Origin of the sequence: Providencia sp. M-27 (genome assembly GCF_011077905.1) — a bacterium.
Classification (GTDB): domain Bacteria; phylum Pseudomonadota; class Gammaproteobacteria; order Enterobacterales; family Enterobacteriaceae; genus Providencia; species Providencia huaxiensis.
Map to the genome: position 1 here is coordinate 632,361 of NZ_JAALBT010000001.1, position 90,414 is coordinate 722,774.

The following is a 90,414-nucleotide window of genomic DNA, read 5'->3' on the forward strand; positions in this document are numbered from 1 at the left end:
TCACCCGCTGTTTCTGTTTGGGTGAGCTTCACATTATCAGCGGTTAATGTTTGGTTCCCTTGTTGAATATCGACATTACCTTCATATTCAACAAAATTAGGGTATTCACCACGGACATCTTCAGCGGTAATGTGAATCGGCAGGTCGTTAGGGTCACCTTTTACAATCGGTTTTGTGTAAACAGGGACACCCAGCATACACTGCTGTGCAAGGTCAGCATGCGCTTGCTGACTATAAATTGCCGCCCATACCATGGTGGCGAGTAGTGTTGGATAGCTTTTTTTCATCATTAAATATGGGGTTCCGTCATCATTGGCATCGCCAGCAAACGCTCAAAGACTAACTTAGCCAACCACTTTGCGCCAGTATAATGTAAGAAACTTTACGCGCGGGTAGTTATGCATAGAGCTGAATGAATAGTATGATAATGCAAAATTGCATTTTGAGCATTGAAGAATTGAGGGATATATGCACTATTGGGGCAAAATTATTGGCGTTATACTCGCAATCGTCTCTGGATTGGGCTTTTGGGGAGCGCTAATTGGGTTAATTATTGGGCATGGTTTTGATAAAGCATCGATCCAACGTAAATTTGCAGGGAGAATGAATAAGCGAGATCGCCAAATCATTTTCTTTGCGAGTACTTTCCAAATTTTGGGACATTTAACGAAGTCCAAAGGCCGTGTAACCGAGACAGATATTCAGCTTGCGACCAATTTAATGGACAGAATGCAATTACACGGAGAAACACGAAAAGCGGCTCAACAAGCGTTTAGAGAAGGTAAATCCCCTAACTTTCCATTACGAGATGTATTAAAACAACTACGAATGGCTTGTTATGGCCGTTTTGATTTGATTCAGATGTTTCTGGAAATTCAATTACAAGCTGCTTTTGCAGATGGACAATTACACCCGAACGAACGAAAAGTGTTGTTTATCATCGCAGAAGAGCTAGGGATTTCTAAAGTTCAGTTTGAACAGTTCTTGGATATGATCCAAAGTGGTCGCCAATTTGGCCAAGGTTACTCTCAGCAGCAATCGGGAGGGTATTATCAGCAATCGAATGGCCCAACCCTTGAAGATGCTTGTAAAGTGCTTGGTGTGTCTCCCAGTGACGACCCAACAAAAATTAAGCGTGCCTATCGTAAATTAATGAGCGAACATCACCCAGATAAGCTGGTTGCAAAAGGTTTACCGCCAGAGATGATGGAGATTGCGAAGCAGAAAGCGCAATCAATCCAAGCAGCTTATGACTTAGTCAAGAAGGAGCTCGGCTTCAAATAAATTTCCCCGTCATATTTCGCGCCGCAGCGTTGTTGGCTGCGCTCGCGCACCCTAGTCACATACTACTGTATGCTCCTAGGGATTCGCTCTCTTGCCGCCTAGCTGCAACACGAACTATTTAAGGGAAATCAGGCTAACGAAGAAAAACCAAAAAATCTCGCTTTGTTGTCTTCATTCATGAACCCTAGTCACGTAGTTATCTACGCTCCTAGGGATTCGCTCTCTTGCCGCCTAGCTGCAACACGAACTATTTAAGGGAAATCAGGCTAACGAAGAAAAACCAAAAAATCTCGCTTTGTTGTCTTCATTCATGAACCCTAGTCACGTAGTTATCTACGCTCCTAAGGATTCGCTCTCTTGCCGCCTAGCTGCGGCACAAACCATTTAGGGTATGCTAGGGGGAGGGAAAATTAATCAAACGATCAAATAAATCTAGCATTAAAAATCCGGTGGGCAGGTAAAATGCATTGGCGTGCCATATTCAGGATGGGTGATATATAATTCCTGTGCATGTAATTGTAAGCGAGGGGCGAGCGCTTTGGCTTCATCGTGAGCATAAAAGCGATCACCAAGGATTGGGTGGCCTAAAGCTAACATATGAACTCTCAGCTGGTGAGAACGACCTGTAATCGGTGACAGTTTCACGCGAGTTGCTTGTTCTTCATATTGTAAAACTTGGTACTCAGTTTGTGCTGATTTCCCTGTTTCGAAACACACTTTTTGCTTAGGGCGGTTTGGCCAATCACAAATCAGTGGTAAATCAATCAAACCTTCTTCTTTTTCTAAATGCCCCCAAACACGAGCAATATAGACTTTTTTGGGCTCACGCTCCCTAAATTGGCGTTTAAGCTCTCGCTCAGCCTTCTTGTGCAGTGCCACAACCATGACACCACTTGTCGCCATATCTAAGCGATGTACGGATTCAGCTGCGGGAAAATCACGCTGAACACGACTCATAATGCTGTCGTGGTGCTCAGGAGCTTTCCCAGGCACAGAAAGTAGCCCACTTGGCTTATTCACCGCAATAATATGGTCATCTTGGTAGAGCACATGCAGCCAAGGTTCAACGGAGGGATGGTAAGGTTCCATCATAAGGTATATCGCTCCCAAAGCTCTTAAAATAAATTCTCCCTCTAATGAGGGAGAAATTGGTGATAATTTTAAGCTACGTTCACCATAATTTAAATAGCTAATAATAAGTGGATTGAATGGCTTAGCACCTAATACGCTTATTGATGAGTCACCACAACTAAGCGGATGGCATCTAGGCGCCACGTAGCTTGGTCGATATTGGTCATCAGTTTCTGGCGCTCTTCTTCAATGATATCAAGCTCTTCATCACGGATGTTTGGGTTGACCGCTTTAAGTGCTTCTAAACGAGAGAGCTCCAGCGTCAGTGCCTTATCCGCAGCTTCTTTTGCATTTTCTATCAATGCCTTGGCTTCTTTTTCGATCATTGGTTCAGATAAGCGTAATACCGAATGAACCTCATTTTGTACGGCATTGACCAATTTGCTCGCCATATGGCGGTTAATGGCATTTAATTGGCGGTTAAAACTTTCAAACTCAACTTGAGATGATAAGTTATTACCTTTTAAATCAATTAATAAACGTACCGGAGTTGCTGGTAAGAAACGACTAATTTGCAGGTTTTTAGGCGCTTGCGCTTCCACAACGTAAATGAGTTCAGTCAATAAGGTGCCAACAGGCAATGCTTTGTTTTTCAATAAAGAAACTGCGCAGCTGCCGGTATCGCCAGATAACACTAAATCTAAACCATTACGAATAATAGGGTGCTCCCAGCTGATAAATTGCGTGTCTTCACGGGAAAGCGCTTGCTCTCTATCAAATGTGATGGTGCAACCATCTTGAGGAAGCCCTGGGAAATCAGGTACTAACATATGGTCTGAAGGGGTTAGGATAATCAAGTTGTCACTTTTATCTTCTTGATTAATACCCACGATATCAAAAAGATTGAGTGCAAAGTTGACCAATTCGGTATCGTTATCACCTTCGCCAATTTCTTCAGCTAATTGATTACCCGACTCGCCACCGTTTGAATGCATTTCAAGTAAACGGTCACGGCCTTGTTCTAATTGTAATTTTAAGCTGTCATGTTCAGCACGGCAGGTTTTAATAAAATCATCAAAACCTTCAGTGACTGTCGGTTCAGCCATAAACTGCAGTAATGGTTGGTAGTATTTATCGTAGATAGCGCGACCTGTTGGGCAGGTATGTTCAAAGGCATCTAAGCCTTCGTGATACCAGCGGATCAACACCGATTGTGCAGTACTTTCTAAATAAGGCACATGGATGCTGATATCACGGCTTTGGCCAATACGGTCTAAACGGCCAATACGCTGTTCGAGTAAGTCTGGATTAAACGGCAGGTCGAACATCACTAATTGGTTAGCAAATTGGAAGTTACGTCCTTCAGAGCCGATTTCAGAACACAATAGCACCTGTGCCCCTTCTTCTTGAGATGCGAAATAGGCAGCCGCTCGGTCACGCTCTAATAACGATAGCCCTTCATGGAACACAGCAGCACGAATCGCTTCGCGTTCGCGTAAAACTTGTTCTAATTGTAAAGCAGTTGCGGCTTTCGCGCAGATCACTAACACTTTTTCATGGCGGTTTGCGGTCAAAAAGCCCATTAACCATTCAACACGCGGGTCAAAGTTCCACCAAGTGGCATTTTCACCTTCAAACTCTTGGTAAATTTGCTCTGGATAGAGCATCTCTTTTGCACGTGTTTCAAGGTCTTTTTTACTGCCCATAATACCCGCCACTTTAATTGCGGTTTGGTATTGGGTGGGTAAGGGCATTTTTAACGAATGCAATTCACGGCGAGGGAAGCCTTTAACACCATTGCGGGTATTTCTGAACAATAGGCGACTGGTACCGTGGCGATCCATTAACATGTTGATCAGCTCTTGGCGTGCAGCATGGCCATCTTCACTTTCAAGGTTTGCCGCTTTTAGCAGTGGTTCGATATCTTGTTCTTTGATTAGCTCGTTAAGTAAATTTTGCTGGTCATTAGTCAGTTTGTCACCCGACAGTAATAAGGAAACCGCATCAGCAACTGGACGGTAGTTTTCTTGCTCAGCAATAAAGTCTTGGTAATCATGGAAACGGCTAGGGTCAAGTAAACGCAGGCGAGCGAAGTGGCTTTCTTGGCCTAGCTGTTCTGGTGTTGCCGTTAATAGCAAAATAGACGGGATATTTTCGGCTAATGTTTCAATCACTTGATATTCGCGGCTCGGGGCAGTCTCGCTCCACTGTAAGTGGTGAGCTTCATCGACAACCATCATGTCCCAGCCAGCTTCAACTAATTGGTCAAAACGCTGCTTATTGCGGCGGACGAAATCCAGTGAACACAGAACGAGTTGCTCTGTTTCAAATGGGTTATCGCTATCATGTTGCGCTTCACTGTAACGGCTATCATCAAACAGAGAAAAGCGCAGGTTAAAGCGGCGCAGCATCTCAACAAGCCATTGGTGCTGTAAGCTATCAGGAACAATAACTAAGACACGTTCAGCACGGCCTGCCATCAATTGCTGGTGGATAATCATCCCTGCTTCAATGGTTTTACCTAAGCCCACTTCGTCAGCGAGTAATACGCGCGGGTGGTGGCGTTTTCCCACTTCATTGGCAATATGTAATTGGTGTGGGAGCAAACTTGCACGAATGCCGCGTAGCCCTGTCGCTTGGTGTTTGACTTGCTCGCTTTGGAACTTGCGTGCACGAAAGCGCAAAGCAAAACGATCCATACGGTCAATTTGCCCAGCAAATAAACGGTCTTGCGGCTTATTGAATGTGAGCTTGCTGTCAAGGAACACTTCTCTAAGGCTCACACCGGTTTCTTGCGTATCTAAGCGTGTGCCGATGTAAGTCAATAATCCTTTATCTTCTTCAATGCTTTCAACTTGAAGTTGCCAGCCTTCGTGGCTGGTAATGGTATCACCTTCATTAAACATCACTCGGGTAATAGGGGCATCACTGCTAGAGTACAGGCGGTTTTCGCCACTAGCAGGGAAAAGCAGCGTTACCATACGGGCATCAATTGCCACGATGGCACCTAATCCAAGTTCGCTTTCTGTATCGCTGATCCAGCGTTGACCAAGAGTAAATGGCATAGATTTAACTTAATTCCATAAAATTGAGAGTTTATTTTTTAGATTTTTTAAGACAATTTTTATCAGTGTCTTCGCCCAGTGTTGGTGTAACTCATTAGCTAGTTACACAAGGAAGAGTTCGAATTATTTTAAAAACAGTCGTTACCTGATGATTAATTATACACATTTAATCATTCAAATTGCAGCAAAGTAAGCATCAAAGCGTTTGCTGGGCTTGTGGCCAAGACAATAAGCAATGTCTATTTGAATTATAACGGGTATTGTTGATTATCACGCATAATTTGTGTAGCCAGACGTGCGAGATACCAAAGGGGCGATATATTAATTCAACCGAGGGCTATCGTCACCTGTTAAAAAAGCATCAAAGGTGGAATAAATTTTAAAACAAAAGGGTGATTTGCCCAGTTAGCAGGGTATCAAAGTCATCTTGTAAGAAAGGTAAGATGGCATCGGCTATTGGCTTGATTTGCTTAGCGATATAATGTTCGTAATCCGGTTTTGCTGTGATGATTTCCAGCGGTTCAGGCCCCGCTTGAGTGATAATATAGTTTATCCAACCGCCATTTTGGTACTGCAAAGGCCGCTGTAATTTTAAATTATAATCATCAGCGGCACGAGCGGCTCGAACGTGGGGAGGAACATTTTTTTGGTAATCAGTCAATTTTCGGCGCAGACGTTTACGGTAAACTAAACGGTCATCATATTGGCCTGAACGAATATTTTGTACATATTCACGAATATATTCACGGTAAGGTTGGCGATAAAAAATACGGGTATAGAGCTCTTTTTGGAATATTTGTGCTAAAGGTGTCCAGTCTGAGCGAATGGTCTCCAATCCTCTAAATACCATGGTGTCTTTACTCAGCCCAGCATAGCGCTTTTTACTCCCCATTTCGGCACCACGTACCGTTGGCATCAAAAATCGGCGGTAATGGGTTTCATATTCGAGCTCTAAAACACCCTCTAATTGCCACTCTTCTGCTAAATGTTTTTTCCACCAGCTATTCACGTAATCACGTAAAGAAAAACCAATTTTTTGCGCTTGTTCTTCATTGTGCGCATCACGTAACCACACAAACGTGGAGTCGGTGTCCCCATAAATAACCTGATAACCCTGTGACTCAATCAAACGTTTGGTTGTACGCATGATTTCATGGCCACGCATGGTGATTGACGCTGTTAGCCTTGGGTCAAAAAAACGACAACCTTCAGCCCCAAGTACCCCAGCAAATGCGTTCATAATAATTTTCAACGCTTGGGATAGCGGTGCATTATGTTCTTTTTTGGCTTTATCCCGTTCTTGCCAGATATGGCTGACAATATCGGGTAAACAGTGGGTTGTACGAGAAAACCAAGCCTGGCGAAAACCGGGAACAGAATATTCAAGGTCTGGATGCGCTAATCCTTCAATCATACCTGCAGGGTCGATGAGAAAAGTTCTAATAATTGAAGGATATAGGCTTTTGTAATCCAAAACTAATACGGAGTCATATAGCCCGGGTTGGGAGTCCATGACAAAGCCCCCGGGGTTCAGTTGCATTTTATGTTCCGTAAAGTTGGGAGCGACAAATCCAAGGCGGTGTAAACGGGGAATATAAAGGTGTGAGAATGCCGCGACAGACCCGCCCATTTTATCGACAGCAAGGCCGGTTACTGTTGAACGTTCCTGCAAGAACGCCATTAAATCCGTTTTTTCAAAGATCCGATGGACTAAAATACAGTCTTGAATATTGTAATGTGCCAAAGCGGGTTTATCGTGAGCAAAGCGGCGGTTGATCTCATCCATTCGGTCATAAGGGGTATCAATCGCTTTACCTTCACCAAGTAGCGCTTGGGCGACAGACTCTAAACTAAATGAGGAAAAACTCCATGTCGCGGCTTTTAATGCATCGATACCATCAATAATTAACCGGCCTTCAGCGGCAGCAAAAAATATCCCTTGTTTAAAGCCATGCTCTCGCCATTCCAGTTTTTTGCTTTGTCGGCCAAATAATAAGGGGATGCCATAACGCTCTGCATGCTTTTGTAATACTTGTAGGTCGAATTGGATTAGGTTCCAACCGATGATGGCATCAGGGTCGAATTGGTGAAGCCATTCATTGAGTTTATGAAGTAATTGCGGGCGGCTATTCACATAAATTAAGCGATGTTCAGTGCTCAATGCCGGCCCTTGTTCTGGCCCTAACATAAATACCACGTTGTCACCGCAGCCAGACAACCCTATCGAATAGAGTTCACCATGTTGACTGGTTTCGATATCAAGGGAAACGGCTTTGACTAAAGGGCGGTAGCCTTCGCAAGGCTTTAGTTGAAACTCCCCTTGCTGATTTCGAGAAAACCAGACAGAGGCCGCGATAAAGCGTTCCATTAAATAGCGTTCACTTGGGCGAATATCGGTTTCTAATAATTCGACACCCAATTCGTTGCAACTTTTTTCAAGATTTTGCAATTGTCGATATTGGTGGCAATAAATTGCATAGACTTTTTCGCGTTTAAAATCAATTAATTCAAGGAGCCGATAGGTAATGCTGGGTTGTTCATCTAATAGATGTTTTACTTGAGGGAATTGAGATTCAGCTAAAAAGCCAATCGCTTTTTGATAGGGAACAGTGACCTTTTGAGGTTGGTTATCAGTGAGTAGCCAATAAGAGACCTCAACACCGTGGCGGGTGTCTTTCCAGTGGCGGCTAAGAATAAAGCCTCTTTCTGCTGGAGCGATAAGTTGGGTCATTAGGCTACTCGCATAAAACTCGTATAAAAATAGTTACGATAAATATACGCGAATAGTGTGAATTTATACAGTGTTAATTATTGGCAGCGGTGGTGATACTCAGTAACGCAGATGCCGCACTTTGCCCCTGTAATAGTAATTGAGTATCGCCATCGTAGGCGATTTTCCCCTCTGCAATAACCAGTGTCCGTGGGGCAATTTGCAGGGCATCATCGACATTATGGGAAACCATTAATAACGTGATTGATTTTTCCGCACAAATTTCCTTAAGTAATAACAGCATTTCTCGGCGTAATGCAGGGTCGAGAGCAGAAAAAGGCTCATCAAGCAGTAAAATTGGTTGATTGCGGATCATGCAGCGTGCCAATGCTGCGCGTTGGCGTTGTCCCCCCGACAGCTGAGCCGGTAACCTATCTAAACATTCACTCAGGCTGACTCGGCTCGCCATTTGTTCAACTAGCTGAATTTGCGTTCTATTAAGGCGCAAATTGGGTTGCAGACCCAGACCAATATTTTGCCGGATAGTCAGGTGTGAAAATAAATTATTTTCTTGGAATAGCATGGAAACAGGGCGCTTAGCAGGTGGCGTGAAGGTATGGTCTTCGCCATTGAGCACAATCTTACCGCTATTGGGAAATTGAAAACCGCTAATTAAACTTAATAACGTACTTTTCCCTGCACCACTTGGCCCCATGACTGCCACAGACTCACCGGACTGAACAGAAAAATCAAATGACATTGTCAGGTTGTCATATTGGTAATCTAACTGAGTCAATTTAATCATGATGTTTTCCTGAAATACGTTCAATCAAGCTGAATAAGCAAAAGCAAAGTAATAACAATAGCATGGCCGTAACAGCCCCATCGTTCGACCGATAAGCCCCTATTTGCTGATAAAGATAATAAGGGAGTGTGCGGAAGTTATCATTGCCAAATAACGCGACGACACCAAAATCACCAATTGAGATAACACAGGCAAATGCGAGCGCTTGGGCGATTGGTTTACGCAGTGCTTTAAGTTCAATAATTCGAAAGCGATTAAACCCTGAAATATCGAGTGATTGGCACAATGGGTTATAGCGTTCAGCGCTGTCTCGCATGGGATTTTCTAATACTTTTAACGCGTAGGGGATAGCTAACAAAGCGTTTGTCATGATGACTAATGGGTAAGGGGATTCAGGTAAGCCTATCGTTTCATTAAAAAAGATAAAAAAACCTGTCGCTAGCACAATACCGGGCATGGCTAAAATAATTAACCCGCTAAGTTCTATGGCTTGCCCTAGACGAGCAGCTTGGCGTAAGCGCAATTCACGACTGCTCCATAACAACATTAAGGTGAGTGCCACACAGACGGTGCCCGCACATAGTGCAATAAACACCGAGGTTGCAGTGGCTTGCCATAAGGCTGATTGCTGCAGTACCGCCCAGAGTTGCCCATTTAAGCCATCAAAAATAACAGCGAACAGCGGGGGCAGTAGCAATAACATGGCAGCGATAATGAGCAGCAGGTCACGAATACGACGAAATGCGTTATCAGCGGGGTCAACCCATTGCGCTTGTTGGCTAAACCCCACTGAAAATACACTATTTACTCTATGGCAGATAAACATTAAACCGACACAGAAAAACAGCTGGATGAGCGCCAAAAGGGTGGCTCGTCCTAAATCAAAATCATAATTAAGTGCTTGGTAAATAGCCAATTCGATGGTGGTTGCTGCCGGGCCGCCTCCCAGAGCGAGAACCGTCGCAAAGCTGGCAAAGCACAGCATGAAAATTAATGCGGCAGTGGGTAATATTTGTCGCCGTAAATAGGGCCATTCTAAAATAGTGAATTGCTGCCACTCATTAAACCTCAGTTGTGCTGCAATCTGCCGTTGCTCAATAGCGATATTCTCTAAAGATTGCAATAGCATACGTGTTGCCAGTGGCATGTTAAAAAATACATGCGCTAACAAAATGCCTTTTAGACCATAAGGTGAAAAGGTGTAATCAAGCCCCAGTAATTGACAAAGTTTAGCTAGCCAACCCGTCTGCCCGTAAACCGATAAAATACCAAATACGGCAACTAACACCGGAAGAACCAATGTCATTGCACATAGGCGTAAAAATAGAGTTCGCCCAAAAAAACGACGGCGATGCAGTGCTCTTGCGAGAAAAATAGCAGGGATCACAGAAAAAATAGCAGATAAAAAAGCCTGCCAGAAAGTAAAACCAATTACATGCCACAAATAGCTATCGCTGATAATGTCAGCCACTGAGATTTCAGGTGCAAAAAACCACAGCGCACCAAAACTAATGAGTGCAACCGTAATCAGTAAACCGGAGGCCAACGCCCCCGGTAGTAAAGACAAATTAATCAGCGACTGACGGCGGCTTGCCATAAACGAGTCCAGTTTTGGCGTTCTTTTGCAACTTCTTGAGAACTAAATTGTAAGGCTTTTTCAGGTAGAGGTAACTGGTTGTATACCTCAGGTAAGGGAATATCAATGACCGGATACATCCAGTTAGTCGTTGGCAAGGTGTTTTGGAAATCAGGTGTTAAGACAAACTGTAGGAATTGCTTGGCGAGCTCCGGTTGTGGGCTATTTTTCAGCCTTGCAGCCACTTCAACTTGCATATAGTGACCCTCATTAAATAATGCCGCTGCATAGTTATCTTTTTGGTCATTAAGCATTTGGTAGCCCGGTGATGAGGTGTAACTGAGTACAAAATCACCTTCTCCTTTTAAGAACAGGCCATAAGCTTCACTCCAACCTTTAGTGACGGTAAGTGTTTTGCCTGCCATTTTTTGCCATGCATCCGCAGACTTGTCGCCATACAGTTTTTCAATCCATAGCATTAAGCCAAGCCCCGGAGTGCTGGTGCGAGGATCTTGGTAAATAATTTTCCAATTATTTTCACTATTTAATAATGCATCCATACTTGCTGGGGGATGTTTAATTTTATTAGTGTCATATATGAATGCGAAATAGCCATAGTCATAAGGAATGAAGGTTGAGCTATCCCACGAAATAGGCAGCTTCAATGCACTGGTATTAATGTCGGCAGGAGCAAACAGGCCTGTTTTTTCAGCAGAATCTAATAAATTATTATCTAACCCTAAAATCACATCTGCTTTGCTATTTTTTCCTTCCATTCTGAGTCTGTTTAGCAGGGCTACACCATCCCCCAGCGCCACTATTTTTAATTCACAATCGCACTGCGCTTCGAAATTTTTTTTAATTTGTGGTCCTGGACCCCACTCTGCGGCAAAGGAATCGTAGGTATAAACAGTAAGCGTTGGTTTATCCGCCCATGCTAATTGACTTAAACTGAGTGCACCAAAGGTAAAGAACGATGCTATAATTTTGTTTTTAAACATGCTTTTTCCTGCGCTAAAAGATAGTGACACAGGATTTGAGGAGAAACCGGTGCAGATATGCAGACGGCGGCTCAAATCCCTACGCCGGTATTAACCGGATCAGGTTCTACGGGTTAGTTCTCAGCCTAAATAAATTCGGCACCCCGTTGAGATGTTCACTATTGTAGTGACTTCAGACATATCTGCAAACTGTATTGATATAGGTTTACCAGTTTAGGTATGTGTGAAACAATTAGGCATCTTTCAAATTTGGTTATTGAGGTAGTCTGTGATTGATGATGATGGCTACCGCCCGAATGTAGGAATTGTAATTTGTAATCGGCAAGGGCAAGTTTTATGGGCCCGCCGCTATGGTCAGCACTCATGGCAGTTTCCTCAAGGAGGCATCAATCCCGGGGAATCGCCGGAACAGGCGATGTATCGTGAGCTATACGAAGAAGTCGGGCTACAGCGTAAGGATGTCAGGTTATTGGCATCTACCCGTAATTGGTTACGTTACAAATTACCCAAGCGTTTGGTGCGTTGGGATACAAAACCTGTTTGTATTGGGCAGAAACAGCGTTGGTTTTTACTTCAACTTCAATGCAATGATGCCGATATAAACGTGCAGCGCAGTAAATCGCCAGAATTTGATGGCTGGCGATGGGTCAGTTATTGGTATCCTGTTAGGCAGGTGGTTTCTTTTAAACGTGAAGTTTATCGGCGTGTTATGAAGGAATTTGCCCCTGTTGTTATGCCTCTGCAGGAACAAAAATTACCACAACGACCCACTTTTAATAACCGTAGGCGTGGAGCAAAGTAGCCTATGTTGATGCGTTTACGTGAAATTGTCGAAAAAGTTGCAATGGCGACAAGTTTGACTGATGCGCTAGAAGTGTTGGTGAATGAGACTTGCAAAGCAATGCGAACAGACGTTTGTTCCATTTATTTAGCTGATCACCCTCGCCAATGCTATTACTTAATGGCAACCCGCGGGTTAAAAAAACCTAGCGGGATTGCTATTCGCTTAGGGTTTGATGAAGGTGTCGTGGGTGCCGTCGGGCGCCAATCTGAGATGCTCAATCTAGCCGATATTCGTGAACATCCTCAATATAAATTCCTGCCTCAGCTTAAAGAAGAACAGTTAAGAGCTTTCTTAGGTGTCCCCGTGGTCTATCGCCGCCAATTATTAGGCGTGCTGGTGGTACAGCAGCGGGAAAAACGACTGTTTAATGAAACCGAAGAATCTTTCATGGTCACGTTGTCGATGCAACTCGCTGTGATCTTGTCACAAGCTCAGGCAAAAGGTATTTTTGGGCAATATCGACAAAATAGAATTAAAGCTATCCCTGTATCTCAGGGAATTTCAATGGCTTATGGGTGGCAAGATAGCTCCCAACCCTCTTTAGATAGTATTTTCCAAGCCAGTGCCATTGATATCGACAAAGAAAAGCAACGCCTTGTCACTGCCCTCGAAAGTGCTACTGCGGAATGTCGTCGTATTAGTAAACGTTTTATGGCTAGCTCTGCAAAAGAAAGTGCAGCAATATTTGATCTCTATAATCATCTACTTAGCGACCCTCAGCTAAAAAAACACCTATTTGCTGCCATTAATGACAACGCAACCGCTGAATGGGCGGTTAAAACGGTCATTGAAAATTATGTAGAGCAGTTTTCTCGCCTGCGTGACCTCTATTTAAGAGAAAGAGGGGCTGACTTAAAAGCCTTGGGGCAACGTTTATTATTTCATCTTGATGATTCACTGACCGCAAATGAACAGTGGCCAGAGCGTTTTATTTTAGTTGCTGATGAATTAAGCGCTAGCGTATTGGCTGAGTTACCTATTGAGCAACTTGCTGGTGTGGTCGTGCGTGACGGAGCAACACATTCTCATTCTGCGATTTTAATCAGAGCCATGGGGATCCCTGCAATTATGGGGGCAGATATTGAGCCTTCGCTGTTACATAATCGCCATTTAATATTGGACGGCTATCGTGGTGAGCTCTTTATTGAACCTGAGAACTTAATTGTTCAGGAATACCAGCAAATTATTGAAGAAGAAAATGTCATTAGTCGCTTAGCAGAAGGGACTCTTGGGCAAGATGCAACACTTAAAGGTGGCGAACACGTTCATATTTACCTTAATGCGGGTTTAAGTCCGCGTTACGAGCAACAAATTAACACAGGGGTTGACGGTGTTGGCTTGTATCGTACTGAACTGCCTTTTATGCTGCACAATGGTTTTCCCTCGGAAGATGAGCAGAAACAGCTCTATAAGGAAGTTTTACAACTCTTCCCAACCAAACCGGTTGTGTTAAGAACCCTTGATATAGGAGCTGATAAACAGCTGCCATACATGCCAATTAGCGAAGAAAACCCAAGCTTAGGCTGGCGTGGTATTCGTATTATGTTAGACCAGCCCGAGATTTTTTTGATTCAGCTAAGGGCGATGTTACGGGCGAATATGTTTTCAGGTAATTTACGTATTTTATTACCGATGGTGACTAGTGTTAATGAGATAGACGAAGCTATTTTGTTGGTTAAAAGAGCAAGAGACGAAGTGAGTATTTTATTAAAAATGCCCGTTGAGATGCCCCAAATTGGTATTATGCTTGAAGTTCCTTCTTTGCTATTTTTATTACCAGAGATAAAAAAACGCGTTGATTTTATCTCTATTGGGACTAATGACTTTACACAATATTTACTTGCTGTTGACCGTAATAACACCCATGTAGCGGCACTATATGATAATCTTCACCCCTCAGTTGTGCGCTTTTTAGCAAAAGTAAGTGAAGAGTGCCAACGCCTTCAGCTCCCTGTCAGTGTTTGTGGGGAAATGGCAGGGCAGCCACTTAGCGCAATGGTATTAATTGCTCTAGGGTATCGCTCCTTAAGTATGAGTGGGCGTAGTGTTCCTCGCATGAAATATTTAATCCGCCAGCTTGACCCAGTCTTGATGTCGCAGTTAGTACCGAAGTTATTGGCTGCGGAAACGAGTGATAGTGTCAGGCTAGAGGCGAGTGAATTTATGGAGCAACACCATTTAGGCGGTTTTGTACGTGGTGGGATTTAACTTACAACAAGATGTAATTAGTTAAGATGTAAGTAGTTAATTTGGTTTAGTTCGAAAAATATCAAGTATAAATGACTATACTTTTTGTTGTATGCTTCAGGGGACTTCACACATTGAAGTCTGTTGAATACGTAATAGTCGACGAGTAGTTGGCTTAATGATTAAAAAGTGGGGAACAATGAGTAACAACTACTTAGCATTTCCAGAAATAGATCCTGTTATGTTCTCGATTGGGCCAGTATCGTTACACTGGTATGGCTTTATGTACCTTGTTGGCTTTGTTTTTGCCCTTTGGCTAGCAGGACGTCGCGCTGCAAAACCCAATAGTGGCTGGACAAAAAATGAAGTAGAAAACTTGCTGTACGTTGGCTTTGTTGGCGTATTCGTCGGTGGTCGGTTAGGTTACGTTTTCTTTTATAATCTCCCTGTTTTTCTTGACGATCCTTTATATCTATTTAAGGTTTGGGATGGTGGTATGTCCTTCCATGGCGGCCTAATCGGTGTGATATGTGCCATGATGTGGTTTGCTCACCGTACTCGCCGTCGTTTCTTGCAAGTATCTGACTTTGTTGCACCATTAATTCCATTTGGCCTAGGTATGGGTCGTATTGGTAACTTTATTAATGGGGAGCTATGGGGACGAGTAACACTCGATACGCCATGGGCATTTTTATTCCCTCATTCACGCAGTGAAGATATTCAACTTGCCGCCCAGGACCCTTCGCTATTACCCATATTAGAGCAATACGGTGTGCTACCAAGACACCCATCACAGCTTTATGAAATGTTCTTAGAGGGGATTGTTCTGTTCCTTATCTTGAACTTATTTGTGCGTAAACCTCGCCCAATGGGGAGTGTTTCCGGGCTATTCTTGATTGGCTATGGTGCATTTAGGATTATTGTTGAATTCTTTAGGCAGCCAGACGCACAGCTTGGTTTATTTGGTGGTATTAGTATGGGGCAAATTCTGTCAATTCCGATGATTATCATTGGAATTCTAATGATTGTTTGGGCTTACAAATATGGTAAAAATGTGCCGGCCCATAAGCCACTAAAAGAGCCTAAAAAGAGTTAATAAGTACAATTACTGGGGCTAACTTAGTCTGCGGAATATAACTATTTTGTAAATAAAGCAATGAAGTACAACAAGACAAAGGTTAGCCACTTAAGTTATTTTTTTAAAAGAGAGTCACTATGAAGCCGTATCTTGATTTATGCCAACGTATTATTGATGAAGGGCAATGGGTTGAAAACAAACGAACAGGAGTTCGTTGTTTAACCGTTATTAACGCTGACCTTGAATATGATGTTGGTAATAATCAATTCCCCTTGATTACGACTCGTAAAAGTTTTTATAAAGCAGCAATAGCAGAGCTTCTTGGCTACCTTCGCGGCTATGATAACGCAGCCCAGTTCCGTGAAATTGGTTGTAATACCTGGAATGCGAATGCAAACGAAAACCAAGCATGGCTGAATAACCCCCATCGTAAAGGTGAAGATGACATGGGGCGCGTCTATGGCGTTCAAGGGCGCTCATGGCAACGTCCAGACGGTACGCACTTAGACCAATTAAAAAAAGTCGTCAATAACTTAAAAAATGGAATTGATGACCGTGCTGAAATCATCACTTTTTATAACCCGGGTGAATTTGAAATGGGCTGTTTGCGTCCCTGCATGCATACTCATACTTTTTCACTATTAGGTGATACACTACATTTAACATCTTATCAGCGTAGTTGTGATGTTCCGCTTGGCCTAAATTTCAATCAAGTACAATGCTTTGTTCTACTTGCTCTAATGGCTCGCATTACAGGGCATAAAGCCGGCAAGGCTTATCATAAAATTGTGAATGCGCACATTTATGAAAACCAATTGCCTTTGATGCGTGATGTCCAGCTGAAACGTGAGCCTTTTGCTTCCCCTTCATTGGTTATTAACCCCAAAATTAAGTCATTAGAAGACCTCGAAACATGGGTAACTTCAGATGATTTTACCCTCGAAGGGTACCAGTGCCATGAAGCTATCAAGTATCCATTTACTGTTTGATTAGCGAATATATTTTTTACTAAGATGGTTTTATCTAAAAGCCATCTTAGTCTTGTTTTTTACATCTCACTATTTCCCCCTTTATTGATTCCATCACTCCTCATTGATTCCATCGCCCTTGATAAATTTTATCTTGGCTCATAAGTAATTTACTTTCTTGTATTTACTTTGAATTAACTATTTTTTTGCGAAGCGCTTCGCAGACCGAGTTGTATTTATATGAATCTCTTTATTTTGTTGCGAAACGTTATGCAGTTTGCAATGACAAGCCTCGCTATACCGGTTTTTTTTGGCAATCTCTGTCTTGCGTATGAAAAAGTGAGGTCACAACAAGATGAAAGTTGAATCAAATACAACACAGCGTGGTTTCACCTTAATTGAAATTCTGATTGTTCTATTTATCTGTTCTTTGGTCATGTTGTCTGGTTTATATCAATGGCAGCAGCAGGTAGAAAGGCAGCGATTAATCGACGCAGCTAGGCAAGTATCAGAGTTTATTTATAGTCAAATGACGGAAGGTGTCTATTTAAATAGGTACCAAATATTATCGGTTAAAGTTGGGGTAGGTGATTGGCAGCTGATTGTTAAAGATGCAAATAACAAGCAAGAGGTTGGCAAACTGACAGCAGAAAGGCATCGAGGAATAGAGCTCTGGAAAGCGAGCCGGACGTCAATTCAGCTGTATGGGAAGCAGGGGACTATTCGTGCTTTCAGTATAGGGCTAAAAAATCAGCATGAGCAGATCACAATTTATATCTCTTCATTAGGCCGCATTAGAAGCTGTAGTCATAAAAAAATGACTGGAGTGCCTAAATGCTGAACTCCTTAAATCACGATAAATTTAAAAAACAGCGAGGCTTTACACTGATTGAAATGTTGATGGCAATGGCAATCAGTAGCATTGTCTGTGTATCAGCGATGAGTGTCATCCCTACATTGTTTAAACAAACCTACCGAGCTTACATTCAATATCAAATAGACAAAGATATAAGGCAGACATTAATAAACATGGAAAAAGATTTTAGAAGGATTGGTTACTGCGGTAGCTTAGATTGTGGAAAAGAGCCTTTAAAAATTACATCTAAGTTTTTAAGCCGAGGAAATAATTCATGCATTATTTTTGCCTATGACCAAGATTTATCGGGTAAGTGGGAGGACATTAAATCTAAGTCGATAGAGTCTGATTATTTTGGGTATCGGTTAAACAATGAAAAATTAGAGTCTAATCGAAATGTCAGAGATTGCGATGGAACGCGTTGGCAATCGCTATTTGATGAGAAGCTAATCAAAGTTAAAACATTAGCATTTGGTTGGCAGGAAAATACCCAATTACTTGAAATGAAAATAAATCTTAAGACAGATTTGTTGCCCAACCAAACGTTTAATTACCAAATAGCAGTCTTGGTTAGAAACTTATGAAGAATATAGCGCAACAACAGGGAAATGCCTCTCTACTTATGGTTATTATTTTTATCACAATAGGCTCATTATTGATTAAATCTGTGCATTTTTTCCAAGAGCGGGCTCGGGATGATCTGCGTAAGGAAATTAAATATTTCGATACTTTTAATAAAGCAGAATCAGCTCTTTCATGGGGGGCGACATTGCAATGGGATAGTAAACAGAGAGGGTTAAAGAATTGGGTTTGCCAGAAAGAGAAAACTCAACAGTGGAAAAGCTGCTTAAAACATTATAAAGGGGCGACTTTTTTGCTGTCGGGACAAAGCCATTATCGTCTAGGAAATGATATTAAAGTTTATCGATGGATGGTATTAGATGCAAATAAGCAACAGCTTTTTCCCCGTAAAAATGGGTGGTTAGATTATTGCCCAGTGGTAAAAAAAGGGTTTTGCTAGTGAAAATAGAACAGCAAGGATTCGCATTAATAGAGGCAATGATTGGCGTGGTTATTTTTGCTATTTCATTGGTAGCTTTGGTAAACTATTCGCAATATATCATATTGAATTTTAATCAATTATATATGAATTCTTCAGCGGTTAGGGGATTGCATAGTACATTAGAAAAGAGCGCAATGTTAACAGCATCAATATCTGGGGAGAAAAATTCTGCCATGGACCCAGATTTGCGTTACCCTGAATGGAAAATACAAGCAACTCGTTTACCGCAGGCCGATAATTGTACTGAGTTAGTGGTATCGTTAACAATAAAAAAACAACCATTTTCATTAAGTCGTTGGTATTGCTCAATAGGAGAGCACTATGTTTCAAGTGTATCATTCTAATCAATTAGATTTATTAAAAGATCTAATGACTCATTTAATGAAAAATGAACCACTTTCTCACCCTTTTGAGCAAGAAATAATTTTAGTACAAAGTCCTGGGATGTCACAGTGGCTGCAAATCGAACTTGCTAAACAGTTTGGTATTGCTGCAAATATTAACTATCCCTTACCGGCAACATTTATTTGGGACATGTTTAGGCGAGTCTTACCGGATATTCCAAAAGAAAGTGCTTATACCAAACAAGCAATGACATGGAAGCTCATGACAATACTGCCAACAGTCATTGACGAGGACGAATTTGAACCTTTAAGGCATTATCTTCAAGAGGATGCAGAAAAACGTAAACTTCATCAGCTTGCTGGTAGGGTTGCCGATTTATTTGACCAATATTTAGTTTATCGCCCACAATGGGTCGAAGTATGGCAAAGGAATGAACTAGTAGAGGGTCTAAGTGAAAATCAACTGTGGCAAAAACGTTTGTGGCAATGCCTTGTTGATTATTCAAATGAATTAAAACAGCCGCCTTGGCACCGTGCTAATTTATATCAACATTTTATTGGTACATTGTCATCGACTCCTGATTTAGGAAAAATGCTGCCTAAACGTATTTTTATTTGCGGTATTTCATCTCTCCCGCCTGTTTATTTACAAGCTCTCAATGCAATAGCAGAGCATACAGATGTTCACTTAATGTTCACTAACCCCTGTCGTTATTATTGGGGAGACATTCAGAGTGCGTCATTTTTAGCTAGATTACAGCAAAGAAAGCTGCGACATTATCTTGATAAACATGAAATTTCTCGCTTCAAATTTGAAGGACAGGTTCCTGATTTATTTAATGAAAATGGTGAGCAGGACATTGCCAATCCACTGCTTGCATCGTGGGGGAGGCTTGGCAGGGACAATTTATATTTTATTTCTCAAATCGATAGCGCTAATGAAATATCAGCCTATGTTGATACTGAACGAGTCAATTTATTAGAGAATGTCCAGCAAGATATTTTAGATCTTGAAAACCACGCTCAATTAGGGACAACAATAGAAAATTATGAAACGAGTCTTGGTAAACGACCGATCAGTGAGCTAGATGATTCGATAACATTCCATTTGTGTCATAGCGCACAGAGAGAAGTTGAAATATTACAAGATCATTTGCTTTCTCTGTTTGAGGAAGACCCATCGCTAACACCGCGTGATGTGATAGTCATGGTTGCAGATATTGACAGCTATGCACCGTATATTCAGGCTGTTTTCGGTAATACTACATCAACTCGATATATCCCCTTTTCAATTTCAGATAGGAAAGCACTACAAGCTCATCCCATTTTACAAGCATTTATTATGCTACTTGACTTACCTCAGAGCCGTTTTTCAACGGAGCAAGTTCTCAGCCTACTTGAAGTTTCTGCATTTTCTCAACGTTTTGGTATTGATGAAAGTGAATTAGGCTTATTACGCCGCTGGGTTAATGAATCAGGGATCCGCTGGGGGCTTGATGACGATAATGTACGTTCTTTCGCTTTACCAGTGATAGGGCAAAATACATGGGAATTCGGTTTAAGTAGGATGTTGCTTGGCTATGCAATGGATAGCAGAAATGGACCGTGGAGTGGTATTTTACCTTATGATGAATGTAGTGGTTTAGCGGCTCAACTAGCTGGGAAATTAGCATTATTAATCAACACACTTAGAGAATGGCGTTCTTTACTAGCACAAGAACGTCCACTTGAAGAGTGGAAAGAGCTTTGCCAACAACTACTTAATAGCTGTTTTATGGTTGATGGAGAAACTGAACTCGTTCTCGCACTATTGACGGAACAGTGGCATCAAATCGTTGATAATGCGATAACTTCAGGATATGAAGAACAAGTGCCATTGCGTTTAATTCGTGATGAGCTTTCAGTTCGTTTTGATGATGAAAAGATTAGTCAACGTTTCTTGGCTGGGGCTGTTAATTTTTGTACGTTGATGCCAATGCGTTCAGTGCCATTTAAGGTTGTGTGTTTATTGGGAATGAATGATGGGGCTTACCCGCGAAATATACCACCTTTAGGGTTTGATTTGATGGCTGAAAAGCCTGTTCGTGGAGATAGAAAACGCCGGGACGACGATAGATATCTATTCTTAGAAGCATTGAATTCAGCATCTAAACAACTGTATGTTAGCTATATTGGGCTTTCTATTCGTGATAATCAGCCTTGTAATCCATCGGTATTAGTGACTGAATTAATTGACTATATTTGCCAAAGTTTTTGTTTAATTGGCGATGAAACCTTGAACATAGATGAAAGTGCGAAACGATTAAGGGGACATCTGGTCATTCAACATAATAGAGTCCCATTCGCAAAAGAAAATTTCTTACCAGAAACGCCTTATCAGAGCTTCGCGAGTGAGTGGTTACCTGCCGCAAAAACAACAAATAAAGTTGATGAGCCATTTTGTTCAGTACTTGAAATACGAGAACCCATTACTGAAATTTCGTTAGAACAATTATTACGTTTTTATCGTCATCCGATTAGGGCATTTTTTCAACAGCGTTTGAAAGTGCATTTCTCTATTGAAGAAACTGAACTGCCAGAAGAAGAACCGTTTAACTTAGGTCGGTTACAACGATATAAAATTAATGATCAAATTTTAAATTTACTTGTCAAAGATAAAAGTATTGAGCCTTTTTATTCTGCTTTAAAGGCATCGGGTCAGCTGCCAGCCAGACAATTTGGTCAACTTTTCTGGGAACAGCAGTTGAATGAGATATCGCCATTAGCTGAAAAAGTTAAAGAATATGATATGCAGCTATTTGATTATCCATTTGATTTTCAGTTAAATGGGGTCAAAATTACAGGCGTACTGAAAAATGCTCATGAAACAGGAATAGTACGCTATCGTCCGGCTTACTTAACTGCTAATGATGGGGTGCAGCTATGGGTGGAGCATTTGCTATTTAACTCGCAAATAGGTGAAGGGGAAAGCCTTGCACTAGGAAGAGATAATAGTATTTGGCAGTTTTCCGCTATTAGCAAAGAAGATGCATTGGCTTATCTACAAGATTTAGTTGTAGGCTATTGCGAAGGGTTTAATTCCCCACTAATTCTTCTTTCTCAAAGTGGTTGGAGTTGGGTTAAGGCTTGTTTTGATAAAAAGACAAAAGAGTACGATTTTTCGAGCGAAGAAATTCAACAAAAAGCATTATCTGCTTTGCTCCAAAGCTTACAAGGAAGTCAGATGCAAAAAGGCGAGATGGAAGACGACTATGTGTCAAGAGTTTGCAGAAGCATTGATGATGCGATGATTAAATCTTTGTTATCAAACACTCAACGGTTTTTATTACCGATGACAAAATACTTGAAATGACAGGAGAGCAACAAAGGATGCAATATTTATCCAAAAATATCGCTCATCTATTTTTATTACTGATAATTTTTTTCGGTGGCCAAGCGGTTGCAGCACAACCACTTTGGCAAGTTTTGCCTGAAACAGTAAATAAAAGTGAAAGTGACCCTAGGGAATACAAAGCCATCAAACTCAGTAATGATATGACGGTTTTATTAGTATCAGATACCAAAGCAACAAAATCATTGGCTGCGGTATCGATACCTGTTGGTAGTATTGAAAACCCAAATAGCCAATTAGGGTTGGCTCATTATTTAGAGCATATGGTTTTAATGGGCTCCAAAAAGTACCCAGAGCCAAGTAGTTTCTCTGAATTTTTGCAAAAACACGGTGGTAGCCATAATGCAAGTACCGCTTCTCATCGTACTGCTTATTACTTTGAAGTTGAAAATGGAGCACTAAAAGAAGCGACGGATAGGCTTGCAGATGCATTAGCTGAGCCACTTTTAGACCCGATTAATGCGGACAGAGAACGTAATGCAGTTAATGCAGAACTTACAATGGCACGCTCTCGTGACGGGATGCGTATATGGCAAGTACGTTCTGAAACATTGAACCCATTACACCCGAACTCACGCTTTTCTGGGGGGAATTTAGAGACTCTGAAAGATAAACCTAATAGCAAACTACAAGATGAGCTCGTGGGTTTTTATAAGCAGTATTATTCTGCAAACCTAATGAATGCAGTGCTTTACGGCGACCAATCTATTGAGTCATTAGCGAATATTGCACAGGAAACATTTGGGCGTATACCTAATTTTAATGCCAGTGTTCCGGCTGTTAATACCCCTGCGGTAACGGATAATGAAAAAGGCATTATTATTCATTATGTGCCAGCTCAACCACAAAAAGCCATACAAATTGAATTTAGCATTAAAAATAATATGGCAGATTTTCGCAGTAAAAGTGACAACTATATTAGTTACTTAATTGGTAATAGAAGCCCAGGAACATTGGCGGATTGGTTAATATCGCAAGGGCTTGCTGAAGGTATCAGCGCCTCTGCCACTCCAAATTTAGATAGAAACTATGGCTCATTCTCTATTTATGTCACGCTGACAGATAAAGGGTTACAAGAAAGAGACGAAATTATCGCGGCTATCTTTTCTTATATTGAGTTAATTAAGAATGATGGAGTTAATAAAAGCTACTTTGATGAAATAGCAAAAGTTCTTAATTTATCATTCCGTTATGGTTCAATTGTCAGGGACATGAACTACATTGAATGGTTATCAGACCAAATGATTGATGTTCCAGTTAATCATGTTCTTGACTCAGATTACATTGCTGATAAGTATGACCCTGAAGCGATTAAACAGCGTTTATCAGAGCTCACTGCGCAAGAGGCGAGAATTTGGTTTATTAGTCCAAATGAACCGAATAACAAAAAAGCCTACTTTGTTGATGCACCGTATCAAGTTAATAAAATCACAGCAAAACAATTTAAAACCTGGGCAAGTTTAGAATCTAAAATGAATTTTAAATTGCCTGCTTTAAACCCGTATATTGCTGATAATTTATCACTAATTAAAACTGATAAGGCTTATAAACACCCCGAGTTCATCTATCAAGATGGCAATACACGTGTGTTATATATGCCAAGTCAATATTTTGCAGATGAGCCAAAGGCGAGTATCACCTTATCATTACGTTCTAACCAAGGTGATAAAGACGCTAAGCAACAAGTCACGGGCTCTTTATTACAATATATCGCTTCATTGAAAATGGATGAACTGCAATATCAGGCATCTGTAGCAGGCATGTCTGTCTCTGTTTCTCAGGGAATCGGTCTGCAATTAAATGCTAGTGGTTACACCCAACATTTACCTGAACTCTTTTTATCCATGACAAAGCTATACCTGAATTTTGAGCCAACGGAACAAGAGTTAGCTCAAGCGAAGTCTTGGTATAAAGAGCAAATTGAAGTTGCTAATAATGCGAAAGCTTATGAGCTGGCCATGCAACCGCTTCAGCGTATTAATAGTGTGCCTTATTTTGAGCAAGAACAGCGTTTAGCCGAGCTAGATAAAATTTCATTGCAGGACATCACTAACTACCGTGAAATGGTAGTTAAAAGTGCCGCATTACAAGCGCTGGTCTTTGGTAATATGACTGAATCGCAAAGCATTAAAACTATTAAAGATGCACAGCAATTATTAAAGAGCGAAGGTACCAATTGGTGGCGTGGTGACATTGTCGTTATTGACAAAAATTACCTAGCAGATTTCCACAAACAGGGGAATAGCTCAGATAACGCACTTGCTGAAATCTTTATCCCAGACGGTTATAGCCGCATTGATGGTGCAGTATTATCAGGTATTCTTTCTAAAGTGATTCAGCCTTGGTTTTATGACCAATTAAGAACCAATGAGCAACTGGGTTACGCAGTATTTGCTTTTAAAGCAGGGCTGGGGGATCAGTGGGGAATGGGCTTTTTAATTCAAAGTAATGCTAAAACTCCGAGTTACTTAAATACTCGTTACCAACAATTTTATCTTCAAGCATTAGAGAAACTGAAAAAACTACCGATAGATGAGTTTAATCAATATAAACAATCTATTATCACAGAGATGAACCAACCACCTCAAACATTCTATGAGGAAGTAGGCCGTTACTCATCTGATTTTTCTAGAAATATTTTCAGTTTTGATACACGTGAAAAAGTTATTGCAACTTTAGGGACCGCAACGAAAGAACAAGTCATCGAGTATTATGAAAATGCGGTTATAAAGCACAAAGGATTAGCAGTTAGCTCCCAAGTTATAGGCCAAGGAGTTGATACTAAAGTGGGGTATGCTCATCTGAAAGATTGGGTGCTTTACTCGACAGCTTCTCAGTTGCAAAAGATTTTACCAATAAAGGAAGATGCTGAGTGAATAAAGTGCAGGTAGAGTCCCAATTACTGAATGTTTTTTCATTGCCTCTGTGTGGACAGCGGTTAATTGAAGCATCTGCAGGAACGGGTAAAACATACACAATTGGTATACTTTATCTGCGGCTTTTACTAGGTCTGGGAGGCGTTAATGCGTTTCCTAGGCCGTTAAGTGTTGAAGAGATTTTAGTTGTGACATTTACTGAGGCTGCGACGAATGAGTTACGGGGACGTATTCGTCAACGTATTCATGACATGCGCTTAGTTTGCTTAAGAAATGGTGTTGGTTTCGAGTCGCAGCCTGAGTACCTTGAATTATTAGCCGAGCTTTCGGGGGAGTCCCAAAGAAAATTCGCTGCGCAATGGTTGCAGGCAGCGGAAAGGCAAATGGATGAAGCGGCGATATATACTATCCATGGTTTTTGCCAAAGAATGCTAGTTCATAATGCATTTGAGTCGGGAGTATTGTTCGAACAAACAATGATTCAAGATGAATCTCCGATTCAAAAACAAGCCTGTGCAGACTTTTGGCGCCGTCATTTTTATCCTCTGAATTACTCCATGACAAAAGTCATTCAGTCACTGTGGAATAGTCCCGAAGCATTGCTTTCGGAGATTAAACCTTTCTTACAGGGTGATATTCCTTTAATTATTAACCAACCGAAACAAGTAGAAACTCTAGAAGAACGGCATCAGCGGCTAATCTTGTTAATTGAGTCAGTTAAAACGGCATGGTTAGAAAATTCAGCGGATTTTGAGAAACTCATCGCTGAGTCAGATGTTGATAAACGAAGTTATAGTACTCGTTTTCTACCTGCATGGTTGATAAAAATTGGCGAATGGGCTCAAGAAGAAACAGAAGATTATCAGCTGCCTAAAGATCTTGAACGCTTCTCACAAACGGTACTACATAAAAAATCAAAAAGTGGCTCAGGGCCAGAGCATGTTGTTTTCCAAAGAATAGATGAGCTACTTTCTCAATCATTAACCCTAAAAGATCTAATTATTCCACTGGCAATTTCAGAGGTGAGGTCAGCGATTAGTTTTGAAAAACATAACCGTGGTGAAATGGGATTTGATGATTTATTGACCCGTTTAGATAGTGCTCTTGCTCAAGAGAGTGGAAAGTTTTTAGCTCAAGCTATCAGCCAACGTTTTCCCGTTGCGATGATAGATGAATTTCAAGACACGGATGCACAGCAGTATCGTATTTTCCAAAGAATTTATCGAGAAGTTAATGACAGCGCATTACTTTTTATTGGCGACCCTAAACAAGCTATTTATGCTTTTCGAGGCGCTGACATTTTCACTTACATTGAAGCAAAAAATGAAGTTAGCGCTCACTATACATTAGAGACTAATTATCGCTCATCACAAAATATGGTTGAAGCTATTAATCATCTATTTAGCCATTGTCAGTCACCTTTTATTTTTGAACAAATTCCTTTTCAACCCGTTAATTTCGCTAAGCAAAATAGCGGTAGAAAACTTATCCATAATGGTGAAGAAGTCAACGCGCTTACATTTTGGAAAATGGAAGAAGAAGGTGTCTCCGTTGCTGAATATGAGCAAGCAACAGCTTCACAATGTGCAGTACAAATCGCACAATACTTGCAAGGTGGCTTGCAAGGTAGTAGCTATTTTGACAATAAAGGAACGCATACTCCTGTCGAAGCTTCGGATATTACTGTGTTGGTGCGCAGTCGGCGCGAAGCCGTATTAATTCGTGATGCTTTAAATCGGTTAAATATCCCTTCGGTGTTTCAATCTAATCGGGAGAGTGTATTTTCAACGTCAGAAGCTAGGGATTTATTGTGGTTACTACAGGCAGTTTTAACACCTGAAAAAGAACGTGTTTTGCGCAGTGCATTGGCGACAGGAATATTGGGTTTAACCGCTAAACAAATTGATGACCTAAACCATGATGAAAGGTCGTGGGAAAAAATTGTAGATGAATTTGCTCGTTATGCCGTGGTGTGGCAAAAACGAGGCGTGCTCCCCATGCTTAGAATGGTCATGGCGCAGAGGCAAATTGCAGAAACATTATTATCAGGCACCGACGGAGAGCGTCGCTTGATGGATGTGATGCATATTGGTGAATTACTGCAAGAAATGTCATTACAACTTGAAGGTGAGCACACACTAATCCGTTGGTTAGCGCAACAAATAGCCCATCCTGATCATCAATCTGACGCACAGCAAATGCGTCTTGAAAGTGATAAACATTTGGTGCAGATCAGTACCATACATAAATCTAAAGGCCTTGAATACAAAATTGTATGGCTGCCTTTTGCGAGCAATTTTTTACCTCAATCTAAAGGCTTATATCACGACAGAACAGATTATGGGGTACGGCTAGATTTAAATGATAGCGAAGAAAATGTCGCTTTAGCTGACGAAGAACGCTTGGCAGAAGACCTACGTTTATTATATGTGGCACTCACAAGGGCTATTTATCACTGTAGTGTCGGTATTGCACCATTAATTAAAGGTAACAGGAAAAAAAGTGGTGAAACCGATTTACACTTATCTGCACTGGGTTACGTTATCCAAAAAGGGCAAGCTGGTGATTACCAACTCTTAAACGAGATGTTGGCTGAAATTAGCAATGACGTTATTGATGTTGCAGTGATTAATCAACCTAAGTCGGAACGCGTATTATTAGAACAAAATGGTCGTGTAAACTTATCCGCAAGAGCAGTGACTCGTCATTTTAATGACCACTGGCGTGTTACTAGCTATTCGGGGTTAAGTTACGGTTCAAGCCATACCGAAGCAGAAGAATCAGTTTCAGCATTGCAATTTGCGAATTCATTAGCCCCGAATATGGATATTGAGGCTAGTGTTGATGTAGAGCAGCAGGAAGACGAGTCTTTGTCCCTAACTCCTCATCAATTTCCTAAAGGTGCGTCACCAGGAACATTTTTACATAGCTTAATGGAAGAGATTGATTTTAGTGAACCAGTTTCTCAAGAATGGTTGGCTGAAAAACTTGAATCCTCAGGGTTCGACTTACAGTGGGCGCCAATGCTGCAAGAATGGCTACACGCAATTGTACATGCACCACTATCAGAAGACGGGTTATGTTTATCTGCTTTACGGCCTCAAGACCAATTAGATGAGATGCAGTTTTATCTCCCTATTGAGTCAATGTTGAGTGCAGGCCATTTAGATAAGATAACACATCAATATGATCCATTATCACAACGTTGTCCTCCACTAAGTTTTGAGAAAGTTCAGGGAATTTTAAAAGGGTTTATTGACCTCACCTTTTACTGGAAAGGTAAATTTTACCTTCTTGATTATAAGTCAAATTATCTAGGGGAAGACGCTAGCTTTTATACTCAAGAAGCGATGGCTGAAGCGATGATAGACCACCGCTATGATTTGCAATATCAACTATACTCGTTGGCGTTACATCGTTACCTAAAGCAAAGAATGCCTAATTATGATTATGAAACCCATTTTGGGGGTGTCTATTATTTATTTCTAAGGGGGGTAGATGATGTTAACTCCAGTAACGGTATTTTCTTTTGTCGCCCTATAGAAGCGTTTATTGAAGCGTTAGATAGCTTATTTAAAAATGTCCAACAAGGGGAACCCGCTTAATGAAATCCCTATTTAATCAGGCTATTGAGCTACGTATCTTTACACCTCTTGATGTGCAATTTGCTTACAGTATTTCTGATGATAAGCACCCGATAGTGCTTATGATTGCCGCACTTCTTAGCGCAGAAACTATGGCTGGGCACGTTTGCTTAGCATTGGCAGATGTTGTACCTGAAAAGTTATTTGCAGGAAGGCATCCTGAATTAGCCGCTGAATTTTGGCAAAAAATGGGAGAGCCGAGCGAACAAGTACTTTATCAAACGCTCAAACAAGCAAATGCAGTGTCGCTATCAACAGAAAACCAGATCTCGCCTTTAATACTTTCAGGGGAATACTTATATTTTCAACGGATGTGGCAATATGAGCAATATGTTGCAAAGTTTTTCTCTAACACATCAATAGAAAAGCAAAATAATGCCCAAATCAAGGAAGTACTAGATAATTTATTTCCTACTACTGATGATATTGATTGGCAAAAAATTGCAGCAGCAGTTGCCGTAACCAGCAAGGTGTCAATCATATCAGGGGGGCCAGGGACGGGAAAAACAACAACGGTTGCACGTATCCTTGCCGCATTAATTAAGCTTGAAACCAAACTTCACCACAAAATTAGAATAGAGCTGGCTGCTCCAACTGGTAAGGCGGCAGCTAGGTTGACGGAATCTCTTGGTGAAGCGATGAAAAAGATGCCTTTAACCGATGAAGAACGCGCTGTTTTGCCTAATCATGCAAAAACATTACACCGTTTATTAGGGGCTCAACCTGAAAGTCAGCAGTTTCGTTATAACCGAGACAACCGTTTATCTCTTGATGTACTCATTGTTGATGAAGCCTCAATGGTAGATTTACCCATGATGAGTAAATTACTTGAGTCACTGCCTGAAAATGCAAAATTAATATTTCTAGGTGATAAAGATCAACTTGCTTCTGTCGAAGCGGGTGCTGTGTTAGGGGATATTTGTCAGTTTGCTGATAACGGTTATAGTGTGGAAAGGGCATCTCAACTTTCGGCGCTAACAGGATATTCAGTTGCAGCTTACGCATCACCAAGCGGCCCAATTATTCGTGATAACCTATGTTTATTGCGTAAAAGCTACCGTTTTTCTGCAGACTCAGGGATTGGCCAACTCGCTTTTGCTGTAAATGAAGGGAATGTTTCTCGAGTTCAACAATTACTAAATCAACAACGTCCAGATGTGCATAGTTATATTCAAGAAACAGCGGATGATTACGCGAAAATTTTATTAGATGCCGCTGAAAATTATAAGGAATATCTACTTGCGGTTAAAGATAAAGAAGATCCTGAGCAAGTTCTGAAAAAATTTAACCAATATCGGTTACTAACGGCTCTGCGGGAAGGGCCTTTTGGCGTTATTGGCCTTAACGATAAATTAGAAAAATTATTTCATAGGCAAGGGATAATAAACCGCCCATATAATTTATTGAATAAACACTATGCAGGCCGACCAATTATGATTAGTCGTAATGATAGCCCATTAGGACTTTTTAATGGGGATATAGGCATCATTTTACCAGATGAAGAAAATGCACTGAGAGCCTATTTCCAATTTCCAGATGGGACTATTCGTGGAGTACAACCTAACCGGCTTCCACAGCATGAAACAGCTTATGCAATGACTGTTCATAAATCACAAGGTTCGGAGTTTGCTCATACCGCATTGGTTTTACCAAATGTATATTCTCCAGTGATGACACGTGAGCTTGTGTATACAGCGATAACTCGAGCTAAAAAAGAGCTATCTCTTTACGGTAGCCCAAAAGTATTACGTCGAGCCGTTGAAACGCCAACTAAGCGACGGAGCGGTTTAGCGACCCAATTAATGTAACTAACTTATTTGTAAGTTACGTGAATAATTCACCCTAAAGTAAAGGTAATGAGATGGATAACCAGCAAGAAATGACGGCAATTACAGTAACATTAAATGCAAGGCTTGAGCCTATTAGGCGTGGTGACTTAGAAGATGCATTTAATGAAGTCATGAAAAGCATGGATAAAAATATCCATGTCACAGGTGGTGGGACATTATTAGGTGATAATGGTGAAGCGCAGGAATGTGATATAGAAATAGCACTTGAAGAGGCGAGTGACGAAAATATCAGTTTAATTATTCAACTTTTTTCTTCAATGTTAGCTCCAAAAGGCTCTCGTTTATTTATTCATGGGGAAGATGTTCGAATCGATTTTGGTTCAGATGAAGGTATGGCTATTTATTTCAACGGGACAGAACTCGCGGATGACGTTTATGAAAACGGGGATATCAGTGAAGTGTTCGATATTCTAGATGATGCTGTGGAAGATATTGGGAGCATTCATGGCGTTTGGGATGGCCCGACAGAAACCGCATTCTATTTTTATGGTACATCTTTCGCTGAGATGAAAGCGGCAATTCAACCACATTTAGATTCCATTCCTTTGTGTGAGAAAGCTAGAGTTATTCAGATAGCTTAACGGCTATTCCGTAGTTTTAAAGCTACGACCCAAACTATGCATCCTTGTATAGTTTGGGGCTAAAGTCAGTGACGAAACAGTAATTATGCTGAAGACTCTAATATTCACTTATCAGCTTGGTTTTTTAGGTCTAAAATCAATATTTTAGAGCGACGCTGGTAGTTATATAAAGCCTGCTTTTTCATTGGTAACATCTCAATCTCCGCGGGGGTAAAACCACGCTCTTGAAACCAATGGATACTACGAGTTGTCAGGACAAATAGTTTATCTAAACCAAATTGTTTTGCTTGTACAGCAACACGGTGCAGTAACTCCTCTCCTCTAGATGAACTTCGGTAATCAGGATGAACAGCGACACAAGCCATTTCACCTAGTTTTTCTTCTGGGTAAGGGTAAAGCGCTGCACAAGCAATGACTAAGTTATCACGTTCAATAATGGTAAATTTATCAATTTCCATTTCTAATTGCTCACGTGAACGTCTAACTAAAATCCCTTGTTGCTCTAATGGGCGAATAAGCTCTAATATTCCACCAATATCATTAATGTTTGCACGGCGGATTTGTTCCGCACTTTCCATGACGATTTGGGTACCAATACCATCACGAGAGAATAACTCTTGAATTAACGAGCCATTTTCTTGGTAGCTCAATAGGTGGCTACGGCGGACGCCTCGGCGGCAAGCTTTTGCGGCTCCGCGTAAAAAGCGCACAGTTCCTGAATAGTAATCACCTTCAGATTCAAGTTCTTGGATGCGGTTTTCTGCTTCATTTGGGAATAATTCAGACAAAATATTGCCTTCTTTGTCTGCTACACCTTGTGAGGAGCAAAAACCGATCAGTTTTTCCGCTTTCATTTTTACTGCTAATTGAGTGGCAATTTCTTCAGAGGTCAGATTAAAACTTTCCCCTGTGACTGAGACGGCAACCGGCCCAATTAGTACAATAGAACCATTATCTAATTGATTATTAATGGCTTCTTCATTAATACGACGGATCCTTCCACTGTGGCAATAATCAATACCATCGTCAACGCCCAGAGGTTGGGCAATAACGAAATTGCCACTAACCACATTAATGTGTGCGCCTTGAAGCGGGGTATTACCTAAGCTCATAGATAACCGAGCCGTGATATCTAATTGTAAAGCGCCAGAAGCTTGCTTTACATATTCAAGAGTATTCGCATCGGTGACGCGAGTATGTTTATGATAAACCGCATCATATTTATGCTCTGCTAAAATGTCCTCAATTTGAGGCCTAGCGCCATAAACGACAACAATTCGGATGCCTAAACTATGCAATAATCCTATGTCATTGACAATGCTAGGAAAATTTTCATGCGCAATCGCTTCACCACCAAGCATAATAATAAATGTTTTGCCGCGGTGGGCGTTTATATAAGGAACCGAATGGCGAAACTCATCAACCAACTCGGTGCTGCGCTCTTTCATAACAACCCTCTTAATTGAATTTTTATTCGTTAATAATGTATTTTTATTCTTTTTGTCGGTAAATATCAAGTAAAAGATGGGATAAAAAAAGTAACATTTTTATTTTTTACATTTACATATCTCTAAATTTAACTCGATATACTCTATGAAAACTAAATTGCATAAAATTGACACAGAAAGTCACTCACAAATATTTTCTCTCAGTATGATTAGGTTATACTCATGTCTGTAACTCTATAGATGCTTTGATATATTCTTAATGACAGAGTGCAAATGATTAGTTAGAGTGCGTATTTCAAGGCTAACTATTAGCATTTATCCTAAAATCACTTTATTTCTCAGTTCTAGGTTCGGAATTATTGATGAGTCACCAAGATCACAACCCATCGAAGCGTCGTTTTATTCAAGGCGCAGCAGCAGTTATGTTACTGAGCATTAGCCCATTCGGTTTTTCTGCGAGTAGCAGCGTGGTGGCTGTGCGCATTTGGCCAGCATCGAGCTATACACGAGTTACATTGGAATCTAGTACTCCATTGAAGTACCGTCAGTTTGTGCTTAATAACCCTGAGCGTATTGTGGTCGATCTTGAAGGGGTGCAGTTAAATAATGTATTGAAGGATATGGGAACTCAAATTCAAACACGTGATCCCTACCTTAAACTAGTTAGAGTTGGGCAATTTGATCCGAAAACGGTTCGCTTGGTATTTGAAGTTAAAAATAAAGTCAGTCCTCAATTCTTCTCGATGGCCCCTGTTGCGGAATTTAAGCATCGCTTAGTTCTTGATTTTTATCCAGGTAAAGGCGTTGACACCAATGATGATCCTCTATTGGCATTACTTGAGGATTATAATAAAGGTGATCTTGAGGAGAGCATGCCTGCTCAAGCGAAGAAACCGGGTAAAGCAGGGACGGATCGCCCAATTATTATTATGATCGACCCAGGACATGGTGGCGAAGACCCCGGTGCGATCGGCAAATATAAAACGCGTGAAAAAGATGTGGTTTTACAGATCGCACGTCGGCTAAAAGCACTGATAGATAAAGATCCTAAAATGCGCTCCTATATGACACGCAATGAAGATGTCTTTATTCCATTAAAAGTCCGAGTGGCGAAAGCGCGTAAAATGCAGGCAGATTTATTCGTTTCAATTCATGCGGATGCATTTACTAATCGTTCAGCCCGAGGCTCTTCTGTTTTTGCACTATCGACGAAAGGCGCGACCAGTAATACGGCTCGTTACCTTGCACAAACACAAAACGAAGCGGACTTAGTGGGCGGAGTGAGTAAAAGTGGTGATGTGTATCTTGACCATACGATGTTTGATCTCGTGCAAACTGCGACAATTAATGACAGCTTGAAATTCGGTGACGAAGTACTAAAACGAATGGGAAAAGTTAACAAGCTGCATAAAAACAGAGTTGACCAAGCCGGATTCGCGGTACTTAAAGCACCTGAGATCCCATCGATTCTAGTCGAAACCGCTTTTATTAGTAATTTGGAAGAAGAGAAGAAATTAAAAACAGCAAAATTCCAACAGCAAATGGCAGAATCCATTTTTGAAGGAGTAAAAGCTTATTTCCGTAACGGTGGTGCATTAGCGATCCGCAACTAGTTAATTTAAAAAGATTAAGAAAGGTGATAAACGTATGTGGATCGCCTTTTTTATTTTTCAGTTATGATTAAAAATAGAATTTTTATAGTGATATTAAAAAGGTGATGGGGGACCAGAAAGGGGACTCAAAAGAATTGGTTGCGGGGGCTGGATTTGAACCAACGACCTTCGGGTTATGAGCCCGACGAGCTACCATGCTGCTCCACCCCGCGACTGAAGAGGTAAAAAATTGGTTGCGGGAGCTGGATTTGAACCAACGACCTTCGGGTTATGAGCCCGACGAGCTACCATGCTGCTCCATCCCGCGACTGAATTTTTACGACTTTATACTGCAGATTTTTTGTTACTTTACTGATTTAATCAGTAATTGGTTGCGGGGGCTGGATTTGAACCAACGACCTTCGGGTTATGAGCCCGACGAGCTACCATGCTGCTCCACCCCGCGTCCGATGCGGGCACTATACTCGGGATGAGATCTGATGCAAGTTTTTTCGTGTTTTTTTTTCAAAATTTAGCATTTACCGAACAAAATTTGTTCTGTCTGGCTGTTTTTTACACTTTGATGAGTTGGTGAAGGAAAATAACCACTCTAAATATATTTACACGTTTCATTCCCTAATTGGGTTTGCTATTGTGCGCTTCATATTGGATTGTTGGATTTATCTGGGTGGTAGAGCATGAATATAGGGCTAACAAAAATCGTCAATAAACAAACAGTAAAAAAGTGGTTAGTAACCAGTGTATTTCTTTCCTTATTAGCTGGGTGCCAAACCCATCCAACGGATAAAGGCCAACAATATAAAGATGGTCGCTTAGTTCAAGATTTACAGAAAGTAAATCAAGTGAATGTACAGGGGCGACCAATCAATGCTCCAGATTTTAATCAGCAGGTTAATGAAATCAAAAATGCATCACTACGGTTGTTTAAAAATAACAATGATGCTTACCATGCCATAGAAAATTGGTTGATGGCGGGAGGAGATCCGGCTCAATTGGCGAATTTCAATTTAACGGCTTTCCAAATGGAAGGTGCCGATAATTATGGAAACGTTCAATTTACAGGGTATTACACACCTGTGATTGAGGCCCGTCGTATGGCACAAGGTGAATTTCGTTATCCGTTGTACGGTATGCCCCCAAAAGGAAAGAAGCGTTTACCTAGCCGAGCCGCGATTTATAACGGTGCCCTGAGTGATAATTTAATTTTAGCTTATAGTAATTCACCCGTTGAAAATTTTATGATGGAAGTTCAGGGAAGTGGCTATGTTGATTTTGGGGATGGTAGCCCTTTGAATTTCTTTGGTTATGCAGGTAAAAATGGCCATGCGTACAAAAGTATCGGAAAAGTGCTGGTAGACCGCGGTGAGGTTCCTCTTAGCCAAATGTCATTACAAGCTATCCATGATTGGACGGACCAGCATAGCGAGCAAGAAGTTCGCCAGCTTTTAGAAGAAAACCCGTCATTTGTCTTTTTTAAACCGCAATCATTTGTCCCTGTTAGAGGCGCAAGTGCGGTTCCTTTAATTGCTAAGGCATCCGTTGCATCAGATAAAACCCTCATTCCACCGGGTACAGCTTTGCTCGCAGAAATCCCTGTATTAGATAATAACGGGAAATTTACGGGGCAGTATGAAATGCGTATGATGATAGCCTTGGATGTCGGTGGTGCAATTAAAGGGCATCATTTTGATATTTACCACGGTATAGGTCATGACGCTGGGAAAATGGCCGGTTTTTATAACCATTATGGGCGAGTTTGGGTGCTGAAAAAAAGCCAGCCGCTATTTGGTTCACTGTAGTCACAGATTTAACTGAGGTTGTTCGTTATTATGCAAGCTAAGCTTTCTGATGCTTGGATGCAGCGTTTTGCTGGGATCGGGCGTTTATATGGGCAACATGCTCTTCATCTTTTTGCACGTTCTCACGTTTGTGTCATTGGGGTTGGTGGGGTAGGTGTATGGGCCGCGGAGGCGCTTGCTCGTTCAGGTATTGGGTTCATCACATTGATTGATATGGATGATATCTGTGTGACTAATACTAATCGTCAATTACATGCCATCAAGTCGACGGTTGGGCAACCAAAAGTTGAGGTGATGAAAAATCGTATTTTAGAAATTAACCCTGAGTGTGTAGTGAATGTTATTGATGACTTTATTACTGTCGATAATGTCGCTCACTACCTTAGTACGGGGTTTGATTATGTTATTGATGCTATTGATAGTGTGAGGCCTAAAGCAGCGTTACTAGCGTATTGTAGGCGCTTTAAAATACCTATTATCACCATAGGGGGCGCTGGTGGGCAAATCGACCCAACAAAAATTCAAGTGGCAGACTTGGCTAAGACTATCCAAGACCCATTAGCGGCTAAGTTGCGAGAACGCTTAAAATCTGATTTTAACGTCATTAAAAACGGGAAAGGAAAGCTTGGGATTGACTGTGTTTTTTCTACCGAGCAACTTGTTTATCCACAAAGCGATGGCACGGTATGTGCGGCAAAAAGTACTGCGGATGGTTCTAAGCGTATGGACTGCGCTTCAGGCTTTGGCGCAGTTACTATGGTTACAGCGAGTTTTGGGTTTGTTGCCGTTTCACATGCACTTAAAAAAATGATAGCAAAGTCACAACGAGAAATGGAAAATCTGTAAAGCGAATGAGGCTATTGCGATAGATAGCCTCATTTAATGAATTACGCAGGTGTCATTTCATTGGCAATATTTTGAATTGCAGTAACGAGTGATTGAATACCATTTTGGCGAGACTCGCTGAGTTGCGAAGGTAAGCCGGTTTGAGCTAATAAGTGGTCAAAATCAATTTCCATGATCTCTTTTGCTGTTTTTTGCTCTACCGCGGCTAATAAAATAGCAAATAACCCTTTTACTACCCGGCCTTCACTATCCCCATAAAAATGAAATGTTTCATTATCATTGAGCCGTGCTCCGATCCAAACTCGGTTTTCACAGCCTTTAACTTCTTGAGTTTGCAGTTTTTCATCATCAGACAATACAGGCAGCTTTCTCGCAAATTGAATTAATAAACGATATTTATCTTCCCATGCTTTATGTGTGGAAAACTGTTCAACTATTTCTTGAATTTTAATCTCTGTACCGAATGGGTGCGGAGCAAGTTCATGGTTAGTCGAAGTCATTAGGCTTCCTTTATTGATTTATTCATTGAGTATAGAAAGTGAAACGGTGACTGCGTCAATAAATTTATCGACATCTTGCAGGTTGTTGTAAGGCATCATTGAGACGCGCAAGCAGCCACTTATATTTAATGCATTCATTAATGGTTGGGTGCAGTGTTGACCATAGCGTAGTGCAATATTTTGCTCGGTCAAGAGGGCTCCCAGATCACTATGATGAACATCTTTGAAGTTAAATGATAGCAAAGGAGAATGAGGCACACTATAACTAATAAAGCCGGGAAGTGCCGATAGTTTTTTAGCTGCATATTCGGTTAATGAGCAAGTATATGTTTCTGCTAGTGTTAAATTTATCTCTTCCAGCCACTCTAGAACAGCTGAAAAGGCAATTACACCAGCAATATTCGGTGTTCCTGCTTCGAATCGTTGGGGAATAGGAGCAAGCGTAAAATTATCAAATGTGACGTGAGTCAACATCTTACCGCCACCATGCCAAGGGGTCATTTGCTCTAAAAGTTCTGTTTTGGCATAGCAAACCCCAAGCCCTGTGGGTCCATATAACTTATGTGCTGAAAATACATAGAAATCGACATTCAGCTCACTGACATTAATAGGGCTATGAACGACACCTTGTGCGCCATCAACAACGACGAGAGCTCCTACTTGGTGAGCAAGTTGAGTTACTGTCTGTATATCTGGTTGATACCCAGTTACATTGGACATTTGTGTGATAGCGATAACTTTCGTTTTTTCAGATAATTTAGATTTGAGTACATCAAGGTTTAACGTCAGGTTTTTTTCAACTGGCCATTTTATAATTTTGGCACCTGTTTGTTGCGAAAGCATAATCCATGGTAATAAATTTGAATGATGTTCTATTTCACTAACAATAATTTCATCGTCAGGTTGTAATGTTGAGCGAAAATAACCTTGTGCAATTAAATTAATTGATTCTGTTGTCCCGCGTGTCCAAATAATATTTTTTTCATTTGAAGCATGAATATATTTTGCGGCACGAATTCGCCCCTGCTCATAATCACGTGTTAATTTTAGTGATTCAGGTGACTGACCTCGGTATACGGAACTGCCTGACAAGCGATAATAGTCATTTGATGTATTGATCATGGCAATAGGCTTCAGAGCCGTAGCCGCACTATCAAAAAATAGTGTTGACGAGTCTATCGCTGGGAAGGCGAGGCGAAATGTGGTAGCGCTAAAATGATCCATGAGTATTTTCTTTTTAGTCAAAATTTCAATGTGTTTTGATTTTACTGAGTGCTGTATTAGTTGATTGTACATTTATTAGTACATTTATAGTTATTTTCTGATTAATTTAAACTTATCATTTTTCAATCTAATCATTGAAATATTCTGTTACGTTTGGTATTAATTGTTAGCAATTCTTCCAGATGTGGTTTCAAGATGATTCAGTGTTTTGCATTGCAATGCAACGCCTTTTGTTTATAAATTTATTTTTTTAAGTACTTAGTGAATAATTTTCAAGATTTATCTTAAATATCTTACTGAAAGTTTTTTCGGTACACTTGTATTTATCTATAGATATTTGTATTTATTAAGTTAAATTGCTTAAGTAAATGCCGAAATAGCATTAAAAAAAGAGTAAAAAAAAGCACCGCGCGTTGGCGGTGCACTATATAAAATCACTATGGACAGACAGGGTAAATGTACAGGAAGTGAAAAAACAGTAGCTAAAGCTACAAAGGTCTGGTTCAACCAGACAACTTGCAAACACAACATCACAACCACAAAGCCAAAAGTTTCAAAGTAACTAAACTCTGTAACTTTTCGTTCCGGCTTAGGAAGTGTGCATACTATAGGTATTTACTAGCGTATCCTCAAGGGACAAATTATAATGCTTCGGATGAAAAAAACTAATGCATAACAAGATGCCAAGTAGAAGTGATTATGTCTAAAAGATTACCGCCCCTAAATGCACTGAGAGTCTTTGACGCTGCAGCTCGTCATTTAAGTTTTACTAAGGCAGCAGAAGAATTATTTGTTACTCAAGCGGCCGTTAGCCACCAGATGAAAAGTTTGGAGGATTTCCTTGGGTTGAAATTATTTCGTCGGCGCAATCGCTCATTGTTGTTGACAGAAGAGGGACAAAGTTATTACCTTGATATTAAAGAAATTTTTTCTTCTTTGAATGAGGCGACGCGTAAGTTACAAGCAAGAAGCGCGAAGGGGGCATTAACAGTGAGTTTATCCCCAAGCTTTGCAATTCAATGGCTGGTACCAAGGCTTTCAGGCTTCAATCAAGCCTATCCAGGCATTGATGTGCGGATCCAGGCTGTAGATAGAGAAGAAGATAAATTGGCTGATGACGTTGATGTCGCTATTTTCTACGGTAAAGGTAATTGGCCTGGATTAAGAACAGATAGGCTTTATGCTGAATATTTAATGCCTGTGTGTTCGCCATCTTTATTAACTGGGGATAGCCAACTAAAAGTTCCTGAAGATCTAGCAAAACATACGTTACTTCACGATTCTTCACGAAGAGACTGGCAGGCATATGTTAAGCAACTAGAGTTACAAAATGTAGTCAATGTACAGCAAGGTCCCATTTTTAGTCATAGTGCTATGGTTATTCAAGCTGCTGTTCATGGTCAGGGGGTTGCATTAACGAATAATGTGATGGCCAAAAATGAAATTGACGCTGGGCGCTTAGTTTGCCCTTTTAGTGAGGTGTTAGTTAGTAAAAACGCATTCTACCTAGTTTGCCAAGAAAATCAGGCAGATTTAGGCAAAATAGCTGCATTTCGCCAATGGATCCTTGGGCAGGCAGCAAGTGAACAAGAGAAATTAGGCTTTATTACGGGTGACCAAGATGTGGCGCTTATTCAGTAATCAAGTATTTAAATAAAAGGTGTTACTGTGAATAGTCGTTTGATGTTAATTTTTGCTGGAATTAGTGGCTTCTTTACTGTTGCTTTTGGGGCTATTGGTTCACATGCGTTATCGTCAATTATGAGTGTCCATCAAATGGACTGGATTGAAATAGGACTGCGTTATCAAATGTTGCATACTGTAGCACTGATGGTGCTCGGGGCAATTTTATTACGTAAAATTATCCTATGGTTCTATTGGTCAGGTGTGTTTTTCTCTGTTGGGATACTTCTTTTTAGCGGTAGCCTTTATTGTATGGCACTATTGCAGGTAAAATACTTCTCTTATTTTACGCCAATAGGTGGTGTATGTTTCCTAATTGGTTGGCTGTTAGTGGTTATTGGCGCTATGCGTCTAAGGAAATCGGCGTCACGCAATGAGTAATAAAATTGCACTATATTGCCGTCCAGGCTTTGAAAAAGAATGTGCAGCAGAGATTACAGATAAAGCAGGGCAAAAAGAGATTTATGGTTTTGCTCGCGTAAAAGAAAACAGTGGTTATGTTATTTTTGAGTGCTATCAAGCAGAAGATGCAGACACACTCGCACGGACGTTGCCTTTTCGAGAATTAATTTTTGCTCGTCAAATGATTGTAATAGGGGATTTACTTAAGGACTTACCGCCTGAAGACCGTATTACTCCGATTGTAAATGCATTGAGTCAGCAAGTTGCGCGGGCAGGTGATATCCGTGTTGAAGTTGCTGATACCAACGAGTCGAAAGAGCTGCTGAAATTTTGCCGCAAGTTTACGGTACCTTTACGTAATGCATTACGTAAAGAAAAAATCTTATTGCCACTCGAAAACTTTAAGCGGCCTGTTATTCATGTATTTTTTATAGCCCCAGGTTGTTGTTATACCGGGTATTCATATACTAATAATAGTTCGAACTTCTATATGGGGATCCCAAGATTAAAATTCCCATCGGATGCTCCGAGTCGTTCAACCTTAAAACTTGAGGAAGCTTTCCATGTCTTCATTCCTTATGAAGAGTGGGAAGAGCGTCTAGCGAGCGGGATGAAAGCAGTCGACCTTGGTGCATGTCCAGGTGGATGGACTTATCAATTGGTAAAACGCAGTATGATGGTGGATGCTGTAGATAACGGCCCAATGGCAGAAAGCCTTATGGATACAGGGCAAGTTAAGCATCACCGTGAAGATGGGTTTAAATTTAAGCCTACTTCCCACAACATTACGTGGTTAGTCTGTGATATGGTTGAAAAACCCGCTAAAGTTGCTGCGTTAATGACGGATTGGCTTGCACAAGGTTGGTGCCGAGAAGCTATTTTCAACTTAAAATTGCCGATGAAAAAGCGCTATGAAGAAGTTTCACATATCTTAGAAAAGATGAAAACACAGCTCAAAGAGCAAGGCATTAATGTGTTGATTCAAGCGAAGCAGCTTTATCATGACCGTGAAGAAGTGACTGTGCACGTGATGAGGATATGGTCGGCAAATCCAATGGCACGTGAGTATTATTAATCCATAAAATCAGTCAATGAGAAGGCCACTAATTAATAAAGTGGCCTTTTTTATATTAGTTGGTTATATAACGCAGCTGATTCAAATTTCCTTGTAGCGCGATATCGGTTCTTAAAGTCGCGATATCTCGACAAATCAATGCAATTTCCTGTTGATTGATGAGTTTTTTCTGCCACTTATCTTCAAGTTTATCTAAATTAGCAAATATATTTTCAATAGAATGGTATTGCTGCAATAGGGTTGTAGCACTTTTGGGGCCAATACCTGCAATCCCAGGAACCTTACTGCTACTGATCCCTGCGAGTCCCCAATAATCAGGAAGTTGCTCAGGAGAAACACCAAATTCCTTTTCGATAAAAGGGATATCAAGCCAGCGCTTTTGAAAATAGTCGCGAATTCTTAAGTTAGGGGAAAGTAGTTGGCAATAACCTTTATCTGTGGATACGATGGTAACCGTGTGCCCTGAGCCCGCAATGCGTGTTGCTAAGGTTGCGGCTAAGTCATCAGCTTCATCCCCTTCAGACTGCCAACAGTGAATTCCTTTTTCTTTAAATAAAGCGATTAATGCAGGGAGTTCGGCATGCAAATCTTCAGGCATCGGTTGCCGGCCAGCTTTATAATCAGGCAGTTTTTCATGACGCCAGCTTTGATGACGACCTTCTTCATCAAACACTGCAACAATGTGTGTGGCGTCTGTATGGGTGATCAACTGTGCTATTGCAGATAAACAAGTTTCTCCACACGGGCTTCCTTGCACCGCGTGGATCCGGCGTATTAAGTTTAATGCATCAATAATTAATAAATGGATCATAAATACGCCATCATTATTTATTTCACGATTTCATAGCAAGGTTCGTATGCTGTACCACCAGGTAATTTCATACGATGTTGTTCAACGAAGCCTTGTAATAACACATCCATACGCTTCATTAGCTCACTATCACCATGAATTTTGAATGGGCCATGTTTTTCGATGGCTTTCATACCAACTTCTTTCACGTTACCAGCGACAATACCTGAGAAAGCACGACGTAAATCTGAAGCTAATTTTTCAGGCGCTTGTCCTGGGTGTAGGTTCAGTGATGCCATATTCTCATGGGTTGGTTCGAATGGATGCTGTAAATCGTGAGCAATTTTGATCGACCAGTTGAAGCTATAGGCATCACCAGTGCTACGGCGATTTTCTTTAACTTGTGGCATGCTACGTTTCATCACACGAGCAACTTCTGGTGCATCATCAATAATAATTTGGTAGTGCTTACTGGCTTCATCACCTAAAGTGTGACGAATAAAATCGTCTAATACTTCAAAGTATTCTGCACTTTCTTTTGGACCCGTTAAAATTAATGGCAGAACTTGTTCACTGTTAGCCGGATCCATCAAAATACCAAGTAAATAAAGCAACTCTTCAGCAGTACCGACACCACCTGGGAAGATTATAATCCCATGACCTAATCGAACGAATGCCTCTAAACGTTTTTCGATATCAGGCATAATGATGAGCTCGTTCACTAATGGATTTGGTGGCTCAGCCGCAATAATTGAAGGTTCAGTTAAGCCAATAAAACGGCTATTTTTGTATTGTTGTTGGGCGTGGCCAACAGCGGCACCTTTCATTGGTGCTTCCATAGCTCCAGGACCACAGCCTGTACAGATATTGAGTTCACGTAAGCCAAGTTCGTTACCGACCTTACGACCATATAGGTATTCAATTTCATTAATTGAATGGCCGCCCCAGCAAACAATCATACTTGGGTCTTCATCAATATGCAGTGCGCGAGCATTACGTAAGATGGAGAAAATCATATTAGTGATGTGTGTGCCATTTTCGAGGTCTAGATTGAATCGCTCTTTGGCATGCGTAATTTGCGCATGTACGAATAAAATGTCACGTAATACAGCAAACAGGTTTGCTTGTAAGGTGCGGATGATTTTGCCATCAACGAAGGCTTTTTCTGGTGGCTCGATAAGTTCAAGCTTAACGCCACGCTCACGGCGTAATACGTTGATATCAAAATCTTTACTTTTTTCTAAAAGCTCTTTACTGCTATCGGTTAAGCTGCCTGAATGCAAAACGGCTAAAGAGCAATTCCTAAATAATTGGTACAAATCGCTACTGGCCGTGCGTTTTAGCATGTCAACTTCAAGTTGAGAGAGTAGATCCATAGATCCTAATGGACTGATATGAGTAATCAAGTAGTACTCCTTTACCCAATGGGTTCTTGATATGTGATTGTACTGTAAATGTATTAATTACATTTATTTTTCAACTGTATACATTTATTGCCGTGATAAACGACCTAATTCAGGCTTAAATTCTTCATTACTACGCCATGGGTTTATATCAAGCCCTCCACGGCGAGTATAGCGTGCGTAAACACTTAATTTTTCAGGTTTACACAATTGCATAATATCAGTGAAAATGCGTTCAACGCATTGTTCATGAAATTCATTATGATGGCGAAATGAAACTAAATAACGTAATAAGGCTTCGCGATCAATTTTGGGCCCACGATAGTGGATCTGCACAGAGCCCCAGTCAGGTTGATTGGTAATTAAGCAGTTTGATTTTAATAAATGGCTCACTAACGTTTCGTCGACAACCTGTTGCTGAGTACAATTCGCCAAATAGTCTCGATTAAACTCATAATTATCAATATCAATTTCTTGCTCATCAATACATTCGCCAAGTAATGGCTGGATAGGTTGATGAGAAAAATGGGCTAATTTATGAAGTGTAACGCTTACTTGGCCATTAGCACAGTGGCTTAAATCATTTTGCAAAGCGCTTCGCACATTTTCCCAAGTTTCAAAACGTGTTTGGTTAAAACTGTTTAGATAAAGCTTAAAACTTTTTGATTCAATTAAATTTTCGCTATTAGCATCAACACTAACCGAACCTATTGCTACCTGAGGAACCCCACGCTGATTTAGCCATGAAAGCTCATACATTGTCCAAATATCGGCACCGTGAAACGGAAGTGCTTTAGCGTGAATAGCTAAAGGGTCACGATTTAAACTACGAGGGACGGCTTGCAATAATGTGGCATCATACTGGTCATGGTAAGCCGTTTTCTTCCCAAGTGTTAAATTATTAAGTGCGGGATTATTTTGGTAGTGTGACATAGGGGTCCTTATACTTCATAAACTTAAAATGAGGCTAACAGGTAAAAATTGGGATATTTTCTTCATTTGCAAACTTCTGTCATAATACCATTTATCTACCACATTGACGCCTTTCTCTTTAAATAGGCTACAGAAAACACATAACTATGAATACATCACACTCTGTCGCACTACAAAATTTTACGCAGAAATATATTTCGCAATGGCACCAACAAACGGGTTTGCCTCCTGCTTCAACAGACTTATATGGTGTTCCATCTCCATGTATTGTCCGTACAGGTGAAAACTGGGTTTATTGGGAACCTCAGCCATTCCCAATAAAGGATGCGAGCTTAGACAAAGTCGCGGCAGCATTGGAGATAAATTTGCAAGGTGATATCCATGCTTTTTATACGACACAGCTTGCTGGTGATATGAAAGCCACATTTCGTGATATTACGCTGAGTTTAGTGCAGGTATGGAATGAAGATGACTTCATCCGTTTGCAAGAAAATTTAATTGGTCATTTAGTTACTCAGAAGCGTTTAAAGCTATCACCCACGCTGTTTATTGCGACTTTAGAATCAGAGATTGAAATGATTTCAATGTGTAATCTCACGGGAGAAATTATATTAGAAAAATTTGGTAGTCAGCAAAGGCGTGTACTTTCTTCGAATTTAACAAATTTTCTCGATGAACTCGTGGTTGTCATTGAACCTCAGGGGTAAGTGTTTTTAAGTGGGTTTGTGTAAGTAAATGCCTACAATTGAGCTAAGTCATTTCTTAAAAAATGTTCTTTATATTGTAATGATAATTATTTAACTTTTAATTTCATGGCGTTACTATCTGGTTTGTGATTTGTATGTGTTTTCACTATGTTATTGTTTATTTTGCTAGGTTGTTTCATTAATACATTTAATGCATTCTTATCTCGCTGGACAGGGTAAACTCGTTTAGCTTTTTATACCTTACTGCTTAGTGTAAGGTATGAAAATTGTTTAAAACAAGGCGATGGAACGCGACTAGGTGACGGATCTATAAATTTGTTTTAATCAACAGGATGTTGAGTGACGGGAAGTCATTTGCAGGATGCGTAAATTTTAAAGTATGAGCCAGTCAGCTTCGGTTGACTGGCTTTTTTAGTTATGAGTTTATTGCAGTAGAGTGGTGAAAAAAGTATCAAAGATACTTTAATTGATTAAAAATCAATGCTCTGCTTTAATCGAATTTTCGGTTAACGAGGCAATAATATCTTGGGTCATGGTATCGCGAAGTGCTTCTCGGCGGCGAAATTCAGCACGACGCTGGCTTTTCACTGACTCTATATCTCGTACAGGTTCTTGAATAGGTAATTGGAACCAACCATCAGGTGTTTTCGTCGCACTACATTCTTGCCAAAACGTATCGTAGCTTGATTTCAAATGCTGGCTCTTAATATGGCACTGGTTTGAAATCCCTAATATTGATTTTACCTGAAAGAAGGTTGCTACTGCATAAACCGCGGACATTAATAGGTTTTTGGGCCTCATTCCGTGCATTTGCTTAGTTATCAACCTAACTTGGTCGACACTTTGTTCAGTGGAAGGGCCTTGCAAAGAGCACACGTACAATTGTCCTTCTGGGCCAAAGGAAAAACTCATTAAATAAATATCGTCACCCGTTTCATTTCTCAAGTGTAAAGTGAGGTCACCTTCCCGAGGATATTGAGAATAAATCAACGTTAACTGAGCAAATTCCCCTGATTTTAATTCAATGTTTGCCACAAGAAGCCCTTCGCGCTTTGTACAGAACATTGTCTCAATAGCTTCGGGTGTAAATGTGTTTTCAATTAAATTGAGCGTATAGCTGGCAGTTAATAATTTTTGTTTTCCATTCCAGCTTTTATGTAGGTACTTATTGATTGGGCGCTCAATGAAGTGAGGAACGCCTTCAATAACTGAAGAAAACTGAGCGCTACGGTAGTTTTGACACATAAATTGATACTGCTGATATTGTGACGAAGGTAGCTTTGTAATGCGTATTTTTCTTTTTAATTCAAAATACTTAGAGTTTAAGGCTTTCCAAACTTTACTTTCCTTGCGCCACTGTTTTAGTCGTCCCATAAATAAACCATTTTGTTGTTAATTATTTTGTAAGTTCTAAATTGATAAAACATTTAATTTTACATGTGTTATCTGCAACGAAATATAAACAAATCTTATTAAGTGAGTTGTCAGATTAATGGTGGTGATAATAACTATAGATAAGAAAAATGAATAAACTTGTATTTACTCATTTTTAACCCCATTTATTCGACAGAATTGTGATAGAAAATACCGTATATTTGCCATTGTCATCACTAAATGAGTTTAAGTATGAATATTGAACAACGTATCATTGAGAAACTTCGTCACTTAGAAGAGGAAATGAAATTAAAATCTCTTTGGGGGGAACAACCGCCTTTGCCAGATGCTTTTAACAGTGTAGAGCCTTTTTGTATAGACACGATGGAGGCGATAGAGTGGTTACAGTGGATTTTGATCCCCCGCCTGCAAATGTTAATTGAGCAAGGCGCTACGCTGCCAACTAATTTTGCGGTTGCTCCTTATTTTGAAGAAGCTTATAAACATGATGAAGAAGAACAATACACGCTAATTATTAATTATTTGCGTGAATTAGATGGATTTTTCTCAACGAAGACCCGTGGGTAATTTATTGATGTTGGAAATTATTTATCACGACGAGTATATGGTCGCAGTGAATAAGCCCGCGGGGATGCTAGTGCATCGCAGTTGGCTAGACAGTAAAGAAACCGTCTTTGTGATGCAAACATTACGGGACCAAATTGGCCAGTATGTTTATCCCATTCATCGTCTCGATAGGCCAACATCAGGTATATTGCTTTTTGCATTATCGAGTGAGGTTGCAAGGCTGTTATCGGCTCAATTTGAAAACCATCAGTTAGAAAAAGTGTATCACGCTGTTGTTCGTGGTTATTTAACCGAAGAGCAAACCATCGATTATCCGCTATTAGAAGAGTTAGATAAAATTGCGGATAAACATGCATCACGTGAGCCTGTTTTGCAGGAGTGTGTTACCCACTGTAAACCGATAGCGACAGTTGAATGTCCCATTGGTATTGGGCGGTATGAAACATCAAGATTTAGTTTAGTTGAATTAAAACCTGAAACTGGCCGTAAACATCAATTGAGAAGGCATATGTCTCACCTTCGTCACCCTATTATTGGTGATAGCAAGCATGGAGACTTACGCCAAAATAGAGGTGTGAATACGCATTTTTCAGTGTCTCGCCTGATGCTACATGCCAGCTTATTAAATTTAAACCACCCAATAACAAAAGAAAATATATCGTTGGTTGCCACATGGGATACACAATGGTTGTCATTAATTGAGCAATTTGGATGGTCAGGCAAAGTTGAAAAACTAGGGATAAACGTTATTAACTCATCAAGTTAACGATAAAATAGAGGGAAAGTTATGTCAAAAATAGGCATTTTTGTTGGAACTGTCTACGGTAACTCTTTAGCTGTTGCAGAAACAGCACAAGAAATTTTAGAGCAGCAAGGGCATGAAGTGGTTGTTTTTGATGAGCCCACCTTGAACGATTGGCAACTTTATAATTCAGGTAATGAAATTGCACTTATTGTTACCTCATCGACAGGGCAAGGGGATTTACCGGACACTATCGCTCCGTTATATAGTGAAATCAAAGATGTTGTCGGTTATCAACCTGATTTACGTTATGGCCTAATTGCTTTAGGTGATAGCAGTTATGAAAGTTTTTGTGGGGCTGGTATTCGTTTTGATGAGCTGTTATCTGAACAATCAGCGACCCGTATTGGTGATATTTTATTTATTGATGCAATTGAGGTGGATGTTCCAGAGGAGTTTGCTAAGCCTTGGGTTGAAGCGTGGGCGGGGCTGCTCTAAATGTCTGCACCGTAGTATTACCTATATTAATGATAAATATTGGCAGTGCTACGGCGCAGTAAATTAATCATTTCACCTGTAAATTATTTACGGGTCAATTTTTCTAGGTCCGCTTCAATTTCTGCGATCTTATTTGAAACCACGTGTTCAAGATGGCGTAAGTCATCAAGAATTTTGTGTTTTAAATCAATATCAGTTTGATCTGTTTGGCAAATTTGGTCTAGTTCTTCGATGGCATAACGCAGGTTAGTGTTAATTTCATTAATTTCTTTGAAATTATTATTACCGTCAGCAATAGTTTTACGCTGGCGTGGATATTTGAATTTTACACTTTTAGCAAAAAACTCACCTTTATCTTTGCGAAAATAAATTTTTAAAATGTCATTATTCGCTTCTTGGCGCAAGGTGTAGCGGTCGATGTCTTGAGGGTTACTGATGCCTAAACTTTTCAAATTATCGTACATGTTAGCTCGCTTTACTGTAGAGACAGAGTCGGTGAACAAAGTGATAGTGTGAGCAGGCCGTAACAATATCGGTCTATTTCTCGTTAATAAGTTATCTATCCCATTCGTTTGGGTGATAGATAGAATGATGTTATTACACAAACAGCATCATTATAATGAAAAATAAAATAATACAGTTTTATTAGAGGTAAACGGCAAAAGCCACGGACATATTATGCGCGATTTGTAGAAATTGACAAACTTCTCTTTGCAATTAATGCGCTAATATTAAAAGGTAACACTGATATGGCCACCCGAGTTGCATACGGGGGTATGCGATTCGGGATAGCTTTGGTTTTTTAACCTAATTACAGTGGCTCACTATAAAGCTTATTATAAAAACCAGTAATAGGTTTGGCATGAAGTTTTAAACGTTTAATTACTCATCAATCGTTCTTAATAATTCATTAATGCCTACTTTACCGCGGGTTTTCTCATCGACTTTCTTGACAATGACGGCGCAATACAGGCTATAACGACCATCTTTTGATGGCAAATTACCTGAAACAACCACGGAACCTGCAGGGACTCGGCCGTAATGAATTTCACCTGTTTCACGGTCATAGATTTTGGTGCTTTGTCCTAAATAAACACCCATTGAAATGACGGAGCCTTCTTCAACAATCACCCCTTCGACCACTTCAGAACGAGCTCCAATAAAGCAATTGTCTTCAATAATCGTTGGGTTGGCTTGTAATGGCTCTAGTACACCACCGATCCCTACGCCACCAGATAAATGCACGTTTTTACCAATCTGGGCACAGGAGCCAACGGTTGCCCATGTATCTACCATTGTACCTTCATCGACGTAAGCACCAATATTGACATATGACGGCATTAATACGCTATTTTTAGCGATATAAGCACCTTTACGAACCGCGGCAGGAGGAACAACTCGGAAACCTTCTTTCTCGAAGCGAGCTTGGTCATAATCTGCGAATTTCATTGGGACTTTATCGAAATAACGGCTTTCTGCACCGTCAATGACTTGGTTATCTTGAATGCGAAATGATAACAAAACTGCTTTTTTCAGCCATTGATGGGTAACCCAAACACCGGCAATTTTTTCAGCGACACGCAATTTTCCGCTGTCGAGTAATGCAATGGTATCTAACACGGCTTGTTTTACCGAACTTGATACGGTATTTGGTGTGATATTAGCTCGTTCTTCGAACGCTTGTTCAATGATCGCTTGTAAATGCTGCATTGATTGTATTTTCCTCTTGAATGATATAAAAGTGAACGTTCACCATGAAAATGTGATGAACGCTATATTTTATCCTTCGATTTTAGGGCTTCTGTCAACCTTTCTGATAACTCTTGTTGCATATTTTTAGTCAACGCTTTGTGTTCCTTATCAGCTAAAACAAAGAAATCTTCCACTTTTTCGCCAATTGTGGTGATGCGTGCGCCATACAGAGAAATTTCCATTTGAGCAAAAATATGACCGATGCGAGCCAATAAACCCGGTTGATCCAAGGCAAATAGCTCCATATAAGTGCGACGTTCGTTAGTGGAATGTAGGAAATTAACTTTTGTTGGCACAGTAAAGTGACGTAACTTTGACGGCAGAGTACGTGGCTTAGGCAGTGAAATTTCAGGTTGCTGAACGGCTAATAACAACATTTTTCGGATATGGTCGTATCTGTCTTTGGATAGAGGGCTACCGTTAGGTTCCAGTACGACGAAGGTATCCATGGCCATATTGTCTTTGTTGGTGAAAATTTGAGCACTGTGAATGCTTAAATTTCTGCGATCCAATTCGCCAGCGACAGCTGCAAATAAATGGGGTTTATCATGGCACCAAATAAAAATTTCTGTTCCGCCATGTTTAGGCTGCGTGCTAATTAACACTAAAGGCTGGCTCAAGTTATGGGCTAGTAAGTGCTTAGCATGCCATGCTAATTGGGATGGGGTATGACGTAAAAAATAATCCGCATGGCAGCGAGACCATAAGCTTTGCAGTTTCTCTTCATCAATTGATGATTGGCGCAATAATGATAAAGCTTGATAACGGTGATGACGAATGCGTTCGCGTAAGTCAGGGGTACTTTGCATGCCTTGATTTAATTGGTGTTCTGTTGATAAAAATAGCTCACGAATTAAACTTTGTTTCCAGCTATTCCACAGCGTGCTATTTGTGGCACAAATGTCCGCAACCGTTAAACACATCAAGTAGTTAAGCCGTGAAACGGTTTTAACTTCTCCTGCAAATTGCTTGATAATATCAGGGTCTTGAATGTCACGTCGTTGAGCTGTCACTGACATTAATAAGTGATTTTTTACCAACCAGGAAGCTAATTCAGCTTCTTTGACAGAAAAATCATGCAGTAAGGCGAAATCATAAACAAACTCAGAGCCGAGATCAGAGTGATCCCCTGAGCGGCCTTTAGCAATATCGTGGAAAATCGCAGCTAATCGTAAAAGTTCGGGTTGTAATAATTTGGGGTAAACACTGACACACAGTGGATGGTCACGACGATTTTCTTCTAATGTAAAGCTATCAATTTTTTGCAGCACGCGAATAGTGTGTTCATCAACGGTATATGCATGAAATAGGTCGAATTGCATTTGCCCGACGATATTGCCCCATAGCGGTGTGTAGGCACTTAATACACTATGAAGGTGCATGGGAACAAAAGCCCCTTTGATTGCTCTGGGGTGGCGTAGAATTTTGATAAACAGTTTTCGGGCTTCAGGGATTTCGCATAATGGCACCGAAAGGTTACGCCGTGCATAACGAAGCTGACGCAATGTGGTGGAATAGATCCCTGTAATATTTGGATATCTAGCCATTTGATAAAACATTTTTAAAATAGCAGCTGGCTGCTTAATAAATAACTCTTCATCAATGACATCAATCAATGACCCGCGTAATTGGAATAATGAATCAATAGGGCGAGGTTTTTCGTTAGGATTAAGTGTCAAAATGGCCTCATCAAATAGCTGTAATAGCATTTGATTGAGTTCCCTCACTCGACGAGTGACGCGATAGAAATCTTTCATCATCCGTTCAACGGGTTGGTTCTTTTCGCCTTCATAACCTAGTAACCGAGCTACGCTAAATTGGCGGTCAAATAGCAGGCGATTATCATGGCGTTTCACCACTAAATGGAGTGCAAAGCGAATTTTCCATAAAAACATTAAGCACTCTTTGAGTTCTTGGCGCTCTTCTTCAGTGAGAAAGCCAAAACCCACCATTTCATCGACGGTGGTTGCACCAAAATGGCGCCGACCGACCCACAGTAAGGTATGGATATCTCGCAATCCTCCAGGGCTACTTTTAATATCGGGCTCTAAATTGTAGCTGGTACTATGGTAGCGTTGATGACGTTCTTGCTGTTCTTCAATTTTTGCAGCAAAAAAGAGGGCAGAGGGCCAAAAGTCATCGCTAAAAATGGTTTTTTGTAATTGTAAAAACAGGGTGACATCACCACAAATTAACCGTGATTCAATGAGGTTAGTTGCGGTGGTTAGGTCGGCATTTCCAGCTTCAATACATTCAGCAAGCGAACGGACACTGTGGCCGATATCAAACCGTAAATCCCACAATAGCGTGATAAATTGCCCAATTTCGCTGGCGACGCGTTCTGGAAGGGGGTTTTTACTTAAAACTAAAATATCGATGTCAGAAAGTGGATGAAGTTCATGGCGACCATAACCCCCAACGGCGATCAATGACATATCGGGTTGCTTATCAAATTTAAAAGATTGCCATAATCTTGTCAGCAATGCGTCAAGGTAATCACTACGTAAGTGAATAAGGTCGGCAACATTTTTACCTTGGTTGAAAGCCTCTTCCAACCACTGATCGAAATCATCGACATGTTGTCTTAATGAATTCAACTCAAGGTCATGAGTACTAAATTGATTCGGAGATAGGTAGGAAGCTGAATTTACAGTCATCTTTATCTTTCCGTATTGATAGCAATAGGGGAATAGCTACCAGCTTACGGTTTTTTGATAAAAATGAACAGAGGTAGAGCCTTCGATTAAGAAGGCTCTAAGGAGAAGATTATTCGTTGACTAATACGGCAGAGATAAATGGTTCTTCTTCTTTACGTAGAGTGAGGATTTCACAGCCGTTATCCGTTACGACTAATGTGTGCTCATATTGTGCTGACCAACCGCGGTCTTTGGTTTTAACTGTCCAGCCATCTTTCATGGTACGAATGCGGTGATCACCTGTGTTGACCATTGGCTCAATGGTAAAAGTCATCCCTTTTTGCAGGACTACGCCACTGTCATCAGCGTCATAGTGCAGAACTTGTGGCTCTTCATGGAAACCTTGTCCAATGCCGTGGCCGCAATATTCACGTACAACCGAGAAATCTTGTTTTTCGACAAATTCTTGAATAGCTTTGCCCAGAGTACGTAAGCGAATACCCGGTTTAACCATACGGATTGCTAGATACAAGCTGTCTAAAGTGACTTGGCAAAGGCGTTCACCTTGAATCGTCGGTTTACCTACGATAAACATTTTGGAGGTATCGCCATGGAAACCCTCTTTAATGACGGTGACATCAATATTGACAATATCGCCATCTTTTAAAATCTTATCGTCGCTAGGAATGCCGTGGCAGATAACATCATTGACAGAAATACAAACAGATTTAGGAAAACCGTGGTAATCCAAGCATGCAGGGATAGCTTTCTGCACATCAACAATGTGTTGATGACATAGGCGGTCTAATTCACCTGTACTAACACCCGGCACAACGTGCGGTGCAATCATTTCTAATACTTCAGCTGCTAAGCGACCAGCAACGCGCATTTTCTGAATATCTTCTTCAGTTTTGATAATAATAGCCATGAGTCCAGTCCATTCATGCCATTAGTGCTTAATGACATGTTAAATAAGAGGGTTTGAAAATGGAGGTTGAATACCATTTTTTACATCGATAAGACGTATGGTAACAGCCACCGCATTTTCTGCCAACTAGCTAACGATAGATTCGAAAGTTGAAGTTGTTTGTAGGATAGGTGATGAGAGGGGATTGGCTTGTTCATTTTGAGCCTTGCGTAGCACAAAATGCAAATAACTAACCGCAAGAGAGATATAAGAAGTATGTGAAACAATAAAAACCATTCTTTAAATAGGGCTTTTTTATCTAATCAAAAAGCGTCTATAATTATAAAGCGCGATTGCTCTGATTAAATCAACTTCACTGCCATTTTTGTGAGCGAAAAAAACAACAAAAGTTGGCTTCTAGATTGGTTTTATGGTATAAAGCGCGCCGGCAATCCATATTATTTCTTATCACCATCATCGAAATGTCATTTTATGGCATCAATATGAAGTGGCTAATGAAAAGTTTGGATGTGCGAAACTTAAAACTCAATTGTGTAATAACACACACAAATCGACACGTGCACCGGGGTGCTCTTATGCGTTTAAACGCAGCTTTGGAGTCGGTAGCATGGGATTTGTGGAGGCATAACCCCAATTACTTAAATACAGAGGTATTAAATGGCAACTGTTTCCATGCGCGATATGTTACAAGCAGGCGTACACTTTGGTCACCAGACTCGTTACTGGAACCCAAAAATGAAACCTTTCATTTTCGGTGCGCGTAACAAAGTTCATATCATCAACCTGGAAAAAACTGTTCCAATGTTCAACGAAGCTCTGGCTGAGTTGACTAAAATTGCTTCTCGTAAAGGCAAGATTCTGTTTGTCGGTACTAAACGTGCTGCAAGCGAAGCCGTTCAAGAAGCTGCTAACAGCTGTGATCAGTATTTCGTTAACCACCGTTGGTTAGGCGGAATGTTGACTAACTGGAAAACCGTTCGTCAGTCAATCAAACGTCTGAAAGATTTAGAAGTTCAATCACAAGACGGTACTTTCGACAAACTGACTAAGAAAGAAGCGCTGATGCGTACTCGTGAACTTGGTAAGTTAGAAAACAGCTTAGGCGGTATCAAAGATATGGGCGGTTTACCTGACGCTCTGTTCGTTATCGATGCAGACCACGAACACATCGCTATTAAAGAAGCAAACAACTTGGGTATCCCAGTATTTGCTATTGTTGATACTAACTCTGATCCAGACGGTATCGACTTCATTATCCCTGGTAACGATGATGCAATCCGTGCAATCAAACTGTATCTGGGCGCTGTAGCAAGCACCGTTCGTGAAGGTCGTTCACAAGATCTGGCTGTTCAAGCAGAAGAAAGCTTAGTAGAAGCTGAATAATAAGGTTTAAACCCTTATTTAGGTATTGCTATACAGGTACTGCTATATGTTAGAAGGGGCCTGATTTAGGCCCCTTTTATATATGAATCAGAACTATCCACGTGGGGAAAATTCCCACGGGGAATATCGAGGAATAAATCACATGTCTGGAATTACCGCTGCATTGGTAAAAGAACTGCGCGAACGTACTGGCGCAGGTATGATGGAATGTAAAAAAGCACTTGTTGAAGCTAATGGCGACATCGAATTAGCGATTGATAACATGCGTAAATCAGGTCAAGCAAAAGCGGCTAAAAAAGCAGGTCGCGTTGCAGCTGAAGGTGTTATCCTGACTGAAGTTTTCAACGGTGGTAAAACAGGTGCTCTGGTTGAGCTGAACTGCGAAACTGACTTCGTTGCTAAAGACGCAGGTTTCTTAGCATTCGGTAAAGAAGTTTTAGCTTCTGTTGTTGCTGACAAAAATGCAGACATCGATGCACTGAAAGCAAAATTCGAAGAAGCTCGTACAACATTAGTTGCGAAAATTGGTGAAAACATCAATATTCGTCGCGTTGCTATTCTGGAAGGCGCACAAGTAGGTAGCTACCTGCACGGTGCTCGTATTGGTGTTTTAGTTGCGGCTGAAGGCGCTGACGAAGAATTACTGAAACACATTGCTATGCACATCGCTGCAAGCAAACCTGAATATGTGACTCCAGATGATGTTCCTGCTGATGTTGTTGCTCACGAGCATCAAATCCAGTTAGACATCGCTATGCAATCTGGTAAACCACGCGAAATCGCAGAAAAAATGGTTATCGGTCGCATGAACAAATTCACTGGCGAAATCTCTCTGACTGGCCAGCCTTTCGTAATGGACCCAAGCAAATCTGTTGGTGACTTACTGAAAGAGAAAGGTGCTACTGTTTCTGGTTTCCTTCGTTTCGAAGTAGGTGAAGGTATCGAGAAAGTTGAAACTGACTTTGCAGCAGAAGTTGCTGCAATGAGCAAGTAATCAACTAAGGGCCGCCAATTGGCGGCTCTGTTTTATATACGTCTATTTAAAAATTTAGGTATGTAGAAAACTGTGATTCTACGTATGTTACCCCAATAAATATCTGTTAGGACAGAACACCATGGCAACCAATGCAAAACCCGTTTATCAGCGTATTCTGCTTAAATTAAGTGGCGAAGCCTTACAAGGCGCAGAAGGTTTTGGTATCGATGCTAGCGTTTTAGATCGTATGGCTCAGGAAATCAAAGAACTCATAGAACTGGGTATACAGGTCGGTGTGGTTATTGGCGGTGGTAACCTGTTTCGTGGTGCTGGTTTGGCACAAGCTGGAATGAACCGTGTTGTCGGAGACCACATGGGGATGCTAGCAACTGTGATGAACGGACTCGCGATGCGTGATGCATTACATCGCGCCTATGTGAATGCAAGACTGATGTCTGCAATTCCACTTAACGGTGTCTGTGATAACTATAGCTGGGCAGAGGCCATTAGCTTGTTACGTCACGGCCGTGTTGTTATTTTTTCTGCAGGAACAGGCAATCCATTCTTTACAACAGACTCCGCTGCATGCTTACGTGGCATTGAAATTGAAGCGGATGTTGTGTTGAAGGCGACAAAAGTTGATGGTGTGTATTCAGCAGACCCGGCTAAAGACCCTGATGCAGTCCTTTATGAAAATCTGAGTTACCAAGAAGTTTTAGAACGTGAACTCAAAGTGATGGACTTAGCTGCGTTCACATTAGCACGTGACCATAACTTACCGATCCGCGTATTCAATATGAATAAACCGGGCGCTTTACGACGCGTGGTTATGGGTGAAAATGAAGGAACTCTGATTTCTCACAATTAATACTCAGAGACATGACCTGAGTTTAAATGTATTATCTATCATATAAATTCAGACTATTTAAGCGAGGTCGCATCGCGGCCTTTAATAACCAGTTCTTAAGGGTTGAAAACGTGATTAATGAAATCCAAAAAGATGCTCAAGACCGTATGGAAAAGAGCCTTGAAGCATTCAAAAACCAAATTAGTAAAGTTCGTACAGGCCGTGCATCGCCAAGCCTGTTAGATGGTATTACTGTTGAATATTACGGTTCAGCAACACCTCTGCGCCAATTAGCAAACGTCACTGTTGAAGATTCACGCACATTAGCGATTTCTGTATTTGACCGCAGTATGTCACCTGCGATTGAAAAAGCGATTATGGCGTCTGACTTAGGTCTGAACCCATCATCTGCGGGTACCGTGATCCGTGTTCCACTTCCTCCATTAACGGAAGAGCGTCGTAAAGACTTAATTAAAGTGGTTCGTGGTGAAGCAGAACAAGGCCGTATTGCTGTTCGTAACGTTCGCCGTGATGCTAACGACAAAGTAAAAGCTTTACTGAAAGATAAAGAAATCAGTGAAGATGATGAGCGCCGTTCACAGGATGATATCCAAAAGCTGACTGATAACTTCATCAAAAAAGTTGATGAGTCATTAGCGCAAAAAGAAGCGGAGCTGATGGAGTTTTAATCCATCATGATAATAAAGCCACCAAAGCAAACAACTGTAAAAGTGTGCGCTAGCGTGGCTTTATTATTTTCATATCTATTAATAAATCCTTTCCAATCATTAAGCTGATATAATCTCAGTATTGAATTAATACAGAGCAACCAATCACTATGAAACGTCTGACAATCCTGGGTTCTACAGGTTCAATTGGTACCAATACACTTTCTGTTGTTCGCCAAAATCCCGAAAAATTTCAAATTACCGCTTTAGTGGCAGGAAAGAATGTCACTGAAATGGCGAAACAGTGCCTTGAGTTTAATCCGAAATATGTCTCAATGGCGGATGAATCATCAGCAAAAGCGTTAAAAGCTATTTTGACCGAGAACAATTGCAAAACTGAGGTTTTGTCAGGAAAACAAGCTGCGATTGACCTTGCTGGTCTTGATGATGCAGACCAAGTGATGTCAGCAATTACCGGGGTTGCCGGTTTACTTCCTACTCTAGCGGCAATACGCAAAGGTAAAAGAATATTATTAGCGAATAAAGAGTCTTTAATTACTAGTGGCCGTTTATTCTTTAATGAGATTCGCAAGCACAATGCAACTGTGTTTCCTATTGATAGTGAGCATAATGCTATCTTCCAAAGTTTACCTGAAATTATTCAATTAAATTTAGGTTTCTCTGATTTGTCTGCATCGGGTATTTCGAGCATCGTATTAACAGGTTCAGGTGGCCCATTTAGGGATACACCGTTATCGCATTTTGATAATGTGACCCCTGATGAAGCGTGTAACCACCCAAATTGGTCGATGGGACGGAAAATATCAGTAGATTCTGCGACAATGATGAACAAAGGTCTAGAATATATTGAGGCTTGCTACTTTTTTAATGCGAGTGCTGAGCAAATGGAAGTGATTATCCATCCTCAATCTGTTATTCATTCCATGGTTCGGTATAAAGATGGTAGCGTGATAGCTCAGTTGGGCACGCCAGATATGCGTACACCAATTTCATACAGTATGGCTTATCCCCAGCGTATCATGTCTGGTGCGAAACCGCTTGATTTTGCAACTCTTTCATCATTAACGTTTGTTCAGCCTGACTATCAACGTTATCCTTGCTTGAAGCTCGCAATCGATGCCTGTCATCAAGGGCAAGCCGCTACAACTGCACTTAATGGTGCGAATGAAATGACCGTCGCTGCTTTTCTTGAAGGTAAAATACGCTTTACGGATATAGCAAAAATTAACCACAATGTATTAGAAAACCAAGTTTTTTCTGAACCAGTTTCGATTGAAGAGGTCTTAGAAATCGACGGATGGGCGCGTAAAAATGCAGAAAAAATAATCGCTCAGACAATTTAAAGCTGGTATGTGTTTTATTTAGTTGCTGTCAGCCATAATAACTCTTTAATATGTGACGTGTTAAAAAAAAGAAAAATAACATAGTACCTCTTAGAGATTTAAGGATGTGTCTTATCAGCAAACTCAATAATAGTAGTTATTATTGGTCTGTTTACTCAAAGTGGTACTCACAAGGATTAATATTTAATGAACTCTAGTGGTGAAAATCTCTCTGATTCAATGATACCTAAGCATGTTGCTATCATTATGGATGGTAATGGCCGATGGGCTAAACAAAGAGGGAAGCTCAGAATTACAGGTCATAAGGCAGGCGTTGAATCTGTCCGTAATTCTGTGCGCTTTGCGGTAAAAAATAAAATTAGCTCTCTGACATTGTATGCATTTAGTAGTGAAAACTGGAGAAGGCCAGAGAAAGAAGTCAGTTCTCTAATGGAACTCTTTGTTTTTGCTCTTGATAATGAAGTTAAAAACTTACATAAAAACAATGTGAAACTGAAAATTATTGGTGATGTTAGTCGTTTTAGTGAACGTCTCAGAAAAAGAATTGATAAGGCGGAAGCATTAACGCAAAACAATACTGGATTAAAACTGAATATTGCAGCGAACTATGGTGGCCGCTGGGATATTAGTAACAGTGTAAAACAAGTATTTGCAAAGGTTCAAAGTGGTGAGCTTTCTATTGATGATATCAATGAAGAAAGTATCGACAACCATATTTGTATGCATGACCAAGAGAATGTTGATTTAGTCATAAGAACGGGGGGGGAGCACCGTATTAGCAACTTCCTATTATGGCAAGTCGCCTATGCGGAATTTTATTTCACCAACGTTTTGTGGCCAGATTTTGATGAAATGGTGTTTCAAAGTGCAGTTGATGCTTTTAGTCAGCGTGAGCGCCGTTATGGTGGAGCTGAATCAGATGATGAACTGGGCAAAGAATAGGGGAAAGATGTGCTGAAATATCGTTTGCTTACTGCGATAGTCTTAATACCGATTGTTATTGCAGCGCTGTTTTTACTTTCTCCAGCGAATTTTGGGTTTGTCGTGATTGCGGTTTGTGCTTTAGGCGCTTGGGAATGGGCGCAATTTGTCGGCTGGCACTCACAAGCTAAGCGTATAGGCTTAGCGGTTGTATTTGCAGCAATATTACTTGCAATGCAATTTTCTATTTCCGACATAAATCAGTTTTCCACTGAACCGATGATCCTATATGGCCTATGGGCAGGCCTTATTTGGTGGGGAATTGCCATTATTTTAGTGGTTACCTATCCCGCATCTGCTGCTTGGGGTAACTCCGTCATTATTCGATTGTTATTTGGCGTATTAACGATTATCCCGTTTTATTGTGGAATGATGGTTTTAAGAACCGTTGGTTATCAAAGTGATACATTCTTCGGTGCGTGGTGGTTATTGTATGTCATGTTGCTGGTCTGGGGCGCGGATTCAGGTGCTTATGCATTTGGTCGTACTATTGGGCGCAACAAAATGGCACCTAAGGTATCACCCGGTAAAACATGGGAAGGTTTAGTTGGAGGCCTTATAACTGCTGGGGTTATTTCATGGTTATTTAGTGCCTTTGCGCCAATTCCAGTGATGCCTGATTATTTGCTAGTGACTTCAATTATTGTTGTTGTAGTATCTGTGTTTGGTGATTTAACCGAAAGTATGTTTAAGCGCCAATCAGGTATTAAAGATAGTAGCCACTTAATTCCAGGGCATGGCGGTATTTTGGATCGTATTGATAGCCTGACAGCCGCGATTCCTGTTTTTGCTGGGCTAAATTTGTTAATTTTTAACGGTTTTGGTCTTTAGGAAGATACATGGGATTTATTTGGAGTTTAGTTGCATTTATTATCGCGATAGGCGTGTTAATTACAGTGCATGAGTTCGGCCACTACTGGGTTGCTCGTCGCTGTGGTGTCTATGTTGAACGCTTCTCTATTGGGTTTGGCAAAACGTTATGGCGCAAAGTCGATAAACATGGCACTGAATTTGTTTTAGCGATGATCCCGCTAGGGGGTTATGTCAAAATGCTTGACGAGCGAGTGGGGAGCGTTTCTCCTGAGCGTCGTCATCAAGCGTTTAATAATAAAACAGTAGGTCAACGAGCGGCCATTATTAGTGCGGGGCCAATTGCGAACTTTTTATTAGCAATTGTTGTCTATTGGATAGTCTTTATGATTGGTATTCCTTCTGTGAAACCTATCATTGAAGACGTAAAACCAGGTTCTATTGCGGCAACTGCAAATTTTGAACCAAAAATGGAACTAAAATCCATTGATGGTATCGAAACTCCTGACTGGAATTCAGTTCGCTTAGCATTGGTCGGCAAAATAGGCGACCGCGAGCTGACAGCTCAAGTACTACCAAATGGTTATAATGAACCGATTACAAAAACAGTTGATTTAACGACTTGGCAGCTTGATCCTGAGAAACAAGATCCAATTTTGTCGGTAGGTATAATGCCCGTTTCTGCAAGAATTGACCCTGTTATCCAAAAAGTGACGCAAGGGTTAGCTGGTGAACGAGCAGGCTTACAGAAAGGCGACAGAATAGTCAGTGTTAACGGGGAAGTATTAGGCCTTTGGAACCCTGTAACGCGCATTATTCGTAATAACCCAGGCGTTCCGTTAAAACTTGAAGTACAACGGTCGCAACAATTGATTTCACTCACGCTGACCCCTGATAGCCAAAATGGGCAGCGTGGAGAGAAAATTGGGTTTGCAGGTGTAGAACTTTCAGTGTTACCGTTAGCAGATGAATATAAAATGGTGCAACAATATGGGCCATTTTCTGCGTTTTACCAAGCCAGTGATAAGACGTGGCAGTTAATGAAGTTGACGGTCAATATGATGGGTAAACTGGTTGTTGGGGATGTCAAACTCAATAACTTGAGCGGTCCGATATCTATCGCTAAAGGCGCGGGGGTATCCGCCGAATCAGGCTTGGTATATTATTTGATGTTTATTGCGCTTATTAGCGTCAATTTAGGTATCATCAATCTGTTTCCATTGCCTGTTTTAGATGGGGGGCACTTGCTCTTCTTATTAATTGAAAAAATTAAAGGAAGTCCGGTGTCTGAGCGAGTACAAGACTTTAGTTTTCGGATAGGTGCAATGGCATTGATTCTGTTAATGGGACTTGCACTTTTTAATGATTTCTCTCGCTTCTAATTTTTGTAAGCTGGGGACCAGTAAGGAATACGCATAACAACGATGGCGATGAAAAAGTTGCTCATAGCGTCGCTGCTTTTCGGCAGCGCCACTGCATACGGTTCAGACGGATTCGTAGTTAAAGACATTCGTTTCGAAGGTCTACAACGCGTCGCCGTTGGTGCAGCATTATTGAACATGCCAGTTAGGGTTGGCGATTCAGTTGATAACGATGATATCAGCCGTTCGATCCGTTCCCTATTTTCAACCGGTAACTTCGAAGATGTTAGGGTCCTGCGTGATGGAAACACGCTGATCGTTCAAGTTAAAGAGCGGCCAACGATTGCAAGTATCACCTTTACAGGTAATAAGTCTGTTAAAGATGATATGCTCAAGCAGAACTTGGAAGCTTCGAATATCCGCGTTGGTGAGGCACTTGACCGCACGACAATTGCGAATATCGAAAAAGGTTTAGAAGACTTTTACTATAGCGTTGGTAAATATAATGCAACAGTAAAAGCTGTTGTAACACCTTTGCCGCGTAACCGTGTGGATTTAAAATTTGTTTTCTCTGAAGGTGTTTCAGCTCAAATTCAGCAAATTAATATTGTGGGTAATAAAAATTACACTACAGCAGAATTAGTTAATAAGCTGCAATTGCGTGATGATGTACCTTGGTGGAACCTTGCTGCAGACCAAAAATATCAGAAGCAAAAACTGGCGGGTGATTTAGAAACGCTGCGCAGTTTTTATCTTGATCGTGGATATGCACGTTTTAATATTGACTCCACGCAAGTCAGTCTGACCCCAGATAAAAAAGGCATTTATATTACGATTAACATCACAGAAGGCGACCAGTATAAAATATCTGGCGTCGAGGTTAATGGTAATACTGCGGAACACTTAGCCGAGATCCAAGAGCTTATTACTATCACACCGGGAGAGTTATATAACGGTGCTCAAGTGACGAGCATGGAAAACAAAATCAAAGATATGTTTGGCCGTTATGGTTATGCGTATCCTCGAGTCATGACACAGCCTGAAATCAACGATGCAGATAAAACAGTTAAATTGCATTTAAATATTGATGCAGGTAACCGTTTCTATGTACGTGAAATTCGTTTCCAAGGTAATGACACCAGTAAAGATACCGTTTTACGCCGTGAAATGCGTCAAATGGAAGGTGCATGGCTCGGAAATGACCTTGTTGAGCTAGGTAAAGAACGTTTGAATCGTACTGGTTACTTTGAAACGGTTGATGTTGAAACTCAACGTGTTCCTGGTAGCCCTGACCAAGTTGATGTTATCTACAAGGTTAAAGAGCGTAATACAGGTTCAATGAACTTCGGTATCGGTTTTGGTACTGAAAGTGGTGTAAGTTTCCAAGTTGGGGTTACACAAGATAACTGGCTGGGCACTGGTAATGCGGTTGGTATTAACGCAAGTAAAAATGACTACTCAACTAACGTTGAATTCTCATTTACTGACCCGTATTTCACGGTTAATGGTGTGAGCTTAGGCGGTCGTATTTTCTATAACGACTTTAGTGCGAAAGATGCTGACTTGTCAGGCTATAACAACAAAACGTATGGCCTAGACAGTTTCTTAAGCTTCCCATTCAATGAAAATAACTCTTTCCGTGTCGGTGCGGGTTATGTTCATAACCGACTTTCAGATATGCGTGCTCAAGCTGCTATGTGGGATTACCTTGATTCTATGGGTAAAAATCCACCAGTTACAGAAAATGGACGCAATAAAGAAAGCTTTGATGCGGATGACTTTACGCTCAACTTAGGTTGGACTTATAACTCGTTAAATCGTGGTTTCTTCCCGACATCGGGTAATAAAACAAACGTATCGGCTAAAGTGACAATACCTGGCTCTGATAACGAATACTATAAACTGCGCTTTGATACAGCACAGTATTACCCACTGGATGAAGACGAAAGTTGGGTCGTTCTGGGGCGTGCACAAGCAGGTTATGGCGACGGTATTGGTAGCAAGCAAATGCCATTCTATGAAAACTTCTATGCGGGTGGTTCAAGCACCATTCGTGGTTTCCGTTCGAATAATATCGGTCCAAAAGCGGTTTATTTGAAACGTGATAAAACGACTGGAGTTGCAGGTCCAGAGCCTGGAAGCCCATCAAGTGATGCGGTCGGTGGTAATGCGATGTACGCAGCATCATTTGAATTAATCACTCCGACTCCATTTATTGATGAAAAATATTCGAACTCAGTTCGTACATCTTTGTTCGTTGATGCGGGTACGGTATGGGACACTAATTGGAATAGTATTCCAGCAGCTTGGCGTGCAGGTATGCCTGACTATGGTAAGGCATCTAACATTCGAGCTTCTGCGGGTGTGGCTTTACAATGGATGTCCCCACTTGGACCACTGGTCTTCTCCTATGCGCAGCCAATTAAAGACTACGAAGGGGATAAATCAGAACAGTTCCAATTTAATATTGGTAGAACGTGGTAATCTACTACAGTTTCTACTTATGATGGCTCCCATGATTTCATGGGAGCAACCAAAATTTCCAGCCATACGTATGGGTTAAGGAGTTTAGTGTGAAAAAATTGTTGTGTGCAGCGGGTGTGAGTATTGCTTTAGCAATGTCTGCGGGTGCTTATGCTGAGAAAATCGCTATCGTCAATGTTGGTGAAATTTTCCAAAATATGCCTGCGCGTGAAGCCGTTGCTAAACAGCTTGAAAGTGAATTCAAAAGTCGTGCTACTGAGTTACAAAATCTAGAAAAAGATTTGCAAACTCGTGTTGAAAAATTGCGCCGTGATGGTGCAACAATGAAACAAAGTGAGCGCGAAAAGCTTGAATCTGAACTCATGACTAAACGTGATCAATTTGCTGAAAAAGCTCAAAAATTTGAAGAAGACAACCGTCGTCGTCAAGGTGAAGAGCGTACTAAAATTTTAACTCGTATTCAGAACTCTATTAAGTCTGTTGCAGCTAAAGAAGGCTATGATGTCGTTATCGATGCAAATGCAGTTGCTTATGCAAAAGATAGCGTTGACATTACAAGTCAGGTTCAAAAACAGGTTAAATAATAGATGTCTTCAATTCGATTGGCTGACCTTGCTCAGCAGTTGAATGCGCAATTACACGGTGATGGTGATATTACCATCACCGGTATTGCTCCAATGCATTCAGCGAATAATCAACAGATTACTTTTCTATCTGATAGCCGTTATAGCGATAAATTGGCTGATTGCCAAGCTGCAGCGGTGGTTCTCACAGCAAAAGATCTCGAAGCCTGCAAAGTCGCAGCACTGGTTGTTGATAACCCGTATCTGGCTTATGCGAAAATGGCTCAAATTATGGATACAACGCCAAGTCCGGCTGAAGATATCCATGCATCAGCGGTCATTGCTGATGATGCAAAACTTGGTAAGAATGTCGCAATTGGCGCAAATGCGGTTATCGAAAGTGGTGTTGAGCTTGGCGATAATGTGGTGATTGGCGCAGGTTGTTTTGTGGGCAAAAATACGCGTATTGGTACAGGAACCCGTTTGTGGGCGAATGTCAGCGTATACCACAATGTTGAGATTGGCGAACACTGTTTGGTTCAATCTGGCACAGTAATTGGCTCTGATGGTTTCGGCTATGCGAATGATTGTGGTAATTGGATCAAAATTCCTCAATTAGGCACGGTGATCATCGGCGATCGTGTTGAGATCGGTGCGAGCACGACCATTGACCGCGGTGCTTTAGATAACACAGTGATTGGTAATGGGGTTATTATCGATAACCAGTGCCAAATTGCACATAATGTCATAATTGGTGATAATACCGCGGTTGCTGGTGGTGTTATCATGGCGGGTAGTTTAAAAATCGGCCGCTACTGTATGATTGGTGGTGCTAGTGTCATCAACGGCCATATGGAAATTTGCGATAAGGTCACAGTAACAGGAATGGGGATGGTCATGAGACCTATCACTGAACCGGGAGTATATTCTTCGGGGATCCCTTTACAGCCTAATAAATCTTGGCGTAAAACAGCTGCTTTAGTCTTAAATATCAATGAGATGAATAAGCGCCTGAAACATGTCGAGCGTGAATTAGATAGCCAAAATCAAAAAAATCAGTAATCATTTTGTAATTCAGGCTAAAATAGTTATCTGAGTTACGTTTTCCGGCCTGCCAGTTAACCTAATCTAAGGTTAAAGCAGGCCGATTCATTAATTAAACCGTATTAATAGACAGGAAGAGTATTTCGATGAGTGATAATCATACTCTGAATATAGAAGAAATCTTAGAACTGCTTCCACACCGTTACCCATTCCTTTTGGTTGACCGTGTATTAGATTTTGAAAAAGGCAAATCATTGCGTGCAGTGAAAAATGTGTCATTTAACGAGCCATTTTTCCAAGGGCACTTCCCAAGCAAACCCATTTTTCCTGGCGTATTAATTTTAGAAGCCATGGCACAAGCAACTGGGATCCTTGCGTTTAAAAGCGTTGGGAAATTAGAGCCTGGTGAGTTGTACTATTTTGCAGCGATAGACAATGCGCGTTTTAAACGTCCAGTTCTGCCTGGGGACCAAATGGTCTTAGAAGTTGAATTTATCAAAGAACGTCGCGGAGTTGCACGTTTTAAAGGTGTTGCTAAAGTTGATGGAGAAGTGGCCTGCGAAGCAGAAATGATGTGCGCCCGTCGCCGTGAGGTCTGATATGATTGATAATACAGCCTATATTCATCCATCTTCTATCGTAGAAGATGGAGCTATCATCGGTGCCAATGTTCAAATTGGCCCTTTTTGCTATATTGGCGCGAATGTCGAAATTGGCGAAGGTACTGAGTTGAAATCTCATGTTGTCGTTAATGGTCATACAAAAATAGGCCGTGACAATGTGATTTTCCAGTTCGCTTCCATCGGTGAAATTAACCAAGATCTTAAATACCAAGGTGAACCAACGCGAGTTGAAATCGGGGATAGAAACCGTATTCGCGAAAGCGTCACTATTCACCGTGGTACCGTTCAAGATGTTGGCCTGACAAAAGTGGGCAACGACAATTTACTGATGGTGAATGTGCACATTGCCCATGATTGTATCATTGGGAACCGTTGTATTATTGCAAATAACGGTACGCTAGGTGGCCATGTAACACTGGGTGATTATGCCATTATTGGTGGTATGACCGCAGTTCACCAATTTTGTAAAATTGGTGCTCATGTCATGGTTGGTGGTTGTTCTGGTGTTGCACAAGACGTGCCGCCTTATGTCATTGCACAAGGTAACCACGCGACACCATTTGGTTTAAATCTTGAAGGTTTAAAACGCCGTGGTTTTGAAAAAGAATCACTACATGCTATCCGTAATGCATACAAGGTGTTGTATCGTTCAGGCAAATCGTTAGAAGAAGCCCGTGAAGAGATCGCAGAAATGGCAAAAGCCAATGAACACGTTAAAGTGTTTAGTGATTTCTTAGAGGATTCAGCGCAGTCTAAACGTGGTATTATTCGTTAATCTAGTATTAATGAATTGAGGCCTTTAATAAGGAGCGAATTTCGGTGAATAATAGCCGCCCACTTACTATTGGCCTTGTTGCCGGAGAAACATCTGGCGATATTCTCGGTGCAGGGCTTATCCGTGCACTTAAAGAACAAATACCGAATGCTCGCTTTGTTGGTGTCGCTGGCCCTTTAATGCAAGCCGAGGGTTGCGAAGCTTGGTATGAAATGGAAGAGCTTGCTGTCATGGGCATTGTTGAAGTCCTTGGCCGCCTGCCTAGGTTATTATCCATCCGTAAGGATTTAACCCAGCGTTTTACCGAACTGCAACCCGATGTTTTTGTTGGAATTGATGCCCCTGATTTTAATATTACCTTAGAAGGTCGTTTAAAATCGAAAGGTATCAAAACTATTCATTACGTTAGCCCATCAGTTTGGGCGTGGCGCCAAAAGCGGGTATTTAAAATTGGTCGTTCAACGAATTTAGTATTAGCTTTCTTACCTTTTGAAAAAGCATTTTACGATCGTTTTAATGTTCCTTGCCGTTTTATCGGGCACACAATGGCCGATGCCATTCCATTACACCCTGATAAACAAGCCGCTCGACATCGGCTGAATATTCCTGAGCATGTCAAATGTTTAGCTTTACTGCCGGGAAGTCGTCATTCAGAAGTCGAAATGCTAAGCGCAGATTTTCTCAATACAGCGAAAATATTACAGCGTAATATCCCAGATTTACATATTGTGGTGCCGTTGGTGAATGAAAAACGCCGCCAGCAGTTTGATGAGATAAAACAAAATACTACGCCTGAACTGCAAATTCATATTTTAGATGGACAAGCTCGTGATGCAATGATTGCAGCTGATGCGACTTTATTAGCGTCAGGAACGGCAGCACTTGAATGTATGCTAACAAAATGCCCAATGGTAGTGGGGTATCGTATGAAACCTTTCACCTTCTGGTTAGCAAAACGGTTAGTGAAAACGCCATATGTTTCTTTGCCTAATTTGTTAGCAGGAAAAGAGATTGTCAAAGAGTTACTACAAGAGGAATGCCAGCCTGATAAACTCGCACAGCAGTTGCTTCCACTCCTAGAAGGTGGCGAGCAGGTTGAAAACCTGAAAGAAACTTTTTTACAATTACATCAGCTTATTTGTTGTGATGCAGATAAACAAGCGGCTGAAGCAGTATTAGAGATGGTCAAAAATTAATGGAATTTATCTATCCAAAAGCAAATTTAATTGCTGGTGTTGATGAAGTGGGTCGAGGCCCCTTAGTTGGAGCTGTAGTAACGGCAGCGGTGATCCTTGATCCCAATAAGCCAATTATAGGGCTGGCAGACTCAAAAAAACTCACCGAAAAAAAACGTGAGAAATTATTTGATGAAATTCAGGAAAAAGCGCTGTGTTGGTGCATTGGCCGCGCAGAGCCAGAAGAAATTGATAATATAAATATATTACACGCAACCATGTTAGCGATGCAGCGCGCTGTTGCGGGTTTATCCATTGTTCCTGAGTATGTTCTCATTGATGGCAACCGTTGCCCTGAGTTACCAATGCCTTCACAGGCAGTAATTAAAGGCGACAGTCTAGTACAAGAAATTAGCGCAGCATCCATTTTAGCTAAAGTGATTAGAGATAGGGAAATGGTCGAGTTAGACAAAGCTTTCCCTGAGTATGGCTTTGCGAAGCATAAAGGCTACCCAACGGCTTATCATTTAGAAAAATTGGCGCAGCATGGCGCAACCGAATTCCATCGTAAAAGCTTTGCTCCTGTGAGAAAAGCTTTAGACAGCAATAAGTAGGTATTAGGTCGATGGCATCACCTCGTTTTATTCATTTACGCGTCCACAGTGACTATTCCATGATTGATGGGCTAGCCAAAACGGGGCCACTGGTTAAAAAAGTGGCTTCGATGGGCATGCCTGCATTTGCGATCACCGATTTTACTAACCTTTGTGGGTTAGTCCGGTTTTATGGTGCAGCGCATGGAGCGGGGATCAAGCCAATTATTGGTGCTGATTTTTATGTGGAAAGTGAATTATTAGGTGATGAAATATCTCACTTAACTGTTTTGGCACGTAATAATGAAGGTTATCAAAACCTTACCCTACTGATTTCTGAAGCATATCAAAAAGGTTATGGTGCAGTTGGGCCAACCATAAAACGTGAATGGTTAGCCAAGCATAAAGACGGCTTGATTCTACTGTCCGGTGGTCGTAAAGGGGATGTCGGGCAATTGCTATTAAGGGGGAATCAAGCCTTAGTGGATGAGTGCCTTGCATTCTATGAAACCCATTTTCCAGATAGCTACTATTTAGAATTGGTTAGAACAGGGCGGCCTGATGAAGAAAGTTATCTACATGCGGCTGTCGAGTTAGCGACTAAAAAAGGCCTACCTGTCGTTGCAACGAATGATGTTTGTTTCATTGAAAGTAGTGATTTTGACGCTCATGAAATACGTGTTGCTATTCATGATGGTTTTACATTAGCCGATCCCAAAAGGCCTAAAAATTATAGCCCTCAGCAATATTTACGTTCCGAAGAAGAGATGTGTGAGCTGTTTGCTGACATCCCTGAAGCGCTAGAAAACAGTGTAGAAATTGCTAAGCGTTGTAATGTGACGATCCGTTTAGGTGAATACTTCTTACCTCAATTCCCGACAGGGGATATGAAAACAGAAGACTTTTTAGTTATGCGCTCTAAAGAAGGGCTCGAAGAGCGTTTAGAATTTCTGTTTCCTGATGAAAAAGTCAGGGCAGAAAAACGTCCTGAGTACGATGAACGTTTAGAGATCGAACTCAACGTAATCAACCAAATGGGTTTCCCCGGCTACTTCTTGATCGTTATGGAGTTTATCCAATGGTCGAAGGATAATGGCGTACCCGTTGGGCCAGGAAGAGGCTCCGGGGCGGGTTCCCTTGTTGCTTATGCATTAAAAATTACCGACCTTGACCCACTGGAATTTGATTTGCTGTTTGAGCGTTTCTTGAATCCTGAGCGTGTTTCCATGCCTGACTTTGACGTCGATTTCTGCATGGAAAAACGAGACCAAGTGATTGATCACGTGGCTCAAATGTATGGCCGTGAGGCAGTTTCTCAAATCATTACCTTTGGTACGATGGCGGCAAAAGCGGTGATCCGAGATGTTGGTCGTGTACTCGGGCACCCATATGGTTTTGTGGATAGAATTTCGAAATTAGTGCCGCCAGATCCCGGTATGACACTGGAAAAAGCGTTCGAAGCAGAACCTCAGCTCCCTGAAATTTATGAGGCTGATGAAGAGGTTAAAGCGCTTATCGATATGGCGCGTAAACTCGAAGGTGTCACACGAAATGCCGGTAAACATGCAGGTGGGGTGGTTATCGCTCCAACTAAAATTACGGACTTTGCCCCACTGTATTGTGATGCGGAAGGCAATAACCCCGTCACACAATTCGATAAAAACGATGTTGAGTATGCAGGGTTAGTTAAGTTTGACTTCCTCGGCTTACGGACGTTGACGATTATTAACTGGGCGTTGGAAATGATCAACGCGCGTCGCGCTAAGAAAAACTTAGAGCCGATTGATATTGCTGCTATTCCGCTACACGATCAAAAAAGTTTTGATATGCTGCAGCGCTCAGAAACCACAGCAGTATTCCAGTTAGAATCACGAGGAATGAAGGACTTAATTAAGCGATTACGTCCCGACTGTTTCGAGGATATGATCGCACTGGTAGCATTGTTCCGTCCAGGGCCACTGCAGTCAGGCATGGTAGATAACTTTATTGACCGTAAGCATGGTCGTGAAGAAATATCGTACCCAGATGTACAATGGCAACATGAATCATTAAAACCTGTTCTAGAGCCCACATATGGCATTATTTTATACCAAGAACAGGTTATGCAGATTGCTCAGGTTTTAGCCGGATACACGCTTGGCGGTGCAGATATGCTGCGTCGTGCGATGGGGAAAAAGAAACCTGAAGAGATGGCTAAACAACGGTCTGTTTTTGAAGAGGGATCAATCAAAAACGGGGTTGATGGCGAACTATCGATGAAAATCTTTGACTTGGTAGAGAAATTTGCCGGTTATGGGTTTAACAAATCTCACTCAGCAGCATATGCATTAGTTTCATACCAAACACTGTGGCTCAAAGCCCACTATCCCGCTGAATTTATGGCAGCAGTCATGACCGCAGATATGGATAACACCGAGAAAGTGGTCGGTTTAGTTGATGAATGTTGGCGAATGGGCTTAAAAGTATTGCCGCCAGATATCAATAGTGGGCTTTATCACTTCCATGTGAATGATGAAGGTGAGATAGTTTACGGTATCGGTGCAATTAAAGGGGTCGGTGAAGGCCCGATTGAAGCGATTGTTGAAGCGCGTCAACAAGGCGGCATATTTAAAGAGATTTTTGACCTCTGTGCACGAGTTGATATTAAAAAAATTAACCGTCGTGTGATGGAAAAGCTTATCATGGCAGGGGCATTTGACCGATTAGGCCCTCACCGTGCAGCATTGATGTCTTCCCTTGAAGATGCGTTAAAAGCGGCTGATCAACACGCTAAAGCAGAGGCAATAGGCCAAGCAGATATGTTTGGTGTCTTAGCTGAAGCACCCGAACAAGTTGAAAGTTCATATGCAAGCGTACCTAAATGGCCAGAGCAGGTGGTATTGGATGGTGAACGCGAGACGCTTGGTTTATATTTAACAGGGCATCCAATAACGCGATACTTGAGCGAAATAGAGCGTTATACTAACGGGCTTAGATTAAAAGATGTGAACCCCACCCCTCGTGGTCAAGTGACAACTGTGGTAGGTTTAGTACTTTCAGCTAAAGTGATTACAACCAAGCGTGGAAATAGAATTGGTATTTGTACGCTTGATGATCGTTCCGGTCGTCTGGATATTATGTTATTTTCAGATGCGCTCGATAAATACCAACATATGTTGGAAAAAGACAATATCCTGATAGCCACCGGTCAGGTCAGCTTTGATGATTTCAATGGTGGTAATAAAATGACAGTGCGTGAGTTAATGGATATTAGTGAAGCAAGGGAAAAATATGCTCGAGGACTTGCAATTTCACTGTCAGATAAACAAATTAACGATCAATTGCTGAACCGGCTTCGTAGCACTCTTGAACCTCATCGTTCAGGAACGATCCCGGTTCATCTGTATTACCAGAAGGATGATGCCAGAGCCAAGCTTAAATTTGGTGTTGTTTGGCGTGTGACGCCAGTGGATCCCCTTCTGAACGATCTTCGAACTCTGCTGGGTAGTGAGCAGGTAGAATTAGAATTTGACTAAAATAGGAATATTATGAGTCTGGATTTTCTTGATTTTGAACAGCCAATCGCAGAATTAGAGGCGAAAATTGATTCTCTAACAGCGGTTAGCCGTCAAGATAACAACTTAGAAGTCAACCTAGATGAAGAGGTTGCTCGTTTACGTGAAAAAAGTGTTGAACTGACACGTAAAATTTTCTCTGATCTAGGAGCTTGGCAAATCGCTAAACTCGCTCGTCACCCACGTCGTCCATATACGTTGGATTATATTTCTCGCATATTTACTGATTTCCAAGAATTAGCGGGTGATCGTGCTTATGCAGATGATAAAGCCATTGTCGGTGGAATGGCGCGTTTAGATGGTCGCCCAGTCATGATTATTGGGCATCAGAAAGGGCGTGAGACAAAAGAAAAAATCCGTCGTAATTTTGGTATGCCAGCCCCAGAAGGTTACCGTAAGGCATTGCGTCTGATGGAACTGGCTGAGCGTTTTAACTTGCCTATTATTACCTTTATTGACACTCCAGGTGCTTATCCGGGCGTTGGTGCTGAAGAGCGCGGCCAGTCAGAAGCTATCGCACGTAATTTACGTGAAATGTCACGTTTATCAGTCCCTGTCATCTGTACCGTTATTGGTGAAGGTGGCTCTGGTGGTGCACTTGCCATCGGTGTGGGTGATAAAGTCAATATGCTGCAATACAGTACTTATTCTGTTATTTCACCAGAAGGCTGTGCTTCTATTTTATGGAAAAGTGCAGATAAAGCACCATTAGCAGCAGAGGCTATGGGGATTACTGCTCCACGTCTTAAAGAACTGAAATTAATTGATAATGTTATTCCTGAGCCATTAGGCGGTGCACATCGTAATTATGATGAAATCGCAGAACAGCTAAAAGCACGCCTGACTGAAGATTTAGATGAATTAGAAGTATTAGATGCCGAAGCGTTGAAAAACCGTCGCTATCAGCGCCTGATGGACTATGGTTATTGTTGATCATTAACCGCTAATCGTTAATAAAAAACGGGAGTTTGCTTTTTGCTAGCTCCCGTTTTTTATTCAAGCTATTTATTTTAATTATCCATCTGCTGAAAATAACAATAGATAGGGGCTAGGGTGCGACAATATAATTATTTGCTATATGCTTTTACTTGCGTATTGATATGGAGCTTTATTCCTATTGTCTCTCGTTTTGGGCAAGAAGGCATGGATAGCTTCCAATTCCTTTTCTGGTCGAACTTAATTTCAGCGATATCTGTGATTATTGTTGCACTTGCTTCAGGGTATAGACTGGCAAAATTGTTTATCTTACCAAGAGATGTACTAGTTAAAGTCTTTGTTCTTGGTTTTCTTGATTGTTTATTCTATTTGTTACTGTACTACGGCTATTCCATTGAAAATGGTATCGCCGTATTGGTCATTCAATATAGTTGGCCATTAGTTATTATCTTGTTATCAGTGGTATTGCTAAAAGACAAATTAGCGGGAAGACAAGTAGTTGGTATCATCATTGGTTTTATTGCAGTAATTATTACTTTTACCAAAGGGCAAATTACACAACTTCATGTTGAAAATCCAACAGCATTATTACTGGTTTTTAGTGGTGCATTTTGCTTTGCACTAATGTCAGTTTTTTCTCGCCAATATTCGATAGACCCCTATATTAGTACTGTGTGGTTATTTATTTTTTCAACGCTGGTTTCTTTTGTTTTACTGATATTATTTAGTGAGATGCGATTACCATCAAAAACGACTTTTTGGCCAACATTGGTTAATGGCATTTTAATCAATGGGGTGTCTTATATTTTGTGGTTCAAGGCGATGAATACAGGGCATTCGGCTAAAATTGCATCAGTGGTGTTTTTATCTCCCGTATTATCAGTGTTTTGGTTGGTCTTAATATTAAATGATGCTTTTGAAGCCGCTTATGTTGCAGGGGTATTACTAGTAATTATTTCTGGTGTTTTGTGTGTTGGTACAAAAAAACATGGTCAAAAATTATGAGAAGGGCGAATAAATGATACAGCATTCGCAAGTCATTGTTGAACGGGTTCTCAATAAAATAAATGGTATTCAAAAAATTCTAGTGGGATTTAGTGGCGGTATTGATTCAACTGTTTTATTACATGCGCTTTATCTTATTCGGCAACAGCAACTCCCTTCACTAGAAATCCGCGCTATTCATGTTCACCATGGGTTGAATAGTAAAGCAAATGAATGGGAGCAGCACTGTGCTCAATTATGTTTACAGTGGGACATTCCTTTCATTTGCAGACATGTAGTGGTTGACTCGAGCCAAAAAGGAATTGAAGCTGCGGCACGAGATGCTCGTTATCAGGCTTACCGAGAAGAATTACAAGGTGGTGAGGTGTTAGTCACAGCTCAACACCTTGATGACCAAGCAGAAACTTTCATGTTAGCGTTAAAGCGTGGCAGTGGGCCTGCTGGGTTATCTTCAATGCCTGAATTATTAGCTTTTACAGCGTGTAGTGGCTCAACATGGTTGTTACGTCCATTACTTACAACGCCTCGCATAGCGCTAGAAACTTATATGCAAGAGCAGAAATTATCGTGGGTTGAAGACGATAGTAACCAAGATGACCGTTATGATAGAAATTTTTTGCGATTGAATATCATGCCCATTTTGGTTGAGCGCTGGCCTCACTTTTCCAGTGCAGTGGCCCGTAGTGCAGCGCTATGTGCGGAGCAAGAAAGCTTACTCGATGAATTATTAAAAGATACCCTTGAAAACATGATGGACTATCGAGGTGGGCTATTTATTGATGACCTGAAAGCCTGCTCATCATCAAAGCGCAATGCACTCATCCGTCGCTGGGTTGGGTTGCACCAGTTACCAATGCCGCCATTTAACCAATTGGAACGAATTTGGCAAGAAGTGGCGTTAGCTCGGCAAGACGCTGACCCTATTTGCCAGTTAGGGCAATTTGAAATTCGTCGTTATCAAGGCGCATTGTGGGTTGTTAAGCGTATTAATAGCTTAGTAAATCAACAGTTTGAATGGAATTTCCCTGATGTCTTTGAATTGCCTGGATCTTTAGGAATTTTACAGATTATGGAAGGTGAGGGGCAAATACGTCCGCCCAAACCAGATGAAATTGTGACAATTCGTTTTGGGCTGCAAGGCACGCTAAACATTGTAGGGCGTCATCGTTCCAGAAGCAGTAAGAAGATCTGGCAAGAATTAGGCGTAGCTCCATGGATGAGAGAAAGAGTGCCATTAATTTATTATAACGACCAGCTCATTACCGCAGTAGGGTGCTTTATTACCCCTGAAGGGCTAGTTGATGAAGCGTCTCTGGGTATTGCCATCGATTGGCAAAAAGAGGGTGAATTTAAGATGTTGAACTAATGAGAAGCCCCTTATGACTGTGATTACCATAAGGGGCTATAGAAGGACTCAAAATCGTGAGTATTAGTGAGAGTGGTCGACAACAATCGTGCCGATTTCTGGATGACTGAAGGAAATTATGCAATCCAATCTTAACTCCTTGGTTCCTTCATGTGTTTCAACAATCAGGTACTCAACTTTTTTTCGTAGGAGTAAATCACTGGCCTGCCCCTCAATATTCATGCCGTCATTAAGTGCTATTTGCAACTTTAGCTGACGTTGGCATGCGATTTCTAGATATTCGTAATCATCACAATTGATAGGTTGATATTCAGTATCTGTAGACATATTCCCTCACCACTGTGTTAGTGGCGGTTATTGCCGCCTTGAACATGTTGTACCAAGCAGAAATGTGCTTAATACGATAATAGCACAGTAACTTTAATAACTATAATCACAGCGAAGGGAAAAAGACAATTCTTATTCACCAAATCAATGCATGACGTATTTTATCAGTAATGTCCGAATTTTCTTAGGTATGCCATATTTTTATTAGATGAAATGCTATGATGTTTACATTGGTTAATAAGTCAAAATCCACGGTTTTAAGGGAATTATAATGAAAAAATCACTAATGTTAGTCTTAATGGTGACTGGAAGCATTACGTTAGCTGGTTGCCAGAGTGCGACAAAAAATACCGATACAGCACCAGTCGATAAAGTGTATACAGGGGTTTTACCTTGCGCTGATTGCTCTGGTATTGAGGCAACATTGTTAGTTAACCAAGATGGTAGTTATGTTGAGCAACTCGTTTATTTAGGAACCCGAGATGGCGATACCGCTTTCCATGATACTGGTAAATGGGATATAGAAAATAACAAATTACGTGCAACTAATCCTAAAGGTGAAAGTACTTATTTTGCCCAATCGGCAGATGGCCAATCAGTGACCTTACTGGATTTAGAAGGTAATCCGATTGAAACACAGATGAATTATACACTAGACCAAGTTAAGCCAAGTAAAAAAGTGGGGCAGTACCGCTATATGGCAGATGCAGCTGTTTTCAAAGAGTGCGATAGTGGTCGCCAATACGCTGTTTCTGGTGTTGAATTAGAAAAAGCATATGGTGAAACGGGGGTAGATGGTGGTACACCTGTCTACGCTGAAATTGAAGGTTATTATACAATCCGCCCTTCAATGGAAGATGGCCAGTTTGATGCTGCTTTAGTACCAACAGGTGCAATTAAATTCGACAAAACGGCTTCTTGTAATTAATTTATTTCAAAACCTATTAAACTTGCGGCCAAACATCATATGTTTGGCCGCAGCCTGAGACCCACTTCTGTTGAAGTGGGTCTTTTTTGTTTCAGGTTTCCTAAATTATCAACTAAAACCTCGTATTACCTAATTCTCATTCATTTTTATCATTATTTGATATCAGTATAACTTTTTTATTGACGCAAAATATTTATATAAATGTGAAGGTCGTCATGGCTATTGGTCAATAGGAGACAATTGTTAGCTAGTTTGAATTATCGGAAATGCAGGGAAGGCAGTATACTCCATTCAACTAGAGATAATTATTTTCTTTAGTGTGCAAGGTTTGATTACATGATAAGTCTATAAGAAAATTTATAAGTCACAGCGGTAATGAAAAATAGAACGAATCAAAGGATAAGGAATGAATAAGAAAAATATTTATCTATTTTGTTCTGCAGGAATGTCTACCTCACTGCTAGTTAACAAAATGAGACAGCAAGCAGAAAAATACGATGTACCTGTCAATATAGAAGCCTTCCCTGAAAGCTTAGCTTCAGAAAAAGGTGTAGATGCGGATGTCATATTGCTGGGCCCGCAAATTGCATGGATGTTATCTGATATTCAGAAATTATTGCCTAATAAGCCAGTTGAAGTTATTGATTCACTTTTATACGGAAAAGTGGATGGGCTTGGTGTACTAAAAGCCGCTGTTGCAATTATAAGAAAACAGACAGCAAGCTAATACCCACAAGCTATTTACTACCTCTACAACATAATAACTCCATCAACATTAATGCTATTAATATAACGTAATGAGTTAAGAATGGAGCACACTCAAAAAATTGAGGGTATTTTTATGAGTCTTTTTATCACTTCGCTTGAAAAGGTACTCCTTCCATTCGCGGTTAGATTGGGAAAGCAACCTCATGTTAATGCAATAAAGAATGGTTTTATTCGAATTATGCCTCTGACCTTAGTTGGGGCAATGTTTGTGTTAATTAATAATGTTTTTCTGAGCTTTGATACAGGGTCATTTTTCTATTCTTTGGGGGTTAGACTAGAGCCTTCAACGATAGAAACACTAAATGGTTTTAAAGCCATTGGTGGAAACGTTTATAACGGGACATTGGGAATTATGTCCTTAATGGCCCCTTTCTTTATTGCAATGGCACTTGCGGAAGAGCGCAAGGTTGATCCACTTGCTGCTGGTTTGTTGGCTGTTGCTTCTTTTATGACAGTCACACCATATGACGTCAATGGTGCTTATGCCGTTGGTGCTAATTGGCTCGGTGGGGCAAATATCATTTCAGGGATTATTCTAGGGTTAGTCGTTGCTGAAATGTTCACTTTTATTGTTCGCCGTAATTGGGTGATTAGATTACCTGATAGCGTACCGCCATCCGTATCTCGCTCATTTTCTGCACTTATTCCTGGTTTTATTATCTTATCGATTATGGGAATTGTGTCGTGGGCACTAAGTGGTATTAGTAGTAATTTCCATCAAATCATTATGGACACAGTATCCACACCACTTGCCTCTATGGGGAATGTTGTTGGCTGGGCATATGTTGTATTTACCTCTCTATTATGGTTCTTTGGTATTCACGGCTCTCTCGCATTAACCGCATTAGACAGTGGAATAATGACTCCGTGGGCATTAGAAAACGTGTCTTTATATGCAGAGTATGGTTCAGTTGACGCTGCGATTGCCGCGGGTAAATCTTTCCATATGTGGGCAAAACCGATGCTTGATTCCTATGTATTCTTAGGTGGAACCGGGGCTACATTAGGATTAATTATTGCTATCTTTATTGCATCTCGTCGTGCCGATCATCGCCAGGTTGCGAAATTAGCATTACCAGCAGGTATTTTCCAAATTAATGAGCCGATTATCTTTGGTCTGCCGATCATTATGAACCCAGTAATGTTTATTCCATTTATTCTTATTCAGCCTCTATTAGCAGGAATAATGGTTGCAGCTTATTATTTAGGGATTATCCCACCAGTGACGAATATCGCACCATGGACAATGCCAACAGGGCTAGCTGCATTCTTCAATACTAATGGTAGTATCGCTGCCTTATTACTTGCATTATTTAACCTTGGTGTGGCGGTACTCGTTTATCTTCCATTCGTTGTGATTTCGAATAAAGCACAAAACACAATCGATGAAGAAGAAAGTGAAGAAGATATTGCTAACGCACTGAAGTTTTAAAATAGGGAGGAGCGAGCTCCTCCCATTAAAAAGAGATAAAAATATGTTTGAACTTAATGATATCCAAGACGATACCACTACAGATGAACTTGAAGAAGTTGTCATGGGACTGATTATTAATGCAGGACAAGCAAGAAGCTTAGCTTATACCGCATTAAAAAAGGCGAAAGAAGGTGATTTTGCGACAGCAAAAAGTTTAATGGAGCAATCGCACTCTTCGCTGAATGAGGCGCATAAAGTGCAAACTCAATTGATTGAAAGTGATATGGGGGAGGGGCGGATCAAAGTTAGTTTAGTTCTGGTTCATGCACAAGATCATTTAATGAATGCCATGTTAGCCCGTGAATTAATTACAGAGTTAATTGAGTTACATGAAAAATTAAACCATTAGAGAGGGAGCCATGATGCAGGCACTGATGAATAGAACCGACACTAATGCTGAAGTTAAACTAGTTCAAGAAAGTGAGCTTTTTAATAATAAAACCTTTCATGTCTTTATTTATAATAAAGTTGAGAGTGCAAGTGGACTGCATCAACATGATTATTATGAGTATATGATCGTTTTAACGGGTCGTTGTTATCAAATAATTAATGGAAAAAAAGTTTTATTAGAGCGAGGTGATTTTATTTTTCTTCCGATAGGCTCTTATCACGAAAGCTCTTATGATTTTGGGCCAACACGAATATTGAATGTAGGTATTAGCAAATCATTTTTTGATAAACATTATTTACCACTATTACCAAGTTGTTTTGTTGCATCACAAGGCTATCAATTGAAAAATGAATTTATGGCTTATATAGAGTCTGTGATCGCATCGTTAAATTTTCGCGACAGTGAATTTAATGAATTTATTGAATTAGTTACATTTAATGTGGTAAATCGATTGCGTCATTATCGTGAAAAAAGTATGCGAGATGATGCACCTCAGTGGCTAAAAAGTACATTGGAAGAAATGCATGATATCGCTATGTTTAGTGAAAGTGCTCTACAAAATATGATCTCTATAACGGGGAAATCACAAGAATACTTAACCCGAGCAACAAAACGTTATTATGGCAAAACGCCAATGCAGATTATTAATGATATCAGAATTAATTTTGCTAAAAAGCAACTTGAAATAACTAACTATTCAATTACAGATATTGCTTTTGAATCAGGTTATAGCAGTCCAAGTTTATTTGTGAAAAAATTTAAAGAGCTAACTTCATTAACACCGAGTGATTACCGAAAAAATCTATTTAGTGTTGAACAAAAAATGGTAGGTTAAATTATTACCTAAATAAGCTTTCCATTTCTAAAAATCTCTAGCATATCCATCTTTTTTATAAAGATGGTGTGCTTTTCTATGTCTATTATAAAGGTACAATGAGGTTAATATGACTCAGAAACAGAAATTAAAAGTTGTCACTATTGGTGGGGGGAGTAGCTACACTCCTGAATTGCTGGAAGGTTTTATTAAACGCTACCATGAATTACCTATTACTGAATTGTGGCTAGTGGATGTTGAAGAAGGTAAAGAAAAATTAGATATTATCTATAATTTATGCGAGCGAATGGTTAAACATGCCAATATACCACTCAAAATATTTAAAACGCTTGATAGGCGAGAAGCATTAAAAGACGCTGATTTTGTCACAACTCAATTAAGAGTTGGGCAATTAAAAGCACGTGAATTAGATGAATCAATCCCCTTAAAACATGGTTATTTAGGACAAGAAACCAATGGAGCTGGTGGTTTATTTAAAGGGCTACGAACTATACCTGTGATTTTTGACATTATTAAAGATGTCGAAGAGATCTGCCCTAACGCATGGGTGATTAATTTTACCAACCCAGCAGGGATGGTAACTGAAGCGGTATATCGCCATACCAACTTCAAACGTTTTATTGGTGTTTGTAATATCCCAATCGGTATGAAAATGTTTATTACCGATGTTTTAAAATTATCTAATAGCGATGAGTTATCTATCGATTTATTTGGTTTAAACCATATGGTTTTTATCAAAGATGTTATTGTAAATGGTTCATCGCGATTTAATGAATTATTAGAGGGTATTGCCTCTGGAACGTTAAGTGCAAATTCAGTTAAAAACATTACTGATCTTGCTTTTGACGAAGGCCTAATTCGTGGATTAAATCTGATCCCATGCTCTTACTTATTGTATTACTTTAAACCTAAGGAGATGCTAGCAATTGAGCTTGGCGAATATTATAAAGGTGGCGCTAGGGCACAAATTGTCCAAAAAGTTGAACATCAACTCTTTGAACTATACAAAAACCCGACATTAGATGTAAAACCTAAAGAGCTTGAATTAAGAGGTGGAGCTTATTATTCAGATGCGGCTTGTGAAGTCATCAATGCGATATACAATGACAAACAAACTGAGCACTACGTTAATATTCCACATCATGGGCATATTGGTAATATTCCTGAAGACTGGACAGTCGAAATGACATGTATATTAGGCCGTGATGGTGCAAAACCGCATCCACGTGTAAAACACTTTGATGATAAAGTCCTTGGCCTAATTTATACCTTAAAAAATTTTGAAATTACCACTAGCCAAGCCGCAGTAAATGGCCAGTTTAATGATGTATTATTGGCGATGAATTTGAACCCATTAATTCACTCTGATAACGATGCGCGTTTAATTTCTAAGGAATTACTTATCGCTCATAAAAAATATCTACCGAACTTTGCTAAAGCAATACAACAGCTTGAGCAAGAAGGTTAATAAGCTAATAGCTTATAGTGTTAAGGGAGAGCATATGGCTATATTACTTATTGTGAATGCCGATGATTTTGGACTCTGTGAAGCTGTTAATTACGGCATTATCGAATCTCATCGTAATGGGGTTGTTCATTCTACAAGCGCGATGATGAATATGCCCGCAATATCCCATGCAGCTAAATTAAGCCAAGAAAATCCGAATCTAGCTGTGGGTATGCATTTTGTTTTAACGGCTGGGAAGCCTTTCTCATCAATGCCGACACTCAGCCGTGATGGAATGTTGGGTAAATGGCTTTGGGATATTGATATTAATGACTTACCATTGGTTGAAATTGAACAAGAACTAAATCAGCAATATCAAAAATTTATCGAAATTTTTGGTCGAAAACCGAGCCATATTGATAGCCATCATCATGTTCATATGATTGAGGGTATTTTTCCAATTGTTGTAGCTTTCGCCCAAGACAAGGGTGTTGCGTTACGAGTTGACCGCCAATTAGAGAAAAATTGGCCGCCATTATCATATCAAGTGGCAAGCACTGATTGTTTCAGTAGTGAGTTTTATGGTGATGAAATTTCAGAAGCGTTGTTTTTGAATATTATTAATGAAGCTAAAGCGCAAGGGAATAACTCTATTGAAGTTATGAGTCATCCTGCTTTTATTGATAATGCACTACTAAAAAGTAACTATGCTTATCCACGTTTAAATGAATTGGAAGTATTAACATCTGAGAGTTTAAAATCACAGATTTTGGCGCATGGTTTTAAGATTGGTTCGTATCGCGATATTTAAAGAAAAAGCCCAAATTCAATGAAATAACTGACATTTGGGCTTTATTTTCTAGCTTTTAACCTATTTTATTTACCGAGCTTACCTTTTAGGAAGCTAATGATATTTTCTAGGCCAACCAGTTCTTTATCATCACTACGGCGTGATTTATATTCAATTTGGTTGTTGTCTAAGTTACGGTCACCAATAACGATAGTGTATGGAACACCAATCAGCTCCATATCGGCAAACATCACGCCTGGGCGCTCTTTACGGTCATCGAAAATTACATCAATACCGTTTGCTTTTAGGTCAGCATAAAGTTTTTCTGCAACTTCTTTAACACGATAAGATTTGTGCATATTCATCGGTAAAATAGCCACTTGGAACGGAGCAATAGCATCCGGCCAAATAATTCCGCGATCATCATGGCTTTGTTCAATAGCAGCGGCAACAATGCGCGTTACACCAATACCATAACAACCCATAGTGACGATTTGGTTATGCCCATCCTCATTCTGGACTGAAGCTTTCATTGCTTCTGAATATTTAGTGCCTAATTGGAATATATGACCAACTTCGATACCGCGTTTAATTTGCAGTACACCTTTACCATCTGGGCTTGGGTCACCTTCAACAACGTTACGTAAATCAAAAGCTTGTGGTAATGCTAAATCACGTTCCCAGTTGATGCCAAAATAGTGTTTACCATCAATATTTGCACCTGCACCAAAATCGCTCATTACTGCAACGCTACGGTCGATAACAATCGGTAGTGGCATATTTACAGGGCCTAAAGATCCAGGGCCTGCATTCACCGCATTTCTGATTTCAGCTTCAGTGGCAAATTCTAATGGGCTAGCGACTAAAGGATGTTTTTCTGCTTTGATTTCATTTAATTCATGGTCGCCTCGAATTAACAAAGCGACTAGTGTATGGCCTGAATCCTTTTTCGCATGAACAATCAATGTCTTAACGGTTTTTTCAACAGGTAAATTGAATTGTTCAACAAGCTCCGCGATTGTTTTTGCATTTGGTGTATCCACCAGACGCATTTCTTCTGTTGGAGCGCCACGTGGTGTTGTTGGTGCTAATGCTTCTGCAAATTCAATATTAGCTGCGTAATCAGATTCAGTAGAGAAAATGACGTCATCTTCACCATTTTTCGCTAATACTTGGAATTCGTGGGATGCGCTGCCACCGATAGAACCGGTATCAGCTTGAACAGCACGAAAGTCAAAACCAATACGTGTGAAAATTTTGGTGTAGGCTTCGTACATTGCATCATAGGTTTCTTGCAATGATTCTTGGCTAATGTGGAAAGAATATGCATCTTTCATAATAAATTCACGTGAACGCATCACACCAAAACGTGGGCGAACTTCATCACGGAATTTGGTTTGAATTTGAAATAAATTCAATGGCAATTGTTTGTAAGATGTGATTTCGTTACGCACTAAATCTGTGATCACTTCTTCATGAGTCGGACCGAGAACAAACGGGCGCTCACCACGATCAACAAAACGTAGCAATTCAGGACCATACTGTTCCCAACGACCACTTTCTTGCCATAAATCTGCAGGTTGAACAACGGGTAAAGATACCTCTATAGCGCCTGCATTTTCCATTTCTTCACGAACGATGGTTTCTACTTTACGTAGAACACGCACACCGGTGGGTAACCAGTCATACAGACCTGAAGCAAGTTTACGGATCATTCCTGCACGCAGCATCAGCTGATGGCTGATAACTTCTGCATCCGCAGGGGTCTCTTTTAGAGTTGAGAGCAGATATTTGCTAGTACGCATTGTATAGGTTCCATTAGAACAATAAGTTATGGCAAACGATTTATTTGCCAAGGTATATAGTGAGCTAGTCTACCAGTGACGGAGGCTTGCCAAAAGGGGTTAACGTGATTTTTCGCATGGTTCGATAGCGAATACTTCAGTCACACCATCAATTACTCGCCAACGAATATTAAAATCTAATAAATGGACTGCATACTCACGAGTTTCAGTCGATTGTTTTTTGTATGCGGGGCGAGGGTCTTGCATTAAGACTTGTGAAATAAATTGTTTAATGCCCGGATAGTGATTTTGATAAGCAACTAATTCAGTTTCTGTTTGTGGGGTAAATATAACCTGCATATCATCTGAAGGAGTGTCCTGCGCATACCCTGCGGTTGCGTTTGATACTGCTTCAGCAAAAGGTAAATAAGGTTTTATATCGATAACAGGAGTGCCATCAACTAAATCAAGGCTACCAAGCTCAAGGATTACCTGGTTGTTTTTTACTGTTATTCCATGTAATTCAACAAGTGACATACCTATTGGGTTTGGCCTAAATGTTGAACGGGTTGCGAAAACCCCCATTTTTTCATTGCCACCGAGTCTTGGAGGACGCACCAGTGGTTTCCAACCATTTTCCATCGTTTGATGAAAAACGAATAAAACCCACACATGGCTAAATTGATTGAGTCCTCGTACCGAATTAGGGTCGTTAAATGGCGAATGCAAATGTAAGCGCCCCGCACCTCCCTGAACAAGTCCAGGTTGGCGAGGGATTGCAAACTTTTCTTTATACGGAGATTCAATGTGCCCAATAACATTAAACTGAAAAGATTGCATAAGATCTTTATTCAACAATTTGTAATGCACTGCCTTCACAAATTGTTGCCTGATAACACTCCGGGGAGGTCATGGTTTGGCACTGATGTAAAAGTACGGCATCAGCAGCAATATAGGCAGCTTGTGATAACATGCTGTTTTTTGCGGTATTTAAATTTGCCGGAGGGCTTTGAACGCTTTCTCGACAAGATTCCCCAGAGACAACACCCAAATCTTTGAAAGGCATCCCTAATAACTCTTCTGGACTATTCATTAATTTAACGTTTGCTGTGTCAGGCTCTGTCACACTTGGTACAGGTTTAGATAATTTCATACTAGTGAAACCTTTATTTTGCCCTGGACTCGTGTATTGGTTAATTCCACACCCGGCTAACACAAATGTCACCAAAGTGAGCAATAACAGTCTCATAAATTATACCTTTCTTATGTGGTTCAAAATAATGCCGTGATATTTTTATAGTCTATAAATTACAAAAAATACTAGACGGCGTTAAGCCGTCTAGTATTTTAATCGCTTTTTAAATAATAAAAAAGATTACCAACCTTTAACTGCACCACCATCGAAGACTTCATTAGCTTTATTTGCCACTTCATCCGATTGATATGCTTGAATAAATTTCTTTACGTTCTCGCTATCTTTATTATCTTCACGAGCAACAATAATATTTACGTATGGTGAATCTTTATCTTCAACAAATAAACCATCTTTTGCTGGGGTTAATTTAGGTGTCGCACTACTTGCCCAAGTCGTATTGATAATCGCTAATGCAATTTTTTGGTCATCTAAAGCACGAGGCAATTGAGGGGCTTCTAACTCAACAAATTTTAGATCCTTTGGATTTTCAACAACATCTAAAACAGTTGGCATTAAACCTGTACCATCTTTTAATTTAATTAGACCTTGTTGCTGTAGTAACAGTAATGAACGGCCCAAGTTAGTTGGGTCATTTGGTAACGCAATTTGTGAACCATCAGCGAGTTCATCTACCGACTTGATTTTTTTAGAGTAAGCCGCAATTGGATAAATAAAGGTATTTCCAACAGGGACTAATTTATAGTTACGATCTTTAATTTGCTGATCAAGATAAGGTTTATGTTGGAATGCATTTGCATCGATATCGCCTTTGCTCAATGCTTCATTAGGTAAAACGAAGTCATTAAATGAAACAAGCTCAACATTTAAACCATACTTTTCTTTAGCAACTTTTTGCGCGACCTCAGCAACTTCTAATTCTTTGCCCATGATCACACCAACTTTAATGCTGTTAGCATCTTTCTCTTTCTCACCACAACCAGTGAGAACGAGTGTGCCTAATAGCGCGCCGACAACTGCGATAGATTTTAATTTAATAGACATTGTTTTACCCCTTTAATACGGACTTTATAAGCACCTCAACGGCGCAGCTATTTTACTAACTATCGATGTGAAACTTTTTTCATTAAATACTCGCCACCAAACTGAATTAGATTTACTAAAATGACGAGGAGAACAATAACGGTATTCATCACAACAGGATTATAAGTTTGATAACCATATTGCAGTGCGATTTGTCCTAAACCACCTGCACCAACAGCACCACCCATGGCGGAATATCCGACTAACATAATTAATGTGATAGTGGCTGCATTAATTAAACTTGGTAATGCTTCTGGGATTAAAATCTTACGAATAATCTGAAGCGGAGTCGCTCCCATCGCACGGGCTGATTCAATTAAGCCACTTGGAATTTCTAATAACGCATTTTCAACCATGCGAGCGATAAACGGTGCAGCGCCAATTGTTAAAGGCACGATTGCCGCTTTTAAACCAATAGTCGTCCCAACAAGAAACGAAGTTAATGGAATAATCCAAACCAGTAAAATAATAAATGGCACTGAACGGAAAATATTTACGACAACTGCAAGAGCTCGATATAGCCCTACATTCTCCATTACTTGGTCTTTGCGTGTAATATAGAGCAATACACCTAATGGTAAACCTAAAACAAAGCCCAAAAAGCCGGAAACAAAGGTCATTGTGATAGTGTCAATTGTGCCGTTAATCAGCAGATAAATCATTCTCTCAGACATAACCCAAAACCTCTACTTTCACGTGATGCTCTTTCAGAAATGCAATTGTGGATTCAACGCTGCCATTAATGCCATGTAGCTCGGCTAACATCACCCCAAATTTTACGCCACCAGCGTAGTCAATTTGTGAACTTAAAATATTAATATCAATATCAAACTTGCGTACAGCCATTGAAATTAAAGGAGCATCAACAGACTGCCCTGTAAATTCAAGTTTGAGTAATGGTGATGAGTCCTTACCTGGCTCTGTTTTTAATCGTTCTTTATAATCATCTGGAATATCAATCACTAATGTTGATTGAATAAACGCTTGAGCGACAGGTGTTTTCGGGTGAGAGAATACTTCGCTCACTTTGTCTTGCTCGATTAATTGCCCACCACTTATTACAGCGACTTGATCACAAATACGTTTTACAACGTCCATTTCGTGAGTAATCAATAAGATAGTTAGGCCTAATCGGCGATTAATATCTTTCAATAATTCTAAAATTGAACGCGTTGTTGCGGGGTCTAATGCACTTGTCGCCTCGTCACAGAGCAATACTTTAGGCGAATTAGCTAATGCGCGAGCGATAGCAACACGTTGTTTTTGTCCGCCAGAAAGGTTTGCTGGGTATGCATCTTTCTTTTCAGTTAACCCAACCAAATCGAGTAACTCATTCACTCGCTCTTTAATTTTTTCTTTAGGCGTATTATCTAGCTCCAAAGGAAGAGCAACGTTATCAAAAACAGTACGTGAAGATAACAGGTTAAAATGTTGGAAAATCATGCCAATGCCGCGACGTGCTCTCGTCAACGTTTTTTCAGTCATTGATGTTAAATCTTGTCCATCGACAATAACTTGGCCTGAAGTTGGACGCTCAAGCATGTTCACGCAACGAATAAGCGTACTTTTACCCGCACCTGAAGCGCCAATAACGCCATAGATCTGACCAGCAGGCACATGCAAGCTAATATCAGTAAGCGCTTGAATGTTACGGCTTCCTTGCTGGAAAACTTTATTAATATTTGAGAGCTTTATCATTTATAGTTTCTAACTTTATCTGAATTGTTTTTAGATAGTGTATCTAATAATGTTGGATGTTAAGGCGTCTAGACGTCTAAGTCAATAAAGATTGTTCTATTTATTCTATTCTCCTTTTATTTCTTTTCATGAGATACTAAAAAGAGATTAAATTTTAGGAGTGAACAGGTGAGTAACGGGATCCCAGCAGTCTTTTTAGATAGAGATGGAACAATTAATATCGATCATGGCTATGTACACAAAATTGATGATTTCGAATTTATCGAAGGTTCAATTGAGGCAATGATTGAATTAAAGAAAATGGGTTATGCATTAGTTGTGGTAACTAACCAGTCTGGTATTGGGCGTGGTATCTATACAGAAGACCAATTTATGCAACTAACTGAATGGATGGATTGGTCATTAGCTGACAGAGGTGTGGACTTAGACGGTATTTACTTTTGCCCGCATCATCCTGATGCTGATGTTGAAGAATATCGCCAAGACTGCAATTGCCGTAAGCCAAAACCTGGAATGCTATTAGATGCGCAATCATTTTTAAATATAGATATGGCTTCTTCTATTATGGTGGGTGATAAGCTCGCTGATATACAAGCAGGAAAAGCAGCTAAAGTTGGCACAACGGTATTAGTAAAAAGTGGCGAAGCTGTAACAGATGAAGGAATAAATAACGCTGATATTGTTATTAGTAGCATTGCAGAACTGCCAGAAGCCTTAAAAAGAATCAAAAAATAGTCGTTTTGAGTGATAAGCAAGCAGTTGAACAAAATAATGCAAAAAAGGGGTTGCCAGATTTTTCTGACTCCCTATAATGCGCATCCACTGACCGGGAACAAGACAACGCAAAGCGCGATGAACACTGAAACGGCAGCGAGAGATTCTGAAAAGAAAAAGCAAAAAAATGCTTGACTCTCACGGAGGAAAACGTAATATACGCCTCCTCGCAACAACGACCCGGTTCACGAAATCAGGTGTCGACATCGAAAGATGAGTTGCAACGCTCTTTAACAATTTATCAGACAATCTGTGTGGGCACTCACAGGACACTATCAAAAAAATATTTGATTTTAAGTCTTGAAGAGTGACTAACACG

Annotated in this window: 76 protein-coding genes, 3 tRNA genes and 1 riboswitch (1 of these 80 cut by a window edge); of the genes, 51 read left to right on the forward strand and 28 right to left on the reverse strand. The window is 40.6% G+C overall.

Annotated elements, in window-relative coordinates; genetic code table 11:
- Positions 1 to 287, reverse strand: the beginning of a protein-coding gene (gene lptD, locus G6Q48_RS02955) for an LPS assembly protein LptD (RefSeq protein ID WP_206275847.1). Its footprint begins 2,086 nt before the window's first position; only the first 287 of its 2,373 coding nucleotides appear in the window; its start codon is at positions 285 to 287; its stop codon lies off the left edge, out of view.
- 181 nt (positions 288 to 468) lie between these two features.
- Between lptD and djlA the strand changes: the two genes are divergently transcribed.
- Entirely contained in the window at positions 469 to 1,284 is an 816-nt protein-coding gene (gene djlA, locus G6Q48_RS02960) for a co-chaperone DjlA (protein ID WP_004257658.1), read from the forward strand.
- Between the two features lie 438 nt (positions 1,285 to 1,722).
- On the opposite strand, the gene rluA is transcribed toward djlA, so the two are convergent.
- The 6 genes from rluA to thiB form a co-directional block, all read right to left on the reverse strand.
- The gene (gene rluA, locus G6Q48_RS02965) at positions 1,723 to 2,376 is read right to left on the reverse strand and encodes a bifunctional tRNA pseudouridine(32) synthase/23S rRNA pseudouridine(746) synthase RluA (protein WP_102137817.1); all 654 of its coding nucleotides are present in this window, start codon (positions 2,374 to 2,376) and stop codon (positions 1,723 to 1,725) included.
- A 137-nt stretch (positions 2,377 to 2,513) separates the two neighbouring features.
- Positions 2,514 to 5,420: an RNA polymerase-associated protein RapA gene (gene rapA, locus G6Q48_RS02970; RefSeq protein ID WP_166264431.1), complete on the reverse strand. Its 2,907-nt coding sequence runs from the start codon at positions 5,418 to 5,420 to the stop codon at positions 2,514 to 2,516.
- Positions 5,421 to 5,799: 379 nt separating this feature from the next.
- Positions 5,800 to 8,151, reverse strand: coding sequence for a DNA polymerase II (locus tag G6Q48_RS02975; protein WP_166264433.1), 2,352 nt, complete (start codon positions 8,149 to 8,151; stop codon positions 5,800 to 5,802).
- Positions 8,152 to 8,224: 73 nt separating this feature from the next.
- Positions 8,225 to 8,935 (reverse strand): thiamine ABC transporter ATP-binding protein ThiQ, encoded by a 711-nt coding sequence (gene thiQ, locus G6Q48_RS02980; protein WP_166264435.1) that lies wholly within the window; start codon positions 8,933 to 8,935, stop codon positions 8,225 to 8,227.
- The gene (gene thiP, locus G6Q48_RS02985; protein WP_166264437.1) at positions 8,928 to 10,532 is read right to left on the reverse strand and encodes a thiamine/thiamine pyrophosphate ABC transporter permease ThiP; all 1,605 of its coding nucleotides are present in this window, start codon (positions 10,530 to 10,532) and stop codon (positions 8,928 to 8,930) included. The genes thiQ and thiP overlap by 8 nt, the downstream gene beginning before the upstream one ends.
- On the reverse strand, positions 10,508 to 11,512 hold the full coding sequence (thiB, locus tag G6Q48_RS02990) for a thiamine ABC transporter substrate binding subunit (protein ID WP_166264439.1): 1,005 nt from the start codon (positions 11,510 to 11,512) through the stop codon (positions 10,508 to 10,510). The genes thiP and thiB overlap by 25 nt, the downstream gene beginning before the upstream one ends.
- A 58-nt stretch (positions 11,513 to 11,570) precedes the next feature.
- A riboswitch (TPP riboswitch) is annotated at positions 11,571 to 11,668 on the reverse strand.
- A 112-nt stretch (positions 11,669 to 11,780) separates the two neighbouring features.
- Between thiB and rppH the strand changes: the two genes are divergently transcribed.
- The 13 genes from rppH to G6Q48_RS03055 all read left to right on the forward strand — a co-directional run bounded on the left by rppH (position 11,781) and on the right by G6Q48_RS03055 (position 31,194).
- A complete protein-coding gene (gene rppH / locus G6Q48_RS02995; protein WP_004908658.1) occupies positions 11,781 to 12,314 on the forward strand; it encodes an RNA pyrophosphohydrolase in 534 nt (177 codons plus the stop codon).
- Between the two features lie 3 nt (positions 12,315 to 12,317).
- Positions 12,318 to 14,564, forward strand: coding sequence for a phosphoenolpyruvate--protein phosphotransferase (ptsP, locus tag G6Q48_RS03000; RefSeq protein ID WP_166264441.1), 2,247 nt, complete (start codon positions 12,318 to 12,320; stop codon positions 14,562 to 14,564).
- A gap of 178 nt (positions 14,565 to 14,742) precedes the next feature.
- The gene (lgt, locus tag G6Q48_RS03005) at positions 14,743 to 15,639 is read left to right on the forward strand and encodes a prolipoprotein diacylglyceryl transferase (protein WP_004908663.1); all 897 of its coding nucleotides are present in this window, start codon (positions 14,743 to 14,745) and stop codon (positions 15,637 to 15,639) included.
- Positions 15,640 to 15,758: 119 nt separating this feature from the next.
- Positions 15,759 to 16,610, forward strand: a complete 852-nt coding sequence (locus G6Q48_RS03010) for a thymidylate synthase (protein WP_102137809.1) — start codon at positions 15,759 to 15,761, stop codon at positions 16,608 to 16,610.
- A 334-nt stretch (positions 16,611 to 16,944) separates the two neighbouring features.
- Positions 16,945 to 17,430, forward strand: coding sequence for a prepilin-type N-terminal cleavage/methylation domain-containing protein (locus G6Q48_RS03015; RefSeq protein ID WP_102139963.1), 486 nt, complete (start codon positions 16,945 to 16,947; stop codon positions 17,428 to 17,430).
- On the forward strand, positions 17,424 to 18,029 hold the full coding sequence (locus tag G6Q48_RS03020) for a prepilin peptidase-dependent protein (protein ID WP_102139962.1): 606 nt from the start codon (positions 17,424 to 17,426) through the stop codon (positions 18,027 to 18,029). Before G6Q48_RS03015 ends, G6Q48_RS03020 begins: the two co-directional genes overlap by 7 nt.
- Complete coding sequence (locus G6Q48_RS03025; protein WP_102139961.1) at positions 18,026 to 18,466, forward strand: DUF2509 family protein; 441 nt, start codon at positions 18,026 to 18,028, stop codon at positions 18,464 to 18,466. Before G6Q48_RS03020 ends, G6Q48_RS03025 begins: the two co-directional genes overlap by 4 nt.
- Positions 18,466 to 18,852 (forward strand): prepilin-type N-terminal cleavage/methylation domain-containing protein, encoded by a 387-nt coding sequence (locus tag G6Q48_RS03030; RefSeq protein WP_166264443.1) that lies wholly within the window; start codon positions 18,466 to 18,468, stop codon positions 18,850 to 18,852. The genes G6Q48_RS03025 and G6Q48_RS03030 overlap by 1 nt, the downstream gene beginning before the upstream one ends.
- On the forward strand, positions 18,830 to 22,204 hold the full coding sequence (gene recC, locus G6Q48_RS03035; protein WP_166264445.1) for an exodeoxyribonuclease V subunit gamma: 3,375 nt from the start codon (positions 18,830 to 18,832) through the stop codon (positions 22,202 to 22,204). The genes G6Q48_RS03030 and recC overlap by 23 nt, the downstream gene beginning before the upstream one ends.
- A 17-nt stretch (positions 22,205 to 22,221) precedes the next feature.
- On the forward strand, positions 22,222 to 25,119 hold the full coding sequence (ptrA, locus tag G6Q48_RS03040; protein ID WP_166264447.1) for a pitrilysin: 2,898 nt from the start codon (positions 22,222 to 22,224) through the stop codon (positions 25,117 to 25,119).
- Positions 25,116 to 28,724: an exodeoxyribonuclease V subunit beta gene (gene recB, locus G6Q48_RS03045; RefSeq protein WP_166264449.1), complete on the forward strand. Its 3,609-nt coding sequence runs from the start codon at positions 25,116 to 25,118 to the stop codon at positions 28,722 to 28,724. The genes ptrA and recB overlap by 4 nt, the downstream gene beginning before the upstream one ends.
- Positions 28,724 to 30,571, forward strand: a complete 1,848-nt coding sequence (recD, locus tag G6Q48_RS03050) for an exodeoxyribonuclease V subunit alpha (RefSeq protein WP_166264451.1) — start codon at positions 28,724 to 28,726, stop codon at positions 30,569 to 30,571. The genes recB and recD overlap by 1 nt, the downstream gene beginning before the upstream one ends.
- 53 nt (positions 30,572 to 30,624) lie before the next feature.
- Entirely contained in the window at positions 30,625 to 31,194 is a 570-nt protein-coding gene (locus G6Q48_RS03055) for a hypothetical protein (RefSeq protein WP_166264453.1), read from the forward strand.
- Between the two features lie 104 nt (positions 31,195 to 31,298).
- On the opposite strand, the gene argA is transcribed toward G6Q48_RS03055, so the two are convergent.
- Positions 31,299 to 32,642: an amino-acid N-acetyltransferase gene (gene argA / locus G6Q48_RS03060; RefSeq protein WP_102139954.1), complete on the reverse strand. Its 1,344-nt coding sequence runs from the start codon at positions 32,640 to 32,642 to the stop codon at positions 31,299 to 31,301.
- Positions 32,643 to 33,004: 362 nt separating this feature from the next.
- Between argA and amiC the strand changes: the two genes are divergently transcribed.
- On the forward strand, positions 33,005 to 34,255 hold the full coding sequence (amiC, locus tag G6Q48_RS03065; RefSeq protein WP_102139953.1) for an N-acetylmuramoyl-L-alanine amidase AmiC: 1,251 nt from the start codon (positions 33,005 to 33,007) through the stop codon (positions 34,253 to 34,255).
- A 135-nt stretch (positions 34,256 to 34,390) separates the two neighbouring features.
- Here amiC and G6Q48_RS03070 read toward each other — a convergent pair.
- The 3 genes from G6Q48_RS03070 to G6Q48_RS03080 all read right to left on the reverse strand — a co-directional run bounded on the left by G6Q48_RS03070 (position 34,391) and on the right by G6Q48_RS03080 (position 34,700).
- Positions 34,391 to 34,467: transfer RNA gene (locus tag G6Q48_RS03070), tRNA-Met, on the reverse strand.
- An 18-nt stretch (positions 34,468 to 34,485) separates the two neighbouring features.
- A tRNA-Met gene (locus tag G6Q48_RS03075) sits at positions 34,486 to 34,562 on the reverse strand.
- Between the two features lie 61 nt (positions 34,563 to 34,623).
- Positions 34,624 to 34,700: transfer RNA gene (locus G6Q48_RS03080), tRNA-Met, on the reverse strand.
- 232 nt (positions 34,701 to 34,932) lie between these two features.
- Between G6Q48_RS03080 and mltA the strand changes: the two genes are divergently transcribed.
- Together mltA and tcdA are read left to right on the forward strand one after the other, a co-directional pair.
- Positions 34,933 to 36,054 (forward strand): murein transglycosylase A, encoded by a 1,122-nt coding sequence (gene mltA, locus G6Q48_RS03085; RefSeq protein WP_207393004.1) that lies wholly within the window; start codon positions 34,933 to 34,935, stop codon positions 36,052 to 36,054.
- A 30-nt stretch (positions 36,055 to 36,084) separates the two neighbouring features.
- Positions 36,085 to 36,900, forward strand: a complete 816-nt coding sequence (tcdA, locus tag G6Q48_RS03090) for a tRNA cyclic N6-threonylcarbamoyladenosine(37) synthase TcdA (protein WP_102139952.1) — start codon at positions 36,085 to 36,087, stop codon at positions 36,898 to 36,900.
- Positions 36,901 to 36,941: 41 nt separating this feature from the next.
- Here the strand turns inward: tcdA and csdE are convergent, their stop codons facing one another.
- Together csdE and csdA are read right to left on the reverse strand one after the other, a co-directional pair.
- A complete protein-coding gene (gene csdE, locus G6Q48_RS03095) occupies positions 36,942 to 37,400 on the reverse strand; it encodes a cysteine desulfurase sulfur acceptor subunit CsdE (protein WP_102139951.1) in 459 nt (152 codons plus the stop codon).
- Between the two features lie 18 nt (positions 37,401 to 37,418).
- Positions 37,419 to 38,624, reverse strand: a complete 1,206-nt coding sequence (gene csdA, locus G6Q48_RS03100; protein WP_166264455.1) for a cysteine desulfurase CsdA — start codon at positions 38,622 to 38,624, stop codon at positions 37,419 to 37,421.
- A gap of 699 nt (positions 38,625 to 39,323) precedes the next feature.
- On the opposite strand from csdA, the gene G6Q48_RS03105 reads away from it, so the two are divergent.
- The 3 genes from G6Q48_RS03105 to rlmM are packed head-to-tail and all read left to right on the forward strand — an operon-like array spanning position 39,324 to position 41,784.
- Positions 39,324 to 40,265 (forward strand): transcriptional regulator GcvA, encoded by a 942-nt coding sequence (locus G6Q48_RS03105; RefSeq protein ID WP_102139949.1) that lies wholly within the window; start codon positions 39,324 to 39,326, stop codon positions 40,263 to 40,265.
- Positions 40,266 to 40,292: 27 nt separating this feature from the next.
- Positions 40,293 to 40,688 (forward strand): DUF423 domain-containing protein, encoded by a 396-nt coding sequence (locus G6Q48_RS03110; protein ID WP_004908716.1) that lies wholly within the window; start codon positions 40,293 to 40,295, stop codon positions 40,686 to 40,688.
- Positions 40,681 to 41,784: a 23S rRNA (cytidine(2498)-2'-O)-methyltransferase RlmM gene (gene rlmM / locus G6Q48_RS03115; protein WP_102139948.1), complete on the forward strand. Its 1,104-nt coding sequence runs from the start codon at positions 40,681 to 40,683 to the stop codon at positions 41,782 to 41,784. The genes G6Q48_RS03110 and rlmM overlap by 8 nt, the downstream gene beginning before the upstream one ends.
- Positions 41,785 to 41,839: 55 nt before the next feature.
- On the opposite strand, the gene xni is transcribed toward rlmM, so the two are convergent.
- The 3 genes from xni to queF form a co-directional block, all read right to left on the reverse strand.
- Positions 41,840 to 42,595 carry a flap endonuclease Xni gene (xni, locus tag G6Q48_RS03120; RefSeq protein ID WP_166264457.1) on the reverse strand — a complete coding sequence of 252 codons (756 nt, stop codon included), beginning with the start codon at positions 42,593 to 42,595 and terminating at the stop codon, positions 41,840 to 41,842.
- A gap of 17 nt (positions 42,596 to 42,612) precedes the next feature.
- Positions 42,613 to 43,980: a nucleotide 5'-monophosphate nucleosidase PpnN gene (ppnN, locus tag G6Q48_RS03125; RefSeq protein ID WP_102139946.1), complete on the reverse strand. Its 1,368-nt coding sequence runs from the start codon at positions 43,978 to 43,980 to the stop codon at positions 42,613 to 42,615.
- Positions 43,981 to 44,064: 84 nt separating this feature from the next.
- Entirely contained in the window at positions 44,065 to 44,910 is an 846-nt protein-coding gene (gene queF / locus G6Q48_RS03130) for an NADPH-dependent 7-cyano-7-deazaguanine reductase QueF (RefSeq protein ID WP_102139945.1), read from the reverse strand.
- A 146-nt stretch (positions 44,911 to 45,056) separates the two neighbouring features.
- Between queF and syd the strand changes: the two genes are divergently transcribed.
- Entirely contained in the window at positions 45,057 to 45,617 is a 561-nt protein-coding gene (gene syd / locus G6Q48_RS03135; RefSeq protein WP_102139944.1) for a SecY-interacting protein, read from the forward strand.
- 477 nt (positions 45,618 to 46,094) lie between these two features.
- On the opposite strand, the gene G6Q48_RS03140 is transcribed toward syd, so the two are convergent.
- The gene (locus tag G6Q48_RS03140; RefSeq protein ID WP_102139943.1) at positions 46,095 to 46,991 is read right to left on the reverse strand and encodes a DUF535 family protein; all 897 of its coding nucleotides are present in this window, start codon (positions 46,989 to 46,991) and stop codon (positions 46,095 to 46,097) included.
- Between the two features lie 252 nt (positions 46,992 to 47,243).
- Here G6Q48_RS03140 and G6Q48_RS03145 point away from each other — a divergent pair, with 252 nt between their 5' ends.
- From G6Q48_RS03145 to G6Q48_RS03155, 3 genes are read left to right on the forward strand one after another with little or no spacing between them, the layout of a single operon-like run.
- The gene (locus G6Q48_RS03145) at positions 47,244 to 47,579 is read left to right on the forward strand and encodes a YqcC family protein (protein WP_102139942.1); all 336 of its coding nucleotides are present in this window, start codon (positions 47,244 to 47,246) and stop codon (positions 47,577 to 47,579) included.
- A gap of 7 nt (positions 47,580 to 47,586) precedes the next feature.
- Positions 47,587 to 48,345, forward strand: coding sequence for a tRNA pseudouridine(65) synthase TruC (gene truC / locus G6Q48_RS03150; RefSeq protein ID WP_102139965.1), 759 nt, complete (start codon positions 47,587 to 47,589; stop codon positions 48,343 to 48,345).
- Between the two features lie 21 nt (positions 48,346 to 48,366).
- On the forward strand, positions 48,367 to 48,819 hold the full coding sequence (locus G6Q48_RS03155) for a flavodoxin (protein ID WP_102139941.1): 453 nt from the start codon (positions 48,367 to 48,369) through the stop codon (positions 48,817 to 48,819).
- A gap of 83 nt (positions 48,820 to 48,902) precedes the next feature.
- On the opposite strand, the gene G6Q48_RS03160 is transcribed toward G6Q48_RS03155, so the two are convergent.
- The 4 genes from G6Q48_RS03160 to map all read right to left on the reverse strand — a co-directional run bounded on the left by G6Q48_RS03160 (position 48,903) and on the right by map (position 54,135).
- A complete protein-coding gene (locus G6Q48_RS03160; RefSeq protein ID WP_004908747.1) occupies positions 48,903 to 49,283 on the reverse strand; it encodes a DUF3461 family protein in 381 nt (126 codons plus the stop codon).
- A 418-nt stretch (positions 49,284 to 49,701) separates the two neighbouring features.
- Positions 49,702 to 50,529, reverse strand: a complete 828-nt coding sequence (gene dapD, locus G6Q48_RS03165; RefSeq protein WP_102139940.1) for a 2,3,4,5-tetrahydropyridine-2,6-dicarboxylate N-succinyltransferase — start codon at positions 50,527 to 50,529, stop codon at positions 49,702 to 49,704.
- Positions 50,530 to 50,591: 62 nt separating this feature from the next.
- Complete coding sequence (gene glnD / locus G6Q48_RS03170; protein ID WP_102139939.1) at positions 50,592 to 53,228, reverse strand: bifunctional uridylyltransferase/uridylyl-removing protein GlnD; 2,637 nt, start codon at positions 53,226 to 53,228, stop codon at positions 50,592 to 50,594.
- 109 nt (positions 53,229 to 53,337) lie between these two features.
- A complete protein-coding gene (map, locus tag G6Q48_RS03175; RefSeq protein WP_166264459.1) occupies positions 53,338 to 54,135 on the reverse strand; it encodes a type I methionyl aminopeptidase in 798 nt (265 codons plus the stop codon).
- 657 nt (positions 54,136 to 54,792) lie between these two features.
- Here map and rpsB point away from each other — a divergent pair.
- From rpsB to tilS, 19 genes are all read left to right on the forward strand, one after another.
- Positions 54,793 to 55,518, forward strand: a complete 726-nt coding sequence (gene rpsB, locus G6Q48_RS03180; protein WP_102139937.1) for a 30S ribosomal protein S2 — start codon at positions 54,793 to 54,795, stop codon at positions 55,516 to 55,518.
- Positions 55,519 to 55,660: 142 nt separating this feature from the next.
- Positions 55,661 to 56,512 carry a translation elongation factor Ts gene (tsf, locus tag G6Q48_RS03185; protein ID WP_004908761.1) on the forward strand — a complete coding sequence of 284 codons (852 nt, stop codon included), beginning with the start codon at positions 55,661 to 55,663 and terminating at the stop codon, positions 56,510 to 56,512.
- Between the two features lie 121 nt (positions 56,513 to 56,633).
- Positions 56,634 to 57,362 carry a UMP kinase gene (pyrH, locus tag G6Q48_RS03190; protein ID WP_004257499.1) on the forward strand — a complete coding sequence of 243 codons (729 nt, stop codon included), beginning with the start codon at positions 56,634 to 56,636 and terminating at the stop codon, positions 57,360 to 57,362.
- A 110-nt stretch (positions 57,363 to 57,472) separates the two neighbouring features.
- Complete coding sequence (gene frr / locus G6Q48_RS03195) at positions 57,473 to 58,030, forward strand: ribosome recycling factor (RefSeq protein ID WP_102139936.1); 558 nt, start codon at positions 57,473 to 57,475, stop codon at positions 58,028 to 58,030.
- 149 nt (positions 58,031 to 58,179) lie between these two features.
- Positions 58,180 to 59,373 (forward strand): 1-deoxy-D-xylulose-5-phosphate reductoisomerase, encoded by a 1,194-nt coding sequence (ispC, locus tag G6Q48_RS03200; protein ID WP_102139935.1) that lies wholly within the window; start codon positions 58,180 to 58,182, stop codon positions 59,371 to 59,373.
- A 186-nt stretch (positions 59,374 to 59,559) separates the two neighbouring features.
- Positions 59,560 to 60,315 (forward strand): polyprenyl diphosphate synthase, encoded by a 756-nt coding sequence (gene uppS / locus G6Q48_RS03205; RefSeq protein WP_102139934.1) that lies wholly within the window; start codon positions 59,560 to 59,562, stop codon positions 60,313 to 60,315.
- A 9-nt stretch (positions 60,316 to 60,324) separates the two neighbouring features.
- The gene (gene cdsA, locus G6Q48_RS03210) at positions 60,325 to 61,185 is read left to right on the forward strand and encodes a phosphatidate cytidylyltransferase (protein ID WP_102139933.1); all 861 of its coding nucleotides are present in this window, start codon (positions 60,325 to 60,327) and stop codon (positions 61,183 to 61,185) included.
- 8 nt (positions 61,186 to 61,193) lie between these two features.
- Entirely contained in the window at positions 61,194 to 62,546 is a 1,353-nt protein-coding gene (gene rseP / locus G6Q48_RS03215) for a sigma E protease regulator RseP (protein WP_102139932.1), read from the forward strand.
- 42 nt (positions 62,547 to 62,588) lie between these two features.
- Positions 62,589 to 65,009, forward strand: coding sequence for an outer membrane protein assembly factor BamA (gene bamA, locus G6Q48_RS03220; protein WP_166264461.1), 2,421 nt, complete (start codon positions 62,589 to 62,591; stop codon positions 65,007 to 65,009).
- A gap of 89 nt (positions 65,010 to 65,098) precedes the next feature.
- Positions 65,099 to 65,593: a molecular chaperone Skp gene (gene skp, locus G6Q48_RS03225; RefSeq protein WP_004908780.1), complete on the forward strand. Its 495-nt coding sequence runs from the start codon at positions 65,099 to 65,101 to the stop codon at positions 65,591 to 65,593.
- Positions 65,594 to 65,596: 3 nt separating this feature from the next.
- Positions 65,597 to 66,634, forward strand: a complete 1,038-nt coding sequence (gene lpxD / locus G6Q48_RS03230) for a UDP-3-O-(3-hydroxymyristoyl)glucosamine N-acyltransferase (RefSeq protein WP_166264463.1) — start codon at positions 65,597 to 65,599, stop codon at positions 66,632 to 66,634.
- Between the two features lie 128 nt (positions 66,635 to 66,762).
- Positions 66,763 to 67,215, forward strand: a complete 453-nt coding sequence (gene fabZ, locus G6Q48_RS03235; protein ID WP_004257450.1) for a 3-hydroxyacyl-ACP dehydratase FabZ — start codon at positions 66,763 to 66,765, stop codon at positions 67,213 to 67,215.
- 1 nt (position 67,216) lies between these two features.
- A complete protein-coding gene (gene lpxA / locus G6Q48_RS03240) occupies positions 67,217 to 68,014 on the forward strand; it encodes an acyl-ACP--UDP-N-acetylglucosamine O-acyltransferase (protein WP_102139929.1) in 798 nt (265 codons plus the stop codon).
- Between the two features lie 44 nt (positions 68,015 to 68,058).
- Positions 68,059 to 69,210 carry a lipid-A-disaccharide synthase gene (gene lpxB / locus G6Q48_RS03245; protein WP_166264465.1) on the forward strand — a complete coding sequence of 384 codons (1,152 nt, stop codon included), beginning with the start codon at positions 68,059 to 68,061 and terminating at the stop codon, positions 69,208 to 69,210.
- Positions 69,210 to 69,803 carry a ribonuclease HII gene (gene rnhB / locus G6Q48_RS03250; RefSeq protein ID WP_102139927.1) on the forward strand — a complete coding sequence of 198 codons (594 nt, stop codon included), beginning with the start codon at positions 69,210 to 69,212 and terminating at the stop codon, positions 69,801 to 69,803. Before lpxB ends, rnhB begins: the two co-directional genes overlap by 1 nt.
- Before the next feature lie 11 nt (positions 69,804 to 69,814).
- Entirely contained in the window at positions 69,815 to 73,297 is a 3,483-nt protein-coding gene (gene dnaE, locus G6Q48_RS03255; protein WP_102139926.1) for a DNA polymerase III subunit alpha, read from the forward strand.
- A gap of 12 nt (positions 73,298 to 73,309) precedes the next feature.
- Positions 73,310 to 74,269 carry an acetyl-CoA carboxylase carboxyl transferase subunit alpha gene (gene accA / locus G6Q48_RS03260; protein ID WP_166264467.1) on the forward strand — a complete coding sequence of 320 codons (960 nt, stop codon included), beginning with the start codon at positions 73,310 to 73,312 and terminating at the stop codon, positions 74,267 to 74,269.
- A gap of 120 nt (positions 74,270 to 74,389) precedes the next feature.
- Complete coding sequence (locus G6Q48_RS03265; protein ID WP_166264470.1) at positions 74,390 to 75,277, forward strand: DMT family transporter; 888 nt, start codon at positions 74,390 to 74,392, stop codon at positions 75,275 to 75,277.
- Between the two features lie 13 nt (positions 75,278 to 75,290).
- Complete coding sequence (tilS, locus tag G6Q48_RS03270) at positions 75,291 to 76,643, forward strand: tRNA lysidine(34) synthetase TilS (protein ID WP_166264472.1); 1,353 nt, start codon at positions 75,291 to 75,293, stop codon at positions 76,641 to 76,643.
- Positions 76,644 to 76,706: 63 nt separating this feature from the next.
- Here tilS and rof read toward each other — a convergent pair whose 3' ends face one another.
- Positions 76,707 to 76,970 carry a Rho-binding antiterminator gene (gene rof / locus G6Q48_RS03275; protein WP_102139922.1) on the reverse strand — a complete coding sequence of 88 codons (264 nt, stop codon included), beginning with the start codon at positions 76,968 to 76,970 and terminating at the stop codon, positions 76,707 to 76,709.
- A gap of 271 nt (positions 76,971 to 77,241) precedes the next feature.
- Between rof and G6Q48_RS03280 the strand changes: the two genes are divergently transcribed.
- The 7 genes from G6Q48_RS03280 (at position 77,242) to chbG (ending at position 83,624) form a co-directional block, all read left to right on the forward strand.
- The gene (locus G6Q48_RS03280) at positions 77,242 to 77,898 is read left to right on the forward strand and encodes a copper resistance protein NlpE N-terminal domain-containing protein (RefSeq protein ID WP_166264474.1); all 657 of its coding nucleotides are present in this window, start codon (positions 77,242 to 77,244) and stop codon (positions 77,896 to 77,898) included.
- 406 nt (positions 77,899 to 78,304) lie between these two features.
- The gene (locus G6Q48_RS03285) at positions 78,305 to 78,625 is read left to right on the forward strand and encodes a PTS sugar transporter subunit IIB (protein ID WP_102139920.1); all 321 of its coding nucleotides are present in this window, start codon (positions 78,305 to 78,307) and stop codon (positions 78,623 to 78,625) included.
- Between the two features lie 114 nt (positions 78,626 to 78,739).
- On the forward strand, positions 78,740 to 80,098 hold the full coding sequence (gene chbC, locus G6Q48_RS03290) for a PTS N,N'-diacetylchitobiose transporter subunit IIC (protein ID WP_036957985.1): 1,359 nt from the start codon (positions 78,740 to 78,742) through the stop codon (positions 80,096 to 80,098).
- A gap of 43 nt (positions 80,099 to 80,141) precedes the next feature.
- Positions 80,142 to 80,489: a PTS N,N'-diacetylchitobiose transporter subunit IIA gene (gene chbA / locus G6Q48_RS03295; RefSeq protein WP_102139919.1), complete on the forward strand. Its 348-nt coding sequence runs from the start codon at positions 80,142 to 80,144 to the stop codon at positions 80,487 to 80,489.
- A 10-nt stretch (positions 80,490 to 80,499) separates the two neighbouring features.
- Complete coding sequence (gene chbR, locus G6Q48_RS03300) at positions 80,500 to 81,366, forward strand: transcriptional regulator ChbR (RefSeq protein ID WP_102139918.1); 867 nt, start codon at positions 80,500 to 80,502, stop codon at positions 81,364 to 81,366.
- A gap of 109 nt (positions 81,367 to 81,475) precedes the next feature.
- On the forward strand, positions 81,476 to 82,834 hold the full coding sequence (locus tag G6Q48_RS03305; RefSeq protein WP_166264477.1) for a 6-phospho-beta-glucosidase: 1,359 nt from the start codon (positions 81,476 to 81,478) through the stop codon (positions 82,832 to 82,834).
- 34 nt (positions 82,835 to 82,868) lie between these two features.
- Positions 82,869 to 83,624 (forward strand): chitin disaccharide deacetylase, encoded by a 756-nt coding sequence (gene chbG / locus G6Q48_RS03310; RefSeq protein ID WP_166264479.1) that lies wholly within the window; start codon positions 82,869 to 82,871, stop codon positions 83,622 to 83,624.
- Between the two features lie 65 nt (positions 83,625 to 83,689).
- Here chbG and proS read toward each other — a convergent pair whose 3' ends face one another.
- From proS to metN, 6 genes are all read right to left on the reverse strand, one after another.
- Positions 83,690 to 85,408, reverse strand: coding sequence for a proline--tRNA ligase (gene proS, locus G6Q48_RS03315; RefSeq protein ID WP_102139915.1), 1,719 nt, complete (start codon positions 85,406 to 85,408; stop codon positions 83,690 to 83,692).
- A 99-nt stretch (positions 85,409 to 85,507) separates the two neighbouring features.
- Entirely contained in the window at positions 85,508 to 86,227 is a 720-nt protein-coding gene (tsaA, locus tag G6Q48_RS03320) for a tRNA (N6-threonylcarbamoyladenosine(37)-N6)-methyltransferase TrmO (RefSeq protein ID WP_102139964.1), read from the reverse strand.
- A gap of 7 nt (positions 86,228 to 86,234) precedes the next feature.
- Positions 86,235 to 86,636, reverse strand: coding sequence for an Rcs stress response system protein RcsF (gene rcsF / locus G6Q48_RS03325; RefSeq protein WP_166264481.1), 402 nt, complete (start codon positions 86,634 to 86,636; stop codon positions 86,235 to 86,237).
- A 126-nt stretch (positions 86,637 to 86,762) separates the two neighbouring features.
- Positions 86,763 to 87,584 carry a MetQ/NlpA family lipoprotein gene (locus G6Q48_RS03330; RefSeq protein WP_004257378.1) on the reverse strand — a complete coding sequence of 274 codons (822 nt, stop codon included), beginning with the start codon at positions 87,582 to 87,584 and terminating at the stop codon, positions 86,763 to 86,765.
- Between the two features lie 59 nt (positions 87,585 to 87,643).
- Complete coding sequence (gene metI, locus G6Q48_RS03335; protein ID WP_004257375.1) at positions 87,644 to 88,297, reverse strand: methionine ABC transporter permease MetI; 654 nt, start codon at positions 88,295 to 88,297, stop codon at positions 87,644 to 87,646.
- Positions 88,290 to 89,321, reverse strand: coding sequence for a methionine ABC transporter ATP-binding protein MetN (gene metN, locus G6Q48_RS03340; RefSeq protein WP_166264483.1), 1,032 nt, complete (start codon positions 89,319 to 89,321; stop codon positions 88,290 to 88,292). The genes metI and metN overlap by 8 nt, the downstream gene beginning before the upstream one ends.
- A gap of 168 nt (positions 89,322 to 89,489) precedes the next feature.
- Between metN and gmhB the strand changes: the two genes are divergently transcribed.
- A complete protein-coding gene (gmhB, locus tag G6Q48_RS03345; protein WP_102139911.1) occupies positions 89,490 to 90,056 on the forward strand; it encodes a D-glycero-beta-D-manno-heptose 1,7-bisphosphate 7-phosphatase in 567 nt (188 codons plus the stop codon).
- Positions 90,057 to 90,414 lie beyond the last annotated feature (358 nt).

Coding starts and splice junctions, on each gene's coding strand:
- rpsB (WP_102139937.1), top strand. CDS start 54,793: ATGGCAACTGTTTCCATGCGCGATATGTTACAAGCAGGCGTACACTTT.
- djlA (WP_004257658.1), top strand. CDS start 469: ATGCACTATTGGGGCAAAATTATTGGCGTTATACTCGCAATCGTCTCT.
- thiQ (WP_166264435.1), bottom strand. CDS start 8,935: ATGATTAAATTGACTCAGTTAGATTACCAATATGACAACCTGACAATG.
- xni (WP_166264457.1), bottom strand. CDS start 42,595: ATGATCCATTTATTAATTATTGATGCATTAAACTTAATACGCCGGATC.
- syd (WP_102139944.1), top strand. CDS start 45,057: ATGAATACATCACACTCTGTCGCACTACAAAATTTTACGCAGAAATAT.
- dapD (WP_102139940.1), bottom strand. CDS start 50,529: ATGCAGCATTTACAAGCGATCATTGAACAAGCGTTCGAAGAACGAGCT.
- G6Q48_RS03025 (WP_102139961.1), top strand. CDS start 18,026: ATGAAGAATATAGCGCAACAACAGGGAAATGCCTCTCTACTTATGGTT.
- rcsF (WP_166264481.1), bottom strand. CDS start 86,636: ATGAGACTGTTATTGCTCACTTTGGTGACATTTGTGTTAGCCGGGTGT.
- rapA (WP_166264431.1), bottom strand. CDS start 5,420: ATGCCATTTACTCTTGGTCAACGCTGGATCAGCGATACAGAAAGCGAA.
- chbC (WP_036957985.1), top strand. CDS start 78,740: ATGAGTCTTTTTATCACTTCGCTTGAAAAGGTACTCCTTCCATTCGCG.
- rseP (WP_102139932.1), top strand. CDS start 61,194: ATGGGATTTATTTGGAGTTTAGTTGCATTTATTATCGCGATAGGCGTG.
- G6Q48_RS03015 (WP_102139963.1), top strand. CDS start 16,945: ATGAAAGTTGAATCAAATACAACACAGCGTGGTTTCACCTTAATTGAA.
- map (WP_166264459.1), bottom strand. CDS start 54,135: ATGGCTATTATTATCAAAACTGAAGAAGATATTCAGAAAATGCGCGTT.
- lpxD (WP_166264463.1), top strand. CDS start 65,597: ATGTCTTCAATTCGATTGGCTGACCTTGCTCAGCAGTTGAATGCGCAA.
- G6Q48_RS03145 (WP_102139942.1), top strand. CDS start 47,244: ATGAATATTGAACAACGTATCATTGAGAAACTTCGTCACTTAGAAGAG.
- recD (WP_166264451.1), top strand. CDS start 28,724: ATGAAATCCCTATTTAATCAGGCTATTGAGCTACGTATCTTTACACCT.
- csdE (WP_102139951.1), bottom strand. CDS start 37,400: ATGACTTCGACTAACCATGAACTTGCTCCGCACCCATTCGGTACAGAG.
- pyrH (WP_004257499.1), top strand. CDS start 56,634: ATGGCAACCAATGCAAAACCCGTTTATCAGCGTATTCTGCTTAAATTA.
- G6Q48_RS03140 (WP_102139943.1), bottom strand. CDS start 46,991: ATGGGACGACTAAAACAGTGGCGCAAGGAAAGTAAAGTTTGGAAAGCC.
- ptrA (WP_166264447.1), top strand. CDS start 22,222: ATGCAATATTTATCCAAAAATATCGCTCATCTATTTTTATTACTGATA.
- rof (WP_102139922.1), bottom strand. CDS start 76,970: ATGTCTACAGATACTGAATATCAACCTATCAATTGTGATGATTACGAA.
- G6Q48_RS03010 (WP_102137809.1), top strand. CDS start 15,759: ATGAAGCCGTATCTTGATTTATGCCAACGTATTATTGATGAAGGGCAA.
- truC (WP_102139965.1), top strand. CDS start 47,587: ATGTTGGAAATTATTTATCACGACGAGTATATGGTCGCAGTGAATAAG.
- chbR (WP_102139918.1), top strand. CDS start 80,500: ATGATGCAGGCACTGATGAATAGAACCGACACTAATGCTGAAGTTAAA.
- G6Q48_RS03285 (WP_102139920.1), top strand. CDS start 78,305: ATGAATAAGAAAAATATTTATCTATTTTGTTCTGCAGGAATGTCTACC.
- rlmM (WP_102139948.1), top strand. CDS start 40,681: ATGAGTAATAAAATTGCACTATATTGCCGTCCAGGCTTTGAAAAAGAA.
- tsaA (WP_102139964.1), bottom strand. CDS start 86,227: ATGCAATCTTTTCAGTTTAATGTTATTGGGCACATTGAATCTCCGTAT.
- tcdA (WP_102139952.1), top strand. CDS start 36,085: ATGCAAGCTAAGCTTTCTGATGCTTGGATGCAGCGTTTTGCTGGGATC.
- ispC (WP_102139935.1), top strand. CDS start 58,180: ATGAAACGTCTGACAATCCTGGGTTCTACAGGTTCAATTGGTACCAAT.
- rnhB (WP_102139927.1), top strand. CDS start 69,210: ATGGAATTTATCTATCCAAAAGCAAATTTAATTGCTGGTGTTGATGAA.
- amiC (WP_102139953.1), top strand. CDS start 33,005: ATGAGTCACCAAGATCACAACCCATCGAAGCGTCGTTTTATTCAAGGC.
- argA (WP_102139954.1), bottom strand. CDS start 32,642: ATGAAAGAGCGCAGCACCGAGTTGGTTGATGAGTTTCGCCATTCGGTT.
- chbA (WP_102139919.1), top strand. CDS start 80,142: ATGTTTGAACTTAATGATATCCAAGACGATACCACTACAGATGAACTT.
- glnD (WP_102139939.1), bottom strand. CDS start 53,228: ATGACTGTAAATTCAGCTTCCTACCTATCTCCGAATCAATTTAGTACT.
- bamA (WP_166264461.1), top strand. CDS start 62,589: ATGGCGATGAAAAAGTTGCTCATAGCGTCGCTGCTTTTCGGCAGCGCC.
- rluA (WP_102137817.1), bottom strand. CDS start 2,376: ATGATGGAACCTTACCATCCCTCCGTTGAACCTTGGCTGCATGTGCTC.
- G6Q48_RS03055 (WP_166264453.1), top strand. CDS start 30,625: ATGGATAACCAGCAAGAAATGACGGCAATTACAGTAACATTAAATGCA.
- queF (WP_102139945.1), bottom strand. CDS start 44,910: ATGTCACACTACCAAAATAATCCCGCACTTAATAATTTAACACTTGGG.
- proS (WP_102139915.1), bottom strand. CDS start 85,408: ATGCGTACTAGCAAATATCTGCTCTCAACTCTAAAAGAGACCCCTGCG.
- chbG (WP_166264479.1), top strand. CDS start 82,869: ATGGCTATATTACTTATTGTGAATGCCGATGATTTTGGACTCTGTGAA.
- recC (WP_166264445.1), top strand. CDS start 18,830: ATGTTTCAAGTGTATCATTCTAATCAATTAGATTTATTAAAAGATCTA.
- G6Q48_RS03280 (WP_166264474.1), top strand. CDS start 77,242: ATGAAAAAATCACTAATGTTAGTCTTAATGGTGACTGGAAGCATTACG.
- lgt (WP_004908663.1), top strand. CDS start 14,743: ATGAGTAACAACTACTTAGCATTTCCAGAAATAGATCCTGTTATGTTC.
- tsf (WP_004908761.1), top strand. CDS start 55,661: ATGTCTGGAATTACCGCTGCATTGGTAAAAGAACTGCGCGAACGTACT.
- thiP (WP_166264437.1), bottom strand. CDS start 10,532: ATGGCAAGCCGCCGTCAGTCGCTGATTAATTTGTCTTTACTACCGGGG.
- G6Q48_RS03160 (WP_004908747.1), bottom strand. CDS start 49,283: ATGTACGATAATTTGAAAAGTTTAGGCATCAGTAACCCTCAAGACATC.
- mltA (WP_207393004.1), top strand. CDS start 34,933: ATGAATATAGGGCTAACAAAAATCGTCAATAAACAAACAGTAAAAAAG.
- lpxA (WP_102139929.1), top strand. CDS start 67,217: ATGATTGATAATACAGCCTATATTCATCCATCTTCTATCGTAGAAGAT.
- G6Q48_RS03105 (WP_102139949.1), top strand. CDS start 39,324: ATGTCTAAAAGATTACCGCCCCTAAATGCACTGAGAGTCTTTGACGCT.
- fabZ (WP_004257450.1), top strand. CDS start 66,763: ATGAGTGATAATCATACTCTGAATATAGAAGAAATCTTAGAACTGCTT.
- accA (WP_166264467.1), top strand. CDS start 73,310: ATGAGTCTGGATTTTCTTGATTTTGAACAGCCAATCGCAGAATTAGAG.
- G6Q48_RS03330 (WP_004257378.1), bottom strand. CDS start 87,584: ATGTCTATTAAATTAAAATCTATCGCAGTTGTCGGCGCGCTATTAGGC.
- G6Q48_RS03155 (WP_102139941.1), top strand. CDS start 48,367: ATGTCAAAAATAGGCATTTTTGTTGGAACTGTCTACGGTAACTCTTTA.
- G6Q48_RS03020 (WP_102139962.1), top strand. CDS start 17,424: ATGCTGAACTCCTTAAATCACGATAAATTTAAAAAACAGCGAGGCTTT.
- metN (WP_166264483.1), bottom strand. CDS start 89,321: ATGATAAAGCTCTCAAATATTAATAAAGTTTTCCAGCAAGGAAGCCGT.
- ptsP (WP_166264441.1), top strand. CDS start 12,318: ATGTTGATGCGTTTACGTGAAATTGTCGAAAAAGTTGCAATGGCGACA.
- csdA (WP_166264455.1), bottom strand. CDS start 38,624: ATGGATCATTTTAGCGCTACCACATTTCGCCTCGCCTTCCCAGCGATA.
- thiB (WP_166264439.1), bottom strand. CDS start 11,512: ATGTTTAAAAACAAAATTATAGCATCGTTCTTTACCTTTGGTGCACTC.
- dnaE (WP_102139926.1), top strand. CDS start 69,815: ATGGCATCACCTCGTTTTATTCATTTACGCGTCCACAGTGACTATTCC.
- tilS (WP_166264472.1), top strand. CDS start 75,291: ATGATACAGCATTCGCAAGTCATTGTTGAACGGGTTCTCAATAAAATA.
- G6Q48_RS03305 (WP_166264477.1), top strand. CDS start 81,476: ATGACTCAGAAACAGAAATTAAAAGTTGTCACTATTGGTGGGGGGAGT.
- uppS (WP_102139934.1), top strand. CDS start 59,560: ATGAACTCTAGTGGTGAAAATCTCTCTGATTCAATGATACCTAAGCAT.
- G6Q48_RS02975 (WP_166264433.1), bottom strand. CDS start 8,151: ATGACCCAACTTATCGCTCCAGCAGAAAGAGGCTTTATTCTTAGCCGC.
- metI (WP_004257375.1), bottom strand. CDS start 88,297: ATGTCTGAGAGAATGATTTATCTGCTGATTAACGGCACAATTGACACT.